Here is a 115,343-nt window from a genome sequence, read left to right as displayed (position 1 = left end):
GCCGCGTCCGGCGGCCCTGGTTTCGGCGCTCCCCGGCGTCGCCTACCCGGCGACCGCCAAGGGGTGGCGGTTCCGGCGCATGGGCGATGCCTTCATCGTGCATTCGCATGCGGAGGCCCGCGAGTTCGAGCAGTTGGCTGAGCGGGAAACCGAGCACCGCCCGGAGGTCATGGTCTCCAAGCTGCCGTTCCTGCGGACCGCGGGATTCCCGCAGCCGCAGCAAGGACCCGTCACCTCGGTGGTGTTCGCGGCCCAGGCCAAGGTCCCGGTGCAGCGCGAGGAACGCGAGGCGATCCTGCTGGCCCTGGACAAGGTCGCCCGGCTGAACCCCTCGGTGCGCGTGGTGGTCAAACTGCGCGCGCGGGCCGGGGAACCGCAGACCCACGCCGAGGCCTTCCCCTTCGACACCCTGTGGGACGACCTCGCGGCACGCGGCGCCGTGGGCGAGAACCACCTGGATTTCGCGACAGGTTCGATGGATGCCGTGCTGGTCCCGGGCGCCGCGCTGCTGACCGTCTCGTCCACCGCAGCACTGGAGGCCATCGACCGCGGGCTGCCGGTCCTGGTGATCACGGACTTCGGACTCAACGAATCGATGCTCAACACCGTGTTCCGCGGATCGGGCCTGCTGGGCACCCTCGAGGACGCCCAGGGGCTGCAGTTCTCCCCGCCCAACCGGGCCTGGCTGCGCGAGAACTATTTCCACCGCCGCGGCCCGGAGTTCGCCTCTGCCCTCGAAAGCTACGCCCTGCGGGCCCGTCGCGGGCAGCTGGAGACCAGCGAGTCGCAGCTTGCCCTGGTGCGCGAGCCGGCCCTGCGCAAGCGACTGCGGTCCCGCCTGCGCACCCGGCTGCCACGTCCCGTGCTGAACGCGCTGCGCAAGCTCCGGCGGCGCCTGGCAAGCCTCTGAGCCCCTCCGCCAAGGGGTCTCCCCCAGCGTCACATGCGCCGGTCACGGCGCCGCCGGGAATAACCGGCCGGCTTTCTCACTTAGCATTGTTAAAGAACTGGACGGTGGGTCTTCCCCTGCCCAGAAGTTAACAGTTTGAGGAGTCAAGGTGTCGGAAAATCCGATTCGGGTTGCAATCGTTGGCGTGGGCAACTGCGCCACGTCGTTGGTTCAGGGTGTCGAGTACTACCGTGAGGCAGACCCCCAGGCCACTGTTCCGGGTCTGATGCACGTGCAGTTCGGCAAGTACCACGTCAACGACGTCACGTTCGTTGCAGCATTCGACGTCGACGAGAAGAAGGTCGGCCTGGACCTGGCCGACGCCATCCTCGCCTCGGAGAACAACACCATCAAGATCGCCGACGTCCCGGCGACCGGCGTCATCGTCAAGCGCGGCCACACCCTCGACGGCCTGGGCAAGTACTACCGCGAGACCATCACCGAGTCCTCCGCTGAGCCTGTCGACATGGTTTCCACCCTGAAGGACCTGAACGTCGACGTCCTGGTTTGCTACCTTCCGGTTGGTTCGGATGCCGCAGCCAAGTTCTACGCACAGGCTTGCATCGACGCCGGCGTGGCCTTCGTCAACGCCCTGCCGGTCTTCATCGCCGGCACCAAGGAATGGGCCGACAAGTTCACCGCAGCCGGTGTCCCGATCGTCGGCGACGACATCAAGTCCCAGATCGGCGCCACCATCACGCACCGCGTGATGGCCAAGCTCTTCGAAGACCGCGGCGTCACGCTGGACCGCACCTACCAGCTCAACGTCGGCGGCAACATGGACTTCAAGAACATGCTTGAGCGCGACCGCCTGGAATCCAAGAAGATCTCCAAGACCCAGGCCGTCACTTCCAACACCACCGCGGTGCTGTCCGACGACGACGTCCACATCGGCCCGTCCGACTACGTTGCCTGGCTCGACGACCGCAAGTGGGCCTTCGTGCGCCTCGAGGGCCGAAACTTCGGCGACGCCCCGGTGTCCCTGGAATACAAGCTGGAGGTCTGGGACTCCCCGAACTCCGCCGGCGTGATCATCGACGCAGTGCGCGCCGCCAAGATCGCCCTGGACCGCGGCGTGGGCGGACCGATCCTCTCGGCCTCCTCCTACTTCATGAAGTCCCCGCCGGAGCAGTACAACGATGACATCGCCAAGGAAAAGGTCGAGGCCTTCATCCGCGGCGACATCGAGCGCTAAGCCCCGTCCCCAAGACGCTGTGGCGGTCCGCCCTCCTTCCGGGGGGCGGACCGCCACAGGTCGTTAAGCGGCAAGACGGGTCTAGAACAGCCCGACGGCCTGCCCGTGCTCGTCGACGTCCATGCGCATCGCCGCGGGGTCCTTGGGCAGCCCCGGCATGGTCATGATCGCGCCTGTCACCGCCACGATGAAGCCGGCCCCGGTCTTGGGGATGAGGTCGCGGACCTGCAGCGTGAAGCCTTCCGGCGCACCCAGCAACGTCGGGTCGTCGGAGAAGGAATACTGGGTCTTGGCCATGCAGACCGGCAGGTTGTCCCAGCCGTTCTCGTGGATCTGCTTGAGCATGCGCTTGGCCGCCGCGGAGTACTCCACGTCCGCGCCGCCGTAGATCTCGCGGACCACCGTGAGGATCTTTCCCTCGATGCCCACCTCCAGCTCGTAGAGCGGGGCGAAGTCGCCGGGCACCTCGATGGCCCGCAGCACCGCCTGCGCCAGGTCGGCGCCGCCGGCCGCACCCTGCCCCCAGACATCGGCCACCGCGCACTCGATGCCGTTGGCAGCCGCCCAGGAGGTGATGACGGCCAGTTCTGCGTCCGTGTCCAGGGTGAACTTGTTGATCGCGACGACGGGCTGGATCCCGAACTTCCTGATGTTGTGCGCATGGCGCGACAGGTTGGCCAGGCCGTCGCGGACGGCCTGTACGTTCGGCGTCTTCAGCTCGTCCTTGGGCACACCGCCATGCATCTTCAGGGCCCGGACTGTGGCCACCAGCACCACCGCGTCGGGGTGGGCGCCGGAGAAGCGTGCCTTGATGTCCATGAACTTTTCGGCGCCGAGGTCCGCGCCGAATCCCGCCTCGGTGACCACCACGTCCGCCAGCGAGCGCGCGGTGTTGGTGGCGATGACGGAGTTGCACCCGTGGGCGATGTTCGCGAACGGGCCGCCGTGGATGAGCGCCGGGGTGCCGGCCATGGTTTGCACCAGGTTCGGCTTCACCGCCTCCTTCAGCAGCATCGTCATGGCGCCCTCCGCCCCCAGGTCGCCGACGGTGACGGGGATCCGGTCGTAGGTGTACCCGATGGTCATCTTGGCCAGCCGGGTGCGCAGGTCCGCGAGCCCCTTCGCCAGGCAAAAGACCGCCATGACTTCGGAGGCGACAGTGATGTCGAATCCGGTCTCGCGCGGGACGCCCTCGGTCGGGCCGCCCAGCCCGATAATGATGTTGCGCAGCGCGCGGTCGTTCATGTCGATGACGCGCCTGAAGGTGATCCGGCGAGGGTCGATGCCCAACGCGTTTCCCTGGTGCAGGTGGTTGTCGACCAACGCCATCAGCAGGTTGTTGGCACTGGTGATCGCGTGGAAGTCGCCGGTGAAGTGCATGTTGATTTCGTCCATGGGAAGGACCTGCGAGTATCCGCCGCCCGTTGCCCCGCCCTTCATTCCGAAGATCGGGCCAAGCGACGGTTCGCGCAGCGCGATCATCGTCTTGGTTCCGGTGGCGGCGATTGCATCGCCCAGACCCACGGTGACAGTGGATTTTCCTTCGCCGGCCGGCGTCGGCGACATTGCGCTCACCAGGACGACCTTGCCGAGTTTCGTCCCGGTGGCGGGCAGCAAGGCCGTGTCGACCTTCGCCTTGTACCTGCCGTAGGGCTCGAGCGCTTCCTCGGGGATTCCCGCGCGCCGGGCGATGGTGGCAATCGGTTCGAGTACGGCTCGCGAAGCGATGGCAAGGTCACTCATGTCGGCTGCGGACGTCGTTGTCATCCTAGGTCTCCCCTGTCTGGATCCCGGCGCTGAAGTTGTCCAAGACCGGTGGTTGCGGCTTCCCTCAATACAGTCTTCAAGCTACCACCGCCCGACTGGGTCGTGTCAGATATGCGCTCAGTCTCCATGTTCCCTACATACGGGGAGGCCGCCGCCGGGATCTCTTGTTGTTCCAGCGCCTCGGCACCATGCGCACGGTTTCTGCATGCGCGGGAGATCGCGGGTTCTGCGCCGCAGCTTCGCAATGGGAGAATGGGTAACATGCCAACACGCCCCGCTTTTACCTTGCTGCTCGATGTCGACGGGCCCATTGCCTCCCCGGAAACCCGCGACGTAGCCCCGGAAATCATCTCGCTCCTGTTGGAACTGGCCGCGGCGGGAATCCCTGTGGTTTTCAATACCGGACGCTCGGACGAGTTCATCAAGCGCCAAGTGATGGCGCCAATGATTGCCGCTGGCATGCCATCGAGCCTGAGGATTCACGCGATCTGTGAAAAGGGCGCTACCTGGTTCACCTTCGATGCCGACGGTGCCGGAGTCGTCCACGTGGACCACGAGTTGGCAGTCCCGCTCCACTACGCCGACGAGATTCGCGAGTTGGTGGCAACCGATTTTGACGGGCACATGTTCTTTGACGAGACCAAGCGCGCCATGGTCTCCGTCGAGCAGCACATCGATGCGGACAGCCTCGAATACCGCAATGCCCAGCAGCACTTCGACTCGGCTGCCATGCAGGCCATGGAGCGACATGACCTCGGGGTTGAACGCCTTGACGTCCGTCAACCGGACAGTGGCGAGTCCATCGACTACCGCGTCGATCCGACCATCATCTCCACAGACATTGAATCGGTCGAGCTGGGCAAGGACCTGGGCGCTCGACGAACCCTTGAATTGCTGTCCGCGGACGGCATCGAGCCTGCCTCGTGGTTTACCGTCGGGGATTCCCGCACCGACTATGCGATGGCCGATTGGCTGGCAGAGAACGGCCACACGGTAAGCCACGTGGACGTTCGTCCGGGTGACGGCATTCCGGCCGGCAAGCCGTATCCGGTGCTCACGGCCAAGGACCTTGGACTTGGCAGCGACGTCATCCATGACCACGCTGGTCTCGCGTTCCTCCGCCATTGGCGCTCGTTGCTTGGCTAACCACAGACTTTGCCTGCTACGGGAACGCAGCAGCCATCCTCTTTAAGCGGCAAAGCCCGCCGGTGAAGCCGGCGGGCTTTGCACTTGGGGAATCAATAAATGTCACGTTGCATCTCCAAATTGAATGAGTGATTTGAATTCCAGATCAGCTGCACCAGCAGCACGATCTTAATTCACTCATCGGATTCGAAATTGCATGTCCATCGGTAGGTGGTTGCGTAGTTCTCGATCCCGCGGTGCGGGGTTGAACTGCGTCTGAAGCCAGAGCTGGCTCTTTGGCTTGCGGTTTTTTGCGTTCACGGCGTTTCCCTCCCTTCAACCTTTTTCGAGGTGCGGAAGGATACCTGTTCCACTGCCTTCGCGGTGCGAGCATGCAACACTTCGGGCCCGGTGAAAATGAATTCAGCGGAGCGAACAGCCGGGGAGGTGATCGAGGTGATCGGGGTAGACATGATGAAAGTTCCTCAAGGATTTGGTCGATTAGTGACTCATCAGCCTCGGGAACTTTGTATCGCTAGTGTTTTACTAGCAGGGCGCCATTCCGGAGGCAGGGGAAGTTGCTCGAGCGGTAGAGTCGCCGAAGCCATGACGGGGTACGTAGAAGCCCGCGAAATTCATTGAAATAATCATCATTCCCACCTCCTTTTCTGGAAGAACATGCCAGACGAATCCGGCGCCAATATTGTCTTGTCGATCGCGATGTCTCATTGAGACTTCTCAATCACAGGTTCCACGATACACACCCACCAGCAAATGCGCTAGCGCTTTCTGAAGAATTCTTTAGATGGCCGAATGGCGGCCGGATACACCCATGCCGTGCTTCCTGGAACTCGATTCCTATTGCATTCACCGGCCGCAATCAGTCAGGGAAGGCTTCTGCGGCTCCCTGCTTCGACAGCAGCGCCAGGTCGGGGACGCAAGAATGAACAATCATTCGTCGCCGGTCAGGGCGAATGGTTCAGCCCATTGCAGCCCGGACCAACCGTGCCGCCAGCAGCCAGAAGGCCCCCAACCAATGGTTGGGGGCCTTCTCGCTCAACACACGTTATGAGGATTTTCCCGGCTAGAGTGCATCCCGAACGGCCCGGGCATGCGCCCTGGATGCCAATGCTTTCCGAGCGTCAAACATGTTCGCCAACCTAAGCAGGCCGTCGGGCTGGGTCTCCACCAGGGACACGTAAAAAGGTACTTCGAACCAACGACTCACAAAACCCATGGCTCCCAGTGCAGCAAATGCCGTGAGGCCTTTGTCCGTCAGCGAATGCACCAGGTTCGAGATGAACACGGCCAGAGTGAGGGGCTCGCCCATGTCCACAAGCGCATCAGTGGTCTGCTCTGCGGCATGCCCAGTGGCGCCATTGAAAAGCAGCACCAATAGCGTGGTCGCCACGAGGGTGCACGCAACGGCGACGATGGCATTGAGCAGGACATAGCGGGAAAATGTCTGGCACATTCGGAACCGCCGCGCCCCGTAGCCCCAGATCAAGGCGCCTACGATGTTGACCAGCCCGAACCAAATCGATGAGGAATCGGTAATCGACAAACCAATCGCGTTCGTCGCGAGTCCGACGGCAACGCCGTACCACGGACCCAACACGAGGGCGGCGATCGCCGTCCCCACCATGTCCAGGTACAGGGGCAGAGAGAGCCAGGGAACGATCGAGAATCCCGCGACGTTGATACCAACACACGCCACCATGAGAATGATCGAAGCCCGAAGCGTGGCCTGCTTCGGCTTTCGTTTGGCTTCTATCCGTTCCGCGCCGGGGAGCGGTACCCCGGTTGGCGGTTCGGCATCATGCTGCCTACGTGCCTGCAGACAGCGTGCCTCCCACAGCGCCACGTCCGCCTCGGAAACGCCGAGGGCTCGGACAATCTCGCCGACCAACGTCGGGTTGACACGGCTTCTGCCCAAACGAAATGCGTCGTAGACAGTGGTCCGCGCCGGGCGCGACGCCGAAGCCGGAACGCCGTTCTGCTCGCGATGCTCAGCGATACGGCGAACAATTTCCGCATAGGGAATATCACCGGCGTCAAAACGGAGCCGTTGCAGGTCCTTGGCGATCTCGTCATAGGACTCGGACCGCAATGCCGGGTCTTGTGCCAGCTCCGGCATCGCCAACCTCTTCCAGTAGACACGTTCCAGTGGGCATGCGCCTCGGTGGCGCATGGATCTCTCCCGAGTATAGCCAGCGAGACCCGCTATTTGACGTATCAATCGAGGGCTGTGGGGTGTCGGTCGGACCCGTTCGGAGTTGTTCGGAACACGTGAAATCCGTGGCCTCCTGCTGCCGGACCCCATAGCGTTGTCTTGGAGGCTTTCAAGGAACGGCTTGCAGGCCTCGAGCACTCGGGCGGGCCTTGCCCTGACCCACCGGGATGGTGTCCAGGCACGACGCGCCGGACCCATCCGGGCAGCATCGAACAAGAGGAACCTGCGCAGTTGAAGCGCTTTGGAAGAACCACCGCAGCGCCGAAACAGGTTCCTCCTGCTTTCCGGAGTCGAGTTGCCTCTTCATAAGTCGGGCACTCACCACTGACCTGCACGGAGAACTCGCACCACATTTAGGTGCGGGTTTTAGGTGCGGGCTGGCGCCCCGGCCCTTGCCGTATTCGGTTTCGGAATCAAACTGCCAGAAACAGCGATCACCGCTGGTGCAAGGCGAGCCGTGGATGCGGATACAGGATTCAACATTCCGCTTGGGGAATGAACAGGGGTTGCGGCAGGGAACTCAGGGAACCGCGCGTCGATTCGGCAGGGAGTTTGGCATGAACATTTTGGGGGCATGCCAAACACCCTGGCCAAACCGTCGACGTCGGGCCTTCGCCCCGGGGAGCATTCGCTGACAAAGCGAGGACGGGCAGCCGCCATTGCCGGCGGTCCGTCCTCGCTTTGAACCTGGTTACTCCTGTGCGGCTTCCGGCTGCTCGGCCCACCACTCGTGCAGGGCGGCAATGGCGGCTTCCGGCTCCGTGGGGCCCTCGTCGAGTCGGCGTTCGAGCATGAAGTTATAGGCGCGACCCACCACGGGGCCGGGCTTGATGCCCAGCAGCTCCATGATTTGCTGGCCGTTGAGGTCGGGGCGCACGGCAGCCATTTCCTCTTTTTCGCTGATCTCCGTGATCCGCGCCTCGAGGTCGTCGTAGGCGAAGGACAGCCGGTCCGCCTTCTTGCGGTTGCGGGTTGTGACGTCCGAACGTGTGAGCCTGTGCAGGCGCTCCAGCAGGTCCCCGGCGTCGTGGACGTAGCGGCGCACCGCCGAATCGCTCCATCCGGCATCGCCGTAACCGTAGAAACGCATGTGCAGCTCCACCAGACGGGCAACGGCCTTGATGGTGTCGTTGTCGAAGCGCAGGGCGCGCATGCGTGCCTTGACCTGCTTGGCGCCGACCACGTCGTGGTGCCTGAAGCTCACGGCGCCGCTTGGTTCGAATTTCCGGGTGGCCGGCTTGCCGATGTCATGCATCAGCGCGGCGAAACGCAGCACGAAGTCGGGGCCGGGGACCGGGCCGTCGGCGTCCGTCTCGTGACCCATGGCCTGTTCCAAGACCGTCAGCGAGTGCTGGTACACGTCCTTGTGGCGGTGGTGCTCGTCGATCTCCAGGCGCAGCGCGGAGACCTCGGGCAGCACCAGGTCGGCCAGTCCGGTTTCCACCAGCAGGTCGATCCCGGCGCGCGGATCGACGCCGTTGATCAGTTTGACCAGTTCGTCGCGAACCCGTTCGGCGGAGATGATCTCGATGCGCCCGGACATTTCCGTCATGGCCTCGAGGACGTCCTTGGCCACGGTGATTCCCAGCTGGGAGGCAAAGCGGGCGGCGCGCATCATGCGCAGCGGATCATCCGAGAACGACATCGACGGGGCGCCGGGGGTGCGGACTTCCCCCTCCCCCAGGTCCCGCGCGCCGTTGTAAGGGTCCACGAGCTCAAGGCTCGGCAGGCGCAGGGCCATGGCGTTCATGGTGAAGTCCCGGCGGTACAGGTCGTCCTCGAGCTTGTCGCCGAAGGCAACGATCGGCTTGCGTGAGGACGGGTCGTAGGCGTCGGCGCGGTAGGTCGTCACCTCGATGGTGTGCTCACCCTTGCGCAGTGCGATGGTGCCGAAGTCGCGTCCCACTTCCCAGGTGGCATCCGCCCATCCTGCGACGGCGGCAAGGGTCTGGTCGGGGCTGGCGCTTGTGGTGAAGTCCAGGTCCGGTGATACCCGGCCGAGGAAGAGGTCGCGCACCGGTCCACCGACCAAGGACAGTTCGAAACCGGCGTCAACGAAACGCTGCCCCAGTTCGAAGACGACGGCGGGCAAAATCTCGGACAGGATCTGGCGGGAGGGAAGCTGCTGCATAGTTCTTTAAGGGTGCCAGAAATTCCCGAGAGTGCCACGTTCGAAGACACCCCAATCCGCAGTTAGCTCCGACACGCTCGGAAATAGGTGCGATATGCACGACTCGGGTGCCGTCAACGGGCGGGGCAAGCCACTATGGGTGCCAAAAGATAGATAGAGTGGTTTCCATGGCCCATCCAGTTCCCAGCGCCCCGAAGCGCACGCCGTTGACCGCGTCAATGGCGCATGCGCAGGCGCAAACGGGTTCCGGCCACCATCCACTGCCCACCGTGGAGGAAGTTTCCGCCGGTGGAGTGGTCATCGATACATCGCTGCCGTCGCTGCCGGTCGCAATCATCGCCCGGTACAACCGCGGCGGACGCCTTGAATGGTGCCTGCCCAAGGGACACCCCGAGGGCGTTGAATCCAACGAAGAAGCAGCCATGCGCGAGATCGAGGAAGAGACCGGCATCGCCGGCCGGATCCTTGCCCCGCTGGGTTCGGTCGACTACTGGTTCACCGTCACCAATTACCGCGTCCACAAGACCGTGCACCACTTCCTGCTGCGCTCCACCGGCGGCGAACTCACCATCGAAAACGATCCAGATCACGAGGCCGTTGACGTGGCCTGGGTACCCCTGCTTGATCTGGGCAAGCGCCTGTCCTTCCCCAATGAACGGCGCATCGCCGATCTAGCGCGCGAAGTGCTCCCGAATTATGTCCCAGGTATCTAAACACCCCGCAAAGCCCAGCAGCCCTCCCAAGGTGCCGCCGTCGCAAAGCGAACAGCAGTCGCGTGGCCAGTCAAAGGCCTACGCACTCATGGCCTCCGGCACCATGGTTTCGCGTGTGCTCGGATTCATCCGCACCGCGTTGCTGGCGGTTGCCATCGGCGCGAGCACGACCATGGCCGACATCTTCGAGAAGGCGAACGTCATCCCGACGATCATCTTCATGCTCCTGGCTGGCGGCATCTTCAACGTCATCTTGGTTCCCCAACTGATCAAGGCCTCCAAGGCGTCAGACCGCGGATCCGCCTACACCTCCAAGCTGGTGACCCTCACCATCGTGGTGATGGGCCTTGCCACGGTGCTGCTCACCCTCCTGGCCGGCCCGCTGATCAAGACGCTGACCCTGGACTGGACGGCGCCCATGCTGGCCATGGGTACCGCGTTTGCGTACTGGTGCCTGCCGCAGGTCTTCTTCTACGGTGTCTATGCGGTCTTCGGGCAGGTGCTCAACGCCCACGGCCGCTTCGCCGCCTACATGTGGGCCCCGGTCGCCAACAACGTGGTGCAAATCTTCACCATCGGCACCTTCATTGCGCTCTTCGGGGCCTACCGCGGCGGCACCGACCAGCTGGCAACCTGGACCGACTCGCAAACCATCCTGTTGGCCGGCGGCTCCACCCTGGGCATCGTGATCCAGGCGGTTGTCCTGTTCTGGCCGCTACGCAGGCTCGGGCTGAACCTGCGCCCGGACTTCGCCTGGCGCGGCATGGGGCTGCGCCACGTGGGCAAGCTTGCCGCATGGACCCTGGGCTCCATGATGGTCGGCAACATCGCCTCGCTGATCAATTCAAAGTTCGTTTCCTCGGCAGCCGCGGCCCGCCTGTCGTTGCCCAACGGCGGGGCCAACGTCCCGGGCGAATACGCGCTGAACACCTCCCAGCTGATCACCGTGCTGCCCCACTCGATCTTTGCGCTCACCCTGGCCACGATGCTCTTCAACGAGTTCACCAAGGCCTTCCACGAGAACCGCCGGACCGACATCGCTCCCCTGCTCTCACGCGGGCTGCGCACCACTGCGGTGCCGATCGTCTTCGCCTCGGTTGCCTTCATCGTGCTCGCCGGGCCCCTGGGTCGACTCTTCGCCGGCAGCTCGTCGACCGCAATGCTGCAAGGCGCGGCCATCGGCCAGCTGCTGTTGCTGACCACGCTGGGTTTGCCGTTCAAGTCCATCCATTTCTTCATGATCCGCGTGTTCTTCGCCGAAGAGGACACCAAGACCCCGATGTTGATCCAGACGATCATTGCCGTCCTGTGCGTCGTCTTGGCGTTCGGTGCGGTGCAGGTGCTCCCGCCGACCGACATCGCCCGGGCCGTGGCCCTGATCTACGGGGTCACGAACATCCTGTCCGCCGTGATCGCCCACTTCCTGATTGTCCGCCGCTACGGGGACTACGGCAGCGCCAAAGTCATCGACACCTACATCCGCATCGGGGTCATGGCCGCGTTGTCCGGTCTGGTGGGTGCCGCGGTGCTGTGGCTCATGGGTGGCTACAGCTGGGGGTTTGCTTGGAGTTCCATCGGCGGCGCCATCGTGACCATTGCGGTTGTGGGAAGCGTCATGGCCCTGGTCTACATTGTGTTGCTTCGCTTTACCCGCTCGGAAGAACTGGACAATTTCCTGGGTCCATTGGCCCGGCGCATCCCAAAACTACGTCGCTGACAACCGCCTCCGGCAGGTGACAAGCCCCGGGCGCAGCCCCCGCGCCCGGGGTGCTACTCAAAAAAACTTCCCCCGCCCCGGTACGATGGAACGGGGCATCCATGAGGGTGCCGGCATCACAAAGCAATCCCGGGAGGGAACCGTGTCGCAGCCCATCGAAGCTGGAGCCGTTATTGGCGGCCGCTACCAGGTCACAGATTTGGTTATGACTTCCGCCGATGGAGACGAGGTCCTCCAGGGCATCGATCAGGTGCTTAACCGCCCGGTGAGCGTGCTTGTCGGGTCACCGGCCAATTCCGAACAGCTGTCCATGAGCGCACGGGAAATTGCCACAGGCGAGCGATATGCAACCGTGCAGGTACTTGATTTGGGCATCACCGAGGGCCGCTCCTATCTGGTGACCAACCTCGCCGAATCCGCCGACCTGCTTGACCTGGTGATCCAGTCGGACGCCCCCTACGTTGAGCCCTTCTACACGGACACCCTCGGCACCGAAATCTTCGGTGTTTCCCGCTCCAAGGAGCCCGTCACGTACGAGGACGACGCCGAGTACTACGAAGACCTGCGTTCCCAGGAAGAAAACCGTCCTGCAGTGCTGGGCAAGCTTCCCGAGATCAGCCTCGGCGACAAGTTCTCCGGCCTCAAGGATCGCCTTGGCCGTGCCAAGTCCGCACCGTCCCCTGCGGCGCCGGTAGTACCGCCGACGACCGTGGGTTCAACCACCGAACAGGCGCCCACTGTGTCCCCGGCTGTTCCCGCAGCCGCTGCCCCTGTCGCACCCCCCGTTGCGCCGGCAGCAAAGGTTACCCGTTTCGCTGCTGCTGATTCGGCCGCCGAGCCTGCCGTCACCTCCGCTGCCGCCTTGGCTGCCGCGCAGAAATCGCGCGGGGTCCCGGTAGATAATGCCGGACAGCGCGTTGCCTCCAGTTTTCCGGCAGCCGCCCAAAGCTACACCGAGGTTGCCTACGACGACTACGAGGAAGAAGAACCGCAGGAAGGCGGCAAGAAGACCACGCGTCTGCTGGTCGGTGCCATCCTGTGCGCAGTTCTCGTCGCCGCCGTGGTCTTTGCCTACAACGCACTCGGTGGCGGACCAGCAACGCCGGTGGCTTCGACCTCATCGGCCCAGGCGAGTGAATCTACTCCGGGGGGCAGTTCGGAATCCCCTAACGTTGAGCTGATCAAGCCAAAAATTGCTGACATTTCACGTTTGGTCCCAGGCAATCAGACATTGAATGCCGAAACCGATAACACATTGGCCAAGGCCATCGATGGAAACCCTGCCAGCTTGTACAAGTCATACTCATATACATCTCCACAGTTCGGTGGGCTCGCACCAAATATGGTGCTTGTTCTCGAGCTGAAAGAGCCTTCCGATATTTCAGAAATCCAGCTCGATGGCTTGAACGGGACCGGCGGAGCATTCGAAATTCGTGTTGGAGACAGCAACGATCTGGCCGAGGCAAAGGTTCTCAGCAGTGGCTCCTTCACCGGGCCAACCGTCACCGTTCCAGTAAGCGGAGAAAACGGCGAGGCACTTCGGGGTCAATACGTATTCCTGAACGTCACCGAGCTTCCACGCCGCGCCTCCGGTGCCAATGGATCACGCCCCTACGGCCTGCAGATCGGTGAATTCCGCGTTTCCTAGCGGTTAGTCACCGGGAATACTCCCACTGGATCGGCTGTTATGCCACTTAGATCCCACTTACTCGCGGTCTTGGAAATCGAGCCCGCATTTACGAAAGGTTCGCTCCCTCGTGGCCACAGAAGTAAACGACATCGTCCGTAACGTCATCATCATTGGTTCGGGTCCATCGGGCTACACCTCTGCGATCTACACCGCCCGCGCGAACCTGCAGCCGCTGGTCATCGCCGGATCGGTCACCGCTGGCGGTGAGCTCATGAACACCACCGACGTGGAAAACTTCCCAGGCTTCCCCGAGGGCATCATGGGTCCGGACCTGATGGACAACATGCAGAAGCAGGCCGAGCGCTTCGGCGCCGAGATCCTCTTTGACGACGTCACGGCCGTAGACCTGAGCGGCGACATCAAGGTGGTTACGCTCGGCGACGGCACGACCTACCGTGCACACGCGGTCATCGTTTCCACCGGTTCCGCATACCGCGAACTGGGACTCGAGGACGAAAAGCGTCTTTCCGGCCACGGCGTTTCCTGGTGCGCAACCTGCGACGGCTTCTTCTTCCGCGAACAGGAAATCGCCGTAATCGGCGGTGGCGACTCCGCCATGGAAGAAGCACTCTTCCTGACCAAGTTCGCGTCCAAGGTCACGGTCGTTCACCGCCGCGATTCCCTGCGTGCCTCGAAGATCATGGCCGACCGCGCATTGGCACACCCGAAGATTGAATTCATCTGGGACTCCGAGGTTGTCGGAATCACCGGCGAAGCCAAGGTCACCGGCATGCGCCTGCGCAACCTGAAGACCTCCGAAGAGCAGGAAGTAGCCGTCACTGGCATCTTCGTCGCTATCGGCAACGATCCTCGCATCGACCTGGTGAAGGGTCAGCTCGAGCTGACCTCCGAAGGCACCATCTCAGTCGAAGGCCGCACTTCGAAGACCAGCCTGCCCGGCGTATTCGCCGCCGGCGATGTCATCGATTCTTCCTACCGTCAGGCCATCACGGCTGCCGGCTCGGGCTGTGCAGCCGCAATTGATGTTGAGCACTACTTGGCGGATGTCGAAGCTGCGGCTTCGACGGAAGCGATTGCAGTTTCCAACTAATCTCATTTACCTCTCCGGAGGAAAAGCACTCAAAACGAAAGGTGCAGGCCATGAGCCAGACCAAAGATGTAACTGACGCTACTTTCCAGGCTGAGGTCCTCGAGGCCACCAAGCCGGTCATCGTGGACTTCTGGGCAGAATGGTGCGGCCCCTGCCGCCAGCTGACTCCGATCCTTGAGCAGATCGCCGCGGAGCACGCAGAGAAGGTTGACGTCGTCAAGATCAATGTTGATGACAACCCGGCCATCGCTGCCAAGTTCGGCATCACGAGCATCCCTGCCGTATACGTCTTCAAGGATGGCGAGCATGTTGCCACCTCGATCGGTGCAAAGCCGAAGCCGGTTTTGGAAAAGGAATTCGCAGCTTACCTCTAAGCTGCGCTACCGACACCTTCAAAAAGTGTGGACTGCTTCCTTTTGGAAGCAGTCCACACTTTTTTGTCCCTACCTCTGCCCCAAGCCCGGAAATCAGCCAGATACAAAGTATCTGCCGCAATTGATGATCATAAACAGCTGATAACTGTTGTTTTTCAATTTGGGAGGGATTCGACTGTGCGACGAGAAGCTTGAACGTAGGCTCGCGTCGAAATCCGGGTTCATTGCGTTTTCCCATCTGGGAAATTCTTTTCACACACAATGAACCAGCTCGTTCGCTCTCAAAAAAATCCTAGACGGCAATCCGTGGCCCTGTTAGATTACTTGTCGGATTGTGGTTTTGAGGTTCTGGCAACGATCTTCCTTGGCATGTGGTCGGGTATCAGGAACACCCCAGGGGTCACTGACACCCGATGCCACTTCTTCGTGCCACGGTGGTTCGCTGGCCTGGGACTGAGTGTCCATCTTCCTCGAGTCGGGCTGACACCGGGTTCCACCCGACTCCCCCGCTCGCTGACACTGCGTCTCCCTTTATTGCTCCGCTAGGTGAAACTGGATTTCGTTGCCCTCCCATTGATTCACCGTTCCACTCCTCCCCATACTTCACCCGGGGTAGGTCCTCCCCGATTGGTCTTTGAACATCTGGCTGGCACGCCTCGCTTTTGAACGAACGCACCCTCGGTTCATCACTTTGGTCGAAGGCCATTCTTGGTCTCAAGTCCCCACGACAAGCTAAGACGGATCCTCTGAAATGGGGACACAGTGCACCGCCATTTTTGGCCTTCATTTTCGTTTCGCGTTGCTCCCCCGTCTCGCTCTTGTCCTTAGGAGATCGTCCGGCGAAAAATCTCTCTTGGAATCCCTGGGAATCGATAGCATGCTCGCCTCTCAGCGCTCGGTGCTGTCCTCTGGCTTGCTGGCCGTCCTCACAGCCATCATGGAATCATGCACCGTATGTCAAAGGGACCGATCAGTCTGAGCCTGGATTCTTCACTAGGATCGATTGCTGCCAGTACGTGGCTCTGCACACCCCGCACTACGGATCACCGTACTTAAACTCATGGTTGAGGCCATCAGGGCCCGTCTCAGCCACGGGATGTGTGTGACGACATCGTTGACGTGACCGCCCTCTGCGGTCGCTTCAGAGAGGCCGTACGAGGCCCGGAACGCTTACGTAACTGCCGCGCACAAGTGATCTATCCCGACGCGCGAAGAACCGGCTTTTCCGCACTTCTGACCAGCGATACCCCGTTGCAGAACAATTGACCCGTTTGAGATTCACCGAAGCGCATTTCTTGATTCTTCGCGCATCGGAGCTCGGTTCCGAGATGATCGGAGTCCTCGTTTGAGTCGATGCATCGGAACATGGATTGTGCGTTGAAATGCGCAAGGCGAGCTGTTGGCTTGGGCGCTCTTCCTCTTCATCCTGTCCAGTTTCGTTGCTGCATCCCGAGAACCCTTTTGCCACGCACGCGTTTACAAGTTGCAGATCCTGGACTTGAAACAAGGCCAGCTGCGCTGCAAACTGCCGATTCCCCTCCTGTTCTCGAAGAGGACCAAGAATCAATCTTGAAGGCTTCAAGCATTGCGGTCCATCGAGGAACCCAAACCAAAGACTTGCCGCTGCCATTCTTTCCACGCGGGCTCACAATGTTGTTGATTCAGAATCCCAGTGTGGTGGCGGACCCCGCCGTTGAGTCCTCGACGTTCCCCTGCCGGGCATTTGCATTTGAGGTTTCTCGTCACTGGCCCCCTCCACCCTTTGGTAGCTACATTTCCAAGTGTCTTGAGTACGGATCGGGGCTGGTTGCCTGTCAATCGCTGTAGGGTTCGCCCCGAGTTATTCCACGTGATCCGAGGTGCTTCAGCAGGATTCAATTCAAACCAAGAACATCGCCCATCGGGGCCGGACCAAACCCTACCTATCCACGATCGGTTGAAACATGAAAACGAAGCTCAGAGGCATCACCCTGTGCTGGCCACGAGCAGCCGGTTCCTTTGCTTCCCGGGGCAACCGACCAAGGGCATCCGTGTCGGCAACCGGCGGGGGCTGGTGATACGCAGCATCGCGGATATTCGCCCGAGGCGCCACGAGCGGTGCCTCGGGCCTGGGTCACTACCGAGAAGCCACACACCCGGCACGCTCCATGAACGACGTAAGAATCACCGCCCAACAGGTCGTCGAACTAATCGTGTCCTGCCATCTAGAAGACCATTTGCCCAAGGCAAGCTGCCACCACGTCGAACCGTCTCGGTTGGCTGTTCACCTTTTCCACGCCACCCGGAACGGTTAGCCGGACCTGCCAGGATTACTTCGCCTTACTGGACATGCCCGCTCCCGGCCGCCCTTCATGGGATCGAACGGTTGCGGATGGCAAGCTTGACCTTGGAAACCTTCGACGCTCTGTAGCCGCGAACTGTAGCCCGGTCTGGCGTCGAAACCGCGCCACACAAACCGACGGCCCCAACGTATCTGCTCCACGTCCCTGCCTAATCCTCCATCTGCTCTGCCTGCCGATCTTAATGCCCGGCGTTGCTGTCACGACCTCAATCAGGATCTTCGCCAAAGCCTTCACCAAGGAGTTCGCCGGCTCCGGCCACGCGACCACCTTTCGGGGCTTGCCTCGGTCGCTTTGAGACCCGAGATCGGTCCGGAGAAACCAGCCCTCCTGAAAAGGCAGCAGGCCACTCATGCCCGCATTGTTCCTCTCCGCGTCCATGGACTGATAGGTTCTAGCCGCCGGAATCTAATGCGGCAGGAATCTGCCGAAGGGAAAACTGGCCAACCGTGGTCGAGCATCGGTGCAGCGTCCTGATCGTGGCTTTAGGCGGGGTGCCTTGCAAAACTCGGAAGGGCTTCTGGCCGCCTATCGGAGCCGGTCCGCAAGGACAATGTGGACCGGCACGGAAAGCGGCCGTCCCAGCACCCTAGAGCCAACGGACATCAATGCGGGAAACATTTCTTCGCTCTCAGGGATCTCCTCCCGACAATCCACCTAGCTGTCGGCTCAGGGGTGAACTCGGGGCACTGTTGCCAACGGCTGACTCCTGGCAACAAACGTCATCATGGGTTGCTTTGCCTTGCAATCGGCTAGCTCGAGATGCCGAGAAGTCGAAACCCTCCAAATCCAGATTGAGCCTGATTTGTTTCACGTGAAACATGCGTTCTCGCTTCGTTCTGAGTTCAAGACTCGGATCTCAAAAATGGTGTTGTTTTCGATGTTTCACGTGAAACATGTCCATCCGAGCCCCTGCGTTCACCCTGCCTCGCAAACAAGCCAGCGTTCGATTTCGCTCGCGTTTGAGGGACAGTGTCAACCTCAAAGTGAGGTCAATCTGCCCCCATGGCGACGCTCCGTGCTCCTACCGCCGCTGCGTGGCTTGTGGACTGCGCCGGTAGGGCCGCATGCTGCTGGGCCGCCCTCAATGGCGATCCGGAGAGACCGCAGCTAGCGGCGGTCGTTGTTCCCGCTTCGGGAGAAGTGCCGTTGTCCCTCTCTCCGCTTCCGCCGAGAATGGACACAAATCGTAGGTGGTCGAAGCATCTCGGGGCAGGTCTCAGTAGATGGTCTCTCCGTTCTGAGGCACAGATTGGTTGGTGTTCGCCGCGTCCGGGAACGGCAACGTTTCCCCGGACGCCTGTCACCCGTGGCATCCGGCTGCCCGTTGAATCGAAGCAGGTTGGTGCCGCCACTGGCCACGCAGGGAACACCATTGTGAACCGCTGCGAGCCATTCGACCGCTCATCAAGAAGATCGTTGCGCCAATACTCAGAGAGATCTGGGCCGAAGATTTGCAAGCGGTCTACGATCCGCCGATGGTCAATGAGACAGTGGTTCGTCCTGATGAACTTAGCCCTGTGTGGCATCGACGAGGTGTCGATATGCGATGGCTGGTATCAGGACAAGGAGCCGCCTGTGGGGCAACCAGACTTTAGTAGGAATCATCCCTCGCGGCAGGCCGGCATCTTCCCTTGCTGCGACAACGTGAGCACGATCTGGCACCACCGCGTCATTCAGGAGCATGGATCCACGAACCGCGGGAAGCGGTTGAGCCGAGCACCCCGCCCACAATGCCGTGCTGCATCACAAGAATTCAAAACTGTTCCCACCTCCCTGCTCACTCATGCGGCCCGGCATCCTCTCCCCCTGACCAGAGTGCGACTTCACAAGCCGGTGTGATGGATGGTCCTGGCCGTACGGGCATTGCCCGGCTTGGTGATGCGCGGGGCTTCTACACGGGCAAAATTATCCTCCCGCGGGACAGCGGCCAGAGATTCCCGGCGGGGTCCGCGGACTCCGTTCTCGCTCCTCATGAATGTTTGAATCCGCTGGTTATCGGCATCGTTGGGGACCGACGTCGACGACCTCCACATTGTGTGTGTGTGGGTAGGGCCAGTACCCGCCCAGGTGCATCGTTGATGAAGGAAGCGAAGCAACAGCGGGCCGACTCACGCAGCATCAACTGCTCAACGGGGTCACCGGCTGCCGTCGGGATAGAGCAAAAAGATCCGCCCTGAAATCGTCACCGCGTTCGCGACTACCGAACTACTGCTTTCCCCGCCTCGAAGTTGGTAGGTATTCAATCCTCAAAAAGAACCGGTGGTCGAGTTCGAGCGTGAAGCATCGGAGGCAACGCTGCCGCCCTCCGCTTGCTGCTGTGCGCGACGAGGAAAATCCCTCTGACCGCCGCGCCTCATCTCTCGTGGAGTCCTGAGCTTCGGCGACCGGAGTGGTGAGCTTTTCCAGCCGAGTAGGTCCATCGGTTTTCCTGGAGCAGGCCATGGGCTTCATCAGATGGTTCACCGTCGCTGGCTTCCAGCCCGCCGTGCTTCGGTCCGAAGAACGGTTCGGAACACAGCCCTTCGAACATGCTGCACGCGAGTCCAGTGGCCACCCGGTAGTGAGGTTGGAGTCCTCTGGAATGTACCCCGGCCGCTTCATCATCACCTCTTTCCGTGGTGATCCAGATGATCGCATCTTCATCTAGGGCACCAGCAGTTTGCGGTGTGCTCCCCTCCCCCACCCGTGAACGGGGCTTGTCCGAGCAATGACGATATGCCGGAGCTTCGTCTTCCGTCGACGCTGCGGTTCAGCGTAACTTCAGACGCCCCCTGTCTGCCGTCCTACAAGTGGGTAGCCGAATCGTTCAGGTAGTCGGCCGGCCGAAGAACTCAGCAGACCTGGTGACGATGCCCTCGCAGCAGGCGCAAGGTCGAACCGTTCTTTGCGCGGAGGATGCATCAGCCACCGATGGCCTTGGCTATGGCAGCGCATCTCATCCCGGTGACCTTATGAAATTTCGGCAAGGGTGCCCCCCTTGCCTTCTACGCCTTGCAGTCGGACAGCGGCCCGATTTTCGATCTCGCCAGCGTCACCTAATCGGGTTTCCCCGAAGCCTTCATCAATTGCCTCAACAACGGGCTGCTGCACCGAGGATGGCCTCAACGTCTTCGGGTCTCGTAGAGGCAACGATCGAACTGACTGGCGCGTATGGCACTAACGTTGCCGACGGTGGCCTCGAGGACAGGGACGTTCATAGGCACCGAACTCGACAGCCTGGAAGGTCGAGTGGGCCTTGCTCGCCAGACGACTGCAGGATCTCCCAAAGCCTGGCTGTGTCTGGCACTCGCTTTCTCCGGGTCCGCATGGCGAGCGGTCTTCGTCCTCACCGTACTGGCGCATACTCATTCCTTCCCGACGTACCTCAAGCTGCAGGACTCCGATGAGCAATCAATCTTCCGTGGCTATCCAGTTGGTCCCTGTCCAGGGAGACCCAACGATTCCCCGGGGCAGCCCCCGAGTGGAACGTGGCCGAATCTTCGATCGCCGTCGTACCGCCAACGGCGCACCGGCCAACCTACTGGACCCGACGGGATGACGGAACTCAGGCAGTAGAGAACAACGATGCGCGAGAAAGACCCGCACCACGAGTATTGGACAGACTTCGCGAACCAGGCCGAGGAAGCATGGTCGTCGTCATTGCTCGTCACGTAGAAAGCAAGCACCTGCCCGCTGCACCGGATGGCTAGGTTGGTCCACGGTTGGTTCGACGTCGAGCAACAAGTGCTTATACCGTTGGCTGATCAGCCGGGTGCGCCCCCGGCCATGTCTCCTGAGGAATGATGCTGCGACAGAACGACCAGGTCACTCGTGCCCGTTCTGTCGATGCCCGTGAAGGTGCGCGTGCACGCCCTGGGCATCAGCCCGACGATGATGCAGGCAAGATCATGTCCGGTCGATTCATTCACGCGCATCGCCGAGTACTACGAAAGCTCGGGACAAGTCTTAGAAGAATGCATCGAGGACGACTGATTCCGAACAGTGAAGAGACGATCGCTGTCGGCTCCAAGTTCCCCGTCGCCACCCTCATCTGGTTCTGGTGGTGACAATGGGCACGACGGGACACTCCCGGTTCAGTGGATGATTTTGCAGCAGCCGGCGTCGGAATCCCGGGTGGCCGATGCAGGACGAAGCTTCCGGTGTGGGTCTCTTCCCAGCCCCGGATCAAGCCAACATCCCGTTCGATTGCGAACGCCAGAACGATCTGGTGTTCTTTGCGCAGCGTTTGATATCCGATGGGCAATGCCTCTGTCACCATCCGGTTGTCTCACTTCAGGATCTCCGGGACGCAAGAATCGCTGCACCCGGGGAGGCCTCCGTGGAGTAGCAGTTCATGCGAGGTCTCCATCCAGGTACCCGCTTGGGTGAAGATCCGGTGCAGGAAAACCAATGCCCTGGTTTCCTTGCTCTCCGCGTTAAAAGCCGCTGGCCGACAGTTTTCTCGTGAGGGTGCGCGGTGCCTGGGTGGCCCCGGAAAGCGCTGGCCCGCACCCCAGCTCCGGACTGCTACACCGTCAGGGCTGCTCCGCGTGGGTCTGTTTGTTCTTGTTGTCAGGGGGAACCGGTCAAGCGATGCACCGTTCTTCGCAACGGCGCTTGAGTTCGTCGTTGATGATCGGGTACTCAGAGACGCCGGTGACGTGTTTCCCAGATGGTTCGCGACGTGTCCGGTACGCGTGGGCAGGCTTGGTGTTGATCCGTCATGATGAGGTCCACCGTGGTTCCGATCATTGGGTCGTCAGTGTTTGTTCGACATGAAGCGCCGCGGCCCCGGTGGATCGACATCTGTCCGGTACCTTTCCTGGCCCGACGAAAACTTGGCCGAACCACCGGTGCGTGCTTCGTCAGAGAATCGCCTCACACAAATCCTGTTCCGGGTTAAGGACACCTGCATCCACCGTCAACAAGCCACGGCGATGAATCACCTCCAGACCGTCATCCCAAGAAGAGCACCCAACATCATCCGTTTCGACGCCCACGCGCGTACCCACACCTACGCCACCAGCAGCACCACCGGCACCCACGCGGCAGGTGAACACCCTCTCTTGCCGCCGCGTGGAACAAAACGCGCGGTCAGACTGACCCGCCGAAACTTCACCGGGCCAGACCCCGTGCAAATCCAGGGCACGGCCGCCTACGATGCTATTTGGTGTGACTCTTAACTGGGCAGGGTTTGCTAAGATGGGGCACCCCAAAGCAAAGGAGAGCCCCGTGGGCAAGGTGGTCATGTACGGCTCGGTGTCGGTGGACGGCTTCATCGCGGACGAGAACGACCAGCCCGGACCGCTGTTCGATTGGCTGACCAGCGGGGATGTCCCGTTGGACGAGAGCGGCCAGCTGAAGGTGTCGCAGACTTCCTACGACTACACCCGGGCGTACTGGGACCAGATCGGGGCGACAATCGTCGGCCGGCACGTCTTCGACATGACGGACGGTTGGGACGGGAAGCCTCCGGGCGGGGTCGACCACGTGGTCGTCGTGACACACCGGACGAAGCCCGAGGGCTGGGACCCCGAGGCGCCGTTTCACTTCGTCGACGGCGTCGAGGCAGCCGTGGCCAAGGCGCAGGAGCTCGCGGGTGACCGCATCGTCGAGGTCGCCGCTGGTGACGTCGGTGGGCAGGTGCTTGCCGCGGGCCTGGTCGACGAGGTGCGCATGGACGTCGCGCCCGTCGTGTTCGGGTCCGGCAAGCGCTACTTCGGGTCGGTCCACGCACAGCACCTGTTAGAGGATCCCAACGTGGTGATTCAAGGCAACCGGGTGCTTCACCTTCGCTATCTGGTGCGCCGTTGACCGATCTGAGCGGGTAACCGAAGAAGTCCACTGCGAACGGTGACACAAGATCGGGACTCCGACTGCGTTTGCGCATCGATGCCCCGGAGCCGAAGCGCCAGCCAACATCCAGCCAGAGATTACACCCTCAACTGTGAAGGCCTTTAACCGTGGTCGGAGTGGTGCCTGCAATACCTGCATCACCGATAGGTGTTACAGGCGGATCACCCATGAGGAGCCGTTAGAACTGGCCAAGGGCGCCATCGCGGCGAAAGATCATCTGCGACAGAACACGGTCCAGCTTGCCCCCATTAGCTCTTTAGTGATCCCGGAATCGAGCACCGTGCGCGAGGATGGGGTTGCTGGCCTGTCGGTCCCGGCATGATTCAGTTCCCCAGTCGTCAATGGTCCCGGGGTGCTGTCACCGGGATTCGCTGGGCACCAGGGATATCGCCAATAGGGGCCGGAGCAGAACAGGGAACCAGGGTGCAGGTCAGTCGTAACGTGGATGTCCAGCCTTGGCGCCACAGGGACAAGCCAGCATTTGTTTCATCCGTGAGCACGAGCGCTGGTTTCCGGCGGATGCATTTCGATCCACGACCATGAATCCATCGGCATCAATGTCGGCAAGACCAACCACCACGCGGTGGCCCTGAACAGGCCGGGAAGAAACTCGCAGGCCTTGGCCCTGCCGCAGGACGAATCCGGCTTCGGGACATCATCCGTTCTCTGGCCAAGCACGGGAGGTTGCTGTTCGTGGTGGACCAGCCAGCCACCATCGGGGCCCTGCCCGTCGCCGTCGCCCATGCCGAGGGCCTCCCGGTCGGATACTTGCCGGGGCTGGCCATGCGCCGGGTTGCCGACCTGCACCCGGGTGAGGCAGAGACCGATGCCCGGGACGCCTTCATCATCGCCAACGCCGGCCGCACCCTGACGCAGACCCTGCGCTCGGTTCAGGTGGCCGACGGGCAGGTCGCCTAACTGGCGATGCTCTGCGGCTTCGACGACGACCTGGCCAGGCAGCCCACCGCCACGCCTAACCGGATCCGCGGGCTGCTGACCCAGATCCGCCCGACCCCGGCCGCTCTGCGGAGGGCCGGCAAGGCGCGGGTGGAAACGCTCATGCGCAAGCACGCGCGCCGGGTGGGGAACGCTGGACCGCGGAGATCTTCACCGCACTCGATGAGCAGACCGTGGTGGTCTCCGGAACCTCTGCCGCCGGGATCGTGCTGCCGCAAATGTCACTCGCCTTGGCCCAAACACGGGCCGCCCACGCTGGGGTGCCGTCGCAGGTCGAAAAAATCGTGGAGGCCCATCCTCTTCACCAACTCCTGAAATCCATGCCAGCGGTCGGTGTCAGGACCGAAGCTAAGCATTCTCACCGAGGCCGCGGGTCTTGGACTTAAAGACCGCAGGACACCTGGGATCCTACGCCGGGCCAGCCCGGGTGACCTGACCGGTCAGGGACCTCCATCCAGGGAGATTGTTCCTCGAGGAAGACCACCTTGGTTCTCAAGCGCGCGTTGTTCCTTTCGGCGTTCGTGGCGCTCAAAGGCAAGGGCCGAAGTTCGCGAATCTACTATGACCGCAAGCGGGCCGAAGACAAGAAACGCAACCAGGCCGTCATCACCCTGGCCCTGCGCCGCGGCAACGTCCTGTTCGCGATGCTCCTCGACGGCGCCCTTTACGGCGCCACCAAAGCCCAACCCGCCTAAACAGCACCCGCCGAACGAGAATCGGTCCGGCGCGGAAGACCCGAACCGGACCGCTCCACACCGCCTTCTGGAAGACCACGGGATTCTTCCCAAACCTGGGGAAAACTTGACGAACAAGATAGGGCACATCCCGGCGCACAACGGCCGAGACTGATCCTGTTCCAGATTGGACATGGACCGGCGGCCGCCTGGCTCGCTCTTGCATCCCACTCCCCCGCAACCGGTTCCAGATGGAGGCCACTTTCGTGTCCTTTTCCGCGATCAAAACCCTCCTTGTTTCCCCGGGAACGACACACCACATCTGCTCAACCGGCCTCTCGACCAGCCGCCGAACGGGGCCTCGGCATCGACATCAAAACCGCATGCCTACCGCCCAATTCCATCAAAGGTGCTGTTGGACGATGCGAAATTCAAAGGCCATGCTGGCGGAAAATCAAACGTGTCCCGCGACGGCACTCGTCCTTGTTCTTCTTCTGGCAGCTGCATCTGCCAACGACCGAGAAGGAGTCGGTGCTTCAACCACCAGCTTCTGTGCGTTGTCCGGTACCGACAGGTTTCCCGTCTGCCGGAGAATGGCGAAGGTGAGAGAGGCAACCGTTCCCTTCGCTGTTGATCCTCTTTTCCTGTTCAACCGCATCTCGTTCCGTGAAGCCCTGAACAGTGTTCTTTGATCCGGAACAGATGCTGATCGAATTCGTGCATTGAACAGTGGGGGCCAGATTGGGTTCACCTACGGAAATCCAAACCCCTTTCCCCTGTGCGCCCACCAACAGCCGTCAGCGGCCCGTTGGTGGCCCGTTGGTGGTCGGACGTAGCGATCCGGGCCCTTGTTGTGGCCGCTACTGTTCGGATGCTCTTTCAACGACAGCTAGTGGGCGATCCGCTTGGCCGTCGATTGCAAGGGCTATTCGAGAGTCGATGGTCCATGGGTGTTGCGGGCGGCTACGGGAGGACGGACAGTGCATGGGCGTGCACCGCGTACCAATGGGATTCCCAGCCGGGCCCGACTACTGGCCGCGAGCTGGTGCATCACGGCAAAGCCCGGAAGCGTGTCACCACAGCACGGGCGCGGCCGGAGAAGTTCGGGAGGCTCCGTACCCAACGACGTTTTCTCGAAAGCCGGAACGTCGGGAAGCGCCCTTGAAACCCCGACTTCAAGTTCATGCAGCAGCAGGGCGCAGGGCTCCGCGGCACCTTCGACCAACCGAAAGAGCGCGGCCAGGAAGACCTGCCGACACCCCTTGGTCCTCCCAACCTGTCTACGTGCTGATGGCCGCTCGCGAAAGCATCGCAATCGCCAAGCACGTTTCCCAATGTCCTGTTTACGAGCTCTCATTCGTGGTTCAAGGCAAAGGCATGACTACGCCAGTCCCCACCACTCGCCGCAGATCAACAGGACGGCATGATCAATTCGTAGATCTGGCCCGCTTCTTTGTCTTCCTTAATACGATGCCGCCCTCCAGCGCAGTCCGAAGATTCAGTTGACGCCGGTGAGGTCGTCCGCAGGCAAGTCGCTCGCGAGGGTACCCCGACCGGAGCCGTTGTCCACATTGCAGGTGGCCTGCAACTGATCGATCCATCAAGGGGAGGCCCACCATACGCAGGCCATTCACTTCGATGCTGGGTCTCGTTTTCAAAACCGCTGCCAAAATTATCACCGGGCTCCTAGCCGCGAGCCTCTGCCAGCGCTAGGCGCTCGGCCTGTGTGCCTGTTCCGCCCCGTTGCCATGGAGGTTCGAAGCCGACGCCACGGTGACTGCCTCTCGATCTAGTGCAGTAGGGCGCGCTGACGTGTCTTCCACTTTTCCGAGTTCGAGTCCACGGAATGTAGGGGCCTTGTTCCCTAACCTGCTGTGAGTCCAAGCGGCCAGGTAGTAAAGGTTGCCAAGCCGGCACGGCCGGGCCCGCGTCGACGAGATATCAGAATCCCCGGGTGCAGCGCGAGCGCAGCACCCTTGTGTGTCGGAGTCCGAGTTGCCTACTTACTCCCGACGGGTTCGCGATGCTGCCCTCATCCCAGGTTCGTGACGAAAGAACAGGACCGCAGCGCCATGCCCGACAACGACACCAGGGGGCGCCGGAGACCCCCCCACGACGTAAGAAGCACACGTGGCCGGCGCAAGGCGAGTTCTGGCAGCGTACCTTCGCCAAGCTACCGCATTGCTCATTGGAGGGTTCCGCAACAATCTGGCCTATCGATCAATGGTCGCAGGGCAGCCATTGTTCACGTGTTCATGGCGTGCATCCGTTGCACTGTTTCACGTGAAACATTCGCGAAGTCCCGTCTATCCCCGCTGATCACTCGGCCGGCTTGCTCCCATCGATCCTGCACCCGATACGGCCGATGGGCCCTGTTCGTTGTGGCTGCACCACCTCTGTGCCTGAACTTCGGGAGCAGCGACGAAATCAGGCATCCTTGTTTGGGTTGCAGTTCTTCGATTCCCTTCGCATGGCTACCGAACCGGAGGTATCGGCGGGGGGTCCTCGCTGCGGACTCGCGGTTGCCATCCCACCTGCGGACCACTCCCCCATCAGCAGATAGCAGTGGCCGTCCGCTCTGGGGTTCGTCAACGCCGGCCAATCTCGGCGATCAAGCCCTTGAAGATTCCTTCATGTCCGTCACCGCAGGTGGTGTGTGCGCGTGTCTGCCCTTGCGTCACCAAGGGGGGGAACGAGCAGCCATCGAAAAATGATTCGGAGCAAGCCCGTGGAGTCGGGGCACGCGGCCGGAGCCGCATCCGCAAAGAGTGCAGGGTGCCCGGCGGCCACGGATGGCCACGGATGGCCACGGGCTCACGGTCCTGCTGATGGCCCTCCAGAGGCACGTCCTCCATCCGCTTGCCGCGCTACAACCGGGGCCTCGGGAGGTTCGTTTCAGCCCGCATGGCTTGGCATGCGGGTCTGGGAGATCTCACCAAACATCCTCGCCTGTGTTCCTGCCTCTCCAGCCACCCGAGTCTTCCCGGAAAGCACAAAAGGTGTGAGTGTTTCACGTGAAACACTCACACCTTTTGTGTATGCGGGTCGGCTACTTCTCCGTGCCGTCCGGCGTCAGGACACTCATGATTCGGTTCAGGTCATCAACGCTTGCGAACTCGATGCTGACCTTGCCCTTGCGGGCGCCAAGCGTGATCTTCACGTTCGTATCGAGACGGTCCGAGAGTGAGTTCGCCAAGAAGTCGAGTCGCTCGTGGCGAGGGCTCTGCTTCGGCTGCGGCTGCGCAGCCTTGTTGGCCTTTTCTTGCCCGGCACTGAGAGCGACGGCTTCCTCAGTCGCTCGCACCGACATGCCTTCGTTGACGATGCGCTGCGCCAACTGTTCGATTGCGATGGCGTCTGCCAGACCCAAGAGGGCTCGAGCGTGGCCCGCGGAGATAACGCCGGCCGCCACACGGCGTTGGACTAACGCCGGCAGTTTCATAAGTCGGATGGTGTTGGAAATCTGGGAGCGGGAACGACCGATCCGCTCGGAAAGGACTTCCTGGGTGCACTCAAATTCGCTCAACAGCTGCTGGTAAGCGGCTGCTTCTTCAAGCGGGTTCAGCTGCGAACGGTGCAGGTTTTCCAGCAACGCGTCGCGAAGCAGATCCACGTCATGCGTCTCGCGAACGATCGCGGGGATCTTCGTAAGGCCTGCAGCCTGCGTTGCCCGCCAACGGCGTTCACCCATGACAATTTCATAGGGCTCTTTGTCGTTTTCACGGGATGGCCGAACAACGATCGGCTGCAGAAGTCCGACTTCGCGAATGGAATGGACGAGCTCGTCCATGTGTTCTTCGTCGAAGTAGGAACGCGGCTGCTTGCGGTTCGGGTGAATCTGGTCGACGGAAAGTTCCGCAAAGGTGGCACCCGGAACGGCGACTAGATCATTGAGCTCGACTTCGTCATCGCTCTCCCCTGCGCGCCCACCCGAGGCGGCAATGAGGCCAGGCATTTGCGCGCGACGCTTCTTGGCAGTGGCCGACGGTCCGGAACCGTTGGAAGGTACGGCATTTTTCTCTGCCGCAGCTTCTTCCTCGGTCTTTCCCGGAACAAAGAACATGTCCACGGGGCGAACCTTTTTGCCGGATGCAGAAGCACTTGAAACTTTACGTTTCAGGGCCTCGGTTCCAACAGTGGCAGTCGTGGTCGCAACCGTCTGCTTTGATGTTTCACGTGAAACACTCTGGGGAGTTTCTTCCTCGGATCCCGCGACAGGGCTGCTGGAAATCAACGCACCAAGACCTCGTCCTAAACCACGTCGCTTCTCCGACATTGGATGCATCTCCCTTTCGACACCGTTGCTACCTTGAACTCAAGGCAATTCTACTTGTAAGCGATAGATAGTTTTGGACGCGACTTTTGCGGTGTGGCCTTTAGGCCACCTGAATGTGGCATTTCATCCCCCTACCCCGGGTAGGGCCATCTCGATGAGCGCTTAGAATCAAGAATCGTCTGATTTTTGAAAAAAACAACGTCACATGAGTGTTTATGTAAAAGTCGCGTCTGAATACATAAAATTCAAGGTCGTGCGGTCAACAGACTTGACCGCACGACCTTGAGAAGGACTAGTGGTTGGTGCGCTCCGCGATTTCCGCTGCGGCTTCCAAATACGAAAGCGCGCCGGTTGAACTCGAGTCATACGTAATTACGGTTTGTTGGTAGCTCGGAGCTTCCGAAATTCGCACACTTCGTGGAATCAGAGCTTGGAGGACCTGGTTCGGGAAATGTTCTCGCACTTCGCTCGCAACTTGAGCCGCCAGGTTGGTGCGACCATCGTACATCGTCAGCAGGATCGTCGACACCGTCAAATCCGCATTCAGGTGCTTCTGGATCATTTCAATGTTCTTAAGCAGCTGGCTCAAGCCTTCCAGTGCGTAGTACTCGCATTGGATCGGAATCAGGACTTCACGCGCTGCCACAAAGGCGTTGACAGTAAGCAGGCCCAGGCTTGGCGGGCAGTCAATGAAAACGTAGTCGAGACGTTCCATGCCATTGGTCTCGCGATACTTCGCATACTGATCCAATGCCCGGCGAAGACGCTGTTCACGGGCCACGAGGGAGACCAGCTCAATCTCCGCGCCGGCAAGGTGAATGGTCGCCGGGGCCACGGTCAGGTGCTCGATGTCAGGGCATGGTGCAACGACCTCAGAAAGCGGGAGGTCGTTGATCAGGACATCGTAGATGCTATCCACGTCTGCATGGTGTTCAACACCGAGCGCCGTCGAAGCGTTGCCCTGCGGGTCGATATCAATCACCAGTACGTTCAGCCCGGCAATTGCCAATGCTGCCGCGATGTTGACGGTCGTCGTCGTTTTTCCGACGCCGCCCTTCTGGTTGCTGACGGTCATGTACCGAGTCGTTGGCGGCTTGGGCAACTTGCGGCTGCTCAAACGCTCCCGGCGCTTGTGTTCACTGGCCAGCTGGCTGGCAAGCGGTGAGCTGTCGTCAGTGGTATCGAAAACGTTTGGTGCTGGCGCAGGTTCCCTCGTCACCACTGTGTCCTCTCCATCGGAATCGGTCAGTTCAACCGCTTCATCCGCATCCAGTTCCAGATGCGTTGAAAAAATTGTTTCACGTGAAACATGTCTCGCCTTAGACAAAACAATCTCTTCTGGTTGTTCTTTGTTGTCAGATGAACTGAATGAAGCGAAAAGGGCTGCAAACGGTGGAATCTTGTTGACGCTTCGCTTCAAAACGGTTCTTTCTACTAACCCAGTAGGCGGCGCTATGCCGCCTGATACAGCCTATCGCTAATGCGCTAGGCGACGTTGATACGTACCACGGTGGTTGGTTCGGCGAGAATGTCTTCGCCAACGGTGACAACTTCGGTCTTCTTACCGCCCAGGCGGCGGATGACCTTTGCGGCTTTTTCTACTTCTTCGGCCGCTGAGCGGCCCTTGATTGCCAATACCGTGCCCTTGCCATGAAGCAGGGGAATCGTCAGGCCGGCCAAATTCGTCAGAGCCGAAACTGCGCGGGCCGTGGCAAAGTCGGCGTTCACGTGATCGACAACCTGTTCGGCACGGCCACGCATGATGGTGACGTTATCGAGGCCAAGGTCTTCGACAACCTCATGTAGCCAGATGCAGCGACGTTCAAGCGGCTCGATAAGGGTCAATTCAAGGTCGGCGCGGGCCAAGGCAAAGGTAAGCCCTGGCAACCCGGCGCCGCTGCCCACGTCTGCAACGTGAGCGTCCTTGTCAATCAGGTTGGCAACGACCGCGCAATTCAAGACATGGCGGGACCACAGCCGTGGGACTTCACGCGGGCCCAGCAGGCCTCGTTCCATGCCCGAGGTGGCCAAGTGCTGAACGTAGCGCTCTGCAAGGCTCAGTCGGTCGCCAAAGACGGTCTGGGCTGCCTGACGTTCCTCGGCTGTAAGTTCTACTTCGTTGCTCATGAGGGGAGTTCCTTGATTCGTTGCTTAGGCGTCGTCGTTTGAAACGACGATGTGGCGACGGCTTCCTTCGCCATCGGACTCGCTATGCATGCCCAGCGCCGCAACGCAGTCGTGCACCAGCTTGCGCTCGTATGCGCTCATCGGTTCGAGAGGTACTTCCTCGCCCGTCTCGCGGACCTTCTGTACCGCTGCTTCGGCGATCCTCTTGAGCTCGCCGGCACGGCCCTCACGGTAGCCGGTAATGTCCAACACCAGACGAGAACGGTTGCCGGTGGCGGTGAGTACGGCCAAGCGGGTCAATTCCTGCAGGGAGTCCAGGATCTCTCCGTTGGTGCCGACAAGACGCTGCAGAGCCTTCTCGTCCTCGGCTTCGCCGACGATGGAAATGTAGGTGCGTCCGCCACGAACTTCAATGTCGATGTCGCCATCGAGATCAGCAATATCAAGTAGTTCTTCGAGGTAGTCGGCGGCGATGTCGCCTTCCTCTTCAATGCTGTTTACAGCATCTTCAAGCTCTTCAACTTCGGTACCTGCAGGCTCTGAAACTACGCTCTGATCAATATCGCTCATGGCTACTTCTTCTTCCTGTTCTTACGCTGTGGCTGTACGCGCTGCACCTTGGGTTCTTCGACGATTGCGGCGGCCGCATTTTCGTCGATCTTCTTCTGGCCAAGCGGGGGCAGTCCCTTGGCGGCGCGGCGCTCGTTGAGTTCGCGCTCGGCCTGGGATCCCGGGGTCGGGTTGTTCCGAATTACGTAGAACTGCTGGGCCAAGGTCCAGAGGTTGGTCGCGGTCCAGTAGATGAGGACACCGATTGGGAAGTTGATGCCACCGATGCCGAAGACCAGGGGAAGGATGTACAGCATGATCTTCTGCTGCTGCATGAAGGGGCCCTCAAGGGCCTCCTTGGTCATGTTCTTCGACATGATCTGCTTCTGCGTGACGAACTGCGAAGCGGTCATCGCAAGAATCATGACGAGCGCAACAATGATCACTGAGGCGCTCGGCGAGCCGGAGTTGATCGTGTTCAGGAAAGTGTCAGAAAGACGGGCGCCAAAAATCGAAGACTGGTCGAAGCTCTTGATGTGCTCGGCGGAGAGCTTTCCAACCGCAACACCCTCGGCGCTTGCCTTGGAGGCGTTGTTCAACACAGTGAACAACGCGAAGAAGAACGGCATCTGGATCAGCATAGGCAAGCACGAAGACAGCGGGTTGGTCTTGTGCTTCTTGAACAATGCTCGCTGCTCGGCAATCATGGCCTGCTGGGAGAGCTGGTCTTTCTTGCCCTTGTACTTGGCCTGAAGCTTGCGCAGATCAGGTTGCAGGGCCTGCATCGCACGCTGCGCCTTGATCTGCTTGACGAAGACGGGGATCAGAGCGGTACGGATCAACAGCACCAGGAAGATGATGGACAGCGTCCACGTCCAACCTGAATTCGGATCAAGGCCAATCATGGAGAACAGTTCATGGAAGGCCCATAGGATCCACGAGACTACGTACCGAAACGGGCTCAATAACATGTCAAAGAAGTTCATTACCGGTCATGCTCCTCAGGCCGCGTCTGCGGCGTCTTCGTCGGCGGGAATCGGAGGATGATTCAACACCATGATCTTGGGGGTCTTGCCTTCTGGCCAAATCCGTCTGCCTTCGGGAACGTAATCGATCCCGCCATGACTAAACGGATTACATCTTAAGACACGCCAGGAGGTTAACCCGATGCCTTTGATAGCGCCGTGTACCGTCACTGCTTCGAGGCCGTAGGCCGAGCAGCTGGGAAAGTATCGACAAACATCGCCGTAGACGGGCGAAATGATCTTTCGATAAACCATGAGGAACCCAATGAGAAGGTTCCTGGGGATATCGATCAGGAACCAAACAATCCCGGTGCGGGGTTTAGAGTCCTTTTTCATGCTTGGCACCTGCCTTGCGAACAACCGATTCAAGTCCGGAAGAGACCTGCTGGCTCAATTCGTTCCAGTCAACTTCGGAGGCGCCAGGCAAGGCCCGGAACACGAAATCGAGACCGCTGGCGTTCGCAGGAATCTGCGAGGCCAATGCACGCATTCGTCGTTTGACGAGGTTGCGGTGCACGGCATTGCCAACGGCCTTGGAGACGATGAAACCAAAACGGTTATCGCCTTGGGGTTCGTCAGGACGAACCCGTGCATATAGCACTACGTTCCGGCGCCCAGTGCGGGCGCCGGAACGTACAGTGGCTGTAAAGTCCTGCGAAAGGCGCAGTCGTTGATTCTTTGGCAACACGACGTCACGCGTCGTGTCTGATAAACAAAGAACCCACGAAAACCTGCGCTATTTCAGGACTGTAGTGCTTAATGGTTATGCAGAAAGTTCGGTACGGCCCTTGGCGCGGCGAGTTGCCAGGATGGCGCGGCCTGCACGGGTACGCATACGAAGTCGGAAACCGTGCTTCTTGGCACGACGACGGTTATTCGGCTGAAAAGTCCGCTTGCTCACGGTAGTAACTCCAAGACGATCATGTGATGCGCCTTACCCGTTGCTACTAAAAAGGGAAGAACAGGCCGACGCTCGTATTCGGTGGCGCCTCATGGATTGTTCGGGGCTTTCTCGATTCCGAAGAATTTTGAAGGCATCAAACAGAGCCAAAAGTGCACACATAGGACTACACAACGATAGGGGAGCCGGAGAAGGTACGTCAAATTGGAGCCAAAGCTGGCCCTGACACACCCTGTGCACAATGTGATCTTAATTGTGGATACAGCGGTTGATAATCACCGTTCAGGCATCAAAAGCAGACCTGACACGCGCATCTTAGAACTCAATATTTACTTATAAATCCGCAGATTTGCAAGCTCTCATGCGTTATCCACCACAAGTTATCCACCGACTGTGCATAACACTGTGGATGACCGTTAGAATCTATTCGTTGGGGTTCCGTAGTTATAGTCCCCATTCGGCGACCGTTTGGTCGTCGAATTTGATTGAAGGGGCCCAAATATGAGCACGGACGAGTCGAATAGCGTCGGTAGTTCCTGGCGCCAGGTAGTACGCCACATCGAACAGGACGACCGCGTTACTCCCATGCAGCGTGCCTTCGCCGCTCTGGCTCAGCCACAGGGGCTCATTGGTTCTACCCTTTTGCTGGCGGTTCCCAACGAATTGACCCGCGATGTTCTCCAGACCCAGCTCAAGGAGCCGTTGGAAGAATCGCTGAAGTTGGTCTTCCAATCCGACATTCGATGCGCATTCAGCATTGACTCCGATTTGATCCCCGAAGAAGTGGTCGTTCCGCCGGTCGAGCAACCGCCGGTTCCCAAGGCCCGCATCAGCGATGCTCTGCCGCAGCCAGCTCCCCCGTCGAATTCCCAGGAATTCGGCCGACTGAACCCCAAATACATTTTTGACACCTTTGTCATCGGCTCATCAAACCGTTTCGCCCATGCAGCAGCCGTGGCCGTTGCAGAAGCGCCAGCAAAGGCATACAACCCGCTGTTCATCTATGGTGATTCCGGACTTGGCAAGACCCACCTGTTGCATGCAATCGGCCACTATGCCCGGCACCTCTACAACGGAATTCGCGTCCGCTACGTAAATTCTGAAGAGTTCACCAACGATTTCATCAACTCCATTCGCGACGATGAAGGTGCCAGCTTCAAGCAGACCTACCGCAACGTGGACATCTTGCTTATTGACGACATCCAGTTCTTGGCAAACAAGGACGCCACCCAGGAAGAGTTCTTCCACACGTTCAATGCGCTGCACAATCACAACAAGCAGGTTGTGATTACTTCGGACCTGCCGCCCAAGCAATTGGCCGGCTTTGAAGACCGCATGCGTTCACGTTTCGAATGGGGTCTGCTGACCGATATTCAGCCGCCAGAGCTTGAAACCCGCATCGCTATTCTGCGTAAGAAGGCCAATGCGGAGAACCTCTCGGCTCCGGACGAGGTCATGGAATACATCGCGTCAAAAATATCCACGAATATCCGTGAGCTTGAAGGCGCGCTGATTCGAGTGACGGCTTTTGCTTCGCTGAACAACCAGTCCGTTGACATGAGCTTGGCCGAAACGGTGCTCAAGGATTTGATCACCGATGAAGGTGCCCAAGAGATCACCCCGGCGACCATCGTTGCGCAGACCGCCGAGTACTTTAACCTCACGATCGAAGAGCTCAACAGCAAGTCCCGAACGCGAACCCTGGTGACTGCACGACAGATTGCGATGTACCTACTTCGCGAACTGACCGACATGTCCCTGCCAAAGATCGGCCAGGAACTCGGTGGGCGCGATCACACCACGGTGATACACGCGGATCGAAAGATTCGCGAACTCATGGCGGAACGCCGCGCAATCTTCAATCAGGTCACCGAATTGACCAACCGCATTAAGCAGCGGCAACGCGAGGGCTAATAGTCGAAAAGTCTTTAACCACAGGTGTGGATAAAGCTGTGGATCATTAAGTGGAATACCCCGTCAAGCCTGCGGATAACTACCCGCGAAGCTGTGGATCCCTTAAATCACGCGGAAAGTTGTCCACGGGGTTGTGAGACTCAGTGTCACGCCCAATCACATGTTGTGCACATGCATAATCGGTGTACCTTCGCGGCCTGGCAGGGTTATCCACAGTATCCACAGGGGTTATTAACACTACTAACCCCAAATTTCTACTTCATCCAAATAACAAGACCTGTTCTGCACCCATCCGACGAAACGACGCCCAAAAGGACTTTTTGGGACGAATTTTGTGATTTGGCCGGAACGCCGAAACCGGGATGCCGGCCGAATGAAGTTGAATCGGTTCTGGATCGAGTTCACGGTTGTTTCTGGATTGGGAACCAAGCAGAAGATTGGTCACCAGGATTTCCTGCACTGAACCCGCCAGGTTTTCGTGGACGAATCGATTCTCTTGCCGCATTCGAGGCTTAGCCTTGCCAAGCTCTCCACTTGGATATTGAAGGACCCCTCGGAAGTGAGCTCCGACTCCCTTTTTGAAAGACAGTCATACTCACAAGCTAAAAAACTGCTTACCCAAGCGCACCGAGACATAAAAGCCGGTAAGCTCAAACTCCATGTTGTCGTTCTGGCAAAAGATTTCGTTGCCGAAACTTGAGACAACACAACACCCCACCACTTTGAGAGCTCCGCGGTTCGTTATTCCTGTCCCAGGGGAACCGCTAAGCTTGCTTTCAAGTACTGTCGACTTCGTCGTGAAAGGCGGACCACTTCGTGAAGTTCAGCGTTGAAAAGGATGTATTGGCCGAAGCCGTATCCTGGACCGCCCGTTCACTCTCCCAACGTCCGCCTTCTCCGGTACTTTCCGGAATCTTGATCACTGCTGCCAATGGCACAGTGTCACTGGCTGGTTTCGACTACGAAATTTCAGCGCACCTAGAGATCGCAGCAGACGTCGCAGAAGAAGGCACCATCCTGGTTTCGGGAAAGTTGCTGGCAGAAATCTGCCGCAGCTTGCCGCAGTCGACCGCAACGCTTGAAACCGACGGCACCAAAGTCACCCTGTCTTGTGGTCGAAGCCGTTTCCACTTGGCAACCATGCCGGTCGCCGAATACCCCGAGCTTCCTGTTCTCCCGGAAGTCACTGGCGTTGTCGACGGCGAAGCATTTGCCCACGCCATTAACCAGGTCATCGTGGCTGCGTCGAAGGACGATACCCTTCCCATCCTCACCGGCGTAAAGATGGAAATCGAAGATGACCTGATCACTTTCCTCGCAACCGACCGTTACCGTTTGGCCATGCGTGAAGTTCGTTGGAAGCCTGCTCAGGCCGGAATTTCCACCTCCGCACTGGTCAAGGCAAAAACCTTGAACGAAGTTGCGAAGACTCTGGGCGCAGCGGGAGAACTGAAAATTGCTTTGGGCGAAGGCAACGAACTTATTGGCTTCGAAAGCGGAAACCGACGCACCACCTCGCTGTTGGTGGATGGCGACTACCCGAAGATTCGTTCGCTGTTCCCCGAAAACACCCCGATCCACGCAACCGTACGCACGTCAGACTTGGTTGAAGCTGTGCGTCGCGTAGCAGTCGTTGCAGAACGCAACACCCCGGTTCGACTTTCGTTCACCGGTGGCCAGTTGTCCTTGGATGCCGGAACCGGCGAAGACGCCCAGGCCGAAGAATCGATCGAGGCTCAGATCGACGGCGAAGAAATCACTGTCGCGTTCAATCCCGCATACTTGAGCGAGGGCCTGAACGCATTCAACAGCGAATTCGTTCGTTTCTCGTTCACCAGCGCACCCAAGCCGGCGATGATGACCGCTCAGTCTTCCCTTGACGGATCGGACAGCGACGAGTACCGCTACTTGGTCATGCCGGTTCGCCTACCAAACTTGCCCAACTAGATCACCTCGCGGGAAATTTCCCGCCACGTGGTCACGTGTTCGACCGCTCCACGATCGCTCCAACCGGGGCGGTCGAACACACCTTTTAGTGACAATCCACGTTTCATCATCCGACCATCCCCCGCTGGGGTGTGCGATCTCACAGCAGGACGTCCAGGTGTACATCTCACATGTCTCTCTCACCGACTTTCGCTCGTATGCGCAAGCTGATGTAGAGCTGGGCCCCGGCACCAATGTCCTGGTCGGTTCCAACGGCGTTGGGAAAACAAACATCGTCGAGGCCATCGGCTATCTGGCAACGCTTTCCTCGCACCGTGTCACTAATGACGGCCCGCTGCTGCGTTTCGGTACCGAAAGAGCCCTTGTCCGGGCACGAATTCATCGGGCAAAACAGGTCACCACGCTCGAAGTCGAAATCACCGCCGGCAAGACCAACCGTGCACGCATCAATCGCGCCAATCCGGTCCGTGCCCGCGAAATCCTCGGTATCGTACGCACCGTTCTTTTCGCCCCGGAAGACCTTGCTCTCGTCAAGGGCGATCCCTCAAACCGCCGCCGGTTCCTCGACGAATTGCTTGTAGCGCTGCGCCCGGGCGAGGCAGCAACGCGCGGCGACTACGAGCGGGTGCTCAAGCAACGCAATGCATTGCTGAAATCCGCCCGCGCCGGCGGGAAACTCTCCACCGCACACGAATCGACCCTCGACGTCTGGGATACCCATTTGGCCCAGACCGGGGCAAGGCTGTTGCGCGGGCGGTTGGACATGCTGGAACTGCTTTCCCCCTACATGGCCGCAGCCTATGCCTCCCTTGCCGACGCCAACAAGACGGCCACAGCGTTCTACCAATCAACGATCGTCGACGACTTCGACGAGGATTCCACTCCGAATCCTGAAACCGCTGCGGAAACCGATCCAAACTTCGTTGCCCCGGCCGCACTGTTGGACGCCACCCAGCCGGAACTCGAGGAAATGTTCCTTGCGGCGCTGCTCAAGAAGCGCAGCAAGGAACTCGAACGCGGAATCACCCTGGTTGGCCCGCACCGCGACGACGTGCTTTTGCGTTTGGGCTCCGCCCCCGCCAAGGGCTACGCATCGCACGGCGAAACCTGGTCCTTGTGCCTTGCCCTGCGGCTGGCCGCCTACAAGGTCTTCGGCCAGGACGATCCGCGCCCCGGCGCCGGACCGATCCTGATCCTCGACGACGTTTTTGCCGAACTGGACGCCACCCGCCGAAGCCGTCTGGCATCGATCGTCGCCGGCGCCGAACAAGTCATCGTCACCGCAGCGGTTGCCGGGGACGTTCCCGCGGAACTCGGCGGGACCTTCCTGAAGGTCAGCCCGGGCCAGGTCCACTCGTGAGCGAGAACGATCCGCACAAGCCGGAGGCGCTCGACGCTTCGCGCGCCATCCTCAACCGGATGCGCGAGGCGGCGCAGAGCCGTGGCGAAGCGCGGATCGACGCGGCCAAGGCGGCAAGGTTCGAGGAGAACGCCGCCGCACGAAAACAGCGACGCAAGGCCAGCAGCGCACCCGCAAAATACTCGGACGGGCGCGATCCGCAGGAAATCGGAAACCTCTTCGGCAAGATCGTGCGCGACCGCGGATGGAGTGCCCCGGTCGCCGTCGGTTCGGTGCTGTCGCGCTGGGCCGAACTTGTCGGACCGCAAATCGCCGAACATTGCACCCCCGAATCGTTCGAGGATTCCACGGTTGTGGTGCGCTGCGACTCGACAACCTGGGCCACCCAGATGCGACTGTTGTCCCACGAACTGCTCAAGCACTTCGACAAGGAACTCGGGCAGGGCGTGATCACGGTCATTCGGGTCATTGGTCCCGCCGCACCGAGTTGGCGCCACGGCGGACGCAGCGTCAAGGGCCGCGGTCCGCGCGACACCTACGGCTAAAACCCGAAGCGCTTAGCTGGCCCACTGGCGCTTCGGTAGCCCTCGGGTCACATCCCCACCCGTTTAAGGACGAAATGAACGTTCCTGTGCGTCGCTGGCGGCCATTTACAGCATGTTGTGGGTAGTCAATGCCCGGAAAATTTGGTGCCACACGGTAGAATCGAGAGCAGAGCGTTTCCCCGCGCGGGCGAGACGCTGGTTCACGATCGGGCACCTCCGGTGTTCGGCCTTCCACTGTTTGAGGAGTCTGTAGCACCTGTGTCTACCGATAACACCACACCCCAGGAACCAATCGATTCCGTCGAAGGCAGCGCAGCACCCGCAGCCGAACAACCTGAAGAAAGCGTCAGTGGACGGGTGGAACACACCTACGGCGCCCAAGACATCACGGTCCTTGAGGGCCTCGAGGCTGTTCGCAAGCGCCCTGGCATGTACATCGGTTCCACCGGACCGCGCGGGCTTCACCACCTTGTCTACGAAGTAGTGGACAACTCGGTCGACGAGGCCCTGGCCGGCCACTGCGACCACATCAAGATCAACATGCAGGCCGACGGCGGCGTCCGTGTCGAGGACAACGGCCGCGGCATCCCCGTGGACATCCACCCCACCGAGGGCAAGCCCACGGTCGAGGTCGTCATGACCATCCTGCACGCCGGCGGCAAGTTCGGCGGCGGCGGCTACGCCGTTTCCGGCGGCCTGCACGGCGTGGGCATCTCCGTGGTGAACGCGCTGTCCTCGCGCGTCGAAACCGAAATCCGCCGCCAGGGCAGCGCCTGGCACATGTCCTTCGCCGACGGCGGCAAGCCGCAGGGCACCCTGGTCAAGGGCGAAGCCACCGAAGCCACCGGCACCACGCAGACGTTCTACCCGGACGCCTCCATCTTCGAGACCGTCGAGTTCGACTTCGAGACGCTGCGCGCCCGCTTCCAGCAGATGGCCTTCCTGAACAAGGGTCTGCGCATCACGCTCACCGACGAGCGCACGCTCGAGGTCGACGCCGACGAGATCGCCACCGAGGAAGACGAGGCCAAGGACGCCACCCCGAAGCACCGCGTCGTCGACTACCTCTACAAGGACGGCCTGCTCGACTACGTCAAGCACCTGAACTCCTCCAAGAAGGTCGAACTCGTCCACGAGGACGTCATCGCCTTCGAGTCCGAGGACACCTCCAAGGGCATCAGCGTCGAGGTCGCCATGCAGTGGACCAACGCCTACTCGGAGTCGGTCCACACCTACGCGAACACCATCAACACCCACGAGGGCGGCACCCACGAGGAGGGCTTCCGCGCCGCGATGACCTCGCTGATCAACCGCTACGCCCGCGAAAAGACCATCCTTCGCGAAAAGGACGAGAACCTCACCGGCGACGACATCCGCGAGGGCCTGACCGCAGTCATCTCCGTCAAGCTTTCCGAGCCGCAGTTCGAGGGCCAGACCAAGACCAAGCTGGGCAACTCCATCGCCAAGGGCTTCGTCCAGGGCGTGGTCAACGAGGAACTCGGCGACTGGCTCGAGCGCAACCCGAACACCGCGCGCGACATCATCCGCAAGGCCCAGCTCGCCTCCCAGGCCCGCATGGCGGCCCGCAAGGCCCGCGACAACGCGCGCCGCAAGTCCCCGCTGGAATCCTTCGGCATGCCCGGCAAGCTGTCGGACTGCTCCTCGAAAAACCCCTCCGAGTGCGAGGTCTTCATCGTGGAGGGCGACTCCGCAGGCGGCTCGGCCAAGCGCGGGCGCAACCCGCACACCCAGGCCATCCTGCCGCTTCGCGGCAAGATCCTGAACGTGGAGCGCGCACGCCTTGACCGCGCGCTGGGAAACAGCGAGGTCCAGGCGATGATCACCGCGTTCGGCACGGGCATCGGCGAGGAATTCGACATGGCCAAGCTGCGCTACCACAAGATCGTGCTGATGGCCGATGCCGACGTCGACGGCCAGCACATCACCACGCTGCTGCTGACCCTGCTCTTCCGCTTCATGCGCCCGCTGATCGAAAACGGCTACGTGTACCTGGCCATGCCGCCGCTGTACCGCATCAAGTGGTCCAACTCCCCGCACGAGTACGTGTACTCGGATAAGGAGCGCGACCAGGCGCTGACCTCCGGCGCGGCGAAGAACAAGCGCCTGCCCAAGGACAACGGCATCCAGCGCTACAAGGGTCTGGGCGAGATGGACTACACGGAACTCTGGGATACCACCATGGACCCCGAGCACCGCACGCTGCGCCAGATCACCGTGGACGACGCAGCCGCCGCGGACCAGATCTTCTCCGTGCTGATGGGCGAGGACGTCGAATCGCGTCGAAACTTCATCCAGCAGAACGCCAAGGACGTGCGCTTCCTGGACATCTAGTCCGGCACCGCCGCACCACTCCCCCGCGTTCACACACAGACTTTTGACTAGAGGAAGAAATCGATGAGCGATCAGACTCCCGATAACCCGCAGGACGGCGCCGGCGCCAACGAGGAAATCGTTGAGGGCGCGGTGATCGACGACGCGGTCGTGGTTGCCACCGGCCACGACAAGATCGACCAGATCGACCTGCAGACCGAGATGCAGCGCTCCTACCTTGACTACGCCATGGCCGTCATCGTGGGCCGTGCGCTGCCGGACGTGCGCGACGGCCTGAAGCCCGTGCACCGCCGCGTGATCTACGCGATGTACGACGGAGGCTACCGCCCGGAGCGCTCCTACAACAAGTGCGCCCGCGTGGTCGGCGAGGTCATGGGCCAGTACCACCCGCACGGCGACACCGCCATCTACGATGCGCTGGTGCGCCTGATCCAGGACTGGACCATGCGCTACCCGCTGGCCCTGGGCCAGGGCAACTTCGGCTCCCCCGGCAACGACGGCGCCGCCGCCCCGCGTTACACGGAAACCAAGATGTCGCAGCTGGCCATGGAAATGGTCCGCGACATCAACGAGGACACCGTCGACTTCCAGGACAACTACGACGGCAAGAACCAGGAACCGACGATCCTGCCGGCGCGTTTCCCGAACCTCCTGGTCAACGGCTCCTCCGGCATCGCCGTGGGCATGGCCACCAACATCCCGCCGCACAACCTGCGCGAGGTCGCCTCCGGCGTCCAGTGGTACCTGGAAAACCCCGAGGCATCCCGCGAGGAACTGCTCGAGGAACTGATGCTGCGCATCAAGGGCCCGGACTTCCCGACCGGCGCCATGATCCTGGGCACCAAGGGCATCGCCGACGCCTACCGCACCGGCCGCGGCTCCATCACCATGCGCGCCGTGGTGTCCGTCGAGGAACTCCAAGGCCGCACCTGCCTGGTCGTCACCGAGCTGCCCTACCAGGCCAACCCGGACAACCTCGCGGTGAAGATCGCCGAACTGGTCAAGGACGGCAAGATCACCGGCATCGCCGACCTGCGCGACGAGACCTCCGGCCGCACCGGCCAGCGCCTGGTGATCGTGCTCAAGCGCGACGCCGTGGCCAAGGTCGTGCTGAACAACCTGTACAAGCACACGCAGCTGCAGGACAACTTCTCCGCGAACATGCTCGCGATCGTCGACGGCGTGCCGCGCACGCTCTCGCTCGATGCGTTCATCCGCCACTGGGTGACGCACCAGATGGAAGTCATCATCCGACGTACGCAGTTCCGACTGCGAAAGGCGGAGGAGGAGGCGCACATCCTGCGCGGCCTGCTCAAGGCCCTGGATGCGCTCGACGAGGTCATCGCGCTGATCCGCCGCTCCCCCACCACCGACGCCGCGCGCGAAGGCCTGATGGAACTGCTGGACATCGACGACCTGCAGGCCCGCGCCATCCTCGACATGCAGCTGCGCCGCCTGGCAGCCCTGGAACGCCAGAAGATCCAGGACCGCCACGCCGAGCTCGAGGGCATGATCGCCGAATTCAAGACGATCATCGCCGACCCGCAGCGCCAGCGCACCATCATCTCCGAGGAACTCGCCGAGATCGTCGAGAAGCACGGCGACGACCGCCGCACCAAGGTGCTCATGGGCTACGACGGAGACATGAGCGTCGAGGACCTGATCCCCGAAGAGGAAATGGTCGTCACGATCACCCGCGGCGGCTACGTCAAGCGCACCCGCTCGGACAACTACCGCTCGCAGCACCGCGGCGGCAAGGGCATCAAGGGCGCCGCGCTGCGCGGCGACGACGTCGTCGAGCACTTCTTCGTCACCACCACGCACAACTGGCTGCTGTTCTTCACCAACCACGGCCGCGTGTACCGCACCAAGTGCTACGAGCTTGCCGAGGCAGGCCGCGACGCCAAGGGCCAGCACGTGGCAAACGTGATGGCTTTCCAGCCGGACGAGCACATCGCCCAGGTGCTTGACCTGCGCGACTACGAGCAGGCCCCGTACCTGGTGCTGGCCACCCGCAACGGCCTGGTGAAGAAGACCCGCCTGGCGGACTACGACACCAACCGTTCGGCCGGCGTCATCGCCATCAACCTGCGCGAGGGCGACGAACTCGTCTCCGCGCAGCTGATTTCCGAGACCGACGACCTGATGCTGGTCTCCCGCAAGGGCCAGTCGGTGCGCTTCACGGCCACCGACGAGGCGCTGCGCCCGATGGGCCGCGCAACCTCCGGTGTGACAGGCATGAAGTTCCGCGACGAGGATGAACTGCTGGCGGCCGACGTTGTCACCGAGGATTCCTATGTGTTCATCGTCACGGAGGGCGGCTACGCCAAGCGCACCAGCGTCGGGGAATACCGGGTCCAGTCCCGCGGCGGCATCGGCATCAAGGTCGCAAAGCTGGCCGAGGAACGCGGCGATTTGGTCGGCGCGCTGATCGTGCACGACGAGGACGAAGTCCTCGTCGTCATGGAGGGCGGCAAGGTCGTCCGTTCCGACGTGAACCAGGTTCCGGCCAAGGGCCGAGACACCATGGGCGTCATCTTTGCCAAGCCGGACAAGAAGGACCGCATCATCGCGGTGGCAAAGAACACCGAACGTGGACTCGGAGAGAACACCGAGGAAGATGCAGTACCGTTGAACGCGGAAAAGACACAAGAAACGGCCTCCGAGGCTCCAGCGGGCGATGAAAACCCGGTGGAAACTCAGGAAAACCTTGAGCAAAACGACGAGGCCACCAACGACGGAGGTAACGCGTGAGCACCCCGAATACCCCCCGCCCGGCGGGCGGCACTGGTGGCACCCGTCCCGCAGCGCCACGACAGACGCCAGTAGGCGCACCCCGTCCGGCAGGCGGAGCACCGCGTCCCGGAACCGCACAGCGTCCGGCCGGCGCCCCGCGCCCTGCCGGCTCCGCTCCGCGCCCTGCCGGGCAGCGCCCCGCCGGTGCGCCAGGAGCCCGTCCGCAGCAGCTGGTGCGTCCCGCGCCGAAGGCCAAGGTCCGCAAGGCCCGCCTGCTGATCTCCAAGGTCGACCCCTGGTCGGTACTGAAGATGGCGTTCCTGCTGTCGGTGGCATTGGGCATCGTCACCGTTGTCGCATCGGTCGTCTTCTGGTCCGTCTTGGACCTGACCGGCATCTTCAACAGCATCAACGGCTTGCTGCGCGAAATCATCGGAACCGAATCGGACTTCGACCTCACGAAGATCGCGTCGTTGGGCCAGGTTGCCTCCTTCGCCACCATCATCGCCGTGGTGAATGTGGTATTGCTCACGGTGCTTTCGATGCTCGCAGCAGTGCTTTACAACCTCTCGTCGACGCTTGTTGGCGGAATTGGCGTGACTTTGACCGACGATTAATCGTCAAAAACGCCTAGAATCCGGCCCTCGGGACACTTCGTCGAAGTCGACCCGAGGGCCGATTTGTTTCTTTGGCCATTCCTCATGTAAAGTTTTATCTCGTTCCCAGCGGGAACAAAGAGGGCGTATAGCTCAGGCGGTTAGAGCGCTTCGCTGATAACGAAGAGGTCCCTGGTTCAAGTCCAGGTACGCCCACGGATTCCCTCATCCGAACGGTAGTTGAAAGGAAGTATCCCATGCGGAAACTTCTGGTGTTGGTGGCAATAGTTGCCGGCATAATGGGCTATCGTAAGTTGAAGGAATCATCGGCCGATAAGGCCAACTGGAGTCAGGGCACCGATAAGGTATCCTGAATTCATACGGGGACTTAGCTCAGTTGGTAGAGCGGTAGCTTTGCAAGCTTCAGGTCAGGGGTTCGACCCCCCTAGTCTCCACCGAAACGAAAGGCCCGGAACAATAGTTCCGGGCCTTTTGTGTATCCGCCGTGATTTGTGTCGAAGCCCGGGTTGACCGTCGGCCGGTCGGGCGTGAAGTGCCGAATTTGGAGTAGACCCGTGACTTTTCTTCTCGCGATCATCGGCGTCCTCGGAGTTTCTGCTTCGGGGCCGATCATTGCAGCTTTCCCGGCCGTCCCGGCTCTTTCCATGGCTTTGTGGCGCAACGCCATCGGTACGGCCGTCATGGCCATCCCCGTTGTGGCTTCCGACCCCCGCTCTTTCGGCCGCCTCAGGCGAAGGGAATGGGGTTGGAGCACCGTTGCAGCCGTGTCGCTGGCGCTGCACTTCGTTTGCTTCATGACATCCGTCCGGATGACCACCGTCGCGGCAGCCACTGCGCTGGTTTGTCTGCAAGCCGCCTGGATTGCGTTGTTCCAGTCCCTGCGGGGAACGAAATACGGTTGGCAGGTGGGTACCGGGGTCTTGCTTGCCTTTGCCGGCGTGTTGGTGATGACCGGATTCGACATCGGATCGGGCAGCGAGGCACTGGTCGGCGACGTGCTGGCCCTTGTCGGCGGCGTTCTTGCCGCGGCCTACACCTTGGCCGGGGCAAAAGCCCGGGCAACCATGACCACAGGCACCTATACAACGCTTTGCTATGGCATGACCTCGATCGTCCTCCTTGCCATCTGCTTGATTTCCGGCTCCCCTGTATGGGGATTCGATGCAAGGGGATGGATGGGCATCCTGGCGTTGGCCCTGTTCTCACAGGTGCTGGGGCACTCGGCATTCAACCACCTGGTCTCCAGCCTTGGGCCGTTGACGGTCTCGACCCTCATCTTGCTCGAAATCCCGGGTGCCGCATTGTTGGCGGCGCTTTTCCTTGGCCAGAATCTACCCGCCGGAACGGCACTTGGCTTGGGAATCATCCTTGTGGGCCTGATATTGGTTGTACGCGGCCAAGGGCGCATGCTGGCACCCGCCCCGACTAAGACCGGGTAACGCCGCCGTAGGCGGCCCTGAGCGGCTTTCAGCCATGCCTTTCTGCCACCGCACGCAGCCTGATTGACAGGGTTACGGATTCTTTCTCCTGAGAATGCGCGCAGGACACAGAAAAGGGTGGTGTGTTTGGCGAATCTCAGAGAGATTTTCCAAACACACCACCCTGTTTCAATTTGCTGACTGACCGCCTACTTCTTGGGGCGTGGAGAGGGCTTGGGCGTATCGGACTTGGCGTCGGCAACAGCCTCGGTGACCGTGTCTTCGACTGCAGAGACGGCGTCTTCGGCCTTGTGCTTTGCCGCGTTTGCCGCCTCGGCCAGTTCTTCCTTGACGGATTCAAGGGTTTCCTTGGCTTCGTCCGTTGCCTCCTTGACGGCGTCTTCGGTCTTGGTCTTGGCCTCGGCCGCAGACTTTGCGACCTGTTCGCGGACCTCATCGACCGATGCAGGCTTCTCTGCAGCAACGTTGGCGCGCACGGTCGTCGGTTCTACGGGCGCCGGCGTCTTCCAAGGGTCGTCAATGGGCTTCGAGGCCCGCCATGCGGCCACGGCGGCGGCGCCGGCCGCCGCGACGATTGCGAAGATCAGCAGACCCTTTTTCTTCTTGGCTGGTTTCTGCACGTTTTCTAGCTCCTTGGCTGTCGTCTCAACGGCAGCCGTTGCTGCCTGCTGCACTCGTTCAATGGTTTCCGGTTCAGGCGTCAGCGACTCTGCAAGGCTATTCAGGGCGGCAGGAATCTGTGCCTCGTCAATCTTGCGGGCAGTGAACTGGGCGGCCTGGCTGATTTTTTCGTTTGCCGCAGGAATGTACTCATTCATGACCACTTCGCGGGCGTGGTTCAGGGCCGGTGCCGCCTTGTCCATGGCCTCCGTGAATGCGGGGGCAGCGCGGTCAACAGCCTTTTGCACTCGTGGAGTGGCTTCCTCGATTGCGGCGGAAATCATGGGGCCCACGCGGTCAAGGGAGTCTTGCAGCAGTGGGGTTACTTTTGCGACCGTTTCCGAGAGTTCGTTCGCGGCCCAGCTGAGGCCTTCCTGGATCTTTGGGGACGCAGTCTCGATGCCCTTTTCAATGCGCGGAACAGCCCACTTAACAGCGGTGTCTATCTTGGGCGCTGCCCAGTCCAGTGCATGTTCGGCGCTTGTTGCAACGCTTTCACCAAAGTCTCGAGCGATACGTTCTGACTTCATAGTGAACCCCTTTGATCGTTTCGGTAGATTTGTCCTAGCCTACGACGTGTGAGCACATCCAGCCATTGCCGCCGGGGCATATATCAATGGCATGCAGTGGTGTTCACTGAACGCGTAGCCATTCGTTTACGGGCTTGCAGGGCTCGTGGAAGAATAACTTCATGACTGCAATCCCTACGCACACCGCGACCATCCACACCAACTTGGGCGACATCGTCGTCAACCTCTTCGGCAACCACGCCCCGAAGACCGTCAAGAACTTCATCGGCCTTTCCACCGGCGAGCAGACCTGGAACGACCCGCAGAGCGGCGAAGAGAAGGTCAACACCCCGTTGTACAACGGAACGATCTTCCACCGCATCATCTCCGACTTCATGATCCAGGGCGGCGATCCGCTGGGCCAGGGCATCGGCGGCCCGGGCTACCGTTTCGATGACGAAATCAACCCGGAACTCGACTTCCGCGAGCCATACAAGCTGGCCATGGCCAACGCCGGAATCCAGATGGGCAAGGGCACCAACGGTTCCCAGTTCTTCATCACCTCGGTTCCGACCACCTGGCTGCAGGGCAAGCACACCATCTTCGGCGACGTCACCGACGCCGAATCGCGCAAGGTCGTTGACGCGCTCAACGCCATCGCCACCGATGGCCGTGACAAGCCGCTGGAAGATGTTGTCATCTCCAGCATCGACATCGTCGAGCTCTAAAGATTCGATGTTGACGTAGAGGTTTCTGCGTCAAGATTCCTGGCGGCTCCGCATACCAATCTCGCTTCAGCGCGGCGGTATGCGGAGCCGCTTTGTCATAGCCCCGTGGGGCTGCGCGGCAATTCCATTCGTGCACATTGAACCAAGTTCCCAAGTTTCGTGGGGCAGGATGGTCAATGACCCTTCCAAGGGGACGACGACCGTAAACAAGCAGGAGAAGCATTCCATGTCGTATGGACTTTCCAACCAAGACCCGGCTTTCGCGCCCCCGGTGTGCCCCCGGCATCCCGACCGCATATCCTATGTAACCTGCCAACGGTGCGGTCGCCCTGTTTGCGCAGAATGCCAGGTCACTGCCGCCGTGGGGACGCAGTGCGTGGACTGCGTCCGAGAATCGAACCGCAACCTTCCCACGACCCGGACGGTGTTCGGTGGCAAGGCCACCGACGGCCGGCCCATGGTGACCTACGTGCTTATCGGAATCAATGTCGTCGTGTTCGGATTGCAGCTGCTGCTCTCCGGGCTGACAAAAGAACTCATGTATGCGGGTGTTTTCACCAGCCCCTATGCTCCTGCCGAACCGTGGCGCATGCTGACCTCGGCGTTCGCGCACTCCCCCAATTTCATCGGTCACATCGCGTTCAACATGTATGCGTTGTATATCTGTGGACGAGTACTCGAGCCGATGCTGGGCCGGTTGAGATTCCTTGCGCTCTATTTGATATCCGCCCTGGGCGGTTCGGTCGCCGTCTTGCTGATAGCCAACCCGTTGGTCTCCGTCGTTGGAGCCTCGGGTGCGGTTTTTGGCCTCTTTGCTGCCATGTTTGTTCTCTTGAGATCACGCGGAATCCCCGTGGTCCAAGTCGCCATCCTGGTCGCCATCAACCTGGCCATCGGATTCATCATCCCGGGCATCGCCTGGCAAGCCCATGTTGGTGGTTTGGTCCTTGGAGCGGCCTGCGCGGGGATCTTTGCCTACGCGCCCAAGGGTGCGCATCGCTCGTTGATGCAGTGGGCAGGGCTTGCAATCGTGGTAATGCTCCTAGTTGCAATGACTTTTTGGGGAGCTGCAAACGTTCGACTGCCACTGCTGTAGCGGGACGTATTCGAAAACTGTCCACAGGTGTTATCCACATTGTTAATAACTCACACCCGTGTAATTCACGTGTCCAGTTGGGCTCCATTGCACCGCAACGACGCAAATTTCGATGGCCAATTGAGAGATTCCCCCCAATATGCACAATTTCATCCACAGCTGTGGATAACTTAGTGCACAACCTGTGTATCGACTTCCGTTCCGAACGCGGCGACATCAATGGTGGAATGTTCGAAAGTATGACCTACTCCGCGAGAACTCGCGGAAAATTAACTCTCACCGCCCCGGGGCAACCCGTTTTCCACACACCTTGTCCACAGTGTTAATAACTCGCCGCGGCGGAGTTGAACGGTGAGTGCACGCCTAAAGTCCGCGAAATTTTGGCACCCATGCGACATAACCCACAGCCTTATCCCCAGCTGTTGATAACTTCTGTGCACAGTGCCACGACACGCTTGTTGTCCTTCGATGCCGATCATTAGGTTTCCGCCGAATCCTCTTTGGTGGACGCCGAAGGTGAGATACCTTGAATCGACTACACGAGGTGCAAACATCACCACGGATGACATTGAAGGGAAACGGCGTTGAACCTGCTCTACGACTGGATTCGAAACGAGAATGTTCAGGCCTGGGCGGAACTCACCAACCACCTTGCCGTTGTGGATTGCACCGACGAGTTCTATGAAGCAGAGGACCTGCTTGAGGAACTGCACGAACCCGGAATGGTGCCGGAACGCGACACTGTGGCTGTGTGGGATGGCGACAGGCTCGTGGGATTCGCCCAGCTGCGTGTGGGGCACCAGCTGCGTGAAGGGCTTTCCCGCGTCTCGATTGCCGGCGGTGTCCGCCTCGAGTATCGGCGTCAGGGCCTGGGCACAAAAATGATGGACATCATGGAGTCCCGCGCCAAGCAAAAGTCTGCCGAGCTGCATCCCGGAGCCCCGGCCGCCGTCGATATGTGGGGAAACACCCCGGGACATAGCTCCGGAGCATTGGCCGAGGCCCGGGGCTATCTCCCTGCCCGGTATTTCCAAGACATGACCGTCAATTCGAAAAGTTTTCGCAAATCAGCCACTGAGCTGGGGGTGAGTGATTCCTTGGCCGTGCTTCCATATTCTCCGGATTGGGCGGAGTCCATTCGATTGCTCGACAACCAAGCATTTGCGGACCATTGGGGATCCACGCCAAAGTCCGCTGACGAGTGGGAAGCCATGACTTCCGCCCGCACGTTCAGGGCGGAATACTCCCGAATACTGGTTGAAGAGCATCCGGGCAGCCTCCGACCGAGGGCGTTGTCTTACGTTCTTAGTTCTGAATGGGTCCCAAACGAATTGTATGTGGCTCGCGTTGGCACCGCACGGGATTCCCGCGGGAAGGGATACGCCGGCAGGTTGATGTCGGACGTCATTGCCGCGGCCTTGGCTCAGGGATTTACAGAGGTTGGGCTGAGCGTTGACGCCCAGAGCCCAACCGGAGCCGGGGGCGTGTATGAAAGGCTGGGTTTCGCTGTCACGAGGACGGGCACCCTGTACCGTAAAGACATCATTCAGGCCGCTGAAGCATCATGTCGAAGCTTCGGGCCTACGTGATTACAGGAAGCAGCAATGTCAATGCCAGCACGAACATGATGATGGCGATGGTGCCGTCCAAGACACGCCACGACACTGGGCTGGCAAAAAACCCGCGTAGGTAGCGGGCGCCGTAACCGAGTGCACTAAACCACGCAATGCTGCCAAGCGCCGCACCTGCGCCGAACAGCCAGCGACCCGAAGGGCCCTGGGCCGCGGCTATGGAACCCAGCAGAACCACGGTGTCGAGATAGACGTGGGGATTCAGCCAGGTGAGTGCCAGTGTTGTGAGCACGACGGAGCGCAGGGTGTTGCCTGAATCCTCGGCGACCAGGGTCAGCGCCTGCGGATTGAGTGCGCGCCGGGCAGCAAAAAAAGCATAGACAACAAGGAATCCAGCTCCCCCGAGCCGCGCCACCGTGATGAACCACGGCGCGACGCCGAGCAAGGCTCCGAGTCCGGCGATGCCGGCAAAAATGAGCACGATGTCCGAGACCATGCAGATAAGCACGGCGGTGCCGACATGTTCGCGGCGTATGCCTTGCCGCAGGACGAACGCGTTTTGTGCGCCGATCGCCACAATCAGCGACAGCCCCGTGGCAAGACCTGTAAGCAAAGGAAATAGAGTCACTCATCGAATTTATGGGAGCGTCTATCAGATGTCGAACTAATTATTCTTACCCTTCATTAGAATTTCTTAGTATGGACTTCTCCGCCGAACAACTCCGCACCTTCAAGACGGTTCTTGAGGCAGGTACGCTCGAACGCGCAGCGCGCCAGCTCAACGTCACCGCATCGGCGGTGAGCCAGCGCTTGAAGGCCCTGGAAAAACAGGTGGGAAGCGTCCTGTTCATCCGCTCGCGCCCCATCAAGCCCACGTCCAGCGGTGACGTGTTGCTGCGGCTGGCTCGTGAAACAGAGCTCCTGTCCGCGGAAGCCCGGCGGCAACTGAGAATGTCACAGGACGAATCCCTGTCATTGCCGCCTTCGAGGGTCAGCGTTGCAGTGAACTCAGATTCCCTGGCGAGTTGGTTCACCCCCGTGCTCCACGGATTGGCGAAGCAGGACCTCATTGCCTGCGAAATCCTGCGGCACGATGAAGCCCATTCCACGGAACTGCTGCGCTCAGGCCAGGTAATGGGCGTTGTCACGACAAAAAGCACCCCGGTACAGGGATGTTCGTCGGTGCCACTTGGGGCCATGACCTATCGTGCGATGGCCTCGGCCGACTTCATCCGGAAATGGCTGCCGGGAATCGATCCAATCAACGAATTGGCCGCGGCGCCAATGGTCAATTTCGACAAGAACGATGACCTGCAACTGTCGATGCGCAGGACCCTTCCGGGAGATGCAGGCCAGAGTGCCCCTGTGGAGCACTTTGTGCCGGACTCGCGGCAATACGTCGCCGCAGTAGCAGCTTCGCTGGGTTGGGGCATGATCCCCGAGATCCAGGATCCGAAGGACGGATCCCTGCTTCCGGTAAACCCCGAATGGGAAAGCAGGGTCCAGTTGTACTGGCAACGTTGGAAAATTCCGTCCCGTGCGCTTGATACGTTGACGGACTTGGTCGTTGCCGCTGCAGGGAATGCCGGATTGATGGCCCAACGAAATAGTGATCAGTAGCCTACTTATTGGTAACAAGGGGTCCTAGGCTGAATCCATGAACGCCACGAATCGGAAGCCAAAGACCTCAATTCTGAATTCCTTCCGCCAGTCCATTCCCAAATTTGCAGGCGACCCGCGATTCGTCAAGCATGGAATGTCCCTGTGGCCACCGTTTTGGGGAGCAGGCATCAAGGTGCAGGAAATTTCCGCAGACTGGCGCCGGGCGACCGTTCTGATGCGGCAACGGCCATGGAACATGAACTACGTGGGAACCCATTTTGGCGGGTCGCTCTTTTCCATGACAGATCCGTTTTGGATGATGATGGTGCTTCACAACGTGGGACCCGGCCATGTTGTCTGGGACAAAGCCGCGGAAATCAGATTCCTGAAACCGGGCCATGGAACCCTGTCTTGCCGTTTTGAGCTTGAAGAAGTCCAACTTGAGGAGCTCATGAAGCGAGTTGCCGACGCCGGGAAGGCGACAACGTGGTTCGTGGTCGAGATCCTTGATGATGCCGGCGACATAGTGGCAATCGTGCGCAAGGAAGTCTATGTGCGCACAAAAAACCCGGCCTCGGAATCGCAATAAGCGACGGAGAAGGCCGGGTCTTGTGGGGCTTGGCTACTTGCTTCCGCCCGGAGGGCCGATGATCAACAGCACCGTGGTGATTGCGGCGACCAGGACGATTCCCGCAGTGGCGGCAATCCACGGACTGCGAAGTGCAGTGGCCTGAATTTTCTCAATTGGTCCACGGGGTTCGTCGCCCCCAGGAGCCAAACGCCAGGCATCGCTGAGCAATCCGCGGCGCAGGACGGAACGCTCAAACGGCAAGGTGGCGAACGGGATGATCGCCGTGGCCAATCCAAGAACGCCCCGGGAAACGCTCCACCGTTCGTTGGCCCAAACGAAGAGTGTCACCAAACCATAGGCGATGAAGACCACGCCGTGCATCATTCCGAAAATCCTGACAAACTCCGGCTGGCCGGCACCGTACTTCATGATCATGGCAAAGATCAGAAGTGCCCACGTCACCATTTCGGCAGCTGCAAGGAAGCCATAGAGTCGCTTGGGCGAAAGCTTCGAAGGAGATGGCTTGAGGACAGCGGATGAATCCACTGAGGACTCGGGGCGAACCATGTGATTGCGGCCTTTCTGGGAGTTTGACGGGATTATTTCAGTTACCCGGATGTTGCTATTGTGGGTGTGCTGGAGCGCCTAAGCGCTCCCCGGACGATGGAGCCGTACCCGGACAGCGACAAGACGGCCACCGAAAGGAATCGGTGACGCGCGATGTCGTGGATCATCCTCATTATCTCTGGCGTGTTCGAGGCAGTCTGGGCCATTGCGCTCGGCGCCTCTGAAGGCTTCACCAAGCTCGTTCCGTCCATCGTTTTTGGCGGTGGACTCATCGTCAGCATGGTCGGTCTCGCTTGGGCCATGAAAGAAATCCCCACCGGAACCGCATACGCGGTGTGGGTGGGAATCGGGGCAACCCTGGCGGTGGCCTACGGCATGATCTTCGGAGGTGAATCGATCAGCCCCATAAAGATTGTCTTGATCGTTGGACTGGTTGGCTGCGTCATCGGCCTAAAGGCAGTTAACTAGCGCCATCCGGTTGTCATGAAGAATCCAATCATGGCAAAACCAAACCCGATCACGATGTTCCATCCACCAATCATGGGGATCGGGAAGAGCGTCTGGGAAATGTAGTAGACCATGATCCACACCAAACCCAGAAGCATCAAGCCAAACATCACCGGCTTGTACCACTTGGGCAGGGGCTTGTCATAGGTCCGGGCTTCGCCGCCGTCCTGTGGCTTGCGGTTCTTCCGGCGGGTCTTGGATTCAGGCACTGCATCTCCTTGAGTCTTAAGTCATTCGGGCCGATCCACCGAGTGGTTGTCCGAACGGTAGGCTAAAGAGGCGGTATGGAAAGCAAATCCCGTGCCACCCATAGCTAATACTATCTGCTCAAGCTGGAGGTTTCCGGGTTTACGGTTGCTCCACGGAAGCACGAGGGAGCCCCATGACACGATCCGAGACCCGGCTCCGGACCAAAGCGTCCGTCGGGCAGCGGCTGCTCGGCGGATTCGGCGAAATTCTCATCACTCTCGGAATCATTGCGCTCCTCTTTGTTGCTTGGGAGCTGTGGTGGACGAACCTCGACGCAAACCGTGCCCAAAATGAAGCCACCTCCCAATTTGCCCAAGAGCTCAATGTCGGTGACGCCGGCGGACAGGACTTCGGTCCGGCACCCATCGCCAAGATCCCGGACGGGGAAACCTTCGGCATCTTCTATATCCCCCGTTTCGGGAAGGACTTTGCCCATCCCGTAACCAACGGGGTGGGTCCCGAGGTCTTGAACTCCGTCGGGATCGGCCACTACCCGGAGACCCAAGCCCCCGGCGAACCGGGAAACTTTGCCGTTGCCGCCCACCGGCAAACCCACGGGCAGGTGTTCTGGGACATCGACAAATTCGAAGACGGCGACAAGATCTATCTGCAGACGCGCGAGGGTTTCTACACGTATGAATGGCGCAACACGGAGATTGTCCACCCGTCCCAGGGTGAAGTGCTGCTTCCCGTTCCGAACGAGCCAGGGCAGGAAGCAACCTCCTCAATCCTGACGATGACCAGCTGTCATCCGCCATTCACCACACGGATGCGAATCATCGCGTATTCGGAACTCACTTCGTGGCGCCCGTCCGAGGCCGGTCCCCCGGCGGAAATCGCCGGTCTGGTCCACAAAACGATGAAAAACTAGGAAGGGCAGCACCCAAGAATGTATGCGTGGATTTTCACCCATCTCCCGGGCCCGTTGTGGTTTCGAGTCATTCTGGCAGCGGCGTTGGTCGTCGCAGTCGTACTATTGCTGATGAACTTTGTTTTCCCGTGGCTGAGCCAATACAGCCCGTGGACCGAATCGACGATTGGCCTGATGCTGCTGTGAGCGCACCCAAGATCCTTGTGATCGACAACTATGACAGCTTCGTCTACACCCTGGTGGGATATCTGCAGGAGCTGGGCGCCGAAACCACTGTTGTGCGCAACGACGACTTGTCACTGGCGGAGGTCATTGAACTGGCCGAGGCCCGAGACGGCGTATTGGTCTCCCCCGGCCCGGGCAACCCCGCGGAAGCCGGCGTGTGCATCGAGATGATCAAGTGGTGCGGCACCGCGCTCAAGCCGATGCTCGGTGTCTGCCTTGGACACCAGTCGCTGGCAGAAGCCTACGGAGGGGTCGTCACCCACGCCGAGGAGCTTATGCACGGGAAGACCTCGCCGGTTTTCCACACCGGACACCCGATCTTTGCCCACATCCCGAGCCCTTTCACGGCCACCAGGTACCACTCGCTTGCGGCCGTGCGCTCGAGCATCCCTGAGTGCCTGGAAATCACGGCTGAGACCGAAAACGGTGTCATCATGGGCCTGGCACACCGCACGGCACCGCTCTGGGGCGTGCAGTTCCACCCCGAATCCGTGCTCACCGAGGGTGGCTACCAGATGCTTGGCAACTGGCTTGAATCCCTGGGACATGTTGGGGCGGCAGCACGCGCGGGAACCCTCAGCCCGCTGATCAGGGAGACCGGACACTAGAAGTCGTTCCGCTCCCCCGAGTCGTAGAAGAACCCGCCAGAATCGGTATTCTGGCGGGTTCTCTAGCTATTGCAGGGCGGGGCCGGGCAGGCAGCGGGAAGGGATCCCTAGTCGTTCGAGAATCCGTGGCCGCTACCGAACCGGTTCAGATCCCCCACACCGGGGAGAATGTCTTCCGAATCTTCGTCGGATGAATCCGGATCTTCGCCAGGGGTCTTCGACGATTCCTCGGGTTCATCCGATTCGTCCGTGGGAGTTGGCGTAGGGACGGGGGTTTCGACAACCGGTGCCTTGGCGACGGTCACGGTGACCGTTCCACCCTGGGGTGAAGTCGAACCGCTGTCGGGGTCCTGGCGGAAGATGGTGCCGGGCTCGACTCGCGTAAACTCTTCCGTTTGGACGAATATTTTCAGCCCATACTTGGGGTCGGAAAGAAGAGCCCTGGCTTCGTCTTCTGTCAGGTTGAACAACTGAGGAACCTCGACAAGACCTGTGGACAAAACCAGGTCGATCTTGCTTCCGGACTTCACCTGGCTGCCAAGCGACGGCTCGGTTCCCACCAGCGATCCAGCGGGAATCGCGGGATCGTTCTTCCTGGTCACTGACCCAATGGTGAAGCCCAACTCCTTCAGGGTTTCCCTGGTGGTGACCTCGGTTGCCCCTGCCAGGGAAGTTGGGATCTTGAGGCTCTCCGGACCCTGGGAAACCATCATGGTCACGGCCGTTCCCTTGACGACTTGTGCCGGGGCAGTGGGATTGGTGGAAACCACCAACCCAGATTTCACGTTGTCGTCGAAGACGTCCTCCGACTTCGGTACCAGCCCCAGCTCGGTGAGCTTGGATTCGGCCTCGACCTGGGTCATGTTGGTAAGGGAAGGCACAGTCACCAAGGCATTGCGTGCAGCTTCGGCCTGCATCCAGTTGTAGAAGAACAAGCCGCCAACGGCCAAGGCCAGAACCATGATGATCGAGAGCACCACGGTCCACGCCTTTTTGGATTTGGCACGGTAGTCATCGACAGGCTCAGAGCGGTCCTGTTCCCACATGGGTTGTTCATTCCAGTGCTGTTCCGCGGCCACTGGTTCAAGATATCCCGTGTGGAATGGCTGCTCGGGTTCGGCTGCGGCGTAGTCGATTACCGTGGCGGGAGCGGGTTCCTGCGGCAGGACGGCAGTGAGCTCCTCAGGGGGCAGCGGAATCCCGTTGCGGGCGTTGCGCAAGGCCTCGGCAAAGGCGTGGGCGTCCACATACCGGTCCTCGCGGTCCTTGGCCAGCGCCTTGATCACTACGTCGTCGTAGATCGGTGGAAGCGTCGTCTTCACGCTGCTGGGAGCGGGAGCGTGCTCCCCCACATGTTGGTAGGCCACGGATACCGGTGAGTCCCCGGTAAACGGTGGTCGGCCGGTAAGCAGTTCGTAGAGAAGGCATCCGGTGGAATACAGGTCGGTTCGTGCATCGACTGTTTCTCCGCGAGCCTGTTCAGGGGACAGGTACTGCGCGGTACCCACCACTGTTTGCGTTTGGGTCATGGTGCTGGAGGCATCGGCCAGGGCGCGCGCAATGCCGAAGTCCATGACCTTGAGCATGCCTTGGCTTGTGACCATGATGTTCGCGGGCTTGATGTCGCGGTGGACAATTCCCATGGCGTGGGAATGTTGGAGTGCTTCTAGGACACCCAAAACATACTCGATTGCCAGATCGACAGTTATCTCGCCGGCCCGATTCAAATCGCGCAACGTACGGCCAGAGACATACTCCATCACGATGAAAGGCAGGTCGACGAAGGAACCGTTGATTTCACGGTTTTCTTCGCCAGTGTCGTAGACCGAGACGATGTTCGGGTGGTTCAGACCGGCAACGGCCTTGGCCTCGCGCCTAAAGCGGGCCTGGACCATCGGATCACGCGCCATTTCGGGTCGCAAAAGCTTGATTGCAACCTTACGGCCCAGAACCTGGTCGACCCCCAAATGGACATCGGCCATGCCCCCGCGGCCGATGAGCTCACCAACGATGTAGCGACCGTTGAGAATACGTTCCGCGGTCACCGTCTATTCACCATCATCATCTAGTTGGTCACCGGCGGATTGGGAGTCTTGTCATTGCCCAGGATGCCCCCGCCAGCCCCTTTCGCCTTGGGCGACTCGGACGTCGTCGATGGCGGCGCACTTGTCTCCGACGCTTTCGTGGTCTCTGTCTCGGTCGGCGGTGCCGACGATTCTGTCTCGGTCGGCGGTGCCGACGTTTCCGTCTCGGTCGGTTCAGGTTCCACCGTCGCGGCAGGACCCAAAGACCACCTATAGGTAACTACGGTTCCGGGCTCCACCCTGACGCCGGAGGCAGGGAACTGCTCGATGACCGTGCCGAATGGGCGCCTATCGTTGACGGGATCCAGGGACTTCGGCACAAGACCGAGACCCTTGAGCTTGCTTTCGGCTTCTTCGACCGTCAGTCCGGAGAGCCTGGGCGTACCAACCTTCTGGGCTGTCGGGGACTCCGAGGGCGAATTGGAAGGCGACTCGGTTGTCGGCTCGGTCGTGGGTTCGCTGCTCTTTGTCGACTCCGTGATGGAGGCGCTTGTGTTTGCGGAAGATTCCACGGGCTTGTTCCCGCCGGTGAGCATCGGCAGCAGCAAGGCGCCAATCACGGCAAAGACAACCAACACGATCAGGGCAATCAGTGGCGTGGTCCACGGACTGCGCCCCTTCTTGACCGGTGTACGGCTGTCGGCCTGCTCGTAGGCCTGCTGGTATGCAGGCTCGTCTTCCTGCTCCCAGGGCTGGGAAGCGCCCAGAAGCGAATCAAAGTTCTCCGGCGCGGCCTGTTCGGAAACCGGCACAGGAATCTGGGGCATCGCGTTGGTGGCCGGGGCCGAAGCGGAAATCGTTTCATCCACGGGTTCGAGGGCAACGGTCTCATTGCCCTGCGTAATCGGCGTCTGCCCCAGTGCCTGGGTAGCCATATCCGAACCGGAGAAGAGCAACATCCCGGGTACTGCCATGGTGGCGGTCTCCGGATTGCCGGCACGAATGGCGTCGGCAGCAACGGCCAATGCCTCGGCGTCTGCCGGGCGATCCGCGGGATCCTTGGCCAGCATCGACATGATCAGGGATCGAACCGGAACCGGAATGGATTCGGGCAGCGGCGGAGGGGTGTCGTTGACCTGGGCAAGGGCGATGGCAATCTGCGATTCGCCGGTGAACGGGCGACGGCCGGCCAGAAGCTCGTAGCCGATGACGCCAAGTGCGTAGATGTCCGAGCTGCCGGTGGCCTGCTGCCCGGTGGCCTGTTCGGGCGCCAGATACTGGGCAGTGCCCATGACCTGGCCGGTGGCAGTCAAGGGAACCTGGTCGGCAATGCGTGCAATGCCGAAGTCGGTGATTTTCACGCGGCCGTCGGGCAGCATCAGGATGTTGCCCGGCTTCACGTCGCGGTGGACAAGTCCCTGTACGTGCGCCGCGGCAAGCGCCTTGGCGGTTTGGGAGATGATCGACAGCGCACGGTCCGGAGACAGCACGCGTTCGCGCTCGATGATGGTGGACAGCGGCTGGCCGGGCACCAACTCCATGACCAGGTAGGCGGAGCCCTCTTCTTCTCCGTAGTCGAAGACGCTGGCGATGCCGTTGTGGTTCAGGAGAGCCGTGTGGCGGGCCTCAACGCGGAACCGCTGGAGGAAGCCCGGATCACCGGTGTATTCCTCCTTGAGGATCTTGATAGCCACCAGGCGACCGAGAACCTGGTCCCGGGCCCTCCACACCTCACCCATACCGCCAATGGCAATACGGTCGGTCAGCTTGTATCGACCGCCCAGGGTGATACCGGAAATTGGCCTCACTGGTTGAACACCGCCTCTAGGATCTTCTTCAGGTTGGGACTGGTCAACGAGGATCCAGTCTTAAAATCGATTTTTTCAAACACAATTGTCACAGCTACTTGCGGATCGTCCGCCGGCGCAAAGCCGGTGATCCAGGAATTCACCAGATCGGATCCGCCGATCTGCGAAGTTCCGGTCTTGGCCGCAATATCCAGGCCAGGCACCTGCGCCCTGACAGCGGTTCCGCTCTTGACCGGTCCGCGCATCAGGTCGGTGACCTGGTCGGCAACGTCCTTGCTGGTGGCAGTCAAGAATTCCTTGGGCTTGGTCTCCGAGAGGACCTTCAAGTCCGGGCCGATTACCTGCTTGATCAAGTTCGGCTGCATGATCTTGCCGTCGTTGGCGATGCCCATGGCAACCATGTTCATCTGCATAGCGGTTGCTTTGACATCGCGCTGGCCGATCACCGACTGGGCCAATGCGGCCGGGTCGAGATTTGGCGGGAAGACGCTGGGGACCACCCGCAACGGGATGTTCAGCTGCTGGCCGAAGCCGAAGTTCTTGGTGACCTTCTCAAATGGCTCGGCGCCAAGTTCCTTGCTCATCTCGACGAACGGGGTGTTGCAGCTCTGCGCCACGATGAAGGACAGCGGAGCCTCCGTCTTTGCGGCACAGTTTCCGCCGTAGAAGTTCCCCAGGGTGGCCGTGCTGCCAGGCAGAGTCACCCGCGCCGGGTTCTTCATCACGGTGTCGGCGTCGTACTTGCCCGATTCGATGCCGGCAACCAGGTCCAGGACCTTGAACGTCGATCCCGGAGCGGTCAGGTTGCCGAGGGCTGGATTCACGTACGGGCTAAGCCCGGGGACCTTGAGCAGCTTCTTCATGTTCGCCGCAGCCTCTTTCGAGCTTTGGACGGCCAGTAGGTTGGTGTCGTAGCTCGGCTTGGAGGCCATGGCCAGGATGTTTCCGGTCTTGGGCTCCGAAACGATGATGGTGCCGCGGGTTCCGTCCGGGATCAGGTCGTAGACGAACTTCTGGAGTTTGCCGTCAATGGTCAGTTCGACCGAGGCGCCCTCGTTGGCTCGGCCGGAGAACAGGTTGATCATGCGATCGAAGAACTGGTCCTGGCTTTGCCCGGTCAGCTCGTCGTTCATCACCGATTCCAGCTGCGTCGAGCTGTTGGTAAGCGAGTAGAACCCCGTCAGGAAGGCATAAAGCTCTGGGTCGGTGTAGACGCGTTGGTACTTGAACTGGCCCTCGGACGGCTTGGACTCGGCGATCGGCTTGCCGTCGACCAATATTGCGCCGCGCGGCAAATCGAATTCACGGAAAAGCTGTCGTTTGTTAAGCGCGTTGTTGTTCAAGTCCTCTGCGGCGAAGAACTGCACATAGCTCAGCGCGCCCAGGCACAGGACGAAGAGAAGCACTACCGCTATCCACGTATTCCGGATTGCTTGATTCATCGCTTCGCCTCCTTAGTGAGTTTCTGTCGACGGGGTGCTTCCGTGGCGACCTCGGCGGTCGCGGAGAGGCCGGCCTGCATGGGACGGCGCGAATTGTGGGAAATCAACAGCAACAAGGCGACGATGATCCAGTTCGCCAGCAGGGATGAACCGCCGGCGGCCATGAACGGCGTTGTCAGGCCCGTCAAAGGGATGAGTCGGGTGACGCCGCCAATGACCACGAAGCATTGCAGCCCCAGGGTGAAGGAAAGCCCGGTGGCAAGCAATTTGCCGAAGGCGTCTCGCGAACCCAGGGCCGCGCGCATGCCGCGGCTGATCAGGATCAGGTACATCAGCACGATTGCCGACAGGCCGATGAGTCCGAGCTCTTCGCCCAGAGCCGCAACGATCATGTCGCTGTTGGCCAAGGGGACCAGATACGGGCTCCCGTTGCCCAGTCCGGTTCCGAGGAGCCCTCCGTCGCCCATGCCAAAGAGGCCTTCCACGATCTGTCTGCTTCCGCCGGTGGCGTAGTAGATGTCCGGATCGAAAGCGTTCAGCCAGCCGTTGACGCGTCGTGTCACGTGGCTCATCGTCAGGTAGGCGAAAACGCCGCCGCCGGCGAGCATGAGCGTGCCGATGACAATCCAGCTCACCCGAGCCGTTGCAACGTAGATCATGACCATGAACAGGCCGAAGAAGAGGATCGAAGAACCAAGGTCGCGTTGGACAACCAGCACGCCGATGCTGACGAGCCAGGCAACCATCATTGGGCCCAGGTCCCTGGCACGCGGCAGCTGCAACGGACCGATCTTCTTGCCGGCCAGGAGAATCAATTCACGGTTCGACGAAAGATACCCGGCGAAGAATATGGCCAGGGTGATCTTTGCGAGTTCGCCTGGTTGGAATGTGAGGCTGCTGCCAAACTTGACCCAAATGCGGGCGCCATTGAGCTCAATGCCGAGTCCCGGAATCAGTGGAAGCAGGAGCAGGACAATCGAAGCAGCCAACGCGGTGTAGGTGAAGCGGCGCAGGACACGGTGGTCACGGATTGACCACAAAACCACCATCGCAACCACCATTGCCACGCCGGTCCAGAGGATCTGGCGGAAAGCCTGGTTGTCGTTCCGGGCAAGGTCGATCCTGTGGATCATGGCCAGGCCGATGCCGTTCAACGCCACCGTGACCGGAAGTATTATCGGATCGGCATATTTCGCCCAAACCCGGAGAATCACGTGGAAAACCAGCGCGAGGCCGGCCAGGAAGAGCCCTTGGGTGATGAATTCCTTGCTCAACCCTTCATCGCTGTTGATGCCGACCAGATAGTAGGCGGCCATGGCGACGGTTAGGGCAAGAAGGAGGAGCAACAGTTCCAAGTTGCGCCGTGGGACCGGCGCCGTCTCTAGCTCGCTCACGGTCTGATCTCCTGACAGTAAGAGGGCAGTGGAGTCAAGGCCGCGGGCGAGCCCGGGTGCTCTGGCACTACCACTGGGCAGTTCTGTTTAACGGTCACTGTCAGCTCATTGACAATCATCTGGGCGTGCGCCAGATCCCGGGCCGGGAGCGAGGATTGGATCCGTTGCCGGGTGTATTCAGGCAATGCATCCAACGGGATATCGGTTACCGCATCCACATGGGAAAGTTTGAGGGGACCCAGGTCTTGGGAAACGCCCTTGAAGATCGCAACCTTGCCGTCGTGGTTCCCCACGAAGTATTGGGTTTGGGTCCAGAGGTAGCCCCAGATGCACACCGCAGCCAGAATTAGGGCCATGAGGGCCAGAAAGGTGGGAACCAGCCAGCGTCGCGGACGGGACTCGCTCTGTTCGAAATCTTCGGTTGGATCCGTTGGGGTGCCCGGACCCTTGTGGGTGAGGATTGCCGCGGCACGCTTTTCGCCCGAACGCTGGGTCACGACCGGGATCTTGCCCGTTTCGGTGGCCAGCTGCGCAGCTCCAACCAGCAGGTGGGGGCGCTTGGACATTTCGTGGCGGATAAGGGCGGCACCGGCCTCCAGGCCGCCTTCTGCGGCAATGGTGAGCTGGCCGGTGTCAGGCGCAGGCTCGGCAGCGGAGTCGGCGTCGCTTTCGGGGGGCAGGTCGGTTTCGGGATCGGCCTCGACCACTTCAAAGACCACGATCGTGACGTTGTCCGGGGAACCATGCGCCAGCGTGGTCTCCACGAGGTCGTTTGCGGTTTCCTCGAGGGAAGCGGTTCCGCGCATGATTCGCTCGGTAATTGAGTCCGGAACCACGGCGTTGAGCCCGTCGGAACAAAGCATCCACCGCTCACCGGCTTCAACCGGGTACTGGTTGATGTCCAGTTCCGGGCTCGCATCGGAATCGCCGAGAACACGCAACAAGACGTTTTTGTGCGGGTGCATTTCGGCTTCCTCAGGACGCAACCGGCCCTCGTCGACAAGCCGCTGGACGAACGTGTGGTCGTGGCTGACCTGTTCAAAAACGCCGTTCTTGAGCCTGTAGGCGCGTGAGTCACCGATATGGGCGAACTGCAGGACATTGCCGGTCAGCAACATCGCGGTGACGGTGGTTCCCATGCCCGAAAGCTTTGGATTGGCGTTGACCAATTCATTGAGGACCAGGTTGGCCGCCTGGATCTCGTCGGGCAGCACGGTTTCGGCGTCAGGGGTATCCGGGACGTCGAGGTGGACAAGGTCAAGGACGGTCGAGGCGCTTGCCACGTCTCCGCCAACGTGCCCACCCATGCCGTCGGCAACAACGGCTAGGTATCGGCCGACATAGGCGGAGTCGTCATTCTTGGAGCGGACCTTGCCAACATCCGACCGCGCCGCAAATTTCAGCATCAACGCCATGGTTACGGCCTCAGCTCCATAACCGTCTTGCCGATCCGGATCTTCTGGCCAAGTTCGACGGGCTGCGCACGAGTTAGCTGCGCATCACCAAGGAAAGTTCCATTGGTGGAGCCCAAGTCCTCGATGAACCACCGGGTTCCCTGCGGGAAAAGCCGTGCATGGCGTCCGGAGGCGTAGTCGTCTTCGAGGACGATGGTTGCTTCCTGGGCGCGTCCCAGCAGGATGGGGCTGGCCGTGAGCTGGTGCTGCAGCCCGGTTAGCGGACCTTCCAGGATCACCAGCGTGGTTGCCTGCTGCTTGGCCGGCGCCTCTGGTGCGGGGGACAGGGCAGGATTCTTCCGAATTTCACGCGCTGTCGGCGCGCCCGTGCGGGCCTTGCCGCCAATGGCAAGATCCCGGCGTAGCGCTCCCACGATGCTGAGGATCAAGAGCCACAGCAGAATGAGGAACCCGAGCCGCAGGGCGGTGAATACGAGATCGTTCACGCGCGGCCTCCTTGTGCTTGAGGTAGGAGTCTAAAGATGATGCGGGTCTGTCCCATGGAGATGTTTGAACCGTCAAACAGTTCTGTCTCGCCGACGACGCGCTGGCCGTTGACGAAACTTCCATTGGTGGAGCCCAGGTCGACGGCCCACGTGGTGTTCCCTCGCTGCTCGATTTTCAGGTGCTTTCGGGAAACACCTGGATCGTCGATGGGAATGTCGGTTTCGGCGGATCGTCCCAGGACGATGCTTGCGTGGTTCAGCGCGTAGCGCTGTCCTGCGATGTCGAGAACCGGCTGCATTGGGGCGGGGCCGCGAGGGGGCGCCGGCGGGGCCGGGGGTGCAGTCGGAGCCTGGCGGACTTCCTGTCGGCCTGGTTCCGAAATGGTTGCGTCGATTTCCAAAATGCCGCCCCTGAGATCAAGATCCTTTCGGAAGTTGACCTCGATGGCTCCTTGAAGGGTGTAACCCTGGCTCTTTGCGTGTTCCATGGCTATGGAGCACAGCTCCTGGGCGAGGGGTGCGCCCCATTCGCGGGCCTTTGCGAAATCCGGGTCGGACAGGCGAACCGTAAAGTGGTTGGGGGCCAGCGTGCGCCCCTGCGAGATCGTAAGCGATTTGGCATCCATGGAGTTCCGCAACCGGGATGCAATTTCAACCGGTTTCACTTCCGAGCCGCTAGTGCCGCGGAAGACGCTAGTGACAAGCTTCTCTAGTCCGCGTTCAACATTGTCGATCAGACCCATCGCTTCGCTCCCTTCCTTGGTTCTATTCGCGTGGTTACGCCATTTCTGGCAACTCGGTGCAGAGCATGGATGCTCTACACCACCTTCGATACTACTGGTCTTGCCTTTGTGTGGGATGTAATGTGGCCAAAATTGCCCCTTGGTATGCAACGAATAACGCCGCACGAAGGTTGCCAGAATGTGCTCCTGATCACAAAGACGTTCTCGATTAGCGCTTCTGGGCAATTCATGTATATGATTGATCTCGCTGCTGAAGTCAATGGCTGAAGCAGATTGAGATATGCGCGAATGGCGGAATTGGTAGACGCGCTGGCTTCAGGTGCCAGTGCTCGCAAGGGCGTGGGGGTTCAAGTCCCCCTTCGCGCACATATGAGAAAAGATCCTCGGTTTTCGAACCGGGGATCTTTTCGTTGTGCCCCAACCAGTGGATCTCGCCTGGATCTCCAACCAACGAATCTCCCGACGGCGCACCATACCCCGATGCGCCGATCGGCACGCACCATCCCCAAGTGGGCATTTCGGCGGTTTGCCGGTCGGGGCGAACCAATGGATGCATAGACTGGTTGTGTTCAAGCTTTTCAACGTGCAGACGTACAAGTAGGACAGGGGCAATCGACTATGGCGTCAAAGACACCGCACCAGAACGTTTCTTTTCCCTCCCAGGGCCAAATAGCCCACGGCTACATTGCAATGCCGGCAGGCGACAAGGGACCTGGAATCATCGTGATCCAGGAGTGGTGGGGCTTGACCGACCATATCCGCGACGTGGCAGATCGATTGGCCGCCGAAGGCTTCGTTGCGCTTGCGCCGGATCTCATGGGTGGCTGGATAACCCACGACGGCGCAGAAGCCGCGCAGATGATGAGCGACCTTCCCGCGGAAACCGGTGCCGATCTGCTGGCCGGCGCCGTCGACTACCTGCTGTCGCTTGATGCTGTCACCAGCGAGAAGGTTGGAGCCATCGGGTTCTGCATGGGCGGGGGATTCGTTTTGGCCTTGGCAGCGCAACAAGGGGAAAAGATTGCCGCGGCCGTACCGTTCTACGGTGTTGGCCAGGCCGTGCCGCATAGCTACACTGGCGTTCGTGCCAGGATCCAAGGCCACTATGCCGAGGCTGACGGCTTCTATCCAGTTGAAAAGGCGCGGGCCCAGGAACAGCAGATCCGTGAAGAATCGCGTGCCGACGTCACGTTCTACTATTACGATGCGCCGCATGCATTTCACAACGACGAGAACCCCTCGGGCAACTACCGTCCCGAACAAGCGCGTCTGGCATGGAGCCGGGCCGTGGACTTCCTCAAGCAGAACGTCTCGTAACCAGATTTACCCATCACACCCCTGCTGCCAACAAGCGGCAAAAAATACAAGGAGCGTTAGAACATGGCAGAAACAATTATTGTTGGCGTTGACGGCAGCGAGACCGCACAGCGTGCGGCCGAGCGTGCAGCCCGCATCGCGGTCAACATGGATGCCGAGCTGGTCGTGGTGACCGCGCATGCCTCCGACAACACTGAGGTCGTCAAGATCGGTACCGATACTTGGATCCTTGATGATGCCGAGCAGGCTGAAAAACTTGCCGAACAGTGCGCCGCAAGCCTGCGCATTACCGAGCCGACCGCCAAGGTCAGCGCCACCGCAGCTCACGGAAAGCCGCAGGAAGTCCTGGTTGCGGAGGCAGAACGCCTCGACGCCACGTTGATCGTGGTCGGCAACGTGGGCATGAAGGGTCTGGGACGGGTACTTGGCTCCGTGGCCACCTCGGTGGCACACGCAGCCCCGTGCGATGTCTACATCGTCAAGACCGTGAAGTAGACATCTCCCTCAAATGATGTGTGACTAGCTGCGGTCGCCCTTGGCGGCCGCAGCGTCGCGCACACGCTGTTCTTCGGCACGGACCGCGGCCAGCGACGCGCGTTCCTGCTGCAACCATTCGGGACGATCCGCCAGCAAGGCCTCGATCTCCGCGGTGGTCAGCGCCTCGGTGATTTCGGCGCGGGCCAGTCCCGAGATGGATACGTTGAGCTTGTGGGCTACAACAGGGCGCGGGTGCGGCCCGTTGGCGCGCAATTCTTCCAACCAAGCCGGGGGATTGGACAACAGTTCGTTGTATTGAGCCCGGGTGACTGAGCCCTCCTGGAACTCGGCCGGAGCTGCGGGCAGGTAGATGCCCAATTTCTTTGCGGCAGTAGCCGGCTTCATGCTCTGTGGGGTTTTCTCACTCATATCCCCTAGCGTACCGGTACGCTGGGGTAGTGGTAGGACTAAAAATCGCCTATGTACCGGGGGTCACCCCCGGCAAATGGCTGACGCGCTGGAACGAACGCTATCCCCAAAACCCTCTAACGGCTCTCCGTTATGACGGGGAAGACATCCTGGGGAGGCTCGGTAGCCAGGAATCGGACGCCGTCTTCGTCAGGTTCAAGACAGGGGAATCCCCCAAGACTCCCAAGATCCACGTGATTCCGCTCTACGACGAGCAGCCAGTGGTGTGCGCGGCCAAGGACCACGACCTGGAGCTCTACGACGAGCCGGTTTCGCTGGCCGACCTGGCTGACCAACCGTTCCTCGACCTTGCCGACTACCCCGAAGAAATCGGTGGAACGGCAATGGCCATGGAGGTATGTTCCTCCGGTGCCGGCCTGCTCGTGCTGCCGCTCAGCGTCGCCCGCTTGCACCACCGTAAAGACGTGATCCACAAGGAACTTTCCGATGTTCCGACAACCAGCATCGGCATCGCATGGGTCGCTCCGGTGGGGGATGAGCCTGAGGATCCGGTGATCGCTGAATTCATTGGGGTTGTCCGTGGCCGCGGCGAGAATTCCTCCCGCCAGGCTTCGGTGGCTCAGAAGCAGCAGGAAGAGGCGGAGATCGCGCGCAAGCGCCGCCAGTCTTCCCAATCCGAACAAGCCAAGGCTGCCAAGAAGGCCGAAGCAAAGAAGAAATCTGCGGCCCGCACCGGCCGGAAACCCGGCGCGAAGCGCGGCGGAAAGCCGGCTGGCCGCGGCGGCAAGCGCTAGCGGAGATTCGTCGGTTCCAGCCCCGGTGTGGGTTAACAACGATTAACACGCCGGGGCGGAATCCTTGCGTTCACACCGCTCGTGAGACGCTGGGATGAGATACCAATCACAAGGGAGTGTACGTGGACTTCGGAACCTATCAGACCCTGCTAGTTGAAAAGCACGGCAACGCGTTGTTGGTGACCATCAACCAGCCCGAGTCGCTCAACGCCCTGGCTGCAGCTGTCGTCGAAGACCTGCACGCGCTGACGGGCGTGCTGGGCGGGATCGGGCGCGATGCCCAGTGGCCGGTGCGCGGCGTGATCATCACAGGGGCAGGTGAGAAGTCGTTCGTGGCCGGCGCAAACATCCTGGAAATGAACTCCATGGATGCTGCCGGCGCCGCGGCGTACGGGCGCCGCATGCACGAGGTGACCCTGCGCATTGAAGCGTTGCCTGTGCCCGTCATCGCCGCAGTCAACGGCTTTGCGCTCGGCGGAGGCTGCGAACTGGCAATGGCCTGCGACTTCCTCTACGCCTCGGCCAATGCAAGCTTCGGCCAGCCCGAAGTGAACCTTGGCCTGGTTCCCGGCTTCGGCGGTTCGGTACGGCTGCAACAGCGGGTGGGCATCGGCATGGCCCGAGAACTGATCTACACCGGCCGCCGCATCAAGTCCGCAGAGGCGTTGCGCATCGGCCTGGTCAACCAGGTCTTCGAAGACGTTGAATCGCTCCTGGCCGGAGCGAAGAACACGATCGAGGAAATCGCCGCCAAGGCACCCACCGCCGTGTCCAATGCAAAAGACGCAATCAACGAGATTGCGGGCCTGAATGTTGCGGACGGGCTCGAAGCAGAGGTCCGATCCTTCATGAAGGCGTTCGAGACCGCCGATTCGGTGGAGGGACGCGCGGCATTCGTTGCAAAGCGGGCCCCGGAGTTCCCGGGGCGCTAGTGGAATCCGCATACACACCACAACGCTTCGACTACGGGGACCACCCAAGCCAGTATGCCGAACTATGGGTGCCCGACGCGCGGAAACATACCGCAATCGCGATCATCATCCACGGCGGCTTTTGGCGACAGGCATACGGCGCCGAGTACGGCCGCCCCTTGGCAAGTGATCTGCGCGATCGGGGCTACGTGGTGTGGAACCTCGAGTACCGTCGCACCAATGGCGGCGACGGCGGATGGCCAGAAACCTTCCTCGATGTCGCCGCGGGGTTGGATGGGCTGGAATCCGCGCTCGAATCATCGGGTCTTGAACCTGGCCCACGGGTGGGTATCGGACACTCCGCCGGCGGCCACTTAGCGCTGTGGGCGGCCGGCAGGCACCTGCTGCCACCTGCCGCCCCGGGCGCTCTCCCGGAAACCCTGCGGTGCCTCGACGCCGTGATTTCCCAGGCAGGGGTGCTCGATCTTGCCCTGGCGGAATCCTTGGCCCTGAGCGACCATGCCGCGAGGCTCCTGATGCGCTGCACTCCCGAGGAAGATCCCGTGCGCTGGCAGTGGGCGGATCCGGCGGATCGCATTTCGCCGGGCATTCCGCTGCTGATGTTGCATGGCACCACGGACGAGGATGTTCCCGTGGAACTTGGCAGGTCCTTTGCCCGGCGGGCCATGGCCGCAGGGGGCCCCGTGGACTACCTTGAATTCGAGGGAGACCATTACGGTCTCATCACCCCGGGTGACAAGGCCTGGGAAATGTGTGTCGAGGGGCTCGGCGCTTTGGAAGCCAACGGGCTCGGTGGCGAGTAGTCGCACAAGAACCCGAGTTCGAGGGCGCTTGAACGGTATATTGAAGGCTCAAAACAATTCGTAAGGAGAAGGATGTGCTAACGGTCATTGGCGAAGCCTTGGTCGACGTGCTTTCGGGCGGGATAAGCGCACCACGTTCCTTCGTCGGGGGCAGCCCGCTGAACGTTGCCGTTGGCCTGGCGCGTTTGGGTCACCCCGTCACTTTCATTGGCCGTTGGGGTTCAGACGAATACGGCAGAATGATCCAGCAGCAGCTGAGCACCAACAACGTGCAGCACATCTGCGGCGAAGACGGGCACTCGACCTCCACCGCACGCGGCATCCTAGACCCCGTCGGGGCAGCCAGCTACAGCTTCGACCTACTGTGGGACCTGCCGCCGATCGCCCCGGACACACCGGGGCTGGCCGACGCCCAGGTGGTCCATACCGGATCCCTGGCGACCATGGTCGAACCCGGCGCGCAGAAGGTGCTTCGGCTCATCGAACGGGCGCGTCCGCACGCCACAATCTCGTACGACCCGAACATCCGGCCCTCGCTGATCACCGACCATTCCGAGGCCGTGGCAAAGGTCGAACGATTTGTCGCCCTCGCCGACGTGGTCCGGGCCTCGGATTCCGATTTGGAATGGCTCTACCCGCAACGCAGCGTTGAAGACACCGCTGCGGCATGGCTGGAGCTGGGTCCGGCGATGGTTGTGGCGACCTATGGTTCACGCGGCCCATGGGGCCTTGTGGCTTCGGGCACGGCGCGTGCGGCGGCCCCGTTGGTCGATGTCGCCGACACCGTGGGCGCCGGGGATTCCTTCATATCCGCGATGATCTCGGCCCTTGCGGACCGCGGATTGCTTGGCAGCGGACAGCGGGAGAAGCTCCACAAGTTGGACACGGGCACCCTCGAACAGATTCTCGACTACGCTGCAAGGGCTGCGGCCATCACCGTTTCGCGGGCAGGGGCGAATCCGCCGTTCCGCGAAGAAATCCGCTAGCGGGAAGGGCTCCACGTCTCATGCGTGTGCGTTTGATCGCCAGCGACTTGGATGGAACCATTATTCGCGAGGACGGAACCATTTCCGTACGCACCATCGAAGCGTTTCACAGGGCCCGTGAGCGTGGAATCAGCATCGTATTCGTCACTGGCCGCCCTTTTCGGTGGCTGGAACCGGTGCGCGAGGCATTTGGGCATCTGGGAACCGTGATCTGTTCAAACGGGGCAGTCCTTTACGACCTTGAACAAGAGAAGCTGCTCTGGGCACAGACCATAGACGTCGACGTCCTTCAACGCACCCGCGAAATCATCACGAAGGCCGAACCCACGGCAACGTTCGCCGCCGAAACCACGGGCGGTCTGCACCTTGAAGAGGGATTCGCCGAACCCCACGAGCTGGAACTCATTTCACGATTTGAGCGCCTCGATCTGCGGTCCACCCTGCTCCACGAGCAGGGTGTGGTGAAGTTCCTGGCCAAGTCGCGCACGCGAAGCTCCGATGATTTCATGGCGGCCGTGGCGGACGAGTTGACCTCCCTGGTCACGGTGACCCATTCGGCGCAGAATGTTTCGCTTTTGGAAATGGCCCACGTCAAGATCAACAAATCCGTGGCACTTGCGAACTACGCCAAGGAACTGGGGATCGATGCCAGTGAGGTCGCGGCCTTCGGAGACATGCCCAACGACCAGGAAATGCTTGCCTGGGCCGGCTACAGCTATGCAATGGCATCTGGGCACCGGACAGCGCTGGACGCGGCGAGCTACCAGGCCCCGGGCGTCGAGGACGACGGCGTGGCCCAGATCATTGAAACCATCCTGGACTCTCCCGAACCCCCGGTGTCCTAGCTCCGGCCGGAACCGTCAGCCCAGCACAAAACCAAAGGCACGTTCATGAACACATCCCGCGTCGGCTCGGCACCGTATTTGTTGAACATCCCGGGCGGAAAGCTTCAGGGCCAGCCGCTGGCATTCTCACACCGCGGGTTTGCGCCCGACGGCGAGGAAAACACGCTCAAGGCATTCCATGCCGCCTACGACTTAGGGTTCCGCTACCTCGAAACCGACGTGCACACCAGTCGCGATGGCGTGCTCATGGTCTTCCACGACGAAACCCTGCAACGGTTGACCGGTGCGGCGGGCCACATCGCAGACCTCAGCGCCGCCGAGATCAGGGAACTTCGCGTGGCGGGGGAGCCCATCCCCACCTTTGAGGAATTGCTCCTGGAGTTCCCGCTGGCGCATTTCAACGTGGACGTGAAGGACCAGCCAAGCGCGCAACGGCTGGCTGCCGTCATCGAGCGACACGGGGCTCACGACCGGGTCCTGGTCGCATCGTTCCTTGGCCGGCGCCGCATATCCACCCAGCGCCTCCTGAGCCGTCCGGTGGCCACGAGCCCGGGGGTGCTGGGGGTTGCTGCGGCAACCATGCTGGGAAAGCTGGTTCGGCTGCCGCATCGGGGGCTAGGCGTTTTTGCCGCACTGCAGGTCCCCGAATCCCATGGAAAATTCCCGGTTGTGACTAAATCATTCGTGCGCCATGCGCACGAAGCCGGAATCCAGGTCCATGTCTGGGTCGTCAACGATGCCATCGGCATGCACAGGTTGCTGGATCTGGGCGTCGACGGCATCATGAGCGACCGTGCGGACATCCTGGCCACGGTCATGCGCGAGCGCGGACACTGGCCGCAGCAGGCCCCAGCGAACTAAAGCCCGGGGCGATTGGCCGGAGTTGCTAGAGGGTTGGCATGGCCAATACGGCCAGTGGTTCCAAGGCTCGCGGGGCCCAGCGCCGCATTTCGGCCGTTTCCGCGTCGGCCAGCAGCCTCAGCCAAGTCTCGTGGATGTGCAGTGGCGCGATCCTTAAGGCGGGTGCAACAAGCTCGTATAGTTCATCGGGCGTTCCGTAGTCGGCCCACTCGGTCAGGTACGCGCCAATTGCCTGCATGATGCGCGGGTCGTCGGACTCGGCCCGAAAATCAATGCACATTCGATCGATGGCCCGGCCCAGCGACGCAAAAGGGTGCGCCCAGTGGGCGTCGGACAAGTTCAACAGCCGCGGCGCCGCTGTTTCATCAGTGGGCACGAACGCCCGGCGCAGATCGAACGATCCGTGCTCGAGGCTGAGCGGAATGGGTCCGGCATCCAGCAGCTGGCAGGCCTGCTCGATTTCCCCGAAGACCTCAAACGCGTGGTCGGCATCGCGGGCAGGTATCCCCAGCGGGTGCTCTGCCGGCAGCGAGGCATGCAACAGCAAGGCATTGTTGAATTCTTCCGGCAGCCATTGGGGATCCATGATCTGCAGTCCGGCATCAAACAACGTCTCCTCGTAGGGCACGAGAGTTCTTTGCAGCCGTCCCAAGGAACCCAACGCGCGAGCCCAAAGCTCCGGCGTCGGAGCCAGCTCGTCGAGGGTTGCGCCGTAGTCCGGGCTGAGCATCCAGCCGCGCTCGGGGTCAATGGCCATGGGCATCACCAGCTGTTCCGGAGCCAAGCTGGCGGCCGCCGCGGTCAGCCGGGCCTCAAAGAGCTGTCCGGGTGCCAGCGCCTTGAAGAAAAGCTGTCCGGCATCGGTGTGGACCCGGACATGCATGGAGCGAATGGATGGAATACCCGCTTGAATAGGAGATATGCGTTTGATCGCATATGTCTCGCATGCCATGTCAATCCATTCTTCAACATCGGATTGCCATTCTTCTTCCGCCCACGTCTTCATCCACTCAGCCACCCATACATCGTATCGAGAGAACCGTCGACTTTTCTGTGAGGTTGGCCATCAACGCGTGTTTGGGCTGGTGGGAGGCCGCCCAGTCACGGGGCGGCAGCGCGTTTTACGCATGGCGTATACAAACATTCATCGAATTTTCAGGACCATTACAGTCATTTTGTGCTTCCCGCACAGTGCGTTTGGTTAGGCTTGGCCTACCTCCGAATCGAGGACCCCCAAGTCATTCCTTGACTTGTTGATCGCGTGATCCTAGCGTTCGAGGTGCTTCGATCGACACGGAACGGATGATCTCAATATGCGTGAACCCTTCGCCCCCGCCGTGCCTTATCGGCACCGTGATTTCAAGGCTGTGCTCTTTGATCTGGATGGGGTTTTGACGCCCACTGCCGAGGTCCACCGAGAAGCCTGGCAGCAGTTGTTCGATGATTTCTTTACCTCGTTGGGCGAGACGCGGGCCTATACGGAGGATGACTACTTCGGGCTCGTGGACGGACGCCCGCGCTACGAGGGTGTTGCCGCAGTCCTGCAGGACCGCGGCATCGACCTGCCGTGGGGCCATGAAACCGACGCCCCGGGGCAGGCATCGGTGTGCTCGCTGGGCAATCGCAAGAACGACGTATTCCGTGCCATCTTGCACGAACAGGGCATCGCGCCATACCCGGGCTCGATGGACTACCTGCGGCAGATCCAGGAAGCAGGCCTGGACGTTGCTGTCGTGTCTTCATCGCGGAATGCCGAAGACGTCCTGGAGGCTGCGGGCCTGCGCAATGAATTCAGTGTCGTGATTGGCGGGCTCCAGGCATCCCGGCGGGGCCTGCCTGGAAAACCTGCCCCGGATACATTCAAGGCGGCCGCCCTTGACCTCGGGTGGTCAGTCAACGAATGCGTGATCATCGAGGATGCCATTTCCGGTGTCCAAGCCGGTGCTGCGGGCGGTTTCGGATTGGTAGTTGGGGTTGCCCGCGACCAACCGGCAGAAGCGCTGCGCGAGGCCGGCGCGGATGTGGTCGTCGGCGATCTCAGCGAGCTCGTCGGCAAAAAAGCCAGGGACGCCTGGAATCTGGACTCCTGGTCCTACAGCCGGGAGCATCCGCGACCAGCCGACCCCTCTGTGGAACAAACCGTTTTCGCACTTGGCAACGGCTTCCTGGGCATGCGCGGAAATTCGCTGGGAATCGGTGACTGCGTCAAGGGGATGTTCATCAATGGACTACACGAGACCTGGAAAATCCGGCATGCAGAGTCCGCCTTTGGCCTGGCGGAAACCGGGCAGACGATGGTTGCCGCACCGGATGCCCGAACCGTTCGCGTCTACATCAACGACGAAGCCCTGGAAATCGGCCGGACTGAGATCCTGAAGGATGACCTCCGGCTCGACTTCAAGGACGGAACGCTTATCTCAGACACCCTGTGGCGAACGGCAGAGGGCCATCGCGTCTCCGTTCGAACCCGCAGCATGGTTTCCTTTTCCGAACGGCACCTGGCCTTGTTCCGCATCAGCATCAGATTGCTCGATGCCCCGGCACACGTCTTCGTGCAGTCCACATTGATCGGGCAGGCCACGGGAACTCCGGTGATCACCCCGGCCGAGGCAGACGCAGGAGAAGTCGCCTTCGATCCGCGGAAAAAGGAAGATAGCGGAGAAGAAAGCCTCCAGCCGGGCGGCACCTACGACGACGGGGAGATCGAGGCCCTCAGCTACTACGTCAAGGGTTCACACATGTCGGTGGCAACGGCGATGCAGCACGTCATCAGGGTCGCCGGCGGTGAACCGGAAATCGAGAAGACCCACGTGGTCACCGATGACAAGGCGGAATGCAACGTCTCGGTCTACATGGACCGGGACCAGGCCCTGCACATGGACAAATTCGCCACCTACCATAGCTCGCGCCGCCACACCACGGAGGAAATGACCACCCGGGGCGTCCGGGCGCTGAAGCACCTGGTCCCACGCGGAGCCGACGACCTCTTCTGGAAGCAACGCGCGTTCCTGAGCGAGTTTTGGTCCCATGCCGATGTGGTCGTGGACGCCGATCCGCTCCTGCAGCGAGCGATCCGCTGGAACCTTTTCCAATTGGCGCAAGCCTCGGCCCGCGCCGACGGCATGGGGATCTCCGCAAAGGGCGTGTCAGGAGACGGCTACAGCGGCCACTACTTCTGGGACACGGAAATCTATGTGCTGCCGTTCCTGACCTATACCAACCCGCAATGGGCCCGCAACGCCCTGAGGGCCCGCGTGAGCATGATCCCGGCAGCGCGCCGGCGCGCAGCAACGCTCAACGAGCACGGCATCCTCTTCCCCTGGCGCACCATCAATGGCGAGGAAGCCAGCGCCTACTATCCAGCGGGAACGGCGCAGTATCACATCAATGCGGACGTGGTTTATTCATTGGCCAGGTACGTGCGGGCCAGCGGAGACTCCGGCCTGATGCTCAACGGCGGCGCCGAAATCGTCGTGGAGACGGCACGGCTTTGGAACTCCCTGGGTTTCTGGCGCGACAGCTCCAACGGGCCCAGCTTCCACATCCACGGAGTGACGGGTCCCGACGAGTACACGGCGGTGGTCAACGACAACACCTTCACCAACGTCATGGCCCGCTTCAACCTGCACTACGCTGTGCGGCTCATGGGCTACCTGGCCGACGAGTTTCCCGCGGACTACGCACGCATCACCGGCGAACTTTCGCTGACCCGGGACGAAATCGACCAGTGGCTGAGGGCCGCGGATGCCATGCACATCCCGTTCTCCGAATCGGTGGGGATCCACCCGCAGGATGCGGGCTTCCTCAACCGCGAGGTGTGGAACGTGGCGGGAACCCCTGCCAGCCACCGCCCCCTGCTGCTGCACTACCACCCGCTGGTGATCTACCGGTTCCAGGTGCTGAAGCAGGCCGACACCGTGATGGCGCTGTGGCTGCGCTCCTCGGATTTCAGCGACGAGGAAAAGCGGGCGGACTTCGACTACTACGACCCGCTGACCACCGGGGATTCAACGCTTTCGGCCACGGTGCAGTCAATCCTGGCCGCCGAGGTCGGTTACCGGGACCTGGCCTACGAGTACTTTGAGCATGCCCTGAACGTGGACCTGAAAAATCTGCACGGGAACACCGCGGACGGGGTCCACGTGGCTTCCACCGGCGGTGTCTGGGCCGCCCTGGTCCATGGATTCGCCGGCCTGCGCGACGACACGGGGGAGCTGAGGTTCGACCCCCGGCTGCCGATCGGCTGGAATGCCTTGGAGTTTTCCCTGCGGTGGAGCGAAAACCGGGTCCGTTTCCGGGTGGAACCGGATGTCTTCACGGCGGAACTCACCGCCGAATCGAACGACAGCGAGTTGCCCGTGACGTTCTTCGTGCGCGGCACGGAGTACGCCCTGGCGCGGGAAACCCCGCGCCTGGACATCCCGCTGCAGGGCCAGGGACCATTGCTGGATGGCGCGCCCACCATTGACGCGGTGTTCGCCATGCAGCGGGAGGATGGATCGCCGCTGACCTCCAGCATCAAGAAGCTGACGGTCGAAGAGGAACTCCAGGCAGAGCCGCCGATCGTGGTCAACTGAACTGCAAAACGCATGGAGCCCGGCAAAGGATCCAACTGGACCTTTTGCCGGGCTTCGCGCCTTTGCGTCGTCAGCCGATCTTCGAGTGGGTGGCGCCGCCGATTTCCTCGGTGTCGGTCGGCTCCGTGCCGCGGGCACGGGCGATGGCGCGCATCAGGTGGAAGACCACCAGGGTGGCCGCGGTGCCCAGCGCGATGCCGCCGAAGGACATGGTGCCGATCGAGAGCACGTTGGTGCCGAAGAGCGCGATCGCGATGATCAGGCCGGTGCCGGCCGTCATCAGGTTGATCGGGTTGGAGAAGTCGACCTTGTTCTGCACCCAGAGCCGGGCGCCGACGATCGCGATCATGCCGTAGAGCACGATGCCGGCGCCGCCGGCCACGCCGGCGGGGATGGTGTTGATCAGCACGCCGAACTTCGGCAGGAACGCCAGGGCGATGGCGACCATGCCGGCAATCCAGTAGGCGGCCGTCGAGTAGACGCGCGAGGAGGCCATGACGCCGATGTTCTCCGCGTAGGTGGTGGTGCCGGAGCCGCCGCCGAAGCCGGCGATCACTGTCGCGGCGCCGTCGGCCATCAGTGCGCGGCCGTTCACGTCGTCAAGTTCCTTGCCGGTCATCAGCGCCACGGTCTTCACGTGGCCGACGTTCTCGGCGATCAGCACGAACACCACGGGCAGGAACAATGTGAGGGTGTCCAGGTGGAAGGTGGGTGTGGAGAAGTGCGGCAGCCCGATCCAGGGGGCGTCGCCGATCTTCGAGAAGTCGACCTGCCCCTGCGCCCAGGCCACCAGGTAGCCGACGATGATGCCCAGCAGGATGGACAGGCGCCCGAGCATGCCGCGGAAGAACACCGTGGACACGACGATCGCAAGCACCGTGGCAAAGGTGGTCAGCGGGACTTCTGTGATCTTCTCGGTGGTGGTGGTGGCCAGGTTCAGCCCGATCAGCGCGACGATGGTGCCCATGACCACCGGCGGCATCAACGCGTGGATCCAGCCGGTGCCGGCCTTCTGCACGATGAGCCCCACGATGAACAGGCAGGCGCCGGCCATCACGATCCCGCCGAGTGCCCCGCCCATCCCGCGCGTGGCCATCGCCCCGGTGACGGGCGCAATGAACGCGAAGGAGGAACCCAGGTAGCTGGGCACCCGGCCCGCGGTGATGAGCAGGAACAGCAGGGTGCCCAGGCCCGTGAACAGCAGCGTGGTGGTGACCGGGAAGCCGGTGATCGTCGGCACGAGCACCGTGGCGCCGAACATGGCCATGACGTGCTGGACGCCCACCCCGATGGTCTGCGGCCAGGCCAGACGCTCGTCGGGCGCCACCGCGGTGCCCGGGGTGATGGTCTTGCCGTTGCCGTGCAGTTTCCAGCCAATGCCGAATCGGTTGCTCATGGGTGCCTTCCGGGCGCGAGAGTTCAAGATGGGTGGTGCCAAACGGGTAACACGAAGAACGAAACGACGGGAAACCCGTTTGGCATTTTACCCACCGGTTCAGCGATCGGCACCCTGGCGGTCGGCGGCCGTCTGCGCGAAGAAGTGCAGCTCGTGGGCGCTGGAAGCCTCGAAGGCCGTCCACATGTCCCGGCGCGTCCGCGCGTCCGCCGCGTCGAAGAGCGTCCGGCAGACCTCGATGGCCTGGGCCGTCGACTTGTCGAACTCGGGGGAGGAGTAAGTGGACAGCCAGTCGTTGTACGGGTGGGCGGCGTGGTTCGCCGCGGCCAGCCGCGAGCCGACGTCCTGGTAGATCCAGAAACACGGAAGCAGGGCCGCCACCAGCACCGCGTAGTCGTTGGAGCACGACACCAGGTGGTTCAGGTAGGCGGTGGTGGTGCCGCTGGGTTCCGGCACACGCTCCTGAAGCCGCCCGCGGTGCAGCGTGAGTTCCTCCTCCAGGCAGCCGCTGGCGTTCGCCGCCCAGAACCGCTGGTCCTCGGTGGCCGGTGCCAGCTCGGAGGCCCGGGACATGACCCGCGCATAGGTGCGCAGGTACAGGGAGTCCTGCCCCAGGTAGTCCTCGAAGTCGGCACGCTCCAGCGTTCCGTCCTTCAGCCCGCGGATGAAGGCGAGGTCGTCGATTCCCCCGCGGATGGATTCGATCGCTTCCCACCACAGCCACATGGAGTCGTCGGCGGTGGCCAGCGGTTCGCCGGCCCAGAACGAACCCAGGTGGTTGATCGGGCCGTTCCCGCTGCCGACCCGCAGCTGGTCGGCCCCGGCGATCGCGGCGGTCAGCCAGCACTTGGACGCGATGAGCGACTCGACCCAGTCGCCGGTCCGCGCGTAGTGCGTGGCCAGGGCCGAGGAGAAGGAACACCCGGTGCCGTGGGTGTTCCGGGTGTCAAGGCGTGGGGAGACGACCTCGTGCAGCACCCCGTCGGCGTCGATGAGCGCATCGGGGCAGTCGGACCCGGCCAGGTGGCCGCCTTTGGCCAGCACCAGCACCGAATAGGTCGCGGCGACCTGCCGAGCCTGGGAAATGACCTCTTCCCAGGTCGTTGCGACCTCCGCGCGGGCGATGACGGCCAGCTCGGGGATGTTCGGGGTCAGCACGTCGGCGTGTTCCATGAGCCGGCGCAGGGCGTCCTCGGCGTCGGCGTCGAGCAGCCTGTCGCCGCTGGTGGCGATCATGACAGGGTCAAGGACCACCGGAACCGGGGCAGACAGGCGCGTTGCGGCCAGCCAGTCGGTGAGCGTGTCGATGATCCCGACGTTTGCCAGCATGCCGATCTTGATGGCGTCGATGGCCACGTCGTCGGACACGGCAAGCAGCTGTTCGCCCAGGAATTGCGCCGGCGGCACATGGACGGCCCGCACCCCGTGCGTGTTTTGGGCGGTGAGCGCGCTGATGACGGCCATCCCGTAGCCGCCGCAGGCGCCAATCGACTTCAGGTCGGCCTGGATGCCGGCGCCGCCGGAGGGGTCGGAACCGGCAATGGACAGGATGTTCTTGATGTCTTGCGTGAGGTCTTCGCTCATCGGGATGCCCCTGCCCAGGCGGCTTCCCACGTTGTGAGCAGTTCGGCGCTGGCCGCCTGCGGGTCCTCCGCCGAGCAGATGGCGCGGACCACGGCCATGCCGGCGGCCCCGCCGTCGACGATGCCGTCGATGTCGACCAATCCGAGGCCGCCGATGGCCACGCACGGCAGCGTGCTTTGGCCGACCGCGCGGGCCAGGCCCGCATGGCCGAGTGGTTCGGGATGGTCCTTCTTGGTGGGGGTCGCGTGGACCGCCCCGACGCCCAGGTAGTCGATGGTTCCGGGGAAGCGGGCGTTGAGCTCGCTGGCTGCGGCGATTTGCGCGTCCTTTGAGGCGCTCAGGCCCAGCACCGCATCGGGGCCGATCAGCGCACGGACCAGTTCGGCGGGGATGTCGGACTGGCCGATGTGTACGCCCTGCACGCTGGCACCCGAAGCTCGGGCGGCCAGGTACACGTCGACGCGGTCGTTGACCAGCAGGTCGGCCCGTCCCTCTGTGTGCACGGAGGACTTGCGGACCACCTCCAGGAATTCGGCCGCAGGCATGTCCTTGCAACGCAGCTGGACCGTCTTGACGCCGCCGGCGACAGCCGCGGCAATGATTTCGTCCAGCGGCCGGCCGGCGGTCGAGGCCGAATCGGCAACCAGGTAAACGCTGAGATCCCGCATCAGGAAAGCACCGCCTTTTCCATCAGTTCCTGCGGGCCGACCAGGGCCAACGCATCGAGGAAGTTCACCGCGAAGGAGCCGGGCCCGTTGCTGAGCAGTTCCGCGCGCTCGGCGGCTGCCGAGTAGAACGCGTGCGCCGCGACCGTCGCGACCAGCGCGTCGTCGTGGACGGCAACGAATGCGGCACAGATGGCACCGAGGGCGCAGCCGCCACCGGTCACGCGCGTCAGCAGGCTGCTGCCGCCGTGCACCAGCACGGTCCGGGCGCCGTCGGTCACCAGGTCCCGTGGACCGGAAACCGCGACCACGGCTCCGGTGCGCAGGGCCAGGGAGCGGGCGTGGGAGGCTGCGGATTCCACCGAGTCCGTCGACTCGACCCCGCGGCCGCCGGTGCCGGACTCCGCCAGCACCATGATTTCGGAGGCGTTGCCGCGGATGACGGTCGGGTTCAGCCCGCGCAGCTCGAAGGCCAGCTCGGTGCGGACCCGCAGGGCCCCCACGGCCACCGGGTCCAGCACCCACGGCGTGCCCGCGGCGTTGGCGGCGGCGACGGCCTCAAGGGCTCCGGCGCGCTGTTCGGCGTAGGGGGTTCCCAGATTGACGAGGGTTCCGGAGGCGATCGCGGCAAAGTCGCCGGCCTCCCCGGGCAGGTCGGCCATGGCCGGCGAGGCGCCGGCGGCCAGCAGCACATTGGCCGTGAAATTGGTGACCACAGTGTTGGTGATGCACTGGATCAGGGGGGTGGAGGCGCGCAGGGCCGACACGCAGTCGGCCAGCTCGCCGGGGCTTACAACAAATGAAGGCGCAATGGATTCCATTAGCAACATCCCTCCGCTAGTACGAACTAGATCAGGTGCGACGGGTCTTATCTCAGTTGGTGCGCATGCGCGCCAACACCCCGTGTCACTAAGCGCGAGCCTACCCCACGGTCGGGCCCTCGGTGCAACTACATTTCCTCCGCCGGCGTTTCGGGTCAGGCCCGCCGGGCGCGGCAGGCTGTCGGAGCAGGCGGCCGCGCCGTAGGCTCTGGGTATGGGCATTTTTCCTTACACTTCCGAACCCGTGGCTCCCCTGGAGAGCGCGGCGTCGAACGAGCTTGAGCTACCCCGTGTCGTCGCGGAGAATCCGGCAAGGATCGTCGAGATCGTCGACGCCATGCACGACGTGGTGGCCACGCGCCTGGCGCACCCGAGGCGCTTCAGGGCATCGCAGCTCAAGGCCCTGGAACGCATGCTGGATGCGCACCAGCAGGACTTCATCGATGCGCTGGCCGACGACCTGGGCAAGGGCGCGGTCGAGGCGAAGCTGACCGAAATCGACATGGTGCGCGCCGAGATCGACCACGCCCAGCTGCACCTTTCGGAGTGGATGGAATCCAAGGCGGTGAAGATCCCGCTGGCGCTGCACCCCGCGGCGGCCAAGATCGAGCCGCAGCCGCTCGGCGTGGTGCTCATCATCGGCGCCTGGAACTACCCGCTGCAGCTCATGCTGGCCCCGCTGGTTGCCGCCATCGCCGCGGGCAACGTGGCGGTGCTCAAGCCCTCGGAGCTGGCCCCCGCCACGTCGATCGCGCTGGGGAAGCTGATCCCGCAGTTCCTGGACCAGCGTGCCTACGCGGTGGTCCAGGGCGGCGCCGGCACCAGCAAGGTCCTTCTGGAGCAGCAGTTCGACCACATCTTCTACACCGGCGGGGAAAAGGTCGGGCGGATCGTGGCCCGTGCCGCGGCCGAACACCTGACGCCCGTCACCCTTGAACTGGGCGGCAAGTCCCCGGCCGTGGTGATGGACGGATCCCACGCGGCCGTCGCCCGTCGCCTGGCCTACGGCAAGTTCATGAACGCGGGCCAGACCTGCGTGGCGCCCGACTACGTGCTGGCCGTCGGGAATGCGGCCGAGACCCTGGAAAAGCAGCTGGCCAAGGCCATCACCGGGTTCTACGGAAAGTCCCCGTTGGAGAGCCGCGACTACGGGCGGATCGTCAACCGGGCGCACTTCAACAGGCTCGTCTCCTACCTGGAGCAGGGGGAAGTGGTGATCGGCGGCGGATACGACGAGGCGACGCTGAAGATCGAACCCACGGTGATGATCAACGTCGATCCGGATTCCCCGCTCATGCAGGAGGAAATCTTCGGGCCGATCCTGCCGATCATGAAGGTCGAGAGCTTCGACGCTGCGGTGCGCTTCATCAACTCGCGCCCCAACCCGCTGGCCGCCTACCTGTTCAGCGAGAACCCGCGCCTGCAGTCGTCCTTCGGCGACCAGGTGCGTGCCGGGGCGATCGTGCACAACGCCCCGAACCTGCACCTTGCGGTGCCGTCGCTTCCCTTCGGCGGGGTCGGGGCCTCCGGCATGGGTTCCTACCACGGCCGCCACGGCTTCGAGCGGCTCTCGCAGATGCGCCCGGTCATGGTCAAGACCGCGGTGGTCGACACGCTCAAGGCGATCTACCCGCCGTACACCTGGGCGAAGAGCAAGATCATCGACAGGCTGCTCTAGCCCAACCAGAAGCAGCCCAACCAAAAACAGGCGCACCAAAAAACCGGCGGCCGGCGGGAATCCATGTCGATTCCCGCCGGCCGTTTAGCGGTTTCTAGCCGAGCACCGAATCAACGATCGTCTTGGCCTCGGCCTGCACCCGGGCCAAGTGTTCGTCGCCGAGGAAGGACTCCGCGTAGATCTTGTAGACGTCCTCGGTGCCCGACGGGCGCGCCGCGAACCAGGCGTTTTCGGTGGTGACCTTCAGGCCGCCGATCTTCGCCCCGTTGCCCGGGGCCTCGGTCAGCCGCGCCGTGATGGGTTCGCCGGCAAGCTCGTCGGCCGTGACGTCGGTTGCCGACAGGCTGCCGAGCTTTGCCTTCTGCTCGCGGGTGGCCGGGGCGTCGATGCGCGCGTAGCTGGGCGCCCCGTGGGTTTCGGCCAGGCGTGCGTAGTGCACCGACGGGGTGGAACCCGTGGTTGCCGTGATTTCGCTGGCCAGCAGGGACATGATGATGCCGTCCTTGTCGGTGGTCCAGGTGGTGCCGTCGTGGCGCAGGAACGATGCGCCGGCGGATTCCTCGCCGCCGAAGGCGCCCGAGCCGTCCAGCAGACCCGGCACGAACCACTTGAAGCCCACCGGGACCTCCACCAGCTTGCGGCCGAGGTCCGCGGCGACGCGGTCGATCATGGAGGAGGACACAAGGGTCTTGCCGATCGAGGCGTCCTTGGACCAGCCGCTGCGGTTGGAGTACAGGTACTCGATGGCCACGGCCAGGAAGTGGTTCGGGTTCATCAGCCCGGCATCCGGGGTGACGATGCCGTGGCGGTCGGCGTCGGCGTCGTTGCCCGTGGCGATGTCGAAGGAATTGCGCTGTGCAATCAGTGAGGCCATGGCGGAGGCCGAGGAGCAGTCCATGCGGATCTTGCCGTCGGTGTCCAGCGACATGAACGCAAAGCGCGGGTCGACCTGGGTGTTCACGACGGTGAGGTCGATCCTGTGGGTTTCGGCGATCGCGGCCCAGTAGTCGACCGAGGCCCCGCCCATCGGGTCGGCGCCGATGCGCACGCCCGCGTTGCGGATCGCGTCCAGGTCCAGCACCGAGGGCAGGTCGTTGACGTAGGAGGCCATGAAGTCGAAGGCACCGATCTTGCCGGTCAACCGGGCGGCGCCCAAGGAGGTCCGCTTCACGCCGCGCAGCCCGTTGGCCAGCAGCTCGTTGGCGCGGTCGGCGATCCAGGAGGTGGCGTCGGTGTCCGCGGGGCCGCCGTGCGGCGGGTTGTACTTCAGGCCGCCGTCGGCCGGCGGATTGTGCGACGGGGTGATGAGGATGCCGTCCGCGCGGGCGGCCGCAGGGTCGGCATTGTGGGTGAGGACCGCGTGGCTGAGCGCCGGGGTGGGGGTCCAGCCGTTGCGCGCATCGGCCAGGATCGCCACGCCGTTTCCGGCGAGAACCTCCAGGACGGTGTCCTGGGCCGGGTCCGAGAGCGCGTGGGTGTCCTTGCCCACGAAGACCGGCCCGGTGATCTTTTGCCCGGCCCGGTACTCGACGATGGCCTGGGTAATCGCGGCAATGTGGTCCTCGTTGAAGGACCCGTTCAGCGAGGAGCCGCGGTGCCCGGAGGTCCCGAAGACCACCTTCTGGGCGGGGTCGGCCGCATCCGGGTGGATCGAGAAGTAGGCGTCGCGAACCGCGGAAAGGTCGATCAGGTCATGGGGCATTGCCGGGCTGCCGGCTCGGGGGTGAGACATGAACCAATATTCTCATGCAGCGCCCGGCGCCGCCCGGTCAATGGGCCGTCTTGATCACGTGTTCGGCCAGTAGACGGGCGGGCCCGGTCAACAGGGAGTCCGGAACCCGGTGGTCCTCACCGTCGATGGACAGGAACCAGTTGAAGGCGTCGCGGACCTGGCCGGCGTCCTCTTCGGCGTCGAGGCGGCGAAGCTGTTCCAGTGCCCCGAGCGCCAGCCGGACCCAGGGTTCGTCCTCCGGCGGCGAATCGTGGACATGAAGCTCGAGGACGCCGGCGCGGGAAATGCCCGCAACCCCGCCGCTGCGCCTCACCTGCACCGTAAATAGGTCGTTCATGGTTTCACGCGGCTTCTTGTTCGTCCTTGAATTGGGGAACCACTCCCACGCCGTCCCAGGCCGCGGCCAGCGCCTTGTCCTCCGCGGATCCGACGCCGTAGTCCCGGCGGGCCTGCAGGAGTGTCTGCGCCGCAAAGGTCGCGAAGGTTGAATCCTCCGGAAGCGACCGGGTGACGATGACGTTGAACCACACCGACCCGGCACGTTCCCACGCGTGGCCGCCCAGCGCCGTGGCAAACAGGTAAAACGCGTGGTTGGGAATGCCCGAGTTCAGGTGCACGCCGCCGGAGTCTTCCTTGGTGTGGATGTAGGAGTCCATGTGGGACGGCTGCGGGTCGCGGCCCATGATGGGGTCGTCGTAGGCGGTGCCGGGCGCCGCCATGGATCGCAGCGCCTTGGCGTTCACCCGAGGGTGGAACAGGCCCTTGCCGATGAGCCAGCTGGCATCGGCGGCCTCCTCGCCGGCGACGAATTGTTCAACGAGTGCACCCAGGACATCGGCAATGGATTCGTTCAACGCCCCGGACTGGCCGTGGTACTTGAAATTCGTCGTGTACTGCAGCAGTCCGTGGCCCAGTTCGTGGGCGATGACGCTGAGCGAGGAGGTGAAGGAATTGAAGATCTCCCCGTCCCCGTCGCCCATGACCATTTGCGTGCCGTCCCAGAACGCGTTGTCGTACTCGTGGCCGTAGTGCACGGTGCCGCGCAACGCCATGCCCGCTCCGTCCAAGCTGGACCGCTTGAACTGGTCGGCAAGGAAATCATGGACGGCGCCGAGCCCGTCATAGGCCCGGTTGACGTCGCCGTCGTCGACCGGGGCGTCGCCCTCGGACCGGACCAATGCGCCGGGGGTCACCTCGATCCCCTGTGCATCGCTGATCGTGCGCTGCAGGCGCCCGGACGGTTCGATCAGAATTGTCCGGGGCGGGGTTTCCGCAAGCTGCCGTTCGTGGCGCAAGGCCTGGTCCAGCAGGAGCGTTTGCCTGGCGCGGGCGGCAATCCGGGTGCGCGTCTCCGGTCCGACGGGGTCGGCGTCCTCGCCGAGCGGTGCACGGGCAATGAAATCCCGCATCGATGCCGGGGCTTCCCAGGCGCCGTCGCATGCGGCCATGGAGGCCAGCAGGTACGGCGGAACCGCCCGGTGTTGGCTGTGGTCGTTCAAGGTTTTCTTCATGGTTCTCTTGGCCATGCAGCCAACTCTTCCACCGCATCCTGAGCGGCGGGTGTGAACGTGCTGTGGCCGGCGAGTGGATAAGGTGGAGGATGAAACCGCGTGCGAAGGCCGCTCGTGGTTGGTGTTGGGAGTAGGCCATGCAGGACCCCAAGGACGCGAAGAACAACGACGGCAACGAGCCGTCCTTTGCCGATCCCCACGATCCCCGGTGGTCGCAGGGCCCCCAGTCGGCACCGGCACCCACACCGGCACCCACACCGGCACCGGGCAACCAGCCGGGCCCGGGCCGGAATCCGTACCAGGACCAGCCGCTGTACGCCCCGCCGGGAACCCCGCAGAACCCGTACCTGAACCAGGCGCCCCACGCGCCCCAGGCAAATCCGCAGGCCGGCCCCTATGCGCAACAGCAGCCGATTTACCAGCAGCCGATGAACCACTCATCCATGGCAGGCGTTTCAAACGTCCTGGGCATCATCTCGATGGTGGCGGGCATCCTCGGCCTGGTCACCGGCGGCGTGCTGTTGCTGCCCCAGCTGGCCGCCGTCGTGTGCGGGCACCTGTCGCTGCGCCGCGAAAAGCCCCGCCGCGGCTTTGCCATTGCCGGTCTGATCACTGGCTACCTGGTCCTGGCCGGCGGGTTCTTGGTCGTCGCCGGATCCTTGGCGGCGGTTGCGGGCAACGCAACCCTCGGCTTCTAGGCGACGTAGGGGAGGTGCTCCGGCCCTCCCCGGGAAAACAAAAATGGTGGTCTTGCCTTTCGGCAAAACCACCATTTCTTGTTGGAGCTTGGTGCGCTGACTAGCGAACCTCGCCCATCAGCTTCTTGAGCGGACGTGCGCCGATGGCCAGGGCCACGGCCAGCACGATCGCGGTTCCGCCAAGGGCCAGGAAGTACGTGATCTCGTTGCCCTCGGTGTAGAAGCCGGCCAGGATGCCGGCCAGGGTGGTGCCCAGGGAAATGGACAGGAAGAACAGCGCGATCATCTGCGTGCCGAAGACGGCCGGGGCCAGCTTGGTGGTCACCGACTGGCCGATCGGGCTCAGCAGCAGCTCGGCCAGGGTGCAGAGCAGCAGGATGCCGACCAGCGCCATCAGCGGGGTCTTCTCGAAGGACTCAAGCGGGATGAAGGCCAGGAATGCCAGGCCCACGATGAACAGCGAGAGCGCGAACTTGATGACGGTGCCCGGCTGGCGGGTGCCCATCTTGGTCCACATCGCGGCGAAGGCCGCGGCCAGGATGATGATGAAGACCGGGTTGATCGACTGGACCCACGAGGCGGGAACTTCCCAGCCGAACAGGGTGCGGTCCAGGCGCTCCTCCGAGTACACGGCGATGAAGGTGAACTGCTGCTGGAACAGCGCCCAGAACGCGGCCGAGGCGATGTACAGCGGGATGAAGGCCAGCACGTGCTTGCGCTCGGTGCTCGTGATGCGCTTGGAGCGCAGCATGATCGTGAAGTAGACGACCGAGGCGATGATGACCGCGTAGGCGATGGTCATGGCCAGGGTTTCGACGGTGACGATCTTCAACGCGAAGAGCGCCACGACGACGGCGATGAACGCGGCGACGATCCAGACGTACTTCATGCGTTCGTTGGCCGGCAACGGGTTGATGACCTGGTGGACCGAGGCCGGCAGGTTCTTGCGGCCCATCATGTAGATGGCGACGCCGATGGCCATGCCGACCGCGGCGGCGGCGAAGCCGACGTGGAAGCCCCAGGACTTCTGCAGGAAGCCGGTCAGGATCGGGCCGAGGAAACCGCCGATGTTGACGCCCATGTAGAAGATGGAGAAGCCTGCATCGCGGCGGGTGTCTTCCTTGGAGTACAGCGAACCGACAAGCGCGGTGGCGTTGGCCTTCAGGCCGCCGGAGCCGATGGCCACGAGGACCAAGCCGACGGCCAGTCCCGCTGCGCCGGGGATCACGGCGAGGCCGACGTGGCCGGCCATGATCATGAATGCCGCATACAGCAGGACCTTTTCGGACCCGAGGATGCGGTCGGCGACCCAGGCGCCGAGGATGGTGCTCAGGTAGACGGCGCCACCGTAGGCGCCGACGAGGGAGAGCGCCAGTTCCTTGGGAAGCCCGAGTCCGCCTTCTGCAATGGAGAAGTACATGTAGTACGCGAGGATCGCTTGCATGCCGTAGAAGGAGAAGCGTTCCCACATCTCGATGCTGAAGAGATTCGCCAGCGTGCGGGGGTGACCGAAGAAACCAGTCGAGGACTGGTCCTTAGACAGGGTGGATGTAGACATGCTTCAATTTTTCGCCTGTGAGGCGCGTCATGCCCACTTTGTTGACCAATCTCACATTTCGGAAAGTTGCGCCGCGAGGGCCAAAAGCTGGATTTCCGACCCCGCCCGGCCGATAATCTGCACGCCCATGGACAGGCCGTCGGCAGTTGTCAGCGTGGGAACCGTGACGGCCGGCAAACCCGAGACATTCACCATGGACGTGAACGGCGTGTACTGGCACTGGCGCATGTAGTCGGTGTCGGCATCCTGCGAGGTGTAGTAGCCGATTGCCGGGGGAGTGTGGGCCATGGCCGGGGTGAGCACCACGTCGTAGCGCCCCCACTGGGTGCGGAAGTCCGCGGCGATTTCGGTGAGCTTGGCGGCGGCTGCCAGGGAGACCCCGACCTCGCGGGCGGTGGCCCGCTCGCGGAAGGAGCGTGCAAGCGTCCCCAGTTTTTCCTCGCTGCCAGGCGGCAGCGGCGCCGAGGCCAGCCCGGAGGTCCACACGGTGGAGAAGGCCTCCGGATACATCGTGTCGTAGTAGATCTCCGCCTCCTCGATGTGGTGTGCGCGCCGGTTAAGGGTCTCGATGGCCTTGTTCAGGGCGGCGTGCGCCTCCGGGGACAGCGAAATCGGGTAGACCGAGGCGAAGGGGCTGGCGGTACTGACCCCGACGCGCAGCCCGCGCAGGGAGTCGATGCCGCCGGATCGCAGCGTGTCCAGGAAGGTTCCCTGGGAAGGGCCGATCATGGCGTCCATGAGCAGCGCGGCATCAAGGGCGTTGTGCGCCAGCGGCCCGGAAACGGTGAGCCGGGGAGCGCCAAAGGGGTCAAGCGTTCCATCCAGCACGTCGCTCGGGATGGTGCCGAGGCCCGGCTTGAGCCCGACCAGCCCGCAGGCGGACGCGGGAATCCGCACCGATCCTCCGCCGTCGCTGCCGGGGCCGAACGGCAACATGCCGGCGGCGACGGCCGCGGCCTCGCCGCCGCTGGACCCGCCCGCGGAAAGTGCGGGGTTCAGTGGATTGCGTGCGGGAGGCGCAATGTCGTTTTCGGAATGGCAGCTCAGGCCGAATTCCGGAACCTGCGTCTTTCCCAGCGAGATGGCCCCGGCGTTCGAAAGCGTGGCGACCAGCGCGTTGTCCTTCTCCGCGGCCAGGGCCGGAATCGCGGCGGTGCCGTAGCTGGTTGGGACCCCGGCGACATCCAGGAGGTCCTTGTAGGCCAGCGGCATTCCGTGCAGCGCCCGAAGCGGCGCGCGCCTTGCGGCGAACTCCTCGTCCGCGCGCCAGGCAGCATCCATCGCCTGCTCGGCGGTCACGGTGATGAACGAACCCAGCAACGGGTTGAGCTCCTCGATGCACCCCAGGAAATGTGCGCCCACCTCGCGCGCGGAGAGTTCCCCCGCGGCCAGCGCATCACGGAGTTCCAGTGCCGTGAATGCTGAAATCTCGCTCATGGTGGTTTCCTCCGGTCGGGCGGTGCGGGTCGAATGCGTGGCGCTGCGCTGCGGGCCTTGTGAAGCCCACGTATTGACACTAGTACGAGTCTCGGGAAGGTGTGCGCCGAGCGGCCGACGATTTCGGGCCGGGTGCGGCCGGCCACCGGCCCCGACGCAAACGGGAACCGGGGACGGCGGAGCGATAGGCTGGATTGCAGAAGAATGATGCCGCCTGCGCAAGGAGAAGCATGAGTGATTTTGAAACCGTTTCCGTCGAACAGGTGCCCGCCGGAGCGCTTGTCCTTGACGTCCGCGAGGAATACGAATGGATCGAGGGCCACGCGGCGGACGCCGTGCATATTCCGTTGGCGGAATTGCCGGCACGATTCGAGGAACTCGACCCGGACACGGACACCTATGTGATTTGCCGGACCGGCGGGCGCGCGGCGCAGGCCACGGCATGGCTGGTGTCCCAGGGCTATTCGGCCCTGTTTGTGGCCGGCGGAATGGGCGACTGGCTTGAAGCCGGGCTGCCGTTGCAGAGCGAGAACGGTCAGGAGCCAACGGTTCGATGATTTACACCTACTTGGGCCCGGCCGGAACCTTCACCGAGGCCGCGCTGCTGCAGGTCCCCGACGCACGCACCTCCGAACGCATCCCGGCGGCAAACGTCAACGCGGCGCTGGACAAGGTCCGTTCCGGCGCGGCGGATGCCGCCATGGTCCCCATTGAAAACTCGGTGGAGGGCGGCGTCTCGACCACCCTCGACGCCATTGCCACGGGCGACGCGCTGCAGATCGTGGCCGAGGCCCTCGTCCCGATCACCTTCGTGCTGGCCGTGCGGGAAAACATTGACTCCCTGGAGCAGATTCGCACCGTGGCAACCCACGGGCACGCGTGGGCGCAGTGCCGCGGCTGGGCCGAATCGAATATTCCGCAAGCGGAATTCATCCCGACCTCATCGACGGCAGCGGGCGCGATTGCCCTGCTGGACGGGGAATCGAACCACGACGCGGCCATCTGCTCTCCCCTGGTGGCGCAGGAGCGCGGGTTGAAGGTGCTGCGCGAGGAAATCGAGGACAACAAGGGTGCCGTCACCCGATTCATCCTTGTCACCCGTCCGGGACCGATTCCTGCACCGACGGGCATCGACAAGAGCACCGTGATCCTGCCGCTTGCCGAGGACCGTCCAGGCGCGCTGATGGAAATCCTCGAGCAGTTCGTGGTCCGCGGCGTGAACCTCAGCCGCATCGAGTCGCGCCCCACCGGCGAGGGCATGGGCCGCTACTTCTTCTCGGTGGACGTCGACGGGCACGTGGCCCAGGCCCGTGTCGCCGACGCGCTCACCGGCCTGCACCGGGTGTGCCCGGACCTGCGCTTCCTGGGTTCATACCCGGCCGCATCGGGGCTTTCCTCCGCGGTCGAAGCGCACAACTCGGACGAGGCCTTCGACCGTGCCAAAAGCTGGGTCGGGGGAATCCGCAACCGGCTGCTCGGCTAGGCCAGGCGGATCTTGAGTGAAGCGGGCTTCACCTCAACGTGGAGCCCGTTCACCAATCCCGTTGCATCCCCGTCGATCTGCGTGTTCATCGGTTCGTGGCAGCGCAGCGATAGGGAAGCCGTGGGGTAGAAACCCATCACGGGGATCGCGCCACGGGCCTTGAACGCGGTCTTCAGGAAGATCCAGCCCCACCCGGCGGCGCTGCGTGGGCTGAGCACCACCATGTCCAAGACCCCGTCATCGATCCTTGCCTCGGGAACCAGGTCCAGGCCCTGCAACTTGCCGCAGTTGGCAAAAAGGACCGAACGCACGCTACGTGTTTGCTCGCTTCCGCCATCGAGGGCGACCGAGATCTTCTTGCGTTTGCCCGGAAGATGCCGGAATCCCGCCTCCGAATACGCGAGCCACCCCACCTTGGCCTTGAGCTCCTCGTTGGTGTCGTCCATGATGTCAGCGTCGGTGCCGACCCCGGCGATGACAAGGAACGCGTGTTCGCTTTCCGACCCGTCGACGTGCTCGAGCCTGATGCTGCCGGTGTCGATGGTGCGCACGGGGCCGCGGATGGCTCCGAAGGCCGCGGTGGCAATGTCGTCGAGCGGAACCTCGACGTTCCTGGCCAGCAGGTTCCCGGTGCCCAGCGGAATGAGTCCCAGACTGGCCTGGGAGCCCCTGAGGACTTCCGCCACGGCGCGGACTGTCCCGTCGCCGCCGGCGGCAATGACAACGTCGCATCCGGCCTCAAGCGCGCGGCGTGCCGCTCCTTGCCCGGGGTCGTCGGGTTCGGATTCAAAGACCAGGGGGGCGGCAAGCCCTGCCTCGGCACACACGTGTTCAACGGCGGAGACCGCTTGTTCGGTGCCGGACTTGGTCGGATTGAGCACCAACGCAATCCTTCGCGCAGACGTCGTGATGCCGACTTTTGGCGCCAGGACCTGGGGCCGGTTGCGGTCAACGAGCCTACGCACGGAGAGCCAACTCAGCGTCGAGGCGACGCCCGCGGCGCCTGCCGTAACGAGGGCAATAAGTCGATTGCGTTGCATAGTGCACTCAGCCTAACCGGGATTGCTAGGCTTAGGTCGTGATCGACGTAAAACTACTCAGTGAAAATCCAGATACCTTCCGCGCCTCGCAGCGCGCCCGTGGGGCGGATGAGTCCCTGATTGATGCGATTTTGGACGCCGATATCCGGCGCCGTGAGTCGATTGCATCCTTTGAGGCGCTCCGAGCCCAACAGAATGCCTTCAGCAAGAAGGTCGGTGCCGCCAAGGGCGAGGAAAAGCAGGCCCTGCTCGCCGAGGTCAAGGAGCTGTCCCAGAACGTCAAGGCGGCCCAGGTCGCCTCCGACGAAGCGGCAGCCGCCTACACCGCCCTGCAGCGCTCAATCCCGAACCTCATCCAGGACGGCGTTCCGGCCGGCGGCGAGGACGACTTCACGGTCGTCAAGCACGTGGGCACCCCGCGCGACTTCTCCGCAGACGGCTTCGAGCCCCGCGACCACCTCGAGTTGGGCGAACTGCTTGGCGCCATCGACATGGAACGCGGCGCCAAGGTTTCGGGTTCGCGCTTCTACTTCCTCAAGGGAATCGGCGCACGCCTTGAAATCGCCCTCATGAACATGGCCCTGGATCAGGCGGTGCAAAACGGGTTCATCCCGATGATCACCCCCACCCTGGTTCGCCCGGAGACCATGCAGGGCACCGGCTTCGATGTCGAGCACGACGACGAGATCTACAAGCTCGAGCGCGACGACATGTACCTTGTCGGCACCTCCGAGGTGGCCCTCGCCGGCTACCACGCCAACGAGATCCTTGACCTGAGCGCCGGACCCACCCGCTACGCCGGCTGGTCCTCATGCTACCGCCGCGAGGCCGGTTCCGCGGGCAAGGACACCCGCGGCATCATCCGCGTGCACCAGTTCAACAAGCTGGAAATGTTCGTCTACTGCTCTCCCGAGGACGCTGCGGCCGAGCACTCCAAGCTGCTGGCCTGGGAAGAGGAAATGCTGGCCAAGGTGGAACTGCCCTACCGTGTCATCGACACCGCGGCAGGCGACCTGGGCATGAGCGCGGCGCGCAAGTTCGACTGCGAAGCCTGGGTCCCGACTCAGGACGCGTACCGCGAACTGACCTCCACCTCCAACTGCACCACCTTCCAGGCACGCCGCCTGAACATCCGCGAACGCGAAATCGGTGCCGACGGCAAGCCGGGCAAGACTCGTTCGGTGGCGACGCTGAACGGCACCCTGGCCACCACGCGCTGGATCGTCGCGATCCTGGAACACCACCAGAACGCCGACGGCACGGTCAACGTTCCCGTTGCCCTGCGTCCGTACCTTGGTGGCATGGAAGTCATGCCGCTCGTCTAAGGCCAACCGCCACAGGTTTGGTGCCCATCGGGGCGCCGCGCCCAGATTCACGCTTTCGGTTCACGTTCCCTGCAGGGGCGGCTCCGAAAGCGTCGTCCGGGGTTGCGGCGCCCCGAGCATTTAACCGTGGATTCATCAGGTTTTCATCCGCGGTGTGCGCCAGCTCATGACGAAAATCCGCATTTGATGCTTCACTGGATAAATGACAGTGATGACAAGAACCGGCATCGAAGACCGGTCAGAAGAAACCCAAAAGTACATGATCTGCCTTGACGTGGACGGCACCCTGGTGAACCATGACGGGGCCATGAGCCGGGCCGTGAAGGATTCCGCCCGCGCCATCGTTGCGGCAGGACACGAGGTGGTCATTTCGACGGGGCGTTCCCTCGGCGCGACTCTGCCGGTGATCCGCATGCTCGGCATCGAGAACGGCTACGCGGTGTGCTGCAACGGCGGCGTGACCGTGCGCCTCGATGCACGGCTGGAGGAAGGCTACGAGGTCGTCGAGCGCAGGACCTTCGACCCCGCCCCCGCGCTGCACGCCCTGCGCAAAGCCCTGCCCACCGCCAAGTACGCGTTGGAGGACGACCAGGGCAGGTTCCTCTCCACCGAACGATTCCAGGATGCAAGCTTCGGCGTCGTGGCGAACCCCGTGACCCATGACGAGATGCTCGAGGCGACCGCGGTGCGCCTGGTGGTCTTCTCGACCGACGCCACAGCCGAGGAATTCGGCGAGGCCGTCAGCGTGATGGGGCTTGCCGGCGTCACTTATTCGGTGGGCTGGACGGCGTGGCTGGACATCGCCGCCGAGGGTGTCACCAAGGCCAGCGGCCTCGAGGTCCTTCGCGGGAAGCTCGGCCACGACCTTGAGGCGACCATCGCCGTGGGCGATGGCCGCAACGACATCGAGATGCTCACCTGGGCCGGTCGCGGCGTGGCCATGGGCCAGGCCCCCGACGAGGTCAAGGCATCGGCCGACGAGGTCACCCACGGCGTGGACGAGGACGGGCTGGCGACGGTCCTCTGGGGCCTGCTGGAGAGCACCGAGTCCTAGTTTTCGGGTTTTCTGGGCCTCCGCGCATTGCGTCGCCTGGAAATCCCGGGCGGGTCCCGGCATCCGTCCGGGATTTAATCCATTCGAAAGCTTATTTGGCGTTCGTGCGGGAAGCCGGAGGCAGCGCCTTATGACCGGCCGCATCGGGGTCGCATTTCACTGGCTATGCTTAAACCCATGAAACGCGCCGGAATTCTTGCCCTCTCCCTGCTTGGTGCCGGGATGCTGCTCACCGGTTGCAGCTCTCCCGATGTCATCTGCAACACCGGTGAACCAAGTGCCACCGAGGCCATGGACCACCTGATCGAATCAACACTTGCCGGTGACCAGATCGAGGTTTGCCGTGTCACCACCATCGGCGGCACCGACACCGTGGGCGCGCAATTCGAGCGCTTGGCGGCCGAGCTGGGCGGCCTTGGCGTGGACGCCGGATACACCGTGAAGCCCGTCGGGGATTCGACCCTCGGAGGATGGTCGCAGCTGGTGCTGACCACCCCGAGCCATCCCGAGGGCAAGCCCTTCGACGTTTTCGAACGCGGCGGAAAGTACACGATCGGGTGGCTTGAGTTCGTTCAGGCTCCGTTGCCGAGCCAGAGCCCGGCCAAGTAACCCACCGCCACAGCGGCGGGACCCGCACCCGACGGCGTTGGCGGCTAGATGCCGAAGAGCCCGATGATCAGTGCCATGACCATGAACGTCACAAGCTCGTGGACGCAGTTCAGGACCGTGAGGCCGACGGGGCGCCCCTCAAAGGCGTCGTGGGTGATGAATCGCGCGGCGGTGAAGCCGCCCCACAGGATCAACGCGGTCAGCAGCGCGTTGGCGAGGAATGATCCGCCGTAGAACTGGAACGACAGGTACGTGGCCCCGGCCAAGACCCAGGCGCTGATGAAGCTCACCGCCAGGGTGATCAGGATGGGGACCACCGCGTTCTTCGTGGAGCCGGGGGTTACCTTGGCCACGCGCATCCAGTAGTTCCCAAAGACCTTGGGGGTGTACCAGATCGAGCCAACCACCATGGTGGAAATCGTGGCAACAACCACTGCAAGCCAATTGATGTCGGGGACCATTGTGCGCTCCTGAGGCAATGACCGGGAGGGGCGGGAATCTTTCCTCCCCCTGGTCTTTCGTGATTTCGGTATGACGATCCTACGTCCGAAAATCACAGGTCAACAACGGGGAACGCGGAATTGCGGCGGGCTAGATCCCCGGAACGGCGCCGGGGGCCTCGACCCATTTCAAGAGCCGGGCCGCGGCAGGCCGAGCCGCCCACTCTTCGACCCATGCCGATCGCACAACCGCCTTTGAAACGGCCTGCGCGCTGATGCCGAGTTCCGCGGCAACGTACTTTTGCTGGCCGCGCACCCCGGGGGTCAGCAGGTCCAGGACCGCCCACTCGGCGTTGCTGCGTGTGGCAACGATGTGGCCCAGCAGGCGCAACACCGCCTCGGCCTCTCCGGCCAGCTGCATGTCCGGGCCGACGACGCTCAACGGAACGCGATCGCCGGTGTGTTCGGCCCGGTCAACGGCCGTTTGTGCATGGCCGAGCGCGGATCCCTGGAGGTATCGCGCATCGCGGGGAACGGGTTCATAGAGGCTTCCGATTCCCAGGCCCACCACCCAGTGGCGTTGGCGCAGGGCGTGAAGCACCGCGCTCACGGCATTCTCTGCGGTCTCGGGCGAGCCCAGTATGAGCGTCGGCCCCGAGCGCTGGAAAGGTGTGGGTGCCGGAATCTCGGACAGGGCCTGGAGCAATTCGTCGCCAAGGTCCCCGTTTTCACGGCGATCACGTTGTTTTAAAGTCACTACGTACACACACCCAATTATGCAGGGCTTTGTGGGCGGCCATTCGAACCGCGCCCGACCCCGGGGTGGGCGCGGCTCGCAGCCGGTGGTGGCTACAGCCGGGGAGCTTCCTCCTGCACCGGATCGGCCGGGGCCTTCTGCGGAAGCCCGACGATGCTGTAGCGCAGGAAGAACTGGGTCAGCGGGCCGATCGCCAGCGCATAGATGATGGTTCCGAAGCCCACGATTCCGCCCAGGAACCAGCCGATCGCCAGGACGAGGACCTCGACGCCGGTGCGGGCCAAACGCAGGCTTATGCCGGTTCGGGCATGTAGTCCGGTCATCAGTCCGTCGCGCGGGCCCGGGCCCAATTGGCTGCCGATGTAGAGCCCGCCGCCCAACCCGTTGACCAGCAGCGAGGCGGCAAACAGGGCGATCTGGGCCGGGAGTCCCTCGGCCTGCGGAATGACGGCCAGCGCGAAGTCGGCGGCGATTCCCAGCCACAGCACGTTGGCGATGGTTCCGAGTCCGGGCATCTGGCGCAGGGGGATCCAAAGCAACAGCACGATGAAACCAAAGATGATCACGACGGTTCCCAGGCTCAGCCCGGTGTGCAGCATGACGCCGTAGTGCAGCACATCCCACGGGGCCAGGCCCACGCCTGATCGGACAAACCCTGCCATTGCGACGCCGAAGAGCGTGAGCCCGATGAAAAGTTGTACAAGCCTGTACGGCAGGCGTCCGGCGCGGAGTTGCTCCAGCGGGGTGAGGCGGGCGAGTTCGGGGGTGTTGCGCTTTGTCATGTATCAAGCTTCGTCGAAAGTGGCATTGAAAAAAAGTGCCAATCCGAGGAAACTGGACCCATGAGCATGACCCAGCGCCAATTGCCTGCACGACGCTTGAGCAGCATGCTCGGGGCGCGGATAGGGGAACAGCCCGCCTACGCCTGGCTTTCGGAAGGAATCCGCCAACTGGTCACCAACGGGCGGGTGCTGCACGGAACCATGCTGCCCAGTGAACGGGACCTGGTGGGCGCTCTTGGCCTGAGCCGGACCACAGTCACGCGTGCTTACCAGGAACTGCGTGAACGAGGGTTTGCCGAGGCACGCCAAGGCTCGGGCACACAGATACGGATCCCGGGCGGCAACGTCGGGGGAGGCTCCGAACCACTGACGCCGGGCTCGCTGGAAATCATGGCCCCCGGTGGTATCGACTTGACGTGCGGGGCACCCACCGCGCCCGTGGGCCTTGCCGGCTTCTACGAACGCGCCCTCGACCAACTTCCGGGGTATATCGGCGGCATGGGCTACTACCCACTGGGCCTGCCGGTGCTGCGGGCGGCCATCGCGGCCGACTACGTCCGTCGCGGACTTCCAACGGATCCCGAGCAGATTGTCGTCACTGCCGGAGCGCTCTCCGGAGTTGCAAGCATTGCCCGTGCACTCCTTGCGCCTGGGGCCAAGGTCCTTGCGGAGAGCCCAAGCTACCCGAATTCGGTTTCGTCCCTACGCCAGCACGGTGCCAGGATGACTGCGCTGCCCATCGGGCCCGAGGGCAGCGACGTTCCTGGCATTGAAGCGGCGCTGGCAGGCGGCGGATTCAGCGCCATGCTGTGCCTGCCCGACTTCCACAATCCCACCGGAACCTTGCTGGGAAACGAAGGCCGGCAACGCTGGGCGCATGCACTGGATCTGAGGGGGGTGCGCGGCATCATCGATGAGACCAACGCCGAACTTTGGCTGGATTCCAGGCCCGAGGTCATGCCCATGGCCGCATATTCGAGCAATCTCATCACCGTGGGCAGCGCCAGCAAAACCTACTGGGGCGGCTTGCGGCTGGGCTGGATCCGGGCCCCGCACGCCCTGGTAGGCGCCATCCACCAAGGCCGTGCCACCATGGACCTCGGCGCCCCGGTCCTTGAACAAATCGTGCTCAGCCTGCTCATCAGCGAGCGCGCCGGCATCGATGAACAAACACGCACCAGGCTGCGCGACAACCGGGACTGGCTCCATGCCAGCCTCGCCGAAGCGGTGCCCGGGTGGAAAATCCAAAAACCCTCCGGTGGAATGTCGCTGTGGTGCAACCTTCCGGAGCCCCGCTCCATGGCACTTGCGGCGCAAGCCAAGAAATCAGGACTGCTATTGACCCCGGGCTCCGTCTTTGCCGTCAACGACCACGGGTTGGAACGCTGGCTGCGCGTCCCCTACGCATTGGATCGGACCGAGCTTGAGCGGGCGCTGCCACTACTTGCCGATGCATGGAACGCGGTCGGCTGACTTCATTCCATGCATGAAGGGCCCGCCGGGCCCGGACGACGGCAAAGAAAAATCGGGCGGGGTTCCCTGACACAAGTCCAGGGAACCCCGCCCGATTCGGCGGCAGCAGGCTGCCGGAAAGTCCTTAGGCCTGGGCCTTGAAACGCTCGATCGAGCGCTCAAGCTCGGCTTCGGCTTCGGCGCGACCCAACCAACCCTCGGCCTTGACCCACTTGCCCGGCTCCAGGTCCTTGTAACGGGTGAAGAAGTGCTCGATTTCCTTGACGAGCCACTCGTCGAGGTCCTCGAACTCCTGGATGTGGTCGAAGCGCTTGTCGGCAGGAACGCACACGAGCTTGGCATCTCCGCCGCCGTCGTCGGTCATGTTGAACACGGCGATCGGGCGGGATTCAACGACAACGCCCGGGAACAGGTCGACGCCCGGGATGAAGACCAGTGCGTCCAGCGGATCGCCGTCTTCGCCCAGGGTGTCATCGAAGAAACCGTAGTGGGTCGGGTACTGCATGGAGGTGAACAGCACGCGATCCAGACGCAGGCGGTGGGTCTCGTGGTCGATCTCGTACTTCACGCGGGATCCGGCAGGGATCTCGATGGTGACGTCGTGGCTCATAAAAAGTCTCCTCGACTCTCGTGACCAGGGGCACGTGCGGACGCGGGCGCATCCGATTGCCGTCTAGTCTTATGGGTGCTGCGCTTAAGGGTATATGGCGCACACGGACTACGACGATTTCGGGGATTTTGTAATGAAGCGCGCACGCCCGCGGTGGGGCACCTGGTCACTGGCGCTGGCAATAGGTGTTGCCCTCGGGCTGGTGGCATTGTTCCTGATCCCCGTCGTTGCGGGCACTGCCACGCCCCAGGCCGTCGAACCGCCGCCGGCCCCGCCGGTGGTTTCCCCGGCCAGCCCCACGGCACTGCCCCCGCTGGACCCCGAGGCGCCGCAACCGGAAACCGGCGTGCTGGGAACCAGGCTCGACGGGATCCTCTCTTCGGTCGAACCGGACAGCACGGTTTCGGCCAGCGTCATCGACATCGCAACCGGCAACGAAGTTTATTCACGGTCCGGTGCGCAGGCGGGCATCCCGGCTTCGAGCCTGAAGATCCTCACCGCCATCGCGGCAACCGACGTGCTGGGAGAAGACCACCGTTTCACCACCAAGGTGCTGTTGAAGGACCCGCAGACCCTGGTGCTGGTCGGCGGGGGAGACGTCCTGCTGGGATCAGGGAAGGACTCGACCGCGGTCAGCGGCCGCGCCGGACTGGAAACCCTCGCCGCGGAGGCCGCAAAGGAAATCCACAAGGCGCGGGCCGACGGCCGGCTGGGGCCCGAGATGTCGCTCGAACTCGACGATTCGCTCTTCACTGGCCCGGGGTTGAACCCGGCCTGGGACGAGTCCCTGGTGACAACCAACAACATTGCCGTCGTCGCACCCCTGGCGCTGTACGGGGCCCGTGCCGATGCCGGCCCCAAGGCGCCGCGGGTCAAGGACCCGGCGATGTCCGCCGCAACGTCCTTCGCCAAATCCCTGCGCACCGCGCTGGGCAACGGGTCCGACGCCCCACGGCTTTCCGCCGACATCGCCCGCGGCCAGGCCGGTGACGGCGCCACCGAGTTGGCAAGCGTTTCCTCCGCGACGCTGGGCGAACAGATCCGTTTCATGCTCGAGGTCTCCGACAACTACGTCGCCGAAACCCTCGGCCGGCTCACCACCGTCGCGCAGGGAAACCCCGGGGACTACCTGCACGGCGCACAGGCCGTGCAGCAAAAGACCGCCGATCTCGGCATCCGCTCCGAATCCCTGGAACTCGTCGACACCTCGGGGCTTGCCGACGGCAACCGGGTCTCCCCGCAGACCCTGGCCGACGCTCTGAAGTTCGCCGCCACCTCCAACCACGCGGCCCTGCGCGACCTCAGCTACCAGCTGCCGGTCGCCGGTGCCACGGGAACGCTGGGCGCCAGGCTGAACGCCGCAGACACGCGCGGCATCGTCCGCGCCAAGACCGGTTCGCTGGTCGATGTCTCGAGCCTCACCGGCATCACGGTCACCCGGGACGGCCGGGCGCTTGCCTTCTCCTTCATGGTCCACTCGCACCACGGCGAACTGGCTCCGCACAAGGACACCCTCGATGCCGCAGCAACCTACCTGACCGGATGCGGCTGCCGCTGAGCCGAACCCGTTGCGCACCCTGCATATTTTGCTTGACGCGCAATCCGCCCCGTCCGCGGCTAATCGTGATGGGATGGGAAACATGGATACCACCGACTTCCGGCTGATCAATTGGGAGCTCGCGGCCAACACCGCGGCAACGCTGGTCGGCGCCGGGCCAAAGCTCAGCGGCGCGCAAATCGCCGAGGTCGTTGCCGACCTGCGCCTCAAGGCCGATGCCGCGGTCGACCACGTCCACCGGATCACCGGGCTCGACGCGGCCAGGGACCTGCGCGATTCCCATGTGCTGATCGTGGACCGCCCGGGCTGGGCCAGGGCAAACGTGCAAAGCTTTGAGGCGCTGCTGGATCCTGCCATGCGCTCGCTCGCGCAGAGCCGAGGCGCACGGATCGGCGAAACCACCCAGGTCCTTTCCTCCACGGCAACCGGAGTGGAACTGGGCGCCATCCTGGCATTCCTCTCCTCGAAGGTGCTGGGCCAGTACGACCCCTTCGCGGGAATGCTGCGCCGGGACGTCCCGCCGGGCGGCCGGCTGGTGCTCGTGGCCCCGAACATCGTCTCCATCGAACGCGAGCTGAAGGTCGATGCCGACGACTTCCGGCTCTGGGTGGCACTGCACGAGCAAACCCACAGGGTGCAGTTCGCCGCGGCCCCCTGGCTGCGCGAACACCTGCGGGGCAAGATTTCCCAGCTGCTCGAATCGCTGCTGGCCGAACCCGATGCCCTCAGCGAGCGGATCAAGGCGGCGGCGGGCTCCCTGGTCGGCGGCGCCCCGAAAACCGCGGCCCCGAAGGCCGGTCCCGAGGCGGGGGAGCCCTCCCTCGGACTGCTCTCCGCCCTGCAGACCGGCGAGCAAAAAGAGATTTTGTCCCACGTCACGGCGGTGATGTCGCTGCTTGAAGGACACGCAAACGTGGTCATGGACGCGGTGGATGAAAGCATCATCCCGACCGTCAAAACCATCCGCCAGCGCTTCGGCGGGCGCGGCAAGGACCGCGGCCCCCTCGAAAAGTGGATCCGCAAATTGCTGGGCATGGACGCAAAGATGCGCCAGTACGCCGACGGACAACGATTCGTGTCCAAGGCCGTTGAGCTTGTCGGCATGGAAACCTTCAACAAGGTCTGGGAACGTGCGGAAAACCTACCGACGGAAACCGAGCTGCACAACCCCGAGCAATGGGCGGCACGGATCAGCGCCGCCGGCAACGCATAAGGGCGGCAATGGGAGGGAACCTTCCCCGTGCCCTGGCCACGGCCCGCACCGCCGTCCGAACCGCCACCATGCCCGGGGAATTTGTCCTGGTCGCCTGCAGCGGCGGCGCCGACTCGCTGGCCCTCGCCGCGGCCGCGGCCTTCCTGAACCGCAAGGGCCAATTGCGCGTCGGGGCCGTGATCGTCGACCACCGCATGCAGGACGGCAGCGATGCCGTGGCGGCCCGCGCGGCGGGGCAATGCCGGGACCTCGGCCTCGACCCGGTGCTGGTGCTGCCGGTCGACGTGGCCGGGGACAGCGAACAGGCCGCCCGGGCGGCCCGCTATGCGGCCTACGGGCAGGCGCTGGAAACCACCGGTGCCACCCGGATCCTGCTGGGGCATACCCTCGACGACCAGGCCGAACAGGTGCTGCTCGGCCTGGGCCGCGGCTCCGGGACGCTGTCGCTGGCCGGAATGCCCGCGGTCCGCGGCCCGTACCTGCGCCCCCTGCTGGGCATGGGCCGGTCGGCCATGGAGGAGATCTGCGCACACGAGTCCCTGGCCTATTGGACGGACCCGACGAATTCCGACCCGAAATACCTGCGCAACCAAGTCAGGCACCGGCTGATGCCGGTCCTGCGGGAGGTGCTGGGCGCGGGCGTTCCTGAATCCCTGGCCCGCACGGCAACCCTGGCGCGGCAGGACGCCGAATACCTGGATTTCCTCGCGGGGAAGGAACTCGAGGCGGTGCGGAACGCCTCCGGCCCCGGCGCCATCGAACTGGACCTGCCTGCGCTTCGGGAACTGCCCGACGCCCTGCGCTCGAGGGTGCTGCGCCTGGCCGTCCGGGAGCTCGGTGCGCCCGCCCCGGACTTCGAACGCGTTGCCGCATTGCAGGGCCTGGTTTTCAATTCGAAGTCCGCGGGACCTGTGCAGTTGGCCGGGCATGTGCAGGCCGTCCGGGTCGCGGCGAACGGCGCCCGAACAGGCTCGCGGGCCACGCTGAACTTCAACCGGACGGTACCCGTTACCGGTTTGCGGTGAGAATTGCCTCACATTGGGCACCCCGCTGCCGCCAAGTGGCGGCAAGAACGCCACCGCACGCTCCCCACCCACCCCTCGACTGTGGCACTCTAGTTCTTGAGTAGAAAACCCTTCGACCGGTCTATTCCCGACCCCAGAACCAGGAGCCCTCGTGGATTCGAAAGACGTCAGCGCCGATCTCGCGCATGTCCTTTACACCAAGGAAGAAATCCAGGCCAAGATCCAGGAGCTTGCAGCCCAGATCGATGTCGACTACGAAGGCCGGGACATCCTGGTTGTAGGCGTCCTCAAGGGTGCGGTCATGGTCATGGCCGACCTCGTCCGCGCACTGCACTCGCACGTCACCATGGACTGGATGGCGGTTTCCTCCTACGGCTCGGGCACCCAGTCCTCCGGCGTCGTCCGCATCCTCAAGGACCTGGACACCGACCTGCTCGGCAAGCACGTGCTGATCGTCGAAGACATCATCGACTCCGGCCTGACCCTGTCCTGGCTGCAGGCGAACCTCGAGTCCCGCGGCCCGGCCTCGGTCGAGATCTGCACCCTGCTTCGCAAGCCTGAAGCGGCAAAGGTCGAGATCGATGTGAAGTACGTCGGCATGGAAATCCCGAACGAATTCGTTGTCGGCTACGGCCTGGACTTCGATGAGAAGTACCGCAACCTGGACTTCATCGGCACCCTTGCGCCGCACGTTTACGAGTAAATCCCGGTTCTGCTCGAAATCCTGAATACGTAGTGGCCCCTGGCCGTTCCCGCCCGCGCGGGGGCGGCCAGGGGTCTTCTTACGCCCAAAGGGGAACTTATCCCGCGGCCCATCCGTAGAATCCCAATAAGGCGTTTACTTATTAACGTGTAGAAGGTAGTGGCGCCGCCCGGGCGCCCGGGCGAATATGCGTCCGAAAGCAGGAGGGATGGGGCGGGACCCCCAATCAATGAACGCGAAAAAGATCTTTAATAGCTGGATCGTATGGGTGCTTCTGGGTGCCGCTGTGCTGCTTATTTTCCTTCCGACGCTTTTGGGTGGAAACAACGGCCGCATTGACACGAGCGTCGGCATGCAGCTGCTCAAGGACGACAAGGTCTCCGAAGCGAAGATTTTCGACGGCGAACAGCGCGTGGATCTGACGCTGAAGGAAAACCTGAACGTCGCCGGGGTCGACAAGGGCAAAAACGTCTCGTTCTACTACTCCTCCCCGCGCGGAACCCAGGTTGTCGACGCCGTCAACAACGCCAACCTCACCGGTTACACGGACCAGCCGCTCCAGAACAACTGGTTCCTGTCCATGCTTGGCGTGCTGATCCCGTTCATCCTGATCGCAGGCCTCTTCTGGTTCATCCTCGCCCGTTCCCAGGGCGGCGGCTCCAAGGTCATGCAGTTCGGCAAGTCCCGTGCCAAGCTGATCACCAAGGACATGCCGCAGGTGACATTCGCCGACGTCGCAGGCGCCGACGAGGCAGTGGAAGAACTCCACGAAATCAAGGAATTCCTCCGCGAACCCGGCAAGTTCCAGGCCGTCGGCGCGAAGATCCCCAAGGGCGTGCTGCTCTACGGCCCTCCGGGCACCGGCAAGACCCTGCTGGCCAAGGCCGTAGCCGGCGAGGCGGGCGTCCCGTTCTACTCCATCTCAGGTTCCGACTTCGTCGAAATGTTCGTCGGCGTTGGCGCCTCCCGCGTCCGCGACCTGTTCGAGCAGGCCAAGACAAACTCACCGGCCATCATCTTCGTCGACGAGATCGACGCAGTGGGACGCCACCGCGGCGCCGGCATCGGCGGCGGCAACGACGAGCGCGAACAGACGCTGAACCAGCTGCTCGTCGAGATGGACGGCTTCGACGCCACCACCAACGTCATCCTGATCGCCGCCACCAACCGAGCCGACGTGCTTGACCCGGCACTGCTGCGCCCCGGCCGCTTCGACCGCCAGATCCCCGTCGAGGCACCGGACATGATCGGCCGCGAGCACATCCTCAAGGTCCACGCCCAGGGCAAGCCGATGGCCACCAACGTCGACCTCAAGGCCGTGGCGAAAAAGACGCCAGGTTACACCGGCGCCGACCTGGCCAACGTGCTCAACGAGGCAGCGCTGCTCACCGCGCGCTCCAACGCCCAGCTGATCGACGACCGCGCCCTGGACGAGGCCATCGACCGCGTCATGGCCGGCCCGCAGAAGCGCAGCCGCCTGATGAAGGAACACGAACGCAAGATCACCGCGTACCACGAGGGCGGCCACGCCCTGGTCGCCGCGGCCATGCGCCAGACGGCTCCGGTCACCAAGGTCACCATCCTGCCGCGCGGCCGCGCCCTGGGTTACACCATGGTGGTCCCGGACGACGACAAGTACTCGGTGACCCGCAACGAGCTGCTCGACCAGATGGCCTACGCCATGGGCGGCCGCGTCGCCGAGGAGATCGTCTTCCACGACCCGTCGACGGGCGCCTCGAACGACATCGAAAAAGCCACTGCCACGGCCCGCGCCATGGTCACCGACTACGGCATGAGCGAACGCATCGGAGCCGTGAAGCTGGGCTCCTCCTCCGGGGACGCCATGTACGGGCAGCCGGCAAGCCGCAACTACTCCGACGCCATGGCCAACGTGGTCGACGAGGAAGTGCGAGCGCTGATCGACGCCGCCCACGACGACGCCTACGCCGCGCTGACCGAAAACCGCCACGTGCTCGACCGCCTGGCCCTGGCCCTGCTGGAGCACGAAACGCTGAACCAGAAGGAGATCGAAGAGATCTTCCACGACCTGGTCAAGCGCCCCGAGCGCGAGGTCTGGTTGAGCAAGGACACCCGTCCGGTGCACACCGAGGGACCGGTGCTCAGCCCCAAGGAAATCGCCGGGCAGCAGCAGGAAGCCGCCGCAAGCGAGAAGACCGGGGAATAGCCCCCGAACCACACTCGGCTATTATCGGGAAGGTGAACGAGATCGATCAGTTAGAAGAAGCCAACGTCGGGAATCCCGGCGCCGTAGATTTGGTGCGCATCGAAAAGGCCGTGCGGGAAATCCTGCACGCCATCGGCGAGGACCCGGATCGCGACGGGCTGAAGGACACCCCCAAGCGGGTGGCCAAGGCCTACTCCGAGTTCTTCTCGGGCCTCCGTGAGGACCCCGCGGACCACCTGGGCACCACCTTCGACATCGAACACGATGAACTGGTGTTGGTGAAGGACATTTCCTTCTACTCGACCTGCGAGCACCACCTGGTCCCGTTCCACGGAAGCGCACACATCGGCTACATCCCGGGTCCGGAGGGCAAGGTCACCGGCCTGAGCAAGCTCGCCAGGCTTGTGGAGGTCTTTGCCCGCCGCCCGCAGGTGCAGGAACGCCTGACCACCCAGATCGTCGACGCCCTGATGGAGCACCTCGAGCCGCGCGGCGCGATCGTCGTCGTCGAATGCGAACACATGTGCATGTCCATGCGCGGGGTCCGCAAGCCCGGCGCCAAAACCGTCACCAGCGCCGTTCGCGGCCAGCTGCGCGAGCCGGCGACCCGCGCGGAAGCCATGAGCCTCATCCTCGGAAAGTAGGAGTCACCTTGTCACTTGGAGCGATCCCCGGAACCGGACCGGCCACCAGCCCGTTGCCCGTCATCCGCAAAATCACCGCCCGCACCCTGGCGGACCTGCCCACGGACCGCACCCTGGTCATGGGAATCCTGAACATCACCGAGGATTCGTTCTCCGACGGCGGCAAATACACCAAGGTCGACGACGCGATCGCCCACGGCCTGCGCATGTACTACGGCGGGGCGGACATCATCGACATCGGGGGCGAATCAACCCGGCCCGGTGCCGACCCGGTGTCTCCCGCCACCGAGCAGGCCCGCATCATCCCGGTGATCGCGGCGCTGGCCAAGGCCGGCGCGATCATCTCGGTCGACACCATGCACACCTCCACCGCACGTGCCGCGCTTGCCGCGGGCGCGCACATCATCAACGACGTCTCGGGCCTGACCCACGAGGCCGACATGCCCGCGTTGATCGCCGAGACCGGCGCACCCTACGTGCTCATGCACCGCCGCGGCGACGCCGCCACGATGGCCACCGAGGCAAACTACACGGACGTCGTCGCCGAGGTCATCGAGGAACTGCTCGCCCTGCGCGAGACGTTCACCGCCGCCGGCGTCAAGGCCGAACAGCTGATCCTGGATCCGGGACTCGGCTTCGCCAAGGACGCGGAACACAACTGGGAACTGCTGCGTTCCCTGGACCGCTTCAGCGACCTGGGCCACCGCGTCCTGGTGGGCACCAGCCGCAAGCGTTTCCTCGGCTCGCTGTTGACCAACGACGGCAAGGCGGCTGCCCCGGCCGAGCGCGACGCCGCAACCACGGCCACCACCGCGCTCGCGGCGGCCAACGGGGCCTGGGGCGTGCGCGTGCACGACGTCGCCTCCAACCTCGACGCAGTCAAGGTGGCCCGCGCCTGGTCCGCGGCCACCGTCCCGGCACTCTAGGGGGCAGCGGCATGCGCACCGACACCATCACGCTGACCGGCATCACGGCGATCGGGCACCACGGGGTGTTCGAAAGCGAGAAGCGCGACGGCCAGCCGTTCACGCTCGACGTCGTGCTGCACACCGACATCCGCCCCGCCGCGGCCAGCGACAACGTCGCCGACACCGCTCACTACGGGGAACTGGGCGAACTCGTCGTCGAGCAGATCCAGGACGGCCCCTGGGACCTGATCGAGACCCTCGCGGAGAAGACCGCCGCGGCGATCCTCAAGGAATTCGCCGTGGTGTCGGCCGTGGAGGTCGTCGTGCACAAGCCCAAGGCCCCGATCACCGTGCCGTTCACCGATGTGCGCATCCACATCTACCGGGAACGGGAGTGATCCAGATGGCCTCCTGCATTCTTGCCCTCGGCTCCAACCTGGGTGAACGTGCCGGAACGCTTGAGGCGGCCGTCGCCGCAATCGCGGCCACCGAGGGAATCGAGTTGGTGTCAGTCTCCGGGACCGCCGTGACCAAGCCGGTGGGCGGCCCCGCCGGGCAACCCGATTTCCTGAACCTGGTGGTGCGCGTCGAAACGAGCCTCGCCCCGCTGGAACTCCTGGCGGCCTGCCAGGCGGTCGAGCAAACCCACCTGCGCACCCGCGAGGTGCGCTGGGGCCCGCGCACCCTGGACGTCGACGTGATCACCTACGGGGAAACCAGCAGCGACGACCCGGTGCTGACCCTGCCGCACCCGCGCGCCGCGGAACGCGGCTTCGTGCTGGTGCCGTGGCTGTGGATGGAACCCGACGCGATGCTTGCCGGAAGGCCGGTATCCGCCCTGGCTGCGGCGGCCGCGGACTCCGCCGATGTGACCCGCTACGGGGACGGGGCCTAAAACCATGAACTCACTGCGTCCCCTGTGGGTGGTGACGGTCCTGGCCGTCGCGACGGCGACCGGATACATCATGCAGTCGGTAGCGGCCTCCAACGGCTATGCGGCACCGGTGCTGCACTGGACCTCGCTGCTGACCATGGGGGCCGCCACCGTGCTGACCCTGGTCATGGGCATCCGCGTCAAGCGGTACACCGGCGGCAAGGCCAAGGCACCGATCAACCCCATCGCCGCGGCCCGCACCCTGGTGCTGGCCCAGTCCTGCACCTACGCGGGCAGCGCGATCGCAGGCTGGCACGTCGGCATCCTCATCGGGCTGCTTGGCGCTTCGGGCACGGGCAGCAACGCGGTGAAATCATCCTTGGTGATGATCGGCGGGGCGCTGGTCATGGCTATCGTTGGATGGGTTGTGGAACAGTTCTGCAAACTTCCCCCGGAGGAGCCCACGAGCCCGGAGGGTCGCGCCAAGGGCAAGGACGAGGAAGGCTATGCCGCAGGAACCAATTGACCCGGCCGGGATCCAGTGGAAGCGGGTGTCACCGCAGTACGCGAAGGTCCGCATGGTCGGCTGGGGAATCTCCGTGCTGATCACCCTTGCGGTGCTCTGCGTCCCCCTGGTCCTGCAGCTGACCGGCCTGTGGCCGGGCTACCCGCTGTGGCTGGGCATCGCCCTGCCGGCCGTCGTGCTGGCCGCCGAGCTCATCCGGCTGGCCGTGATTCCGCGCCAGGTGGCGGCCATCGGATACGCGGAACGCGCCGACGACCTGCTGGTCCGCCACGGCCTGATGTTCCAGAAGGTCCTGGTGGTGCCCTACGGGCGCATGCAGTTCGTCGACGTGGCCGTCGGCCCGATCGACAGGATGCTGGGGCTGTGCAAGGTCAAGCTGCACACCGCGGCCGCCGACGCGACCGCCGAGATCCCCGGGCTCCCGATGGCCGAGGGGGCGCGGCTGCGCGAACAGCTTGCCGCGCGCGGCGAATCGCGATTGGCCGGACTGTGAGCATGCCGGCAGGCGAACCCCCGAGCCCCCACGCCGAGCCGTGGCAGCGGGTCCACCCCGTCTCCCCGCTGGTGCGGGGCTGGCTTGCGGTGGTTGCCGTGGCCTTCGTCTACGGGCAAAACACGCTCTCGTCGTTCTTCGGCGAGGAGGAGTCCTACCCCGGCGAGGAATTCGTCGACGGCGGATCGCTGCTGGTGCCGATCCTCATCGGCTCGGGCATCCTGGTCCTGATCCTGCTGGGCTTCCTGGGTTCCTGGTGGTTCACCAAGTACCAGATCACCGACCGGCACGTGAACGTGAACTCCGGCATGGTCTTCCGCCAGCAGCGCCAGGCCCGCATCGACAGGGTGCAGTCGATCGACATCGCCCAGCCGCTGGTGGCCCGCATCTTCGGGCTCGCGGAGCTCCGCTTCGACGTCGCCGACTCCGGTTCCGCGGCCATGAGCCTTGCCTTCATCAAGCTTTCCGAGGCGCAGGCGCTGCGCAACACCATCCTGGCGCGCGCGGCGGGGCTGAAGGCCGCCGAGGCCCCGCAGCGGTTCCGCGCACCGGGTGAGGAACGGGAGGAACCCGCCGGCGACGATGCCGTGGCCGATCCGGGCGTCGGAGCCCGGGCCCCGTCATCCGCGCGGGTGCAGGCCGCCAGCGAGTACGTCGTGGCCACGGTTCCGACGGGCCGGCTGGTCGGCTCGCTGCTGCTGCGCCCCGTCACCATGGTCGTGGTGCTGGGCGCCGCCGGCCTGGCCGTCGCCATGTCGACGATCGAGGGATTCACCGCCTTCTACCTGATCCCGGCGTTCCTGGGCCTGGGCGGGGCGCTGTGGAACCACATCAACACCGGATACAACTTCAAGGCCGCGACAAGCGCCGACGGGCTGCGGCTGAGCTACGGGCTGCTCGACACCCGCCACCAGACCGTCCCGCCCGGACGCGTGCAGGCCATCAAGGTCAGCGCGCCGTTCTTCTGGCGCCGCTTCGGCTGGTACCGGGTCGCCGTGAACGTGGCGGGCATCGGCGGCGCCGGCGCCGAGGACTCCGCGGAACGATCTGTGCTGCTTCCCGTGGGAACCTACGAGGACGTGCTGGCGGTGCTCTCCGTGGTGCTTCCCGATCCCGGCACGCCCGCCGCACGCGAATTCTTCGCCGCGGCCATCAACGGCAGCGGCGAGGACCACGGCTTCACCGTTTCCCCGCGCCGGGTGCGCCCGCTTTCCCCGCTGGCCCACCGCCGGCAGGGCTATGCCGTCACTGACACCGCGCTGGTGGCCCGCAGCGGTGCGCTCCACCGAACCGCGGCCATCGTCCCGCACGAACGCACCCAGGGCATCCGCCTGCACCAGGGACCCCTGGCCAGGCGCTTCGGCGTGGCCGAGCTTCGGCTGGCGACGATCGCGGGCCCGGTGGTCCCGGTGGTGCGCCAGATGGACCTCGACGAGGCGCGCGCGCTCTTCCTGGCCCAGTCCGACCGCGCGGCCATCGCGCGCAAGAAGAGCGACAAGAACCACTGGTTGGAGGAAGCCTGATGAAGGCATCACGGCCCGGACGCCTCGGCGTCGGAATCATCGGCGCGGGGAAGGTCGGCGCCGTGCTCGGCGCCGCCCTGCGTGCCGCCGAACACCAGATCGTTGGGGTGCATGCGGTGTCCGACGCCTCCAAGGAGCGCGCCGAAATGCTGCTCCCCGGCGTCCCGGTGCTGGAAATCCCGGAGATCCTGCGGCGCGCCGAACTGGTGCTGCTGGCGGTGCCCGACGACGCGCTGGCCGACCTGGTGTCGGGGCTGGCCGCGGCCGGCCACTGGCAGGCCGGGCAACTGGTGGTGCACACCGCCGGGCGCTTCGGCACCCAGGTGCTGGGCCCCGCCAGCCGGGCCGGGGCCATCGCCCTGGCCATCCACCCCGCCATGACCTTCACAGGCATGAGCATGGACCTGGAACGGCTCAACGACTGCGCCTTCGGGGTCACGGCCCCGAACATGGTGCTGCCCATCGCCCAGGCGCTGGTGGTGGAGATGGGCGGCGAGCCCGTGGTCATCGCCGAGGAAGACCGCGTGATCTACCATGCGGCGCTGGCGCACGCCTCGAACCACCTGGTGACGATCGCCGGGCAGGCCGCCGGGCTGCTGTCCGGCATCGGCGTCGAGCAACCCGAACGGGTGCTGTCGGCGCTGATGCGCGCCTCCCTGGAGAATGCGCTGGCCTCCGGCGAGGGTGCGCTGACCGGCCCGGTCGCACGCGGAGACGTGCAAACAGTCGCCGGGCACAAGGCCGCGCTGGAATCCGCCAAGGTCCCCCGGGACACTCGCGAGGGCTACCTGGCCATGAGCCGGGCCACCGCGCTGCGTGCCCACGCCCGCGGACTGATCGGCGCGGACAAGCTCGAGGCGATCCTGGCCGCCATCGACGGCACCGCGGACTGACCTTCCGCACGCCGGCCGACCGCAACCGGACGTAGCAACCGGGCCCCGCTGCCGGCCCGGCGATAAACTGGGGCGGTGAGCAACGATGCTGGTAAGCGCAACCAAGAACCGCTGGTAGTCCGTACGGCCCGGGAACTTTCGGCCGCCATCGCCGATCGCCTGGCGCGGGCGGCCTCGGCCGGCGGCACGGCCGCCCTGGGCCTGGTGCCGACCATGGGCGCCCTGCATTCGGGGCACGAGTCGCTGGTGGCAACGGCCCGCGCGCAAAACGACGTGCTGGTGGTCAGCGTCTTCGTCAACGAACTCCAGTTCAACGACGCCGCGGACTTCGAACGCTACCCGCGCACCCTGGACGCCGACGTCCGGATCCTGGCCCGCGCCGGTGCGGACATCGTGTTCGCGCCGGAACCCGGCGAGATCTACCCGGACGGCCGCCCGCTGGTGAAGCTGGACTCGGGCGCGCTGGGCGCCAAGTTCGAGGGCGCCTCGCGACCCGGGCACTTCGACGGCATGCTGGCCGTGGTGGCAAAGCTGCTGCACCTGGCCATGCCCCCGGCAAGCTGCCCGGTTCCCGTGAGGTACAGCGCCTACTTCGGGCAGAAGGACGCCCAGCAGCTGGTGCTGATCAACCGGTTGGTCAAGGACCTGAATTACCCGGTCGAGATCTGCTCGGTGCCGATCATCCGCACCTCGGAGGGCCTGGCGCTCTCGAGCCGCAACCAATTCCTCACCCCCGAGCAGGCCGAGGCCGCGCTGGTCATCTTCCGGGCGATGACCATGGTCAAGGTCCGGGCCGATCGGCACGAGCCGCTCTTCCTGGAGGATGCCGTTGCGCTCTTCGAGGAGGAACCGTTGGTCGAGCTCGACTATTTCGAACTCGTCGACCCGAACACCCTGCAGGAACTCGCGTTCAACTGCCAGGAGACCCCCTTCGCCGGCGAGGGCCTGCTGCTGGTGGCGGCGAAGGTCGGCCAGGTCCGCCTGATCGACAACACCCCGCTGGGTTACTAGACAGCCGTATACAAGGAGTTTCCCTAGCGGGATTCCCAGCGGCCGGCCGCCCGGTTGAGCAGTTCGCGGAATCCGGCAAGGTCCGCCATGATCCGGGCGGCGCTCTGCCCGGTCGTCGACAAGCCGGCGGATTGCCCTGCATATACAGGGGCCGTGTTGACGTCGGCCTTCACACGGGCTTCGTTGACGGCCCTGGTGATATCTAGACCCTCTTCGACTGCCGCGCCGAGCCTTTCGATGTCATCGGCCCAGGTATCGCTGAAGTCGTTTCGCAGGGCACGGCCGCCGTACTCGACGGGCCAGGCCATGCGCTGGGCGATGTCGAACGCCCTTGTATATACGGTGTCATCGATGCCCGAGCTGCCGATTGCCTGCTTGATGTTCGGGTGGCTCAGTGACTCCGTGGCCACGGCGAACCGTGTGCCGATCCATGCGGCGGATGCGCCCGCCCCCAGGACCGCCGCAACTCCTGCCTTGGTGGCGACCCCGCCGGCGGCAATGATCGGTTTCTCCGTGGTCGAGAGCGCCAACTGCAATAAGGGGAGTGTCGAAACCTCGTTCCGGCCGTGCCCGCCGCCCTCGCTGCCGCGGCAGATGACGACATCGATGTCGGACTAAAGGGCGCGTTCGAGTTCCGCCGCATTGCCCACCTGCATTCCGACCCACGCACCGGCATCGTGTGCCGCAGCGGCGGCTGGTCCGGGTTCTCCGAAACTGACACAGATGAAGGAAGGTCCGTGGGCAAGTACCTGGTGCAACGGATCGAGTGACTTCTCCAGGACCCACGCCATCAAGCCGGCACCCCATGGCCGGGATGCCGAGGCTGCAAGCTCGGATTGCTGGTCGATCCATTCCTTGGTGTCGTTTCCTCCGATGCCCAGCATGCCGAACCCTCCGGCTGCGGATACCGCCGCCGCAAGGGCGCCGCCGGCAGCACCTGCCATCGATGCATTGAAAATGGGTTCTGTATATCCGAGGCGTTGTTGCAGCGCGTCGGTCGCCGGTTGTTCTCGAGTGTTCCGCGGGGAAGATGCAGCCATGTACCGAGTCTATGACCGACAGCGGTAGGGGCCTGTGACGCAGCACTCAAATCCACAAACCCGGGAAACAATGCGCTTTTCGAAGGCCGAGGGGCTGTGGCCCCCGTCTTTGCGGGGTTTCCGGGTGCCGGGCGGCGGGACACCTGCCGTTTGGACATCCGGGGCAAAGGCGCGTAGAGTTGTTTCTCGCGCCGGACACCGCAGCGTAGCCCGAAAGGGAAACGGGCGGGCAACGGCGAGAAGGATTCCGGATGAACCGTGGAAGTCGAATTGACTTCCGGTTGCTTCCGGACTAAGGTAGTGAAGTTGCTCCAGAGCGAAGCGCCGGCATGAGATAAGCCCGGGTCGTGGAGGTTGGAAGCGTCTGTTGTTTGAGAACTCAATAGTGTGCCAAGTTTGTTGATACCAATTTATTTATTTTATTGGTGAATGGTTTCAGGGTCCGCACCCCCGTGTG

Annotated in this window: 101 protein-coding genes, 3 tRNA genes, 1 pseudogene and 2 riboswitches (1 of these 107 running past the window's edge); of the genes and pseudogenes, 63 read left to right on the top strand and 42 right to left on the bottom strand. The window is 62.7% G+C overall.

The window, feature by feature from the left end; all coding sequences use genetic code 11:
* Window positions 1-910, top strand: partial view of a DUF6716 putative glycosyltransferase gene (locus tag ACIQLF_RS00525; RefSeq protein ID WP_400293635.1) — the 3' portion only. Its footprint begins 320 nt before the window's first position; the window shows 910 of its 1,230 coding nt (coding positions 321-1,230); its start codon lies off the left edge, out of view; it ends in the stop codon at window positions 908-910.
* Between the two features lie 148 nt (window positions 911-1,058).
* Window positions 1,059-2,144, top strand: a complete 1,086-nt coding sequence (locus ACIQLF_RS00520; RefSeq protein WP_400293634.1) for an inositol-3-phosphate synthase — start codon at window positions 1,059-1,061, stop codon at window positions 2,142-2,144.
* Between the two features lie 81 nt (window positions 2,145-2,225).
* Here ACIQLF_RS00520 and ACIQLF_RS00515 read toward each other — a convergent pair whose 3' ends face one another.
* Window positions 2,226-3,911 carry a formate--tetrahydrofolate ligase gene (locus tag ACIQLF_RS00515; RefSeq protein WP_400293633.1) on the bottom strand — a complete coding sequence of 562 codons (1,686 nt, stop codon included), beginning with the start codon at window positions 3,909-3,911 and terminating at the stop codon, window positions 2,226-2,228.
* 261 nt (window positions 3,912-4,172) lie between these two features.
* Between ACIQLF_RS00515 and ACIQLF_RS00510 the strand changes: the two genes are divergently transcribed.
* The gene (locus ACIQLF_RS00510) at window positions 4,173-5,057 is read left to right on the top strand and encodes a hypothetical protein (protein ID WP_400293632.1); all 885 of its coding nucleotides are present in this window, start codon (window positions 4,173-4,175) and stop codon (window positions 5,055-5,057) included.
* A 296-nt stretch (window positions 5,058-5,353) separates the two neighbouring features.
* Here the strand turns inward: ACIQLF_RS00510 and ACIQLF_RS00505 are convergent, their stop codons facing one another.
* The 3 genes from ACIQLF_RS00505 to ACIQLF_RS00495 all read right to left on the bottom strand — a co-directional run bounded on the left by ACIQLF_RS00505 (window position 5,354) and on the right by ACIQLF_RS00495 (window position 9,400).
* A complete protein-coding gene (locus tag ACIQLF_RS00505) occupies window positions 5,354-5,509 on the bottom strand; it encodes a hypothetical protein (RefSeq protein WP_400293631.1) in 156 nt (51 codons plus the stop codon).
* A gap of 611 nt (window positions 5,510-6,120) precedes the next feature.
* Window positions 6,121-7,173 carry an ECF transporter S component gene (locus ACIQLF_RS00500; RefSeq protein WP_400293630.1) on the bottom strand — a complete coding sequence of 351 codons (1,053 nt, stop codon included), beginning with the start codon at window positions 7,171-7,173 and terminating at the stop codon, window positions 6,121-6,123.
* Window positions 7,174-7,960: 787 nt separating this feature from the next.
* The gene (locus ACIQLF_RS00495) at window positions 7,961-9,400 is read right to left on the bottom strand and encodes a CCA tRNA nucleotidyltransferase (protein WP_400293629.1); all 1,440 of its coding nucleotides are present in this window, start codon (window positions 9,398-9,400) and stop codon (window positions 7,961-7,963) included.
* Between the two features lie 167 nt (window positions 9,401-9,567).
* Here ACIQLF_RS00495 and ACIQLF_RS00490 point away from each other — a divergent pair, with 167 nt between their 5' ends.
* The 9 genes and pseudogenes from ACIQLF_RS00490 to ACIQLF_RS00450 all read left to right on the top strand — a co-directional run bounded on the left by ACIQLF_RS00490 (window position 9,568) and on the right by ACIQLF_RS00450 (window position 25,445).
* Window positions 9,568-10,113: an NUDIX hydrolase gene (locus ACIQLF_RS00490; RefSeq protein ID WP_400293628.1), complete on the top strand. Its 546-nt coding sequence runs from the start codon at window positions 9,568-9,570 to the stop codon at window positions 10,111-10,113.
* Window positions 10,097-11,830, top strand: coding sequence for a murein biosynthesis integral membrane protein MurJ (gene murJ, locus ACIQLF_RS00485; RefSeq protein WP_400293627.1), 1,734 nt, complete (start codon window positions 10,097-10,099; stop codon window positions 11,828-11,830). The genes ACIQLF_RS00490 and murJ overlap by 17 nt, the downstream gene beginning before the upstream one ends.
* 142 nt (window positions 11,831-11,972) lie before the next feature.
* Window positions 11,973-13,478, top strand: coding sequence for a hypothetical protein (locus ACIQLF_RS00480; protein WP_400293626.1), 1,506 nt, complete (start codon window positions 11,973-11,975; stop codon window positions 13,476-13,478).
* 109 nt (window positions 13,479-13,587) lie between these two features.
* Window positions 13,588-14,571, top strand: a complete 984-nt coding sequence (trxB, locus tag ACIQLF_RS00475; protein WP_400293625.1) for a thioredoxin-disulfide reductase — start codon at window positions 13,588-13,590, stop codon at window positions 14,569-14,571.
* Window positions 14,571-14,945, top strand: a complete 375-nt coding sequence (gene trxA / locus ACIQLF_RS00470; protein WP_400294982.1) for a thioredoxin — start codon at window positions 14,571-14,573, stop codon at window positions 14,943-14,945. The genes trxB and trxA overlap by 1 nt, the downstream gene beginning before the upstream one ends.
* A 6,152-nt stretch (window positions 14,946-21,097) precedes the next feature.
* Window positions 21,098-21,259 (top strand): hypothetical protein, encoded by a 162-nt coding sequence (locus ACIQLF_RS00465; RefSeq protein WP_400293624.1) that lies wholly within the window; start codon window positions 21,098-21,100, stop codon window positions 21,257-21,259.
* A gap of 1,239 nt (window positions 21,260-22,498) precedes the next feature.
* Window positions 22,499-23,080 (top strand): dihydrofolate reductase family protein, encoded by a 582-nt coding sequence (locus ACIQLF_RS00460; protein WP_400293623.1) that lies wholly within the window; start codon window positions 22,499-22,501, stop codon window positions 23,078-23,080.
* A gap of 565 nt (window positions 23,081-23,645) precedes the next feature.
* Window positions 23,646-24,774: pseudogene (locus ACIQLF_RS00455) on the top strand (IS110 family transposase).
* A 401-nt stretch (window positions 24,775-25,175) separates the two neighbouring features.
* A complete protein-coding gene (locus ACIQLF_RS00450) occupies window positions 25,176-25,445 on the top strand; it encodes a hypothetical protein (protein ID WP_400293622.1) in 270 nt (89 codons plus the stop codon).
* A gap of 2,357 nt (window positions 25,446-27,802) precedes the next feature.
* Here ACIQLF_RS00450 and ACIQLF_RS00445 read toward each other — a convergent pair.
* From ACIQLF_RS00445 to rpmH, 8 genes are all read right to left on the bottom strand, one after another.
* Window positions 27,803-29,029: a ParB/RepB/Spo0J family partition protein gene (locus tag ACIQLF_RS00445; protein ID WP_400293621.1), complete on the bottom strand. Its 1,227-nt coding sequence runs from the start codon at window positions 29,027-29,029 to the stop codon at window positions 27,803-27,805.
* Between the two features lie 292 nt (window positions 29,030-29,321).
* On the bottom strand, window positions 29,322-30,449 hold the full coding sequence (locus ACIQLF_RS00440; protein WP_400293620.1) for a ParA family protein: 1,128 nt from the start codon (window positions 30,447-30,449) through the stop codon (window positions 29,322-29,324).
* A 65-nt stretch (window positions 30,450-30,514) separates the two neighbouring features.
* Window positions 30,515-31,156 (bottom strand): 16S rRNA (guanine(527)-N(7))-methyltransferase RsmG, encoded by a 642-nt coding sequence (gene rsmG / locus ACIQLF_RS00435; protein WP_400293619.1) that lies wholly within the window; start codon window positions 31,154-31,156, stop codon window positions 30,515-30,517.
* A gap of 24 nt (window positions 31,157-31,180) precedes the next feature.
* Window positions 31,181-31,726 (bottom strand): protein jag, encoded by a 546-nt coding sequence (locus tag ACIQLF_RS00430; protein WP_400293618.1) that lies wholly within the window; start codon window positions 31,724-31,726, stop codon window positions 31,181-31,183.
* 2 nt (window positions 31,727-31,728) lie between these two features.
* Entirely contained in the window at window positions 31,729-32,691 is a 963-nt protein-coding gene (gene yidC / locus ACIQLF_RS00425; protein WP_400293617.1) for a membrane protein insertase YidC, read from the bottom strand.
* A gap of 15 nt (window positions 32,692-32,706) precedes the next feature.
* Window positions 32,707-33,066 carry a membrane protein insertion efficiency factor YidD gene (yidD, locus tag ACIQLF_RS00420; RefSeq protein WP_400293616.1) on the bottom strand — a complete coding sequence of 120 codons (360 nt, stop codon included), beginning with the start codon at window positions 33,064-33,066 and terminating at the stop codon, window positions 32,707-32,709.
* Window positions 33,050-33,418, bottom strand: coding sequence for a ribonuclease P protein component (gene rnpA / locus ACIQLF_RS00415; RefSeq protein ID WP_400293615.1), 369 nt, complete (start codon window positions 33,416-33,418; stop codon window positions 33,050-33,052). Before rnpA ends, yidD begins: the two co-directional genes overlap by 17 nt.
* Before the next feature lie 75 nt (window positions 33,419-33,493).
* On the bottom strand, window positions 33,494-33,631 hold the full coding sequence (rpmH, locus tag ACIQLF_RS00410; RefSeq protein WP_084382356.1) for a 50S ribosomal protein L34: 138 nt from the start codon (window positions 33,629-33,631) through the stop codon (window positions 33,494-33,496).
* Between the two features lie 501 nt (window positions 33,632-34,132).
* Between rpmH and dnaA the strand changes: the two genes are divergently transcribed.
* The gene (gene dnaA, locus ACIQLF_RS00405; protein WP_387529528.1) at window positions 34,133-35,545 is read left to right on the top strand and encodes a chromosomal replication initiator protein DnaA; all 1,413 of its coding nucleotides are present in this window, start codon (window positions 34,133-34,135) and stop codon (window positions 35,543-35,545) included.
* 259 nt (window positions 35,546-35,804) lie between these two features.
* Here dnaA and ACIQLF_RS00400 read toward each other — a convergent pair whose 3' ends face one another.
* The gene (locus tag ACIQLF_RS00400; protein ID WP_400293614.1) at window positions 35,805-35,990 is read right to left on the bottom strand and encodes a hypothetical protein; all 186 of its coding nucleotides are present in this window, start codon (window positions 35,988-35,990) and stop codon (window positions 35,805-35,807) included.
* Window positions 35,991-36,361: 371 nt separating this feature from the next.
* On the opposite strand from ACIQLF_RS00400, the gene dnaN reads away from it, so the two are divergent.
* From dnaN to ACIQLF_RS00350, 10 genes are all read left to right on the top strand, one after another.
* A complete protein-coding gene (gene dnaN / locus ACIQLF_RS00395) occupies window positions 36,362-37,492 on the top strand; it encodes a DNA polymerase III subunit beta (RefSeq protein ID WP_400293613.1) in 1,131 nt (376 codons plus the stop codon).
* Between the two features lie 157 nt (window positions 37,493-37,649).
* Window positions 37,650-38,852 (top strand): DNA replication/repair protein RecF, encoded by a 1,203-nt coding sequence (gene recF / locus ACIQLF_RS00390; RefSeq protein ID WP_400293612.1) that lies wholly within the window; start codon window positions 37,650-37,652, stop codon window positions 38,850-38,852.
* Complete coding sequence (locus tag ACIQLF_RS00385) at window positions 38,849-39,397, top strand: DUF721 domain-containing protein (protein ID WP_400293611.1); 549 nt, start codon at window positions 38,849-38,851, stop codon at window positions 39,395-39,397. Before recF ends, ACIQLF_RS00385 begins: the two co-directional genes overlap by 4 nt.
* 258 nt (window positions 39,398-39,655) lie before the next feature.
* Complete coding sequence (gyrB, locus tag ACIQLF_RS00380; RefSeq protein WP_400293610.1) at window positions 39,656-41,749, top strand: DNA topoisomerase (ATP-hydrolyzing) subunit B; 2,094 nt, start codon at window positions 39,656-39,658, stop codon at window positions 41,747-41,749.
* A 63-nt stretch (window positions 41,750-41,812) separates the two neighbouring features.
* Complete coding sequence (gyrA, locus tag ACIQLF_RS00375; protein ID WP_400293609.1) at window positions 41,813-44,503, top strand: DNA gyrase subunit A; 2,691 nt, start codon at window positions 41,813-41,815, stop codon at window positions 44,501-44,503.
* Entirely contained in the window at window positions 44,500-45,102 is a 603-nt protein-coding gene (locus ACIQLF_RS00370; RefSeq protein ID WP_400293608.1) for a DUF3566 domain-containing protein, read from the top strand. The genes gyrA and ACIQLF_RS00370 overlap by 4 nt, the downstream gene beginning before the upstream one ends.
* A 121-nt stretch (window positions 45,103-45,223) precedes the next feature.
* Window positions 45,224-45,297 (top strand) — tRNA-Ile (locus ACIQLF_RS00365).
* 41 nt (window positions 45,298-45,338) lie between these two features.
* A complete protein-coding gene (locus ACIQLF_RS00360; RefSeq protein WP_400293607.1) occupies window positions 45,339-45,455 on the top strand; it encodes a DLW-39 family protein in 117 nt (38 codons plus the stop codon).
* 8 nt (window positions 45,456-45,463) lie between these two features.
* Window positions 45,464-45,536 (top strand) — tRNA-Ala (locus ACIQLF_RS00355).
* Between the two features lie 120 nt (window positions 45,537-45,656).
* On the top strand, window positions 45,657-46,541 hold the full coding sequence (locus tag ACIQLF_RS00350; protein ID WP_400293605.1) for a DMT family transporter: 885 nt from the start codon (window positions 45,657-45,659) through the stop codon (window positions 46,539-46,541).
* Between the two features lie 188 nt (window positions 46,542-46,729).
* Here ACIQLF_RS00350 and ACIQLF_RS00345 read toward each other — a convergent pair whose 3' ends face one another.
* Window positions 46,730-47,731: a hypothetical protein gene (locus ACIQLF_RS00345; protein ID WP_400293603.1), complete on the bottom strand. Its 1,002-nt coding sequence runs from the start codon at window positions 47,729-47,731 to the stop codon at window positions 46,730-46,732.
* A 161-nt stretch (window positions 47,732-47,892) separates the two neighbouring features.
* Here ACIQLF_RS00345 and ACIQLF_RS00340 point away from each other — a divergent pair, with 161 nt between their 5' ends.
* The 3 genes from ACIQLF_RS00340 to ACIQLF_RS00330 all read left to right on the top strand — a co-directional run bounded on the left by ACIQLF_RS00340 (window position 47,893) and on the right by ACIQLF_RS00330 (window position 51,123).
* Complete coding sequence (locus ACIQLF_RS00340) at window positions 47,893-48,438, top strand: peptidylprolyl isomerase (RefSeq protein WP_400293601.1); 546 nt, start codon at window positions 47,893-47,895, stop codon at window positions 48,436-48,438.
* Between the two features lie 376 nt (window positions 48,439-48,814).
* On the top strand, window positions 48,815-49,534 hold the full coding sequence (locus ACIQLF_RS00335) for a rhomboid family intramembrane serine protease (RefSeq protein WP_400293599.1): 720 nt from the start codon (window positions 48,815-48,817) through the stop codon (window positions 49,532-49,534).
* 584 nt (window positions 49,535-50,118) lie between these two features.
* Window positions 50,119-51,123 carry a GNAT family N-acetyltransferase gene (locus tag ACIQLF_RS00330; protein ID WP_400293598.1) on the top strand — a complete coding sequence of 335 codons (1,005 nt, stop codon included), beginning with the start codon at window positions 50,119-50,121 and terminating at the stop codon, window positions 51,121-51,123.
* Here the strand turns inward: ACIQLF_RS00330 and ACIQLF_RS00325 are convergent.
* Window positions 51,116-51,733: a LysE/ArgO family amino acid transporter gene (locus ACIQLF_RS00325; protein ID WP_400293596.1), complete on the bottom strand. Its 618-nt coding sequence runs from the start codon at window positions 51,731-51,733 to the stop codon at window positions 51,116-51,118. The two genes, ACIQLF_RS00330 and ACIQLF_RS00325, sit on opposite strands and share 8 nt — an antisense overlap.
* Window positions 51,734-51,744: 11 nt before the next feature.
* Between ACIQLF_RS00325 and ACIQLF_RS00320 the strand changes: the two genes are divergently transcribed.
* Together ACIQLF_RS00320 and ACIQLF_RS00315 are read left to right on the top strand one after the other, a co-directional pair.
* Window positions 51,745-52,725, top strand: a complete 981-nt coding sequence (locus ACIQLF_RS00320; RefSeq protein WP_400293594.1) for a LysR family transcriptional regulator ArgP — start codon at window positions 51,745-51,747, stop codon at window positions 52,723-52,725.
* Between the two features lie 37 nt (window positions 52,726-52,762).
* Window positions 52,763-53,296: a DUF4442 domain-containing protein gene (locus tag ACIQLF_RS00315; RefSeq protein WP_400293593.1), complete on the top strand. Its 534-nt coding sequence runs from the start codon at window positions 52,763-52,765 to the stop codon at window positions 53,294-53,296.
* A gap of 33 nt (window positions 53,297-53,329) precedes the next feature.
* Here the strand turns inward: ACIQLF_RS00315 and ACIQLF_RS00310 are convergent, their stop codons facing one another.
* A complete protein-coding gene (locus tag ACIQLF_RS00310) occupies window positions 53,330-53,845 on the bottom strand; it encodes a DUF3817 domain-containing protein (RefSeq protein ID WP_400293592.1) in 516 nt (171 codons plus the stop codon).
* A gap of 68 nt (window positions 53,846-53,913) precedes the next feature.
* A riboswitch (guanidine-III (ykkC-III) riboswitch) is annotated at window positions 53,914-53,977 on the top strand.
* A 21-nt stretch (window positions 53,978-53,998) separates the two neighbouring features.
* On the opposite strand from ACIQLF_RS00310, the gene ACIQLF_RS00305 reads away from it, so the two are divergent.
* Window positions 53,999-54,313, top strand: coding sequence for a DMT family transporter (locus ACIQLF_RS00305; protein WP_400293591.1), 315 nt, complete (start codon window positions 53,999-54,001; stop codon window positions 54,311-54,313).
* Here ACIQLF_RS00305 and ACIQLF_RS00300 read toward each other — a convergent pair.
* A complete protein-coding gene (locus ACIQLF_RS00300) occupies window positions 54,310-54,561 on the bottom strand; it encodes a cell division protein CrgA (protein WP_400293590.1) in 252 nt (83 codons plus the stop codon). The two genes, ACIQLF_RS00305 and ACIQLF_RS00300, sit on opposite strands and share 4 nt — an antisense overlap.
* A gap of 173 nt (window positions 54,562-54,734) precedes the next feature.
* On the opposite strand from ACIQLF_RS00300, the gene ACIQLF_RS00295 reads away from it, so the two are divergent.
* Window positions 54,735-55,472, top strand: a complete 738-nt coding sequence (locus ACIQLF_RS00295) for a class E sortase (protein WP_400293588.1) — start codon at window positions 54,735-54,737, stop codon at window positions 55,470-55,472.
* Window positions 55,473-55,654: 182 nt separating this feature from the next.
* Window positions 55,655-56,305, top strand: coding sequence for an anthranilate synthase component II (locus tag ACIQLF_RS00290; protein WP_400293586.1), 651 nt, complete (start codon window positions 55,655-55,657; stop codon window positions 56,303-56,305).
* Window positions 56,306-56,412: 107 nt separating this feature from the next.
* Here ACIQLF_RS00290 and pknB read toward each other — a convergent pair whose 3' ends face one another.
* From pknB to ACIQLF_RS00255, 7 genes are read right to left on the bottom strand one after another with little or no spacing between them, the layout of a single operon-like run.
* Window positions 56,413-58,350, bottom strand: coding sequence for a Stk1 family PASTA domain-containing Ser/Thr kinase (gene pknB, locus ACIQLF_RS00285; protein ID WP_400293584.1), 1,938 nt, complete (start codon window positions 58,348-58,350; stop codon window positions 56,413-56,415).
* 20 nt (window positions 58,351-58,370) lie between these two features.
* Window positions 58,371-60,137 carry a protein kinase gene (locus ACIQLF_RS00280; protein WP_400293582.1) on the bottom strand — a complete coding sequence of 589 codons (1,767 nt, stop codon included), beginning with the start codon at window positions 60,135-60,137 and terminating at the stop codon, window positions 58,371-58,373.
* Entirely contained in the window at window positions 60,134-61,543 is a 1,410-nt protein-coding gene (locus tag ACIQLF_RS00275) for a penicillin-binding transpeptidase domain-containing protein (protein ID WP_400293580.1), read from the bottom strand. Before ACIQLF_RS00275 ends, ACIQLF_RS00280 begins: the two co-directional genes overlap by 4 nt.
* 32 nt (window positions 61,544-61,575) lie before the next feature.
* A complete protein-coding gene (locus tag ACIQLF_RS00270; protein WP_400293578.1) occupies window positions 61,576-62,973 on the bottom strand; it encodes an FtsW/RodA/SpoVE family cell cycle protein in 1,398 nt (465 codons plus the stop codon).
* Window positions 62,970-64,379: a PP2C family protein-serine/threonine phosphatase gene (locus ACIQLF_RS00265; protein ID WP_400293576.1), complete on the bottom strand. Its 1,410-nt coding sequence runs from the start codon at window positions 64,377-64,379 to the stop codon at window positions 62,970-62,972. The genes ACIQLF_RS00270 and ACIQLF_RS00265 overlap by 4 nt, the downstream gene beginning before the upstream one ends.
* 11 nt (window positions 64,380-64,390) lie before the next feature.
* Complete coding sequence (locus ACIQLF_RS00260; RefSeq protein ID WP_400293574.1) at window positions 64,391-64,873, bottom strand: FHA domain-containing protein; 483 nt, start codon at window positions 64,871-64,873, stop codon at window positions 64,391-64,393.
* On the bottom strand, window positions 64,870-65,616 hold the full coding sequence (locus ACIQLF_RS00255) for an FhaA domain-containing protein (protein ID WP_400293572.1): 747 nt from the start codon (window positions 65,614-65,616) through the stop codon (window positions 64,870-64,872). The genes ACIQLF_RS00260 and ACIQLF_RS00255 overlap by 4 nt, the downstream gene beginning before the upstream one ends.
* 282 nt (window positions 65,617-65,898) lie before the next feature.
* On the opposite strand from ACIQLF_RS00255, the gene ACIQLF_RS00250 reads away from it, so the two are divergent.
* From ACIQLF_RS00250 to ACIQLF_RS00240, 3 genes are all read left to right on the top strand, one after another.
* Window positions 65,899-65,982: transfer RNA gene (locus ACIQLF_RS00250), tRNA-Leu, on the top strand.
* A 252-nt stretch (window positions 65,983-66,234) separates the two neighbouring features.
* Window positions 66,235-66,933, top strand: a complete 699-nt coding sequence (locus ACIQLF_RS00245) for a dienelactone hydrolase family protein (RefSeq protein WP_400293570.1) — start codon at window positions 66,235-66,237, stop codon at window positions 66,931-66,933.
* Window positions 66,934-66,996: 63 nt separating this feature from the next.
* On the top strand, window positions 66,997-67,428 hold the full coding sequence (locus ACIQLF_RS00240; RefSeq protein ID WP_400293569.1) for a universal stress protein: 432 nt from the start codon (window positions 66,997-66,999) through the stop codon (window positions 67,426-67,428).
* Window positions 67,429-67,452: 24 nt separating this feature from the next.
* Here ACIQLF_RS00240 and ACIQLF_RS00235 read toward each other — a convergent pair whose 3' ends face one another.
* Window positions 67,453-67,839, bottom strand: a complete 387-nt coding sequence (locus tag ACIQLF_RS00235; RefSeq protein WP_400293567.1) for a DUF5997 family protein — start codon at window positions 67,837-67,839, stop codon at window positions 67,453-67,455.
* A 29-nt stretch (window positions 67,840-67,868) separates the two neighbouring features.
* Here ACIQLF_RS00235 and ACIQLF_RS00230 point away from each other — a divergent pair, with 29 nt between their 5' ends.
* The 6 genes from ACIQLF_RS00230 to ACIQLF_RS00205 all read left to right on the top strand — a co-directional run bounded on the left by ACIQLF_RS00230 (window position 67,869) and on the right by ACIQLF_RS00205 (window position 73,060).
* On the top strand, window positions 67,869-68,633 hold the full coding sequence (locus ACIQLF_RS00230; RefSeq protein ID WP_400293566.1) for a LysR family transcriptional regulator substrate-binding protein: 765 nt from the start codon (window positions 67,869-67,871) through the stop codon (window positions 68,631-68,633).
* A gap of 122 nt (window positions 68,634-68,755) precedes the next feature.
* Window positions 68,756-69,565: an enoyl-CoA hydratase/isomerase family protein gene (locus ACIQLF_RS00225; protein WP_400293565.1), complete on the top strand. Its 810-nt coding sequence runs from the start codon at window positions 68,756-68,758 to the stop codon at window positions 69,563-69,565.
* Window positions 69,565-70,368, top strand: a complete 804-nt coding sequence (locus ACIQLF_RS00220; RefSeq protein ID WP_400293563.1) for an alpha/beta hydrolase family protein — start codon at window positions 69,565-69,567, stop codon at window positions 70,366-70,368. The genes ACIQLF_RS00225 and ACIQLF_RS00220 overlap by 1 nt, the downstream gene beginning before the upstream one ends.
* Before the next feature lie 74 nt (window positions 70,369-70,442).
* Complete coding sequence (locus tag ACIQLF_RS00215) at window positions 70,443-71,354, top strand: carbohydrate kinase (protein WP_400293562.1); 912 nt, start codon at window positions 70,443-70,445, stop codon at window positions 71,352-71,354.
* Window positions 71,355-71,374: 20 nt separating this feature from the next.
* Window positions 71,375-72,199 (top strand): HAD family hydrolase, encoded by an 825-nt coding sequence (locus ACIQLF_RS00210; protein ID WP_400293560.1) that lies wholly within the window; start codon window positions 71,375-71,377, stop codon window positions 72,197-72,199.
* Between the two features lie 45 nt (window positions 72,200-72,244).
* Window positions 72,245-73,060 carry a glycerophosphodiester phosphodiesterase gene (locus tag ACIQLF_RS00205; protein ID WP_400293559.1) on the top strand — a complete coding sequence of 272 codons (816 nt, stop codon included), beginning with the start codon at window positions 72,245-72,247 and terminating at the stop codon, window positions 73,058-73,060.
* 25 nt (window positions 73,061-73,085) lie between these two features.
* Here ACIQLF_RS00205 and ACIQLF_RS00200 read toward each other — a convergent pair whose 3' ends face one another.
* Window positions 73,086-73,943: a hypothetical protein gene (locus ACIQLF_RS00200; RefSeq protein WP_400293557.1), complete on the bottom strand. Its 858-nt coding sequence runs from the start codon at window positions 73,941-73,943 to the stop codon at window positions 73,086-73,088.
* Between the two features lie 430 nt (window positions 73,944-74,373).
* Here ACIQLF_RS00200 and ACIQLF_RS00195 point away from each other — a divergent pair, with 430 nt between their 5' ends.
* Complete coding sequence (locus tag ACIQLF_RS00195) at window positions 74,374-77,637, top strand: HAD-IA family hydrolase (RefSeq protein ID WP_400293555.1); 3,264 nt, start codon at window positions 74,374-74,376, stop codon at window positions 77,635-77,637.
* 70 nt (window positions 77,638-77,707) lie between these two features.
* Here the strand turns inward: ACIQLF_RS00195 and ACIQLF_RS00190 are convergent, their stop codons facing one another.
* From ACIQLF_RS00190 to thiM, 4 genes are all read right to left on the bottom strand, one after another.
* The gene (locus ACIQLF_RS00190; RefSeq protein WP_400293553.1) at window positions 77,708-79,033 is read right to left on the bottom strand and encodes a uracil-xanthine permease family protein; all 1,326 of its coding nucleotides are present in this window, start codon (window positions 79,031-79,033) and stop codon (window positions 77,708-77,710) included.
* Between the two features lie 99 nt (window positions 79,034-79,132).
* Complete coding sequence (gene thiD / locus ACIQLF_RS00185; RefSeq protein WP_400293552.1) at window positions 79,133-80,617, bottom strand: bifunctional hydroxymethylpyrimidine kinase/phosphomethylpyrimidine kinase; 1,485 nt, start codon at window positions 80,615-80,617, stop codon at window positions 79,133-79,135.
* Window positions 80,614-81,285: a thiamine phosphate synthase gene (gene thiE / locus ACIQLF_RS00180; RefSeq protein WP_400293550.1), complete on the bottom strand. Its 672-nt coding sequence runs from the start codon at window positions 81,283-81,285 to the stop codon at window positions 80,614-80,616. Before thiE ends, thiD begins: the two co-directional genes overlap by 4 nt.
* Window positions 81,285-82,103, bottom strand: coding sequence for a hydroxyethylthiazole kinase (gene thiM / locus ACIQLF_RS00175; protein WP_400293548.1), 819 nt, complete (start codon window positions 82,101-82,103; stop codon window positions 81,285-81,287). Before thiM ends, thiE begins: the two co-directional genes overlap by 1 nt.
* A riboswitch (TPP riboswitch) is annotated at window positions 82,095-82,196 on the bottom strand. Its footprint overlaps the gene before it by 9 nt.
* Window positions 82,197-82,317: 121 nt before the next feature.
* Between thiM and ACIQLF_RS00170 the strand changes: the two genes are divergently transcribed.
* Window positions 82,318-83,781: an aldehyde dehydrogenase family protein gene (locus ACIQLF_RS00170; protein ID WP_400293546.1), complete on the top strand. Its 1,464-nt coding sequence runs from the start codon at window positions 82,318-82,320 to the stop codon at window positions 83,779-83,781.
* 94 nt (window positions 83,782-83,875) lie between these two features.
* Here ACIQLF_RS00170 and pgm read toward each other — a convergent pair whose 3' ends face one another.
* The 3 genes from pgm to ACIQLF_RS00155 are packed head-to-tail and all read right to left on the bottom strand — an operon-like array spanning window position 83,876 to window position 87,039.
* Window positions 83,876-85,513 carry a phosphoglucomutase (alpha-D-glucose-1,6-bisphosphate-dependent) gene (gene pgm, locus ACIQLF_RS00165; protein WP_400293544.1) on the bottom strand — a complete coding sequence of 546 codons (1,638 nt, stop codon included), beginning with the start codon at window positions 85,511-85,513 and terminating at the stop codon, window positions 83,876-83,878.
* Between the two features lie 37 nt (window positions 85,514-85,550).
* The gene (locus ACIQLF_RS00160) at window positions 85,551-85,850 is read right to left on the bottom strand and encodes a hypothetical protein (protein WP_400293543.1); all 300 of its coding nucleotides are present in this window, start codon (window positions 85,848-85,850) and stop codon (window positions 85,551-85,553) included.
* A gap of 4 nt (window positions 85,851-85,854) precedes the next feature.
* Entirely contained in the window at window positions 85,855-87,039 is a 1,185-nt protein-coding gene (locus tag ACIQLF_RS00155; RefSeq protein WP_400293541.1) for a M4 family metallopeptidase, read from the bottom strand.
* Between the two features lie 122 nt (window positions 87,040-87,161).
* Here ACIQLF_RS00155 and ACIQLF_RS00150 point away from each other — a divergent pair, with 122 nt between their 5' ends.
* Window positions 87,162-87,722: a DUF4190 domain-containing protein gene (locus ACIQLF_RS00150; RefSeq protein ID WP_400293539.1), complete on the top strand. Its 561-nt coding sequence runs from the start codon at window positions 87,162-87,164 to the stop codon at window positions 87,720-87,722.
* Window positions 87,723-87,822: 100 nt separating this feature from the next.
* Here the strand turns inward: ACIQLF_RS00150 and ACIQLF_RS00145 are convergent, their stop codons facing one another.
* Together ACIQLF_RS00145 and ACIQLF_RS00140 are read right to left on the bottom strand one after the other, a co-directional pair.
* Complete coding sequence (locus ACIQLF_RS00145; protein WP_400293538.1) at window positions 87,823-89,280, bottom strand: peptide MFS transporter; 1,458 nt, start codon at window positions 89,278-89,280, stop codon at window positions 87,823-87,825.
* Between the two features lie 51 nt (window positions 89,281-89,331).
* On the bottom strand, window positions 89,332-90,717 hold the full coding sequence (locus ACIQLF_RS00140) for an amidase (protein WP_400293536.1): 1,386 nt from the start codon (window positions 90,715-90,717) through the stop codon (window positions 89,332-89,334).
* A 230-nt stretch (window positions 90,718-90,947) separates the two neighbouring features.
* Here ACIQLF_RS00140 and ACIQLF_RS00135 point away from each other — a divergent pair, with 230 nt between their 5' ends.
* A complete protein-coding gene (locus ACIQLF_RS00135) occupies window positions 90,948-91,274 on the top strand; it encodes a rhodanese-like domain-containing protein (RefSeq protein ID WP_400293534.1) in 327 nt (108 codons plus the stop codon).
* A complete protein-coding gene (pheA, locus tag ACIQLF_RS00130) occupies window positions 91,271-92,200 on the top strand; it encodes a prephenate dehydratase (RefSeq protein WP_400293533.1) in 930 nt (309 codons plus the stop codon). Before ACIQLF_RS00135 ends, pheA begins: the two co-directional genes overlap by 4 nt.
* Here pheA and ACIQLF_RS00125 read toward each other — a convergent pair.
* Complete coding sequence (locus tag ACIQLF_RS00125; protein ID WP_400293531.1) at window positions 92,197-93,240, bottom strand: diacylglycerol/lipid kinase family protein; 1,044 nt, start codon at window positions 93,238-93,240, stop codon at window positions 92,197-92,199. The two genes, pheA and ACIQLF_RS00125, sit on opposite strands and share 4 nt — an antisense overlap.
* Window positions 93,241-93,278: 38 nt before the next feature.
* Between ACIQLF_RS00125 and serS the strand changes: the two genes are divergently transcribed.
* From serS to ACIQLF_RS00110, 3 genes are all read left to right on the top strand, one after another.
* The gene (serS, locus tag ACIQLF_RS00120) at window positions 93,279-94,565 is read left to right on the top strand and encodes a serine--tRNA ligase (protein WP_400293529.1); all 1,287 of its coding nucleotides are present in this window, start codon (window positions 93,279-93,281) and stop codon (window positions 94,563-94,565) included.
* Window positions 94,566-94,767: 202 nt separating this feature from the next.
* Complete coding sequence (locus tag ACIQLF_RS00115) at window positions 94,768-95,619, top strand: HAD family hydrolase (RefSeq protein ID WP_400293528.1); 852 nt, start codon at window positions 94,768-94,770, stop codon at window positions 95,617-95,619.
* A gap of 177 nt (window positions 95,620-95,796) precedes the next feature.
* The gene (locus ACIQLF_RS00110; protein WP_400293526.1) at window positions 95,797-96,228 is read left to right on the top strand and encodes a hypothetical protein; all 432 of its coding nucleotides are present in this window, start codon (window positions 95,797-95,799) and stop codon (window positions 96,226-96,228) included.
* 44 nt (window positions 96,229-96,272) lie between these two features.
* On the opposite strand, the gene ACIQLF_RS00105 is transcribed toward ACIQLF_RS00110, so the two are convergent.
* The 3 genes from ACIQLF_RS00105 to ACIQLF_RS00095 all read right to left on the bottom strand — a co-directional run bounded on the left by ACIQLF_RS00105 (window position 96,273) and on the right by ACIQLF_RS00095 (window position 98,207).
* Window positions 96,273-96,689 carry a DUF1761 domain-containing protein gene (locus ACIQLF_RS00105; protein WP_400293525.1) on the bottom strand — a complete coding sequence of 139 codons (417 nt, stop codon included), beginning with the start codon at window positions 96,687-96,689 and terminating at the stop codon, window positions 96,273-96,275.
* A 130-nt stretch (window positions 96,690-96,819) separates the two neighbouring features.
* Window positions 96,820-97,434 carry a hypothetical protein gene (locus tag ACIQLF_RS00100; protein WP_400293523.1) on the bottom strand — a complete coding sequence of 205 codons (615 nt, stop codon included), beginning with the start codon at window positions 97,432-97,434 and terminating at the stop codon, window positions 96,820-96,822.
* 83 nt (window positions 97,435-97,517) lie between these two features.
* Complete coding sequence (locus ACIQLF_RS00095) at window positions 97,518-98,207, bottom strand: YitT family protein (protein WP_400293521.1); 690 nt, start codon at window positions 98,205-98,207, stop codon at window positions 97,518-97,520.
* A gap of 60 nt (window positions 98,208-98,267) precedes the next feature.
* Here ACIQLF_RS00095 and ACIQLF_RS00090 point away from each other — a divergent pair, with 60 nt between their 5' ends.
* Entirely contained in the window at window positions 98,268-99,680 is a 1,413-nt protein-coding gene (locus ACIQLF_RS00090; protein WP_400293519.1) for a PLP-dependent aminotransferase family protein, read from the top strand.
* Window positions 99,681-99,804: 124 nt separating this feature from the next.
* Here ACIQLF_RS00090 and ACIQLF_RS00085 read toward each other — a convergent pair whose 3' ends face one another.
* Window positions 99,805-100,290 carry an inorganic diphosphatase gene (locus ACIQLF_RS00085; protein WP_400293517.1) on the bottom strand — a complete coding sequence of 162 codons (486 nt, stop codon included), beginning with the start codon at window positions 100,288-100,290 and terminating at the stop codon, window positions 99,805-99,807.
* 133 nt (window positions 100,291-100,423) lie between these two features.
* Here ACIQLF_RS00085 and dacB point away from each other — a divergent pair, with 133 nt between their 5' ends.
* The 14 genes from dacB to panC all read left to right on the top strand — a co-directional run bounded on the left by dacB (window position 100,424) and on the right by panC (window position 113,846).
* On the top strand, window positions 100,424-101,848 hold the full coding sequence (gene dacB, locus ACIQLF_RS00080; protein WP_400293516.1) for a D-alanyl-D-alanine carboxypeptidase/D-alanyl-D-alanine-endopeptidase: 1,425 nt from the start codon (window positions 100,424-100,426) through the stop codon (window positions 101,846-101,848).
* Between the two features lie 82 nt (window positions 101,849-101,930).
* Window positions 101,931-103,061, top strand: coding sequence for a zinc-dependent metalloprotease (locus ACIQLF_RS00075; RefSeq protein ID WP_400293514.1), 1,131 nt, complete (start codon window positions 101,931-101,933; stop codon window positions 103,059-103,061).
* A gap of 8 nt (window positions 103,062-103,069) precedes the next feature.
* Window positions 103,070-104,086, top strand: a complete 1,017-nt coding sequence (gene tilS / locus ACIQLF_RS00070) for a tRNA lysidine(34) synthetase TilS (protein WP_400293512.1) — start codon at window positions 103,070-103,072, stop codon at window positions 104,084-104,086.
* Between the two features lie 151 nt (window positions 104,087-104,237).
* The gene (gene hpt, locus ACIQLF_RS00065; protein WP_400293511.1) at window positions 104,238-104,789 is read left to right on the top strand and encodes a hypoxanthine phosphoribosyltransferase; all 552 of its coding nucleotides are present in this window, start codon (window positions 104,238-104,240) and stop codon (window positions 104,787-104,789) included.
* A 229-nt stretch (window positions 104,790-105,018) separates the two neighbouring features.
* Window positions 105,019-106,974, top strand: coding sequence for an ATP-dependent zinc metalloprotease FtsH (gene ftsH / locus ACIQLF_RS00060; RefSeq protein ID WP_400293509.1), 1,956 nt, complete (start codon window positions 105,019-105,021; stop codon window positions 106,972-106,974).
* Window positions 106,975-107,006: 32 nt separating this feature from the next.
* Entirely contained in the window at window positions 107,007-107,618 is a 612-nt protein-coding gene (gene folE, locus ACIQLF_RS00055) for a GTP cyclohydrolase I FolE (RefSeq protein ID WP_400293508.1), read from the top strand.
* Between the two features lie 8 nt (window positions 107,619-107,626).
* Entirely contained in the window at window positions 107,627-108,544 is a 918-nt protein-coding gene (folP, locus tag ACIQLF_RS00050; protein WP_400293507.1) for a dihydropteroate synthase, read from the top strand.
* A gap of 11 nt (window positions 108,545-108,555) precedes the next feature.
* Window positions 108,556-108,924 (top strand): dihydroneopterin aldolase, encoded by a 369-nt coding sequence (folB, locus tag ACIQLF_RS00045; RefSeq protein WP_400293506.1) that lies wholly within the window; start codon window positions 108,556-108,558, stop codon window positions 108,922-108,924.
* A gap of 5 nt (window positions 108,925-108,929) precedes the next feature.
* Window positions 108,930-109,421 carry a 2-amino-4-hydroxy-6-hydroxymethyldihydropteridine diphosphokinase gene (gene folK, locus ACIQLF_RS00040; protein ID WP_400293505.1) on the top strand — a complete coding sequence of 164 codons (492 nt, stop codon included), beginning with the start codon at window positions 108,930-108,932 and terminating at the stop codon, window positions 109,419-109,421.
* Between the two features lie 4 nt (window positions 109,422-109,425).
* On the top strand, window positions 109,426-109,926 hold the full coding sequence (locus ACIQLF_RS00035; RefSeq protein WP_400293503.1) for a DUF3180 domain-containing protein: 501 nt from the start codon (window positions 109,426-109,428) through the stop codon (window positions 109,924-109,926).
* Window positions 109,907-110,419, top strand: a complete 513-nt coding sequence (locus ACIQLF_RS00030) for a PH domain-containing protein (RefSeq protein ID WP_400293502.1) — start codon at window positions 109,907-109,909, stop codon at window positions 110,417-110,419. Before ACIQLF_RS00035 ends, ACIQLF_RS00030 begins: the two co-directional genes overlap by 20 nt.
* Before the next feature lie 2 nt (window positions 110,420-110,421).
* Window positions 110,422-111,942, top strand: coding sequence for a PH domain-containing protein (locus ACIQLF_RS00025; protein ID WP_400293501.1), 1,521 nt, complete (start codon window positions 110,422-110,424; stop codon window positions 111,940-111,942).
* Complete coding sequence (locus ACIQLF_RS00020; protein ID WP_400293500.1) at window positions 111,942-112,835, top strand: Rossmann-like and DUF2520 domain-containing protein; 894 nt, start codon at window positions 111,942-111,944, stop codon at window positions 112,833-112,835. The genes ACIQLF_RS00025 and ACIQLF_RS00020 overlap by 1 nt, the downstream gene beginning before the upstream one ends.
* 75 nt (window positions 112,836-112,910) lie before the next feature.
* The gene (gene panC / locus ACIQLF_RS00015; protein ID WP_400293498.1) at window positions 112,911-113,846 is read left to right on the top strand and encodes a pantoate--beta-alanine ligase; all 936 of its coding nucleotides are present in this window, start codon (window positions 112,911-112,913) and stop codon (window positions 113,844-113,846) included.
* 23 nt (window positions 113,847-113,869) lie between these two features.
* Here the strand turns inward: panC and ACIQLF_RS00010 are convergent, their stop codons facing one another.
* Window positions 113,870-114,442: an NAD(P)H-dependent flavin oxidoreductase gene (locus tag ACIQLF_RS00010; RefSeq protein WP_400294979.1), complete on the bottom strand. Its 573-nt coding sequence runs from the start codon at window positions 114,440-114,442 to the stop codon at window positions 113,870-113,872.
* 18 nt (window positions 114,443-114,460) lie between these two features.
* Window positions 114,461-114,886, bottom strand: a complete 426-nt coding sequence (locus ACIQLF_RS00005) for a hypothetical protein (protein ID WP_400293497.1) — start codon at window positions 114,884-114,886, stop codon at window positions 114,461-114,463.
* Window positions 114,887-115,343: the final 457 nt, after the last annotated feature.

It is taken from the genome of Paeniglutamicibacter sp. NPDC091659 (assembly GCF_044756805.1).
Taxonomy (GTDB): Bacteria; Actinomycetota; Actinomycetes; order Actinomycetales; family Micrococcaceae; genus Paeniglutamicibacter.
The sequence above is the reverse complement of the archived record's forward strand: the minus strand, read 5'-3'. Positions and strand labels throughout refer to the sequence as shown.

Bases quoted from the DNA above. Each gene is read 5' to 3' on its own strand.
- ACIQLF_RS00515 (WP_400293633.1), bottom strand. From the start codon at position 3,911: ATGACAACGACGTCCGCAGCCGACATGAGTGACCTTGCCATCGCTTCG.
- ACIQLF_RS00510 (WP_400293632.1), top strand. From the start codon at position 4,173: ATGCCAACACGCCCCGCTTTTACCTTGCTGCTCGATGTCGACGGGCCC.
- ACIQLF_RS00505 (WP_400293631.1), bottom strand. From the start codon at position 5,509: ATGTCTACCCCGATCACCTCGATCACCTCCCCGGCTGTTCGCTCCGCT.
- ACIQLF_RS00500 (WP_400293630.1), bottom strand. From the start codon at position 7,173: ATGCCGGAGCTGGCACAAGACCCGGCATTGCGGTCCGAGTCCTATGAC.
- ACIQLF_RS00495 (WP_400293629.1), bottom strand. From the start codon at position 9,400: ATGCAGCAGCTTCCCTCCCGCCAGATCCTGTCCGAGATTTTGCCCGCC.
- ACIQLF_RS00490 (WP_400293628.1), top strand. From the start codon at position 9,568: ATGGCCCATCCAGTTCCCAGCGCCCCGAAGCGCACGCCGTTGACCGCG.
- murJ (WP_400293627.1), top strand. From the start codon at position 10,097: ATGTCCCAGGTATCTAAACACCCCGCAAAGCCCAGCAGCCCTCCCAAG.
- ACIQLF_RS00450 (WP_400293622.1), top strand. From the start codon at position 25,176: ATGCGAAATTCAAAGGCCATGCTGGCGGAAAATCAAACGTGTCCCGCG.
- ACIQLF_RS00445 (WP_400293621.1), bottom strand. From the start codon at position 29,029: ATGTCGGAGAAGCGACGTGGTTTAGGACGAGGTCTTGGTGCGTTGATT.
- rsmG (WP_400293619.1), bottom strand. From the start codon at position 31,156: ATGAGCAACGAAGTAGAACTTACAGCCGAGGAACGTCAGGCAGCCCAG.
- ACIQLF_RS00430 (WP_400293618.1), bottom strand. From the start codon at position 31,726: ATGAGCGATATTGATCAGAGCGTAGTTTCAGAGCCTGCAGGTACCGAA.
- yidC (WP_400293617.1), bottom strand. From the start codon at position 32,691: ATGAACTTCTTTGACATGTTATTGAGCCCGTTTCGGTACGTAGTCTCG.
- yidD (WP_400293616.1), bottom strand. From the start codon at position 33,066: ATGAAAAAGGACTCTAAACCCCGCACCGGGATTGTTTGGTTCCTGATC.
- dnaA (WP_387529528.1), top strand. From the start codon at position 34,133: ATGAGCACGGACGAGTCGAATAGCGTCGGTAGTTCCTGGCGCCAGGTA.
- gyrA (WP_400293609.1), top strand. From the start codon at position 41,813: ATGAGCGATCAGACTCCCGATAACCCGCAGGACGGCGCCGGCGCCAAC.
- ACIQLF_RS00360 (WP_400293607.1), top strand. From the start codon at position 45,339: ATGCGGAAACTTCTGGTGTTGGTGGCAATAGTTGCCGGCATAATGGGC.
- ACIQLF_RS00345 (WP_400293603.1), bottom strand. From the start codon at position 47,731: ATGAAGTCAGAACGTATCGCTCGAGACTTTGGTGAAAGCGTTGCAACA.
- ACIQLF_RS00340 (WP_400293601.1), top strand. From the start codon at position 47,893: ATGACTGCAATCCCTACGCACACCGCGACCATCCACACCAACTTGGGC.
- ACIQLF_RS00320 (WP_400293594.1), top strand. From the start codon at position 51,745: ATGGGAGCGTCTATCAGATGTCGAACTAATTATTCTTACCCTTCATTA.
- ACIQLF_RS00315 (WP_400293593.1), top strand. From the start codon at position 52,763: ATGAACGCCACGAATCGGAAGCCAAAGACCTCAATTCTGAATTCCTTC.
- ACIQLF_RS00310 (WP_400293592.1), bottom strand. From the start codon at position 53,845: ATGGTTCGCCCCGAGTCCTCAGTGGATTCATCCGCTGTCCTCAAGCCA.
- ACIQLF_RS00305 (WP_400293591.1), top strand. From the start codon at position 53,999: ATGTCGTGGATCATCCTCATTATCTCTGGCGTGTTCGAGGCAGTCTGG.
- ACIQLF_RS00295 (WP_400293588.1), top strand. From the start codon at position 54,735: ATGACACGATCCGAGACCCGGCTCCGGACCAAAGCGTCCGTCGGGCAG.
- ACIQLF_RS00265 (WP_400293576.1), bottom strand. From the start codon at position 64,379: ATGCTGAAATTTGCGGCGCGGTCGGATGTTGGCAAGGTCCGCTCCAAG.
- ACIQLF_RS00255 (WP_400293572.1), bottom strand. From the start codon at position 65,616: ATGGGTCTGATCGACAATGTTGAACGCGGACTAGAGAAGCTTGTCACT.
- ACIQLF_RS00245 (WP_400293570.1), top strand. From the start codon at position 66,235: ATGGCGTCAAAGACACCGCACCAGAACGTTTCTTTTCCCTCCCAGGGC.
- ACIQLF_RS00240 (WP_400293569.1), top strand. From the start codon at position 66,997: ATGGCAGAAACAATTATTGTTGGCGTTGACGGCAGCGAGACCGCACAG.
- ACIQLF_RS00235 (WP_400293567.1), bottom strand. From the start codon at position 67,839: ATGAGTGAGAAAACCCCACAGAGCATGAAGCCGGCTACTGCCGCAAAG.
- ACIQLF_RS00210 (WP_400293560.1), top strand. From the start codon at position 71,375: ATGCGTGTGCGTTTGATCGCCAGCGACTTGGATGGAACCATTATTCGC.
- ACIQLF_RS00205 (WP_400293559.1), top strand. From the start codon at position 72,245: ATGAACACATCCCGCGTCGGCTCGGCACCGTATTTGTTGAACATCCCG.
- ACIQLF_RS00200 (WP_400293557.1), bottom strand. From the start codon at position 73,943: ATGCATGTCCGGGTCCACACCGATGCCGGACAGCTTTTCTTCAAGGCG.
- ACIQLF_RS00195 (WP_400293555.1), top strand. From the start codon at position 74,374: ATGCGTGAACCCTTCGCCCCCGCCGTGCCTTATCGGCACCGTGATTTC.
- ACIQLF_RS00190 (WP_400293553.1), bottom strand. From the start codon at position 79,033: ATGAGCAACCGATTCGGCATTGGCTGGAAACTGCACGGCAACGGCAAG.
- thiD (WP_400293552.1), bottom strand. From the start codon at position 80,617: ATGAGCGAAGACCTCACGCAAGACATCAAGAACATCCTGTCCATTGCC.
- thiE (WP_400293550.1), bottom strand. From the start codon at position 81,285: ATGCGGGATCTCAGCGTTTACCTGGTTGCCGATTCGGCCTCGACCGCC.
- thiM (WP_400293548.1), bottom strand. From the start codon at position 82,103: ATGGAATCCATTGCGCCTTCATTTGTTGTAAGCCCCGGCGAGCTGGCC.
- ACIQLF_RS00170 (WP_400293546.1), top strand. From the start codon at position 82,318: ATGGGCATTTTTCCTTACACTTCCGAACCCGTGGCTCCCCTGGAGAGC.
- pgm (WP_400293544.1), bottom strand. From the start codon at position 85,513: ATGTCTCACCCCCGAGCCGGCAGCCCGGCAATGCCCCATGACCTGATC.
- ACIQLF_RS00160 (WP_400293543.1), bottom strand. From the start codon at position 85,850: ATGAACGACCTATTTACGGTGCAGGTGAGGCGCAGCGGCGGGGTTGCG.
- ACIQLF_RS00155 (WP_400293541.1), bottom strand. From the start codon at position 87,039: ATGGCCAAGAGAACCATGAAGAAAACCTTGAACGACCACAGCCAACAC.
- ACIQLF_RS00150 (WP_400293539.1), top strand. From the start codon at position 87,162: ATGCAGGACCCCAAGGACGCGAAGAACAACGACGGCAACGAGCCGTCC.
- ACIQLF_RS00145 (WP_400293538.1), bottom strand. From the start codon at position 89,280: ATGTCTACATCCACCCTGTCTAAGGACCAGTCCTCGACTGGTTTCTTC.
- ACIQLF_RS00140 (WP_400293536.1), bottom strand. From the start codon at position 90,717: ATGAGCGAGATTTCAGCATTCACGGCACTGGAACTCCGTGATGCGCTG.
- ACIQLF_RS00135 (WP_400293534.1), top strand. From the start codon at position 90,948: ATGAGTGATTTTGAAACCGTTTCCGTCGAACAGGTGCCCGCCGGAGCG.
- pheA (WP_400293533.1), top strand. From the start codon at position 91,271: ATGATTTACACCTACTTGGGCCCGGCCGGAACCTTCACCGAGGCCGCG.
- ACIQLF_RS00125 (WP_400293531.1), bottom strand. From the start codon at position 93,240: ATGCAACGCAATCGACTTATTGCCCTCGTTACGGCAGGCGCCGCGGGC.
- ACIQLF_RS00115 (WP_400293528.1), top strand. From the start codon at position 94,768: ATGACAGTGATGACAAGAACCGGCATCGAAGACCGGTCAGAAGAAACC.
- ACIQLF_RS00110 (WP_400293526.1), top strand. From the start codon at position 95,797: ATGAAACGCGCCGGAATTCTTGCCCTCTCCCTGCTTGGTGCCGGGATG.
- ACIQLF_RS00105 (WP_400293525.1), bottom strand. From the start codon at position 96,689: ATGGTCCCCGACATCAATTGGCTTGCAGTGGTTGTTGCCACGATTTCC.
- ACIQLF_RS00095 (WP_400293521.1), bottom strand. From the start codon at position 98,207: ATGACAAAGCGCAACACCCCCGAACTCGCCCGCCTCACCCCGCTGGAG.
- ACIQLF_RS00090 (WP_400293519.1), top strand. From the start codon at position 98,268: ATGAGCATGACCCAGCGCCAATTGCCTGCACGACGCTTGAGCAGCATG.
- ACIQLF_RS00085 (WP_400293517.1), bottom strand. From the start codon at position 100,290: ATGAGCCACGACGTCACCATCGAGATCCCTGCCGGATCCCGCGTGAAG.
- dacB (WP_400293516.1), top strand. From the start codon at position 100,424: ATGAAGCGCGCACGCCCGCGGTGGGGCACCTGGTCACTGGCGCTGGCA.
- ACIQLF_RS00075 (WP_400293514.1), top strand. From the start codon at position 101,931: ATGGATACCACCGACTTCCGGCTGATCAATTGGGAGCTCGCGGCCAAC.
- tilS (WP_400293512.1), top strand. From the start codon at position 103,070: ATGGGAGGGAACCTTCCCCGTGCCCTGGCCACGGCCCGCACCGCCGTC.
- ftsH (WP_400293509.1), top strand. From the start codon at position 105,019: ATGAACGCGAAAAAGATCTTTAATAGCTGGATCGTATGGGTGCTTCTG.
- folB (WP_400293506.1), top strand. From the start codon at position 108,556: ATGCGCACCGACACCATCACGCTGACCGGCATCACGGCGATCGGGCAC.
- folK (WP_400293505.1), top strand. From the start codon at position 108,930: ATGGCCTCCTGCATTCTTGCCCTCGGCTCCAACCTGGGTGAACGTGCC.
- ACIQLF_RS00035 (WP_400293503.1), top strand. From the start codon at position 109,426: ATGAACTCACTGCGTCCCCTGTGGGTGGTGACGGTCCTGGCCGTCGCG.
- ACIQLF_RS00030 (WP_400293502.1), top strand. From the start codon at position 109,907: ATGCCGCAGGAACCAATTGACCCGGCCGGGATCCAGTGGAAGCGGGTG.
- ACIQLF_RS00025 (WP_400293501.1), top strand. From the start codon at position 110,422: ATGCCGGCAGGCGAACCCCCGAGCCCCCACGCCGAGCCGTGGCAGCGG.
- ACIQLF_RS00020 (WP_400293500.1), top strand. From the start codon at position 111,942: ATGAAGGCATCACGGCCCGGACGCCTCGGCGTCGGAATCATCGGCGCG.
- ACIQLF_RS00005 (WP_400293497.1), bottom strand. From the start codon at position 114,886: ATGGCTGCATCTTCCCCGCGGAACACTCGAGAACAACCGGCGACCGAC.